The organism is Sanguibacter sp. Z41_6, assembly GCF_059621145.1.
Map to the genome: position 1 here is coordinate 561,977 of NZ_JCAQIF010000001.1, position 114,652 is coordinate 676,628.

101 protein-coding genes and 3 tRNA genes (2 of these 104 cut by a window edge) are annotated in these 114,652 nt (G+C 69.5%); 54 read left to right on the plus strand and 50 right to left on the minus strand.

Annotation, left to right across the window (positions count from 1 at the left end; translation table 11 throughout):
- Positions 1–691, plus strand: partial view of a cytochrome ubiquinol oxidase subunit I gene (locus tag AC54T1_RS02680; RefSeq protein WP_484343795.1) — the end only. It extends 710 nt beyond the left edge of the window; only the last 691 of its 1,401 coding nucleotides appear in the window; the start codon falls outside the window, past its left edge; it ends in the stop codon at positions 689–691.
- Positions 688–1,704: a cytochrome d ubiquinol oxidase subunit II gene (locus AC54T1_RS02685; RefSeq protein ID WP_484343796.1), complete on the plus strand. Its 1,017-nt coding sequence runs from the start codon at positions 688–690 to the stop codon at positions 1,702–1,704. Before AC54T1_RS02680 ends, AC54T1_RS02685 begins: the two co-directional genes overlap by 4 nt.
- Here the strand turns inward: AC54T1_RS02685 and AC54T1_RS02690 are convergent.
- The 4 genes from AC54T1_RS02690 to AC54T1_RS02705 form a co-directional block, all read right to left on the minus strand.
- Entirely contained in the window at positions 1,658–2,725 is a 1,068-nt protein-coding gene (locus AC54T1_RS02690; protein ID WP_484343797.1) for a YihY/virulence factor BrkB family protein, read from the minus strand. The genes AC54T1_RS02685 and AC54T1_RS02690 overlap by 47 nt on opposite strands.
- A gap of 46 nt (positions 2,726–2,771) precedes the next feature.
- Entirely contained in the window at positions 2,772–3,914 is a 1,143-nt protein-coding gene (locus tag AC54T1_RS02695; RefSeq protein ID WP_496910945.1) for a LacI family DNA-binding transcriptional regulator, read from the minus strand.
- Positions 3,911–5,128, minus strand: coding sequence for an AGE family epimerase/isomerase (locus AC54T1_RS02700; RefSeq protein WP_496910946.1), 1,218 nt, complete (start codon positions 5,126–5,128; stop codon positions 3,911–3,913). The genes AC54T1_RS02695 and AC54T1_RS02700 overlap by 4 nt, the downstream gene beginning before the upstream one ends.
- 73 nt (positions 5,129–5,201) lie before the next feature.
- Positions 5,202–7,685, minus strand: a complete 2,484-nt coding sequence (locus AC54T1_RS02705; protein ID WP_496910947.1) for a glycoside hydrolase family 2 protein — start codon at positions 7,683–7,685, stop codon at positions 5,202–5,204.
- A gap of 146 nt (positions 7,686–7,831) precedes the next feature.
- Here AC54T1_RS02705 and AC54T1_RS02710 point away from each other — a divergent pair, with 146 nt between their 5' ends.
- Positions 7,832–8,434 (plus strand): AAA family ATPase, encoded by a 603-nt coding sequence (locus AC54T1_RS02710; protein ID WP_496910948.1) that lies wholly within the window; start codon positions 7,832–7,834, stop codon positions 8,432–8,434.
- A 116-nt stretch (positions 8,435–8,550) separates the two neighbouring features.
- On the opposite strand, the gene AC54T1_RS02715 is transcribed toward AC54T1_RS02710, so the two are convergent.
- The gene (locus AC54T1_RS02715; RefSeq protein ID WP_496910949.1) at positions 8,551–8,808 is read right to left on the minus strand and encodes a hypothetical protein; all 258 of its coding nucleotides are present in this window, start codon (positions 8,806–8,808) and stop codon (positions 8,551–8,553) included.
- A gap of 122 nt (positions 8,809–8,930) precedes the next feature.
- Between AC54T1_RS02715 and AC54T1_RS02720 the strand changes: the two genes are divergently transcribed.
- Complete coding sequence (locus tag AC54T1_RS02720; RefSeq protein ID WP_496910950.1) at positions 8,931–9,377, plus strand: ricin-type beta-trefoil lectin domain protein; 447 nt, start codon at positions 8,931–8,933, stop codon at positions 9,375–9,377.
- Positions 9,378–9,509: 132 nt separating this feature from the next.
- On the opposite strand, the gene AC54T1_RS02725 is transcribed toward AC54T1_RS02720, so the two are convergent.
- The gene (locus tag AC54T1_RS02725) at positions 9,510–10,451 is read right to left on the minus strand and encodes a GNAT family N-acetyltransferase (RefSeq protein ID WP_496910951.1); all 942 of its coding nucleotides are present in this window, start codon (positions 10,449–10,451) and stop codon (positions 9,510–9,512) included.
- Positions 10,452–10,877: 426 nt separating this feature from the next.
- On the opposite strand from AC54T1_RS02725, the gene AC54T1_RS02730 reads away from it, so the two are divergent.
- Positions 10,878–11,351, plus strand: a complete 474-nt coding sequence (locus tag AC54T1_RS02730) for a hypothetical protein (RefSeq protein ID WP_484343805.1) — start codon at positions 10,878–10,880, stop codon at positions 11,349–11,351.
- A 172-nt stretch (positions 11,352–11,523) separates the two neighbouring features.
- On the opposite strand, the gene AC54T1_RS02735 is transcribed toward AC54T1_RS02730, so the two are convergent.
- Both AC54T1_RS02735 and AC54T1_RS02740 read right to left on the minus strand, forming a co-directional pair.
- Positions 11,524–12,207: an HAD family hydrolase gene (locus AC54T1_RS02735; protein ID WP_484343806.1), complete on the minus strand. Its 684-nt coding sequence runs from the start codon at positions 12,205–12,207 to the stop codon at positions 11,524–11,526.
- Between the two features lie 77 nt (positions 12,208–12,284).
- On the minus strand, positions 12,285–12,773 hold the full coding sequence (locus AC54T1_RS02740; protein WP_496910952.1) for a MerR family transcriptional regulator: 489 nt from the start codon (positions 12,771–12,773) through the stop codon (positions 12,285–12,287).
- Positions 12,774–12,862: 89 nt separating this feature from the next.
- On the opposite strand from AC54T1_RS02740, the gene AC54T1_RS02745 reads away from it, so the two are divergent.
- Together AC54T1_RS02745 and AC54T1_RS02750 are read left to right on the plus strand one after the other, a co-directional pair.
- Positions 12,863–13,564, plus strand: a complete 702-nt coding sequence (locus AC54T1_RS02745; RefSeq protein WP_496910953.1) for an SDR family oxidoreductase — start codon at positions 12,863–12,865, stop codon at positions 13,562–13,564.
- A 121-nt stretch (positions 13,565–13,685) separates the two neighbouring features.
- Positions 13,686–14,453, plus strand: coding sequence for an NYN domain-containing protein (locus tag AC54T1_RS02750; RefSeq protein ID WP_496910954.1), 768 nt, complete (start codon positions 13,686–13,688; stop codon positions 14,451–14,453).
- 212 nt (positions 14,454–14,665) lie between these two features.
- Here the strand turns inward: AC54T1_RS02750 and AC54T1_RS02755 are convergent, their stop codons facing one another.
- The 3 genes from AC54T1_RS02755 to dnaB are packed head-to-tail and all read right to left on the minus strand — an operon-like array spanning position 14,666 to position 17,605.
- A complete protein-coding gene (locus AC54T1_RS02755; RefSeq protein ID WP_496910955.1) occupies positions 14,666–15,265 on the minus strand; it encodes a hypothetical protein in 600 nt (199 codons plus the stop codon).
- Positions 15,266–15,309: 44 nt separating this feature from the next.
- Positions 15,310–16,203 (minus strand): EamA family transporter, encoded by an 894-nt coding sequence (locus AC54T1_RS02760; protein WP_496910956.1) that lies wholly within the window; start codon positions 16,201–16,203, stop codon positions 15,310–15,312.
- Positions 16,204–16,231: 28 nt separating this feature from the next.
- Positions 16,232–17,605, minus strand: coding sequence for a replicative DNA helicase (dnaB, locus tag AC54T1_RS02765; protein WP_484343812.1), 1,374 nt, complete (start codon positions 17,603–17,605; stop codon positions 16,232–16,234).
- Positions 17,606–17,924: 319 nt separating this feature from the next.
- Between dnaB and AC54T1_RS02770 the strand changes: the two genes are divergently transcribed.
- Positions 17,925–19,256 carry an MATE family efflux transporter gene (locus tag AC54T1_RS02770; RefSeq protein ID WP_496910957.1) on the plus strand — a complete coding sequence of 444 codons (1,332 nt, stop codon included), beginning with the start codon at positions 17,925–17,927 and terminating at the stop codon, positions 19,254–19,256.
- Between the two features lie 89 nt (positions 19,257–19,345).
- Here the strand turns inward: AC54T1_RS02770 and rplI are convergent, their stop codons facing one another.
- From rplI to AC54T1_RS02795, 5 genes are all read right to left on the minus strand, one after another.
- A complete protein-coding gene (gene rplI / locus AC54T1_RS02775) occupies positions 19,346–19,795 on the minus strand; it encodes a 50S ribosomal protein L9 (RefSeq protein ID WP_484343815.1) in 450 nt (149 codons plus the stop codon).
- A gap of 15 nt (positions 19,796–19,810) precedes the next feature.
- Positions 19,811–20,047, minus strand: coding sequence for a 30S ribosomal protein S18 (gene rpsR, locus AC54T1_RS02780; protein ID WP_484343816.1), 237 nt, complete (start codon positions 20,045–20,047; stop codon positions 19,811–19,813).
- 88 nt (positions 20,048–20,135) lie between these two features.
- Entirely contained in the window at positions 20,136–20,633 is a 498-nt protein-coding gene (locus AC54T1_RS02785; protein ID WP_484343817.1) for a single-stranded DNA-binding protein, read from the minus strand.
- Between the two features lie 57 nt (positions 20,634–20,690).
- Positions 20,691–20,978: a 30S ribosomal protein S6 gene (gene rpsF, locus AC54T1_RS02790; RefSeq protein ID WP_484343818.1), complete on the minus strand. Its 288-nt coding sequence runs from the start codon at positions 20,976–20,978 to the stop codon at positions 20,691–20,693.
- Between the two features lie 203 nt (positions 20,979–21,181).
- Positions 21,182–23,605 (minus strand): transglycosylase domain-containing protein, encoded by a 2,424-nt coding sequence (locus tag AC54T1_RS02795; RefSeq protein ID WP_484343819.1) that lies wholly within the window; start codon positions 23,603–23,605, stop codon positions 21,182–21,184.
- A gap of 301 nt (positions 23,606–23,906) precedes the next feature.
- Here AC54T1_RS02795 and AC54T1_RS02800 point away from each other — a divergent pair, with 301 nt between their 5' ends.
- The 3 genes from AC54T1_RS02800 (at position 23,907) to AC54T1_RS02810 (ending at position 27,132) form a co-directional block, all read left to right on the plus strand.
- Complete coding sequence (locus AC54T1_RS02800) at positions 23,907–24,593, plus strand: PadR family transcriptional regulator (protein WP_484343820.1); 687 nt, start codon at positions 23,907–23,909, stop codon at positions 24,591–24,593.
- Complete coding sequence (locus AC54T1_RS02805; RefSeq protein WP_484343821.1) at positions 24,590–25,681, plus strand: inositol-3-phosphate synthase; 1,092 nt, start codon at positions 24,590–24,592, stop codon at positions 25,679–25,681. The genes AC54T1_RS02800 and AC54T1_RS02805 overlap by 4 nt, the downstream gene beginning before the upstream one ends.
- A 125-nt stretch (positions 25,682–25,806) precedes the next feature.
- Complete coding sequence (locus tag AC54T1_RS02810; protein ID WP_496910958.1) at positions 25,807–27,132, plus strand: MFS transporter; 1,326 nt, start codon at positions 25,807–25,809, stop codon at positions 27,130–27,132.
- Positions 27,133–27,207: 75 nt separating this feature from the next.
- Here AC54T1_RS02810 and AC54T1_RS02815 read toward each other — a convergent pair whose 3' ends face one another.
- The 3 genes from AC54T1_RS02815 to AC54T1_RS02825 form a co-directional block, all read right to left on the minus strand.
- Positions 27,208–28,740 (minus strand): non-reducing end alpha-L-arabinofuranosidase family hydrolase, encoded by a 1,533-nt coding sequence (locus tag AC54T1_RS02815; RefSeq protein WP_484343823.1) that lies wholly within the window; start codon positions 28,738–28,740, stop codon positions 27,208–27,210.
- Between the two features lie 237 nt (positions 28,741–28,977).
- Positions 28,978–29,466, minus strand: a complete 489-nt coding sequence (locus AC54T1_RS02820; RefSeq protein ID WP_484343824.1) for a pyrimidine dimer DNA glycosylase/endonuclease V — start codon at positions 29,464–29,466, stop codon at positions 28,978–28,980.
- Positions 29,467–29,479: 13 nt separating this feature from the next.
- Entirely contained in the window at positions 29,480–30,913 is a 1,434-nt protein-coding gene (locus AC54T1_RS02825; RefSeq protein WP_496911257.1) for a CCA tRNA nucleotidyltransferase, read from the minus strand.
- A 170-nt stretch (positions 30,914–31,083) separates the two neighbouring features.
- Here AC54T1_RS02825 and AC54T1_RS02830 point away from each other — a divergent pair, with 170 nt between their 5' ends.
- From AC54T1_RS02830 to AC54T1_RS02865, 8 genes are all read left to right on the plus strand, one after another.
- Entirely contained in the window at positions 31,084–31,689 is a 606-nt protein-coding gene (locus tag AC54T1_RS02830) for an NUDIX domain-containing protein (protein WP_484343825.1), read from the plus strand.
- Between the two features lie 35 nt (positions 31,690–31,724).
- Positions 31,725–34,067: a DUF6049 family protein gene (locus AC54T1_RS02835; protein ID WP_496910959.1), complete on the plus strand. Its 2,343-nt coding sequence runs from the start codon at positions 31,725–31,727 to the stop codon at positions 34,065–34,067.
- Positions 34,064–35,800, plus strand: a complete 1,737-nt coding sequence (gene murJ / locus AC54T1_RS02840) for a murein biosynthesis integral membrane protein MurJ (protein WP_484343827.1) — start codon at positions 34,064–34,066, stop codon at positions 35,798–35,800. Before AC54T1_RS02835 ends, murJ begins: the two co-directional genes overlap by 4 nt.
- Before the next feature lie 119 nt (positions 35,801–35,919).
- Entirely contained in the window at positions 35,920–37,908 is a 1,989-nt protein-coding gene (locus AC54T1_RS02845; RefSeq protein ID WP_496910960.1) for a protein kinase family protein, read from the plus strand.
- Between the two features lie 100 nt (positions 37,909–38,008).
- On the plus strand, positions 38,009–38,995 hold the full coding sequence (gene trxB, locus AC54T1_RS02850; protein WP_484343829.1) for a thioredoxin-disulfide reductase: 987 nt from the start codon (positions 38,009–38,011) through the stop codon (positions 38,993–38,995).
- The gene (gene trxA, locus AC54T1_RS02855) at positions 38,992–39,345 is read left to right on the plus strand and encodes a thioredoxin (protein WP_496910961.1); all 354 of its coding nucleotides are present in this window, start codon (positions 38,992–38,994) and stop codon (positions 39,343–39,345) included. Before trxB ends, trxA begins: the two co-directional genes overlap by 4 nt.
- Before the next feature lie 127 nt (positions 39,346–39,472).
- Entirely contained in the window at positions 39,473–40,705 is a 1,233-nt protein-coding gene (locus tag AC54T1_RS02860) for an aminotransferase-like domain-containing protein (RefSeq protein WP_484344242.1), read from the plus strand.
- The gene (locus AC54T1_RS02865; protein ID WP_484343831.1) at positions 40,702–41,652 is read left to right on the plus strand and encodes a D-alanine--D-alanine ligase family protein; all 951 of its coding nucleotides are present in this window, start codon (positions 40,702–40,704) and stop codon (positions 41,650–41,652) included. Before AC54T1_RS02860 ends, AC54T1_RS02865 begins: the two co-directional genes overlap by 4 nt.
- A 36-nt stretch (positions 41,653–41,688) precedes the next feature.
- Here the strand turns inward: AC54T1_RS02865 and AC54T1_RS02870 are convergent, their stop codons facing one another.
- The 8 genes from AC54T1_RS02870 to rpmH all read right to left on the minus strand — a co-directional run bounded on the left by AC54T1_RS02870 (position 41,689) and on the right by rpmH (position 47,644).
- Positions 41,689–43,092, minus strand: a complete 1,404-nt coding sequence (locus AC54T1_RS02870; protein WP_496910962.1) for a ParB/RepB/Spo0J family partition protein — start codon at positions 43,090–43,092, stop codon at positions 41,689–41,691.
- Positions 43,093–43,161: 69 nt separating this feature from the next.
- Positions 43,162–44,100 carry a ParA family protein gene (locus AC54T1_RS02875; RefSeq protein WP_484344243.1) on the minus strand — a complete coding sequence of 313 codons (939 nt, stop codon included), beginning with the start codon at positions 44,098–44,100 and terminating at the stop codon, positions 43,162–43,164.
- Between the two features lie 294 nt (positions 44,101–44,394).
- The gene (rsmG, locus tag AC54T1_RS02880) at positions 44,395–45,018 is read right to left on the minus strand and encodes a 16S rRNA (guanine(527)-N(7))-methyltransferase RsmG (RefSeq protein WP_496910963.1); all 624 of its coding nucleotides are present in this window, start codon (positions 45,016–45,018) and stop codon (positions 44,395–44,397) included.
- Between the two features lie 65 nt (positions 45,019–45,083).
- Entirely contained in the window at positions 45,084–45,620 is a 537-nt protein-coding gene (locus AC54T1_RS02885) for a Jag family protein (protein WP_496910964.1), read from the minus strand.
- Between the two features lie 48 nt (positions 45,621–45,668).
- Positions 45,669–46,829, minus strand: coding sequence for a membrane protein insertase YidC (yidC, locus tag AC54T1_RS02890; protein ID WP_496910965.1), 1,161 nt, complete (start codon positions 46,827–46,829; stop codon positions 45,669–45,671).
- A gap of 73 nt (positions 46,830–46,902) precedes the next feature.
- Complete coding sequence (gene yidD / locus AC54T1_RS02895) at positions 46,903–47,151, minus strand: membrane protein insertion efficiency factor YidD (RefSeq protein WP_496910966.1); 249 nt, start codon at positions 47,149–47,151, stop codon at positions 46,903–46,905.
- Entirely contained in the window at positions 47,148–47,480 is a 333-nt protein-coding gene (rnpA, locus tag AC54T1_RS02900) for a ribonuclease P protein component (RefSeq protein ID WP_484343837.1), read from the minus strand. The genes yidD and rnpA overlap by 4 nt, the downstream gene beginning before the upstream one ends.
- Before the next feature lie 26 nt (positions 47,481–47,506).
- Entirely contained in the window at positions 47,507–47,644 is a 138-nt protein-coding gene (gene rpmH, locus AC54T1_RS02905; RefSeq protein ID WP_191783193.1) for a 50S ribosomal protein L34, read from the minus strand.
- Positions 47,645–48,141: 497 nt separating this feature from the next.
- Between rpmH and dnaA the strand changes: the two genes are divergently transcribed.
- The 14 genes from dnaA (at position 48,142) to AC54T1_RS02975 (ending at position 65,215) form a co-directional block, all read left to right on the plus strand.
- On the plus strand, positions 48,142–49,602 hold the full coding sequence (dnaA, locus tag AC54T1_RS02910; protein ID WP_484343838.1) for a chromosomal replication initiator protein DnaA: 1,461 nt from the start codon (positions 48,142–48,144) through the stop codon (positions 49,600–49,602).
- 524 nt (positions 49,603–50,126) lie between these two features.
- Complete coding sequence (dnaN, locus tag AC54T1_RS02915; RefSeq protein ID WP_496910967.1) at positions 50,127–51,257, plus strand: DNA polymerase III subunit beta; 1,131 nt, start codon at positions 50,127–50,129, stop codon at positions 51,255–51,257.
- A gap of 18 nt (positions 51,258–51,275) precedes the next feature.
- Positions 51,276–52,166, plus strand: a complete 891-nt coding sequence (gene gnd, locus AC54T1_RS02920) for a phosphogluconate dehydrogenase (NAD(+)-dependent, decarboxylating) (RefSeq protein WP_496910968.1) — start codon at positions 51,276–51,278, stop codon at positions 52,164–52,166.
- A 64-nt stretch (positions 52,167–52,230) separates the two neighbouring features.
- A complete protein-coding gene (gene recF, locus AC54T1_RS02925) occupies positions 52,231–53,442 on the plus strand; it encodes a DNA replication/repair protein RecF (protein WP_496910969.1) in 1,212 nt (403 codons plus the stop codon).
- Positions 53,432–54,070, plus strand: a complete 639-nt coding sequence (locus AC54T1_RS02930; protein WP_496910970.1) for a DciA family protein — start codon at positions 53,432–53,434, stop codon at positions 54,068–54,070. The genes recF and AC54T1_RS02930 overlap by 11 nt, the downstream gene beginning before the upstream one ends.
- Positions 54,071–54,317: 247 nt before the next feature.
- Positions 54,318–56,390, plus strand: coding sequence for a DNA topoisomerase (ATP-hydrolyzing) subunit B (gyrB, locus tag AC54T1_RS02935; protein WP_496910971.1), 2,073 nt, complete (start codon positions 54,318–54,320; stop codon positions 56,388–56,390).
- Positions 56,391–56,476: 86 nt separating this feature from the next.
- Positions 56,477–59,170: a DNA gyrase subunit A gene (gene gyrA, locus AC54T1_RS02940; RefSeq protein WP_496910972.1), complete on the plus strand. Its 2,694-nt coding sequence runs from the start codon at positions 56,477–56,479 to the stop codon at positions 59,168–59,170.
- A complete protein-coding gene (locus tag AC54T1_RS02945) occupies positions 59,167–59,967 on the plus strand; it encodes a DUF3566 domain-containing protein (protein ID WP_496910973.1) in 801 nt (266 codons plus the stop codon). The genes gyrA and AC54T1_RS02945 overlap by 4 nt, the downstream gene beginning before the upstream one ends.
- A gap of 155 nt (positions 59,968–60,122) precedes the next feature.
- Positions 60,123–60,196, plus strand: a tRNA-Ile gene (locus AC54T1_RS02950).
- Between the two features lie 27 nt (positions 60,197–60,223).
- The gene (locus tag AC54T1_RS02955; protein ID WP_484343846.1) at positions 60,224–60,343 is read left to right on the plus strand and encodes a DLW-39 family protein; all 120 of its coding nucleotides are present in this window, start codon (positions 60,224–60,226) and stop codon (positions 60,341–60,343) included.
- 35 nt (positions 60,344–60,378) lie between these two features.
- Positions 60,379–60,451, plus strand: a tRNA-Ala gene (locus tag AC54T1_RS02960).
- An 860-nt stretch (positions 60,452–61,311) separates the two neighbouring features.
- Positions 61,312–61,560 carry a hypothetical protein gene (locus tag AC54T1_RS02965; protein WP_496910974.1) on the plus strand — a complete coding sequence of 83 codons (249 nt, stop codon included), beginning with the start codon at positions 61,312–61,314 and terminating at the stop codon, positions 61,558–61,560.
- Positions 61,557–63,419, plus strand: a complete 1,863-nt coding sequence (locus tag AC54T1_RS02970; protein ID WP_496910975.1) for an ABC transporter ATP-binding protein — start codon at positions 61,557–61,559, stop codon at positions 63,417–63,419. The genes AC54T1_RS02965 and AC54T1_RS02970 overlap by 4 nt, the downstream gene beginning before the upstream one ends.
- Before the next feature lie 29 nt (positions 63,420–63,448).
- Positions 63,449–65,215, plus strand: a complete 1,767-nt coding sequence (locus AC54T1_RS02975) for an ABC transporter ATP-binding protein (protein ID WP_496910976.1) — start codon at positions 63,449–63,451, stop codon at positions 65,213–65,215.
- A 135-nt stretch (positions 65,216–65,350) separates the two neighbouring features.
- Here the strand turns inward: AC54T1_RS02975 and AC54T1_RS02980 are convergent, their stop codons facing one another.
- Positions 65,351–66,469 (minus strand): hypothetical protein, encoded by a 1,119-nt coding sequence (locus AC54T1_RS02980; protein WP_484343847.1) that lies wholly within the window; start codon positions 66,467–66,469, stop codon positions 65,351–65,353.
- Positions 66,470–66,592: 123 nt separating this feature from the next.
- Between AC54T1_RS02980 and AC54T1_RS02985 the strand changes: the two genes are divergently transcribed.
- Positions 66,593–67,132: a peptidylprolyl isomerase gene (locus tag AC54T1_RS02985; protein ID WP_484343848.1), complete on the plus strand. Its 540-nt coding sequence runs from the start codon at positions 66,593–66,595 to the stop codon at positions 67,130–67,132.
- A gap of 285 nt (positions 67,133–67,417) precedes the next feature.
- Here AC54T1_RS02985 and AC54T1_RS02990 read toward each other — a convergent pair whose 3' ends face one another.
- Positions 67,418–67,684, minus strand: a complete 267-nt coding sequence (locus AC54T1_RS02990; protein WP_484343849.1) for a cell division protein CrgA — start codon at positions 67,682–67,684, stop codon at positions 67,418–67,420.
- A gap of 150 nt (positions 67,685–67,834) precedes the next feature.
- Between AC54T1_RS02990 and AC54T1_RS02995 the strand changes: the two genes are divergently transcribed.
- From AC54T1_RS02995 to AC54T1_RS03010, 4 genes are read left to right on the plus strand one after another with little or no spacing between them, the layout of a single operon-like run.
- Entirely contained in the window at positions 67,835–68,524 is a 690-nt protein-coding gene (locus AC54T1_RS02995; protein WP_484343850.1) for a DUF881 domain-containing protein, read from the plus strand.
- Positions 68,521–69,276 (plus strand): class E sortase, encoded by a 756-nt coding sequence (locus AC54T1_RS03000; RefSeq protein ID WP_484343851.1) that lies wholly within the window; start codon positions 68,521–68,523, stop codon positions 69,274–69,276. Before AC54T1_RS02995 ends, AC54T1_RS03000 begins: the two co-directional genes overlap by 4 nt.
- A complete protein-coding gene (locus AC54T1_RS03005) occupies positions 69,276–69,434 on the plus strand; it encodes a hypothetical protein (RefSeq protein WP_484343852.1) in 159 nt (52 codons plus the stop codon). Before AC54T1_RS03000 ends, AC54T1_RS03005 begins: the two co-directional genes overlap by 1 nt.
- Position 69,435: 1 nt before the next feature.
- Positions 69,436–70,071, plus strand: coding sequence for an aminodeoxychorismate/anthranilate synthase component II (locus tag AC54T1_RS03010; RefSeq protein WP_484343853.1), 636 nt, complete (start codon positions 69,436–69,438; stop codon positions 70,069–70,071).
- Between the two features lie 187 nt (positions 70,072–70,258).
- On the opposite strand, the gene pknB is transcribed toward AC54T1_RS03010, so the two are convergent.
- The 7 genes from pknB to AC54T1_RS03045 are packed head-to-tail and all read right to left on the minus strand — an operon-like array spanning position 70,259 to position 79,727.
- Positions 70,259–72,343, minus strand: a complete 2,085-nt coding sequence (pknB, locus tag AC54T1_RS03015; RefSeq protein WP_484343854.1) for a Stk1 family PASTA domain-containing Ser/Thr kinase — start codon at positions 72,341–72,343, stop codon at positions 70,259–70,261.
- On the minus strand, positions 72,343–74,118 hold the full coding sequence (locus AC54T1_RS03020) for a serine/threonine-protein kinase (protein ID WP_484343855.1): 1,776 nt from the start codon (positions 74,116–74,118) through the stop codon (positions 72,343–72,345). Before AC54T1_RS03020 ends, pknB begins: the two co-directional genes overlap by 1 nt.
- Complete coding sequence (locus AC54T1_RS03025) at positions 74,115–75,584, minus strand: peptidoglycan D,D-transpeptidase FtsI family protein (RefSeq protein WP_484343856.1); 1,470 nt, start codon at positions 75,582–75,584, stop codon at positions 74,115–74,117. The genes AC54T1_RS03020 and AC54T1_RS03025 overlap by 4 nt, the downstream gene beginning before the upstream one ends.
- Positions 75,581–77,101: an FtsW/RodA/SpoVE family cell cycle protein gene (locus tag AC54T1_RS03030; protein WP_484343857.1), complete on the minus strand. Its 1,521-nt coding sequence runs from the start codon at positions 77,099–77,101 to the stop codon at positions 75,581–75,583. The genes AC54T1_RS03025 and AC54T1_RS03030 overlap by 4 nt, the downstream gene beginning before the upstream one ends.
- Entirely contained in the window at positions 77,101–78,507 is a 1,407-nt protein-coding gene (locus AC54T1_RS03035; RefSeq protein WP_484343858.1) for a PP2C family protein-serine/threonine phosphatase, read from the minus strand. The genes AC54T1_RS03030 and AC54T1_RS03035 overlap by 1 nt, the downstream gene beginning before the upstream one ends.
- A gap of 6 nt (positions 78,508–78,513) precedes the next feature.
- Positions 78,514–78,999: an FHA domain-containing protein FhaB/FipA gene (locus tag AC54T1_RS03040; protein ID WP_484343859.1), complete on the minus strand. Its 486-nt coding sequence runs from the start codon at positions 78,997–78,999 to the stop codon at positions 78,514–78,516.
- Positions 79,000–79,010: 11 nt separating this feature from the next.
- Positions 79,011–79,727 (minus strand): FHA domain-containing protein, encoded by a 717-nt coding sequence (locus tag AC54T1_RS03045; protein WP_484343860.1) that lies wholly within the window; start codon positions 79,725–79,727, stop codon positions 79,011–79,013.
- A 139-nt stretch (positions 79,728–79,866) separates the two neighbouring features.
- Here AC54T1_RS03045 and AC54T1_RS03050 point away from each other — a divergent pair.
- The 3 genes from AC54T1_RS03050 (at position 79,867) to AC54T1_RS03060 (ending at position 84,018) form a co-directional block, all read left to right on the plus strand.
- Positions 79,867–79,949 (plus strand) — tRNA-Leu (locus tag AC54T1_RS03050).
- A 972-nt stretch (positions 79,950–80,921) separates the two neighbouring features.
- Complete coding sequence (locus AC54T1_RS03055) at positions 80,922–82,493, plus strand: DNA cytosine methyltransferase (protein WP_496910977.1); 1,572 nt, start codon at positions 80,922–80,924, stop codon at positions 82,491–82,493.
- Between the two features lie 10 nt (positions 82,494–82,503).
- Positions 82,504–84,018, plus strand: coding sequence for a hypothetical protein (locus AC54T1_RS03060; protein ID WP_496910978.1), 1,515 nt, complete (start codon positions 82,504–82,506; stop codon positions 84,016–84,018).
- Here AC54T1_RS03060 and AC54T1_RS03065 read toward each other — a convergent pair.
- The 4 genes from AC54T1_RS03065 to AC54T1_RS03080 all read right to left on the minus strand — a co-directional run bounded on the left by AC54T1_RS03065 (position 83,967) and on the right by AC54T1_RS03080 (position 90,023).
- Complete coding sequence (locus AC54T1_RS03065; RefSeq protein ID WP_496910979.1) at positions 83,967–85,061, minus strand: hypothetical protein; 1,095 nt, start codon at positions 85,059–85,061, stop codon at positions 83,967–83,969. The genes AC54T1_RS03060 and AC54T1_RS03065 overlap by 52 nt on opposite strands.
- A complete protein-coding gene (locus AC54T1_RS03070; RefSeq protein ID WP_496910980.1) occupies positions 85,058–85,447 on the minus strand; it encodes a hypothetical protein in 390 nt (129 codons plus the stop codon). Before AC54T1_RS03070 ends, AC54T1_RS03065 begins: the two co-directional genes overlap by 4 nt.
- A gap of 1,046 nt (positions 85,448–86,493) precedes the next feature.
- Entirely contained in the window at positions 86,494–88,482 is a 1,989-nt protein-coding gene (locus tag AC54T1_RS03075; protein ID WP_496910981.1) for a hypothetical protein, read from the minus strand.
- Positions 88,483–89,249: 767 nt separating this feature from the next.
- Positions 89,250–90,023 (minus strand): helix-turn-helix domain-containing protein, encoded by a 774-nt coding sequence (locus tag AC54T1_RS03080; RefSeq protein WP_496910982.1) that lies wholly within the window; start codon positions 90,021–90,023, stop codon positions 89,250–89,252.
- A 211-nt stretch (positions 90,024–90,234) separates the two neighbouring features.
- On the opposite strand from AC54T1_RS03080, the gene AC54T1_RS03085 reads away from it, so the two are divergent.
- Genes AC54T1_RS03085 through uca form a run of 4 tightly spaced genes read left to right on the plus strand, consistent with a single transcriptional unit; the run spans position 90,235 to position 97,119 of the window.
- Positions 90,235–91,791: an amino acid permease gene (locus AC54T1_RS03085; protein WP_484343866.1), complete on the plus strand. Its 1,557-nt coding sequence runs from the start codon at positions 90,235–90,237 to the stop codon at positions 91,789–91,791.
- Positions 91,788–92,726, plus strand: a complete 939-nt coding sequence (locus tag AC54T1_RS03090; RefSeq protein ID WP_496910983.1) for an urea amidolyase associated protein UAAP1 — start codon at positions 91,788–91,790, stop codon at positions 92,724–92,726. Before AC54T1_RS03085 ends, AC54T1_RS03090 begins: the two co-directional genes overlap by 4 nt.
- On the plus strand, positions 92,723–93,403 hold the full coding sequence (locus AC54T1_RS03095; protein ID WP_496910984.1) for an urea amidolyase associated protein UAAP2: 681 nt from the start codon (positions 92,723–92,725) through the stop codon (positions 93,401–93,403). Before AC54T1_RS03090 ends, AC54T1_RS03095 begins: the two co-directional genes overlap by 4 nt.
- Positions 93,400–97,119, plus strand: a complete 3,720-nt coding sequence (uca, locus tag AC54T1_RS03100; protein WP_496910985.1) for an urea carboxylase — start codon at positions 93,400–93,402, stop codon at positions 97,117–97,119. Before AC54T1_RS03095 ends, uca begins: the two co-directional genes overlap by 4 nt.
- A gap of 130 nt (positions 97,120–97,249) precedes the next feature.
- Here the strand turns inward: uca and AC54T1_RS03105 are convergent, their stop codons facing one another.
- The gene (locus AC54T1_RS03105) at positions 97,250–98,971 is read right to left on the minus strand and encodes an FAD-dependent oxidoreductase (RefSeq protein WP_496910986.1); all 1,722 of its coding nucleotides are present in this window, start codon (positions 98,969–98,971) and stop codon (positions 97,250–97,252) included.
- Between the two features lie 77 nt (positions 98,972–99,048).
- On the opposite strand from AC54T1_RS03105, the gene AC54T1_RS03110 reads away from it, so the two are divergent.
- Positions 99,049–99,645, plus strand: a complete 597-nt coding sequence (locus AC54T1_RS03110) for a TetR/AcrR family transcriptional regulator (RefSeq protein WP_496910987.1) — start codon at positions 99,049–99,051, stop codon at positions 99,643–99,645.
- A 12-nt stretch (positions 99,646–99,657) separates the two neighbouring features.
- Here the strand turns inward: AC54T1_RS03110 and AC54T1_RS03115 are convergent, their stop codons facing one another.
- Both AC54T1_RS03115 and AC54T1_RS03120 read right to left on the minus strand, forming a co-directional pair.
- Positions 99,658–100,806, minus strand: a complete 1,149-nt coding sequence (locus tag AC54T1_RS03115; RefSeq protein ID WP_496910988.1) for an alkene reductase — start codon at positions 100,804–100,806, stop codon at positions 99,658–99,660.
- A gap of 184 nt (positions 100,807–100,990) precedes the next feature.
- Entirely contained in the window at positions 100,991–101,929 is a 939-nt protein-coding gene (locus AC54T1_RS03120) for a ketopantoate reductase family protein (RefSeq protein WP_496910989.1), read from the minus strand.
- 96 nt (positions 101,930–102,025) lie between these two features.
- On the opposite strand from AC54T1_RS03120, the gene AC54T1_RS03125 reads away from it, so the two are divergent.
- Complete coding sequence (locus AC54T1_RS03125; protein WP_496910990.1) at positions 102,026–102,598, plus strand: TetR/AcrR family transcriptional regulator; 573 nt, start codon at positions 102,026–102,028, stop codon at positions 102,596–102,598.
- Positions 102,599–102,795: 197 nt separating this feature from the next.
- Here the strand turns inward: AC54T1_RS03125 and AC54T1_RS03130 are convergent, their stop codons facing one another.
- Positions 102,796–103,185 (minus strand): VOC family protein, encoded by a 390-nt coding sequence (locus AC54T1_RS03130; RefSeq protein WP_496910991.1) that lies wholly within the window; start codon positions 103,183–103,185, stop codon positions 102,796–102,798.
- Positions 103,182–103,463 (minus strand): ArsR/SmtB family transcription factor, encoded by a 282-nt coding sequence (locus tag AC54T1_RS03135; RefSeq protein WP_496910992.1) that lies wholly within the window; start codon positions 103,461–103,463, stop codon positions 103,182–103,184. Before AC54T1_RS03135 ends, AC54T1_RS03130 begins: the two co-directional genes overlap by 4 nt.
- Positions 103,464–103,613: 150 nt before the next feature.
- Here AC54T1_RS03135 and AC54T1_RS03140 point away from each other — a divergent pair, with 150 nt between their 5' ends.
- Positions 103,614–104,135: a GNAT family N-acetyltransferase gene (locus AC54T1_RS03140; protein ID WP_496910993.1), complete on the plus strand. Its 522-nt coding sequence runs from the start codon at positions 103,614–103,616 to the stop codon at positions 104,133–104,135.
- A 444-nt stretch (positions 104,136–104,579) separates the two neighbouring features.
- On the opposite strand, the gene AC54T1_RS03145 is transcribed toward AC54T1_RS03140, so the two are convergent.
- The 3 genes from AC54T1_RS03145 to AC54T1_RS03155 all read right to left on the minus strand — a co-directional run bounded on the left by AC54T1_RS03145 (position 104,580) and on the right by AC54T1_RS03155 (position 106,762).
- Positions 104,580–105,125 carry a glycosyl-4,4'-diaponeurosporenoate acyltransferase CrtO family protein gene (locus AC54T1_RS03145; protein WP_496911258.1) on the minus strand — a complete coding sequence of 182 codons (546 nt, stop codon included), beginning with the start codon at positions 105,123–105,125 and terminating at the stop codon, positions 104,580–104,582.
- A gap of 321 nt (positions 105,126–105,446) precedes the next feature.
- Positions 105,447–105,797 (minus strand): VOC family protein, encoded by a 351-nt coding sequence (locus AC54T1_RS03150; RefSeq protein ID WP_496910994.1) that lies wholly within the window; start codon positions 105,795–105,797, stop codon positions 105,447–105,449.
- 149 nt (positions 105,798–105,946) lie between these two features.
- The gene (locus AC54T1_RS03155; RefSeq protein WP_496910995.1) at positions 105,947–106,762 is read right to left on the minus strand and encodes a DUF8175 domain-containg protein; all 816 of its coding nucleotides are present in this window, start codon (positions 106,760–106,762) and stop codon (positions 105,947–105,949) included.
- 384 nt (positions 106,763–107,146) lie between these two features.
- Between AC54T1_RS03155 and AC54T1_RS03160 the strand changes: the two genes are divergently transcribed.
- From AC54T1_RS03160 to AC54T1_RS03170, 3 genes are all read left to right on the plus strand, one after another.
- Positions 107,147–107,311 carry a DUF8730 family Cys-rich protein gene (locus AC54T1_RS03160; protein ID WP_496910996.1) on the plus strand — a complete coding sequence of 55 codons (165 nt, stop codon included), beginning with the start codon at positions 107,147–107,149 and terminating at the stop codon, positions 107,309–107,311.
- Positions 107,312–107,383: 72 nt separating this feature from the next.
- A complete protein-coding gene (locus AC54T1_RS03165) occupies positions 107,384–108,301 on the plus strand; it encodes a DUF2268 domain-containing putative Zn-dependent protease (RefSeq protein WP_496910997.1) in 918 nt (305 codons plus the stop codon).
- A 35-nt stretch (positions 108,302–108,336) separates the two neighbouring features.
- Positions 108,337–109,095: a MerR family transcriptional regulator gene (locus AC54T1_RS03170; RefSeq protein ID WP_496910998.1), complete on the plus strand. Its 759-nt coding sequence runs from the start codon at positions 108,337–108,339 to the stop codon at positions 109,093–109,095.
- A 105-nt stretch (positions 109,096–109,200) separates the two neighbouring features.
- On the opposite strand, the gene AC54T1_RS03175 is transcribed toward AC54T1_RS03170, so the two are convergent.
- A complete protein-coding gene (locus tag AC54T1_RS03175) occupies positions 109,201–109,677 on the minus strand; it encodes a hypothetical protein (protein ID WP_484343880.1) in 477 nt (158 codons plus the stop codon).
- A gap of 211 nt (positions 109,678–109,888) precedes the next feature.
- Between AC54T1_RS03175 and AC54T1_RS03180 the strand changes: the two genes are divergently transcribed.
- Entirely contained in the window at positions 109,889–111,136 is a 1,248-nt protein-coding gene (locus AC54T1_RS03180) for a PP2C family protein-serine/threonine phosphatase (protein ID WP_496910999.1), read from the plus strand.
- Positions 111,137–111,169: 33 nt separating this feature from the next.
- Here AC54T1_RS03180 and AC54T1_RS03185 read toward each other — a convergent pair whose 3' ends face one another.
- A complete protein-coding gene (locus AC54T1_RS03185) occupies positions 111,170–111,880 on the minus strand; it encodes an alpha/beta fold hydrolase (RefSeq protein WP_496911000.1) in 711 nt (236 codons plus the stop codon).
- Positions 111,881–112,081: 201 nt separating this feature from the next.
- Between AC54T1_RS03185 and AC54T1_RS03190 the strand changes: the two genes are divergently transcribed.
- Positions 112,082–113,617, plus strand: a complete 1,536-nt coding sequence (locus AC54T1_RS03190) for an ABC transporter ATP-binding protein (RefSeq protein WP_484343883.1) — start codon at positions 112,082–112,084, stop codon at positions 113,615–113,617.
- Positions 113,614–114,652, plus strand: the 5' portion of a protein-coding gene (locus AC54T1_RS03195; protein WP_484343884.1) for an ABC transporter permease. 44 nt of this gene lie beyond the right edge of the window; 1,039 of the gene's 1,083 nt are visible here — the first part of the coding sequence; its start codon is at positions 113,614–113,616; its stop codon lies off the right edge, out of view. The genes AC54T1_RS03190 and AC54T1_RS03195 overlap by 4 nt, the downstream gene beginning before the upstream one ends.

Sequence of the window (114,652 nt, forward strand, 5' to 3'; positions counted from 1 at the left end):
CGTCGCTGCGCTCGTCCAACCGTTCGTCGGGCACGTGCTGGGCATGAGCCTCGGTGACCGGCAACCGGCGAAGCTCGCCGCGTTCGAGCTCGCACTCACCACCGAGAGCCCGTCCCCCCTGCGACTGGGTGGCGTGCTCGTCGACGGCCAGGTGCGGGGCGCGGTGGACATCCCCGTGCTCGGGTCGATCATCGCCCACAGCTCGTTCACCGAACCGGTCCGCGGGCTCGACACGTTCCCCGCCGACGACCTCCCACCCGTGAACATCACCCACTGGTCCTTCCAGACGATGATCGGGATCGGGTCCTTGTTCTTCCTGCTCGTCCTCGTGTTCTGGATCGCACGACGGCGTCGGCGGGACCTCACGGACCGCCGGTGGTTCCTGCGCGTCGCCGCCGTCTGCGGCCCGCTCGCCGTCGTCGCGCTCGAGGCGGGATGGGTCGCGACCGAGGTGGGCCGCCAGCCGTGGGTCGTCTACGACGTGCTGCGGACCGCCGACGCCGCCGGGGACAACCCGTGGGTGCCGTTCGTGCTCGGTGCCAGCATCGTGCTGTACACGGGCCTGACGATCGGTGCTGTCGCCGTGCTGAGGTCGATGGCGCGCCGCTGGCGCGCCGGCGAGGAGGACCTGCCCAGCCCCTACGGACCGCAGGACAGGACCGTCGACGCAGCGGAGGAGGACGGACGATGACGGTCGCGGACATCGTCGCCGGCGCCCTGCTCGTCGGCATCATGGCCTACGCCCTGTTCGGCGGGGCGGACTTCGGCGCAGGGTTCTACGACCTCACCGCCGGCGGTCCCCGGCGCGGGGCACGGCTGCGCACCCTCGTCGACCACAGCATCGGGCCCGTGTGGGAGGCGAACCACGTGTGGCTCATCTACGTGCTCGTCATGTCCTGGACAGCGTTCCCGCGGGCCTTCACCGCCGTGATGACGACCCTGGCGTTCCCCCTTCTGCTGGCGCTGCTCGGCATCGTGCTGCGCGGCGCGAGCTTCGCGTTCCGCAAGTACTCCGCCACGCTCTCCCAGGCACGCCTGTTCGGCACCGTGTTCGCGGCCTCCTCGCTCATCGCGCCGTTCTTCCTCGGCACCATCGCGGGCGCCATCGCCTCCGGGCGCGTCCCGGCCGGGGGACGGGGAGACCTCGTGTCGTCCTGGGTGGCTCCCACCCCCCTCATCTGCGGCGTGCTCGCCGTCAGCACGAGCGTGTTCCTCGCGGGGACGTTCCTCACCGCGGACTCGGAGCGTGCGGGGTGGGCGCTGCTCACCGAGCAGCTGCGGCGGCGCACCGTCGTCGTGGGGATCATCACGGGCGTGCTCGTCGTCGGCGCGCTCTACCCGGTCTCGCAGGACGCGCCGACACTGGCAGACGGGCTCACCGGGCGAGCGGCCCCACTCATCATCCTCGCGCTCCTCGGCGGCTTCGGTGCCCTCGTGCTGCTGCTCCGACGACGCCTGGCCGCGGCGCGGGTCGCCGCCGTCGTCGCGGTCGCCGCGGTCATCGGCGGGTGGGCCGCCGGCCAGTACCCGTGGATGCTCGTCGACCAGATGACGATCGACGACGCCGCCGGAGCACCGGCCACCCTCCGCGCGCTGCTCCTCGTCGCCGTGCTCGCCGGGATCATCGTCGTCCCGCCCCTGGTCTACCTGTTCCGGCTCACGCAGTCCGAGTCATGGGTCGCGACGGAGCACGACGCGACCTGACCGCGTCCGCCGGACCCTCGGTGACCTCGGACCCCTCGCGGGCGTGCGCGAGCTCAGCGTTGACGACACCACCGGCGAGCACGACGATGCTGCTCAGCCACAACCAGAGGATGACAGCGAGCGCCGCGCCGAGCGTCTGGGCGGCCACCGTCACCGCTTCTCCCGGGCGCCCGAGCTCGGGCACCGCCGGCCCGGCGAGGCCGAGGTACGCCTGGAGCGCGAACGCCACACCGACGAGCCCGACCGTCCCGAGGACCGCCCCCGGAAGGCCTGCCCGCCACGTGGTGACGACGTTGGGACCGTGGCGGTAGAGCAGCACGAGGGACCCGACGCACACGAGGCCGATGACGGGCCACCGGGCCAGCGTCCACACGACCTCGAAGGTCTCCCCCTGACCGATCCAGGAGGCGATCTGCCGGCCGCCACCCAGCAACGGGCCGACGACGACCATGGACAGCAGCGCCGCGAGCGTGACGACCGCACCGAAGGACAGACCGAGGCCCAGGACCAGCTGAGCACCGAGACCCCGCCGCTCCGGCACCTGGTACGCGTCGTCGAGCGCCCGGATCGCCGCCCGGAACATGCGGCTCGCGAGCCACAGGGCCACCGCGAGGCTGCCAAAAGCGATCCCGGAGCGCTCCTCCCGGAGGAGCCCCTCGACGAGAGGCCTGACGACCTCGTCCGTCACCTGCTTCTCGAACACGCCCGCGAGAGAGTCGACGACGGTCGTCTCGAGCCGGGTCACCTGATCGGCGCCGAGGACGCGCTCGAGGAACCCGAGCGTGGCGCCGAGAGCGGTGAGAAGGGGCAGCAGCGAGATGATCGCGTAATAGGTCATCTCGGCGGCGAGGCCCGTGACGCGCACGTCGATCATGCGACGCCAGCCGCGCGCGGCGACATGGGCGAGGTTGTACTGGCCGAGCTTCACAGGACGGCGGACGGCGAGCGCCTCGGCATGGTCGACGAGGGTGCCCTGCGCCTTCCAGCGCGCCCACCTGGAGCGCAACGCCGCACGTCTCATGACGGCGACCCTACGTGTGCCGCTCCGGGTCGGCGAGGCGCACCCGTCAGTGACCCTGCGCCGCGTGGGCCGGGGCCGCCGTCGTGCCACGGACCTGCAGCGACGGAACGGCCTCGAGGGCCGCGACGGGCTGCTCGCCGCCCATGACGTCGAAGAGCCGCCGCGCGACGTGCGCGCCGTAGGAGCCGACGTCGTGGCTCATGGCGGACACCGCCGGCATCACGAGCTTGCACATCGCCGAGTCGTCCCACGCGAGGATGCTCACGTCCTCGGGGACGCGCAGCCCGAGCTCGCTCGCGATGGGCAGGCTCGCGATGGCGATGGAGGAGTCGTCGTAGAGCAGCGCGGTGGGCCGGTCGGCCGAGCTGAGCACGCTCCGGGTGGCCAGCGAGCCGTCCTCGAGGTCGAAGCTCGCGTCGCGCCTGATCCCGGTGATCCCGGCCCGCTCGGTCGCCCGCGCGAACGCCTCGTTGCGGATCTCGACGTGGGACAGCCCGGGTGTGCCGGCGATGCGGGCGATCCTGCGATGACCGAGGCCGACGAGGTACCCCACCGCCTCCTCCATCGCCGGCCCGTCGTCGGTCCAGACGCAGCCGAGGGAACCCGCCGCCTCGGGCGGCCCGGCAACCATGGCCGGCAGCCCCAGGGACTCGACGAGCGTGACCCGCGGGTCGGACATCCGCAGGTCCATGAGCACGATGCCGTCGACCCGCCCGGCACCCGCCCACCGCGAGTACACGGCGAGCTCCTCCTCGACGTCCGGCACGACCTGGAGCAGCAGCCCGTAGCCGTGCTCGAACAGGGTCCGCTCGATGCCGCCGATGAACTCCATGAAGTAGGACGAGGTCCCGAGCATCCGTGCCGTCTCCGCGACGAGGACGAGCCCGATCGTCTCGTTGCGCGCTCCCGCGAGGCGGCGCGCCGCGACGTTGGGCGTCCAGCCGAGGGTGTGCGCAGCCTCCAGGACACGGTCACGCGTGGCGGCCGAGACACCCGGCCGGCCGTTGAGCGCGTACGAGACCGCCCCGGTGGACACGCCCGCGAGCGCAGCCACGTCCGCGATCGTCACCCGGGCCCTGCGGCCCCGGGCGACCTCCGTCGTACCGGTCCCCGAGGTGGCCGACGGGACGGAGTCGTCCGTGTCAGCGTCGGACCCAGCACCGTCCTGCTGATCGTCGGACACGGTCATGCGAGGAGCCCGTCGGCGACGGCGCGGCCGATGGCCGGCGCGAGCGGCAGCCGCGGCACGAGCACGGCCTGGACGGCGTGGTAGAGGTCCGCCTTGCCCGGCCACACGGTCGAGGTCGGCCGGTTCGCCGCGTCGAGCTGGTGGTGCCACGAACCCCGCTCGCGGTCGAGGACGTGCTCCTCGGCGTAGGCCCACCACCGGCCGTAGTCGTCGGCGAAGCGCGCCTCGTCGGTGCGTCGATGGAGGACCGCCGCGGCCGCGGTCGCCTCCGCGACGACCCAGTGCATGCGGTCACGCACGATGGGTGCGCCGGACCAGTCGGTCGTGTAGACGAAGCCGGGCGCCCCGTCGACAGCCCACCCGTCCGCGACCGCCCTGTCGTAGAGGCTCGTCGCCGCAGGCAGGGCGCCGCCCGGCACGTCCCCTCCGGCGGCCTCGACGTGCAGGAGCAGGCGTGCCCACTCCAGGCCGTGCCCGATGGTGGCGCCGTACGGCTTGAACTTGTCACCCGGCTTGTCGGCGTTGTACTCCAGCTGAGGACGCCAGGCCGCGTCGTAGTGCTCCGGGATGCGCCACCCGTTGGTGCCGGCGTGCCCGACGACGTTCGCCGAGATGCGTGCAGCACGGTCGAGCCAGGCGTCGTCGCCGGTCACGTCGTTGGCGGCGAGCATCGCCTCGACGGCGTGCATGTTGCCGTTCACGCCGCGATAGGGCTCGACGCTCGTGAAGCCGCGGTCCCACGCGTCGACGCACATCCCGGCCTCGTCGTCCCAGAACCGGTGGAGCAGCACGCCGAGCGCGTCGTCGAGGAGCTCGCGCGCACCGGGGAGACCAGCGAGGGTCGCCGTCGAGGCGGCGAGCACGACGAACGCGTGCTCGTAGCAGCTCTTCGTGCCGTCGAGCGTCCCTGGCCCGGCGTCGGCGAACCACCCGCCGTGCTCGTCGTCGCGCAGGGGGCCGGTGAGTCCCGCGAGGGCCGCGACGGCGGTCGACCGGGCGCCGGGCACGCCGAGCATCGTCGCCAGCGCGTAGACGTGCGTCGTGCGCGCGGTGATCCACGTCTGCACGGGCTCGGACGTGCGCGGGTGGCCGTCGTCGTCGAGCCACGCGGCACCTCCTCCGGGGACGGGCAGCTCACGACCGAACTCGAGCAGCCGCAGCAGCTCGCGGGCGAGCCGGTCGTCATCGGTGAGCAGGTCGGGCGTGCTGGTCATGCGTCTCCTTCAACAGGCGCTGCGTCTCGATGAGTGTCGGCCAGGGGCGCGCGGTGCCCCCCTGCCCGGCCTCCTAGGTCCAGTCCCTCACGAGCTGGTTGGCGGTCCGCAGGACGTCGGGCTGCTCGAAGCGGTCGAGCGGGACCGTCACGTCCGTCGTCACACGGAAGGTCACCTCCTCGCCCGGCAGCAGGGTGACGAGCATGTCGTCGACCAGCGCCGCGGGGTCGATCTTGTCGACGAGCAGGCTGAGCTCGCGCACGAGCGAACCCGCGCGCACCATGACGTCGTATCCCGTCGCCGACCGCGTCGCGACGACCGTGAGGTCGGCCGCGGGGAGCGCCGAGTCCCGGTGCTCCGCGAAGAACCAGAAGGCACGCTGCTCGCCCGACTGCACGACGACGAGCTCGTCGCCCGCGTTCTCCGCGACCGCGACCGACCCCGGCAGCGCGGTGGCGTGCGTCGACCGGCTGTCCAGGGTGTCCTGCCAGCTGTGCTCGGCGAGCACAGTGCCGTCGAACCGCACCCGTCGGGCCACGGTGAGCTCGTCCCAGCCGGCAGGCGAGTCGTTGACGGCGATCGCGGCGAGGCCACCGTCGCGCGGCTGGACCGTGAGCAGCCTGTCCTCGTACGCGTGCTTGAGGGCGTAGAGCAACGGCTTGGGGCGTCCGTAACCGTCGACGGCCGCCCACGAGACCACGGGCCAGCAGTCGTTGAGCTGCCAGACGACGGCCCCCATGCAGCGCGGCGACTCGGACCGCATGTGCTCGATCGCGACCGTCATGGCGAGCGCCTGGTTCACGGACATCGCCCAGTGCCAGTCCTCCATCTCGTCCGGGAGCGGCAGGTGCGCCACGAGGCCGTCGGTGAGCTTGTCGTTGCCGTCCACCGCCTTCTGGTGGTGGATCATCCCGGGCGACTCCGGGGTGAGCGGGTCGTCGGAGATCGACTCCGTGATCGTCGACCAGGTCGGGGGTCCCTGCCACCCGAACTCGGCGACGAACCTGGGGTGGACGTCACGGTAGGCGGGGTAGTCGACCCGGTTCCACAGCTCCCACAGGTGGACCGACCCGTGGTCGACGTCGTTGGCGAACCTCTCCGGGTCGCCGGACCAGGGGCTGCCCGGCGTGTAGGAGCGCGTCGGGTCGAGCTCGGCGACGAGCCGCGGCAGGAGGTCGAGGTAGTACCCCAGCCCCCAGGTGCGCTCGCGCAGGCGCTTGGCCCAGCCCCACTCCTCGTAGCCCCAGATGTTCTCGTTGTTCCCGTTCCACAGGGCCAGGCTGGGGTGGGACATGATGCGCGTGATGTTGTCGCGCGCCTCGGCCTCCACCTCGGACCACAGGGGCTCCTCCTCCGCGTAGGCGGCGCAGGCGAACAGGAAGTCCTGCCACACGAGGATGCCGCGCTCGTCGCACAGCTCGTAGAAGTCGTCCGACTCGTAGTACCCGCCGCCCCAGATGCGCAGGAGGTTCATGTTGGCGAACTCCGCCTGGTCGAGCCGTTCCGCGAGCCGCTCCCGGGTGACCCGCGTGATGAACGCGTCGTCGGGGATCCAGTTGGCGCCACGGATCCACACGCTCTCCCCGTTGACGATGAACTCGAAGGACGTGCCGTCGTCGTCCGGGGCCAGCCGGACCTCGATCGACCGGAACCCGACCCGGAGCTCGCGGTCGGCGAGCGGGGCGTCCTCACGCAGGAGAGCGACCCGGAGGTCGTAGAGGGGCTGCTCGCCGTAGCCGCGGGGCCACCAGCGCTGCACCTGCTCGACGGTGAGGTCGACGGTCGCGGTGGTCTCGCCGCCCGGAAGGGTGACGCTCGCCTCCGCCGCGCCCGGCACGCTGGCGACGACGGTGAGGTCCCCCTCGGAGCCGTCGCGCTCGAGCTCGACGTGGATCGTCGCGGTGCCCTGCTCGCCGTCCACGCCCGTGACCGGGCGGACGCTCGCGAGACGTGCGCCGGTCCAGCCCTCGAGGCGGCACGCCTTCCAGATGCCCGACGACGCGGCCTCGAGTCCCCAGTCCCACCCGAAGTTGCAGGCCGCCTTGCGGACGGCGTTGAAGGGGTGCGAGTACGTGTGCGCGCGGTACCCGATCTCGAGGCTCGCGCGGTCGGCCTCACGCACCGGGGACGCGAACGTCACGGTGAGGTCGTTCGAGCCCGGACGCAGGAACGCTCCGACGTCGAACCGGTACGTGCGGTGCTGGTTGCGCGTCGTGGCGACCGCGACGCCGTTGAGGACGATCGTCGCGAACGTGTCCAGGCCGTCGAACACGAGGTCGTGCCGCGTGTGCCCGTCGGGCGCCCAGTCGAACGTCGTCGAGTACTCCCAGTCCGTCTCGCCGATCCACGTCACCGTGTGCTCGTTGCGGTCGAGGTACGGGTCGAGGATGTGACCGGCGGCCAGCAGGTCGGTGTGCACGAGCCCCGGTACCGTCGCGGCGACAGTCACGCCGACGAGCTGGGCCGGTACGGGCCCGTCGAGGGCACGCAGCATCCACTGGGCAGGCAGGAGCTGCGCCGTCTGGGCGGTGGCCGGGGAGGTGGGTGCGGTCGTCACGGGGTGGCTCCTGACGTCGTTGCGCCGCCGACGTCACCATCGACGCGGACGGTTCCGACGTTAACCGCTTAAGTAAGGGCGGTCAATGACCGTCCGCGGCAGGGAGATCGGCGGAAAGCCGTCGACGGTCCTCTAGGCTTCGAGCCATGCTCATCTGGATCAACGGCGCATTTGGTGCGGGGAAGACCCAGACCGCGTTCGAGCTTCGGCGTCGTCTGACCGACGCGCACGTCGCCGACCCCGAGCTCCTCGGCTTCGCCTTCCACCGCACGCTCCCGCCCGGAGCACGCCACGACTTCCAGGACCTCGCCCCCTGGCGTTCCGCTGTCGTCGACGTCCTTGAGCAGGCCGTCACCGCACACGCCGGCCCGGTGCTCGTGCCGATGACGATCGTGCGCGACGACTACTTCGACGAGATCATCGGTGGGCTTGTCGACCGCGGCGTGGACGTCCGCCACTACGCCCTCGTCGCGAGCCCGGAGACGCTGCTCAAGCGACTGAGCGCCCGTGTCACGGCGGTGCGCTCCGGCCTGCGCCGCGAGACCTGGGCCGTGCAGCAGATCCCGCGGTGCGTCTCCGCCCTCGCCCAGGAGCGCTACGCCACGCACGTGCACACCGACGAGCGGACGACCGACGAGGTGGTCGAGTGGATCGCCCGTGACGCCGGCCTCACGCTGGAGGCGCCGCGGCTCACGCCGTGGCGGTACCAGGTGCAGCGCCTCAAGGTCGGCATCAGCCACATCCGGTAGGGACGCGGTGTCAGTCGGCCTCGTCCGGATTCCGCCGCGGCGGCCACGACCGCCACGAGCGCCGCGCGGGCGAGACCGCGCCCGCGCGCCGACTGGCGCGTTCCGACCAGGCCGACCTACAGCTCACGGTCGACCCACTGGCTCGTGAGCGCGTACGCGAGCACGGTGCCGTCGTCGTCTCTCATGACGCGAGAGTCGGCCGCGCGGAACGGCCGCGCGCCCACGAGGTCGGCCCACTGCTGCGAGCTCTGCGCCGTCGACCCCCAGTGGGTGGCGAAGGCGTCGTTGTGCGCGAGCCGCACGGCCTCGGACAGATCCGGGGTGAGGACCTCGACCCGGGCATCGACCGTGCCGAGGGGTGCTCCGGGGAGCACGACGATGTACAGTGCAAATTTCCACTATCTCCACAAATCGACGTCACCGCCGACGTCGTGAGGCGTCGGCGGGACGGACCCAACTCAGCACTGTGAGAAGGAGCCCGACGATGGTGCGAAAGATGATCTCGACCCTGGCGGCATCCGCCCTGCTGGCCCTGAGCCTGTTCGGCGCGACACAGCCCGCGCAGGCCGCGACGCCCGGCGCAGAGCTGCGCAACGAGGCCACCGGACTGTGCGTCGACCGCCGGGAGCACCCCGAGCGGCCGGTAGCGGCGTTCACCACGAAGTGCAACGGCTCGGCCACGCAGCGCTGGGTCTACTCGGCGGCCGACGACACCATCCGCACCCCGGACGGCCGATGCCTGGCCACAGGGAGCACCTCCGGCATCTTCGTCACGGACTGCGACAGCGGCCTGCTGGTGCGCTGGGGCTTCACCAGCGACGGCCGCATCCACCAGCTCGACTGGGGCATCGGCTGCATCGAGGACTTCCGCACGACCACGCTCACCTGGGGTACCTGCGACAACAACCCCAACGAGATCTGGTCGGCCCTGCCCACCGCCTGACCTGCCGACGTGCGCGTGCGGCAGGTCAGGCGGTGGGCTGAGGGACCGCACCCCTCGCCTCGGACTCCCCACCGGCCTCGCCGGGCCTGCCGTCGACCGAGATGAAGCCCTCGCGGTGGTGCGGGCGCGGTGTCAGTCGACCTCGATCTTCGCGTAGGCCGCCGTCGTGCGGATCGGGGTGAAGCCGACGGACTCGTACAGGCGACCCGCACCGCTGGGGTGGTCGGAGTCGACGGTGAGCTCCACGCTGTCGTAACGTCCCGATCCCGCCGCGGCCGCCACGACCGCCTCGAGCACCGCGCGGGCGAGCCCGCGCCCCCGCGCCGACTGGCGTGTTCCGACGAGGCTGACGTACAGCTCACGGTCCACCCACTGACCGGTGAGCGCGTAGGCGAGCACGGTGCCGTGCTCGTCGCGGATGACGCGCGAGTCCTCGGCGCGGAACGACCGGGCGCCCAGGAAGTCGGCCCACTGCTGCGGGCTCTGCGCCGTCGATCCCCAGTGCGTGGAGAAGGCGTCGTTGTGGGCCAGCCGCACGGCTTCGGACAGCTCGGGCGTGAGGGCCTCGGCCCGGGAGTCGACCGTGTCGATCGGTGCTCCGGGGAGCTCGCGCCGCATGTCGGTGAACCACCGCACCGCGCGGTAGCCGTGCTCCTCGAGCAGGCCGCGGGCGTCGCTGCCCTCCGTGCCGCCGGCGGCACGGAGCTGCACGGGTGCGCCGGAGTGCCGCTCGGCGGCCAGCTCCCGGGCTCGTGGTTCCATCCGGGCGAGCAGCTCCGTGCCGAGGCCCCGGCCCCGCCAGTCCGGGTGCACCCCTCCGTCGACGTTTGCGCGCGCCCAGCCCTCGGCCGTCAGCGAGCTGCTGACCCGCAGCTGGCCGTAGGCGACGAGCGTCTCGCCGTCCCACGCGGCCCAGGAGTCCCGCTCCGGGTCGAACCCGTGCTCCTGCAGCTCTTCAGCGAGGTCGTCGGCGGAGTAGATCTCGTCCGTGTCGTCGTGGCGCGCGAGCACCTCGGTCAGCTCGGCCCAGGCGGGCGTGTCGGCAGCGGTCAGGTGGGTCCAGGTCACCGTCACGGCGTCCTCCTCGGGTTGGGCGACCCACAGCATCACCAGCAGTACCTTGGCTGGTCAACGTCATTTAACAAGCAGACCGGCGAGCACCACGCACACCACGGCCCATGACGTCGCGCCGCAAAGTGACCCGGCGACGGCGACAGAGTGGAGGCCCCGCCCTCTACACATTGCCCCGGTCGGCCGGGGCGACCGCGCAACCCACCTCCGCGTGAACAAGCGATCGAACAGCGTCGTCACCTGGACGAGCTCTCACCGGGTGTCGATGCGCCTCTCCACCAACTGCGACGACTCCGTGTACCTCAGGGGGATGCATGTAGAGCCTGAGTCTGGCTTGGTTGAGCCATGACAGAAGACCGCGTCTCGCGCTTCGGGGCACCACTGGCGGCACCTCCCCTGTGGGCGCGTGTTGCCGCGCATGCTGCCGCGATGACACCGCTGCCCTCCGCACTCTGGCGGCTGTCTCTGGTCTTCGGCTTCTCCGGCGGTTTCACTGAGCAGGGGTTGCGAGACCTCGACCTCGCTGGATGGGGCTGGCTTTGGCTCGTTGCACTCAGCGTGCTGACTGAGCTGGCAGCTCTGCTCACTCTCGGCCTCGTTCAGCCGTGGGGTGACGTCCTTCCCCGTTGGGTGCCTTACGTCGGCGGCTACCGCATTCCCGCGACAGCCGTCGTCTTGACCGCATCGACAGGCGTACTGATCCTCGCGTTCCTGTGGACCCCGCTCCTCCTGTGGTGGAACCTGCCACACCCGGACATGACGGCGGAGGGAGCAAACGTGGTCGGCTTCCTCTATCTCCCCCTTGTCGCCTGGGCGCCACTCCTGGCCGCGGTCACAATCTCCTACGCGCGAAGACATCGCACAACGGCGGCGAGCCAGCGGTCGCAGAGGCCGACAGGTTAGGTCACAGGGTCCCGCGCAGGTCCTGACCGCCGATCGCGGGGGACCACGAGGTCACCGATGAGACTAGTGAATGCGAGGTCGTCCGCGTGCGCACCGGCGGTCGCATCCGCACCGGATGCTCTCCTTGATTCAGGCCCACAGCCGGTGGACGGGCCGGCGTTGACGGATACCTCTAGCTCGACGCCGTTCCCGTATGTGTGGCGGGGGCATGAGACTGCAGGAGCTGTGGGAGGTCTGTCATCGAGGTGAACACGGTGGCCCCTTCGTCCTCGAGCCACTCGCGCGGAGTGAGGCCGCCGGCGTAGCCGAACGCGTGCATGCCGGCCGCGTGCGCTGCTTGCACGCCGTACTTGCTGTCTTCGATGACGACGCATCGGCTCGGCGGTACGCCCATCTGTGCGGCTGCGTGCAGGAAGAGGTCTGGCGCGGGCTTCCCCTGGGCAACCTCGGTGGCGCTGAATATCCGTCCCTCGAAACGCGGGTACAACTGCGTCAGACCTAGCGTCTTCCGGAGCTTCTGATGACTACCGCTCGAGGCGATGCATGTCCGTGCGGAAATGTTATCGAGGGCGTCTCCGACACCGTCAACCGGCTTGAGGTGAGATTCGAACGCTTCGGAGAACCAGTGTGTGTATTTGGCGTCCCAGTCTGGGGGTAAGCGATAGCCGAGGTGCTCCTCCAGGTGAGCCGTGAAACTCGCGGATGACTTCCCCATGAATTTCTCGACAACCTCTTCGGTCGACAGGTGCCAGCCGAATTCCGCAAGGACGCGCCTGTCGACCTCGACAGCGAGGACCTCGCTGTCAACGAGAACGCCGTCACAGTCGAAAATGACCAAGTCAAAGTGTGCATTCATGGATGATTCCTTGCGTGGCGTTGTGAAGCTCGAGGTCGGCTTCGATCTCCGTTCTCGGGCGCTGGGTCCGAGGCGGTCTAGGTGGATGCGCGAGGCACGGTGCAGTGGCGGGTGGGGGCCTCGGAGCGATCGACGCCTGTTGCGGATGGGTCGTCGAGCGTGGAAGGGCATGTGGCGTCGTCTGGGTGCTCGATCACTCCGATGAGCGCCGCGAGACGTCGCTCCGCCGCTTGCAGCTGCGTGAACTGGGACGTCAACCGGGCCTTCTCCGTGAGAAGGCGCCGGGACAGGTCGGGGGTGATGTGGCGCGCGTCGATCGCTGGCAGCAGCGTGACCAGAAGCGTGCTGCTGAGCCCGGCGGTGAAGAGCTCCTGAATCAGCCGGACCTTCGCTACGGCCGAGGCCGGGTAGATGCGCTGGCCGCTGGGAGTGCGCTCAGGCTGCAGCAGACGTTGTTCTTCGTAGTAGCGCAGCGCCCGGGTACTGACCCCGGCCTGACGAGCGACCTGCCCGATGCGCAGGGAGGCCGTCTCCGCTCGATCGTCGCGGCTCACGGTGGCGCCCATGCGATTTGCCCTTCACGTCGACGTCAACTCCTAGCGTACTCAGCACGGTCGGTGAACATCCGCGTTCGCTGCCGAGAAGGAGGACAACCATGGAGATCAACGGAGCTGTCGCGCTGGTGACCGGTGCCAACCGAGGCATCGGCCACCACTTCGTCGAGCACCTGCTGGCCGGCGGTGCTCGCAAGGTCTACGCGGCAGCCCGACGCCCCAAGCTCATCCAGAACTCTGACCCCCGGGTGGTACCTCTTCGCCTGGACATCCTCGATCCGGCGTCCATCGCACAGGCGGCAGCAGCTGCCGACGACGTCACCCTGCTGGTCAACAACGCTGGGATCACCACCGGGGCCACCCTGCTGTCCTCGCCCGTCGAGGAGATCCGGACCGACCTCGAGACCCACCTGTTCGGCACGTTGAACGTCATCCGGGCCTTCGCCCCCAGCCTGGTCGCCCACAGCCCGGGCGCGATCGTCAACGTCCTGTCCGTCCTGTCCTGGGTCGCGACGGCTGCCGGCTCGGGGTCCTACTCGGTAGCAAAGGCGGCGGAATGGAACATGACCAACGGTGTGCGCGTCGAACTCGCTGGACGGGGGATCCTCGTCCAGGGCGTCCACCTGGGGGCCGCGGACACCGACATGATGGCCGGCAGCGATGCGCCCAAGATCAACCCCGCCGCGGTGGCACGCGCCAGCCGCGCCGGGATCGAGAGCAACGCCATCGAGGTCCTCGTCGATGACACCGCCCGGTTCGTCAAGTCGGCCTTGGCAGGAGACCCCGCACAGCTCTACGGCTGACCGGCTCGAACGCGGAACCGCTCGGAGTCGACTCGCCCGCACTGCTCAGGTGTTGCGTCAGCGTTTCACCTGCCCACCTTGGGTTCAGTCGGACTTAGCGGCAGGCTGCCAGACTGTGCGGATGAACGCGACCAGCGACTTGCTCGCAGTCCTTGTCGATGCCGACAACGTCCCTCCGTCTCGGATCGGGGCCGTCCTTGCGGAGGTAGCCCAGTTCGGCACGGCGTCAGTGAAGCGGGTCTACGGCGACTGGACGACAACCCAGCTCAACAGTTGGAAGACCGCGGCAAGCGAACACGCGATCCAACCCATGCAGCAGTTCGCGCACACTAAGGGCAAGAATTCGACAGACAGCGCACTCATCATCGATGCGATGGACCTGCTCTACACGGGCCGGTTCCAGGGGTTCTGCATCGTCTCGTCGGACAGTGACTTCACCCGGCTGGCCTCCCGCATCCGCGAGCAGGGCATCACCGTCTACGGATTCGGAGAGCTCAAAACGCCGGCCTCCTTCCGCAACGCCTGTGACCAGTTCACCTACCTCGAGGTCCTCGGCAGCGTCAACGGCGAGACTCCAACGGCAACTGCAACGCAGACGCCGGAACGACCGGTAACAACGTCGCCACAAGACGACAGGCGTCTCATGAAAGGACTCCGGCACAGCGTAAGCACAGCCTCCTCAGAGGACGGGTGGGCGAACCTCGCCTCCGTGGGCCAGCTCCTGCGCAAGCGGCAATCGGACTTTGACTCCCGCAACTGGGGCTACGCAAAGCTGTCAGAACTTCTCCGGGCGACCGGACAGTTCACGGTCGAGGGGCAAATGGTCCGGTTGGGAACTGATTCCAAAGAACAGCAGCCTCTTTTACCCCGACGCACCGCCGAACATTGACACGCCGAACAGGCTCCACGTACCGCTAAGCCATCTAGGCAAAACCGCATCTAGCACCGTCTCTTAACTCTGGGTTGCAAGACGTCTCGCAGCCGCCGGAGTCGATGACGGAAACGCGTGGCTCGGCGTGTCTCACAACTATGTCTCGCAAGGGGTCGACAGGCTGTCAGACTCTCCCTTTCCGATGCAGGAGCGTTCCGACGACTGCGCGATCAGGGGATGTCGAGCGGGTCGACGAGAAGGGCGACCCTCTCGTCGAGGTACGCCAAGACGTCCCGGGCTGCATGGTCGCCGAGAGCAGCGTTCCACCGCACCCTGATCGTCCCGTCGGGGCCGAACAGGAGCGGGCCGTCATCGGAACGGACGGAGGCCACGTCGATCGGGATCTCACGCCAGCCGTGGTTGACGGTCTCGCCCGATGCGAACTTCCCACGCAGGGCCGCTGCGCGCAGGTCACGGCGCTCCTCGGCGGACTGCGACTGGTGGTTGCGCACACCTGGTTCACGCGCACGGACCAGTGCGCCCGTTGCGTACAGCGTGCCGTCGCGCCCGAGCATGAGCGCTCCGAGACGCCACGCACGACCCACCGGGCGCAGGACGGCGTCACGCCTCACGAGCATGACCCGTCGTGGCTCGACGAGCTCTGCGAGCGCCTCGTCCCTCGCCCCTGCCGCCTCGAGGCGCGCGATCGCCCGTGCGAGGGCAGCGTGAAGAGCGTCGAGGGCCGCCTCCTGGCGGACCCGCTCGTCGTCGGCGCCGCCGTCGTCGTGGGTGCGCTCGTCACCCGTGGTCGCGTCCTTGCTGCCGGTCATCTGACCATCATCTCGACGTGCGACCCGGTCGGCCAGCACGGCTGTCACCCGAGCGGTTCCACGGAGACCGGACGCGGGGTGGGGGTCCCTCGGCGGGCTGTGGCGACCACACCGACGCTGGCTGCTGTCACGAGAGCGACGGCGGCCAGCTGCGCGAGCGACAGCATCTGCTGCAGCACGACCAGCCCCGCCAGGGCAGCGACAGCCGGATTGAGGCTGGACAGCACTCCGAACACCCGCGACGGCATCGTCTTGAGCGCGACGAACTCGAGCGCGTAGGGGACCGCCGACGTCAGCAGTGCCACTCCCGCGAAGACGGCGAGCAGCCACGGGGCCGAGACGGTAGCGGTCACGGCGGGTGCGGCACCCAACGGCACGACGATCACCGCGGCGACGAGCATCGCCGCAGACAGACCGTCGACGCCTCGCACGCGGGGCCCGAGCCGGGCGGACGCGACGATGTAGAGCGCCCAGAAGGCGGCGGCGCCTGCGGCGAGCAGCAGCCCCACCACGGACAGGTCGCCGCCGGCCTCCATGCCGAGCAGCGCGACGCCTGCGATCGCGAGCAGGACCCACAGGACGTCCGCCGCGCGCCGGATCCCGGCAGCCGCGACGGCCAGCGGCCCCAGCAGCTCCACGGTCACCGCGACACCGATCGGGATCTCGTCGATGGAGAGGTAGATCAGGCTGTTCATCCCGGCGAGAGCGACACCGAGCGTCACGACTCCACGCCATGTGCGGGTGTCCCAACCGCGCATCCGAGGACGGACGACGATGGCCAGGAGGCTGGCGCTGAAGGCGAGCCGCAGCGCTGCGGCTCCCATCGGCCCGAGCTGCTCGAAGAAGGAACCTGCGAACGCGTTGCCGAACTGGACGCAGACGATCGCGAGGACCGCGAGAGCGGTCGCAGGGACTCGAGGGGCCGGTATTCCGCTCACCTGACGAGGACCTGCACGGACCGCTCGCTCAGGCCTGCATGTCGACGAACCGCGAGTAGTGCCCCTGGAACGCGACCGTCAGGACGTCCGTCGGCCCGTTACGGTGCTTGGCGACGATGAGGTCGGCCTCGCCGGCGCGCGGCGATTCCTTCTCGTAGGCGTCCTCTCGGTGGAGGAGGATGACGATGTCGGCGTCCTGCTCGATGGAGCCCGACTCACGCAGGTCGGACATCGCGGGGCGCTTGTCCTGTCGCTGCTCAGCACCACGGTTGAGCTGCGAGATCGCAATGACCGGGACCTCGAGCTCCTTGGCCAGGAGCTTGAGCGCGCGGGAGAACTCCGACACCTCCTGCTGGCGGGACTCGACGCGCTTGCCGGACGTCATGAGCTGGAGGTAGTCGATGACGACGAGCTTGAGGTCGTGGCGCTGCTTGAGACGCCGGCACTTCGCGCGGATCTCCATGAGGGACATGTTCGGGGAGTCGTCGATGAACAGCGGCGCTTCGGAGATACGGCCCATCGTCCCGGCGAGCTTCTGCCAGTCCTCCTCACCCATGGAGCCGTTGCGCATCTTCTGCAGGTGGATGCGGGCCTCGGCGGCGAGCAGACGCATGGTGATCTCGTTGCGGCTCATCTCGAGGGAGAAGACAACCGACGTCAAACCGTGTTTAATAGATGCAGAACGTGCTATATCGATTCCCAGCGTCGATTTTCCAATTGCTGGACGCGCAGCTAAAACAATCATTTGGCCGGGGTGCAAACCATTTGTCAGCCGGTCGAGGTCCGCGAATCCCGTAGGCACCCCGACCATGCCTTCGCCGCGGTGCCCGGCCGCCTCGATCTCGTCGACGGCACCCCCGATGACGTCGCCGAGGACGGCGTAGTCCTCGCTCGTGCGCGTCTCGGTGACGGCGTACACCTCCGCCTGGGCGTTGTTGACGATGTCGTCGACGTCGCCGCCGTCCGTCGCGTAGCCGAGCTGGACGATCCTCGTCCCGGCCTGCACGAGGCGGCGCAGCACGGCGCGCTCCCGCACGATGCGGGCGTAGTACCCGGCGTTGGCGGCCGTCGGCACCATGGAGATGAGCGTGTGGATGTACGGGGCCCCGCCGATGCGGCCCATCTCGCCGCGCTTGGTGAGCTCCGCGACGACCGTGATGGCGTCCGCGGGCTCCCCGCGGCCGTAGAGGTCGAGGATCGTGTCGTAGATGGCCTCGTGCGCCGGGCGGTAGAAGTCGGTGCCTTTGATCTGCTCGATGACGTCCGCGATGGCATCCTTCGAGATGAGCATGCCGCCGAGGACGCTCTGCTCCGCAGCGACGTCCTGCGGAGGCGTGCGGTCGAAGCCCGGAGCCGCCGAGCTCTGTCCGCTGTAACCCGACTCGAGCTCGTCGATCGACATGCCGTCCCATTCCCGCGAGATGTGTGAAGACCCAGTGGTACACCGTGCTACCGACATCTGGACCCACGGGCACGCTACCGCCGGGTGACGGCCCCACCAAACGCGTTATCCACAGGGTTCTCCACACCTCTGGGGATAACTGGGCGCCTGGCAGGTCAGCCGTCATCCACAGTGTGGAAAGAGGTGTGGATAACTGGGGATAACCTGTTCACCAGAGTCCACATGCACCCCGCGGCCGCAGAATTCCGCGGCTGAGCCTGTGGACAGAGTATTGCTCTTGCTCACCATCCACGCCTTGGACCAGCGGAAGGACCACTCTGTGGACACCCCGGCGACCAGCCGCGCCCTCGACCGCAAGATCCTGCACCTCGCCCTCCCCGCGCTCGGCGCGCTCGTCGCCGAACCGCTCTTCGTCCTCGTCGACTCGATCGTCGTCGGGCGCCTCGGCACCCCGGAGCTCGCCGGCCTCACCGTCGCCTCGACGATCCTCGTCACCGTCGTCGGGCTGTGCGTCTTCCTTGCCTACGCGACCACCGCAGCGGTGGCTCGGCGGCTCGGCGCGCAGCGCAGGAGCGAGGCGCTGCAGGCAGGCATCGACGGGATGTGGCTGGCGCTCGGCCTCGGGGTCGTGCTCGCGGTCGCGCTCCTCGCACTCGCACCGTGGGCCGTCGGCGCACTCGGCGCGGACGGTGAGGTCGCCCGCCATGCGACCGCCTACCTGCGCTGGTCCGCGCCCGGACTGCCCGGCATGCTCGTCGTGCTTGCCGCAACCGGCGTGCTGCGCGGGCTCCAGGACACCCGCACCCCGATGGTCGTCGCCGCGTCCGGCGCCGCGGCCAACGCCGTCCTCAGCGTCGCCCTCGTGCACGGGGCGGGCATGGGTGTCGCGGGCTCCGGCCTCGGGACGAGCCTCGCCCAGCTCGGGATGGGCGCGGTGCTCGGCGCCGTCGTCCTGCGTGGTGCCCGCCGGGCCGGTGCGTCCGTGCGACCGCACCGGACAGGGATCCTCCGCAACGCCCGGGCCGGCGTCCCGCTCCTCGTACGGACCGTGTCCCTGCGGATCGCGATCCTCGTCACCGTCTTCGTCGCGACCGGGATGGGCGCCGTCGCCCTCGCCGGCCACCAGGTCGTCAACAGCGTGTGGGGACTCGCCGCCTTCGCCCTCGACGCGCTCGCCATCGCCGCCCAGGCGCTCGTCGGGCACAGCCTCGGGGCCTCGGACACCGCGACCACGCGGCGCATCCTCGCCCGGACGCTCCGCTGGGGAGTCCTCGCCGGCACCGTCCTCGGCGTCGTCGTCGCGGCCGGCGGCTGGTGGTTCGCGACCCTCTTCACCCAGGACGACGAGGTCCGCCTCGCCATCACCCTCGGGATGGCCGTGGCAGGGCTCCTCATGCCGGTCGCCGGGTACGTGTTCGTCCTCGACGGCGTGCTCATCGGCGCCGGGGACGGGCCCTATCTCGCCCGGGTGGGACTCGTCACGCTCGTCGTCTACGTGCCCGTCGCGCTGGCCGTGCGCGCCTGGGCCCCCGACGGCGCGGCCGGGCTCGCCTGGCTCTGGCTCGCCTTCGCGGGCGCCTTCATGCTCGCCCGCGCCGTGACCACCGGACTGCGGGCGCGCGGCACCGCGTGGATGGTCGCCGGCGCCTGACGAGAACCCCCCGACTGCACCAGGAACGACACAGGCCCGGCACCTCCCCTGAGGGAGGCGCCGGGCCTGTGGTCACAGCTGATCAGAGATCAGGCAGCGACGACGTTCACCGCGATCTTCGCCGAGACCTCGGCGTGCAGACGGATGGACACCGAGTACTCACCGACCGCCTTGATCGGCTGAGCGATCTCGATCTTGCGCTTGTCGACCGACACCTTGCCGACCTCGGCGACCGCGGCAGCGATCTCCCCGGTCGTCACGGCACCGAAGAGACGTCCACCCGGGCCGGCCGTGGCACGGACGGTGACGGGCTTCGACTGCAGCGCGTCGCGCGTGGCCTTGGCCTCGTCGAGCGTTGCGATCTCACGGGCCTTGCGAGCCTTGCGGATCGCCGAGACCTGCGTCTCGGCGCCCTTGGACCACGGGGTGGCCAGGCTGCGGGGGACGAGGTAGTTCCGGGCGTACCCGTCCTTCACCTCGACGACGTCCCCGGGTTCACCGAGACCGGTGACCTCGTGGGTCAGAATGAGCTTCGCCATGAGTGATCCCCTTTCTCAGCGTGCGGAGGACGAGTAGGGAAGCAGGGCCATCTCACGCGCGTTCTTGACGGCGCGTGCGATCTGACGCTGCTCCTGGACGTTGACGCCAGTCACCCGGCGGGCGCGGATCTTCCCGCGGTCCGAGATGAACTTGCGCAGCAGGGCGGTGTCCTTGTAGTCGACGGTCTCGATCTTCGCCGACTTCAGCGGGTTGGACTTCTTCTTGGGCTTGCGCACAACGGGCTTTGCCATTGCGTTGCTCCTTCACAGGGTGCTTCTCCGGGCCCGGCCGTGACCGGAGGTCACGGGGACCAGGAAGCGAATATCTACGTGGTGGGGGTCAGAACGGAGGCTCGTCCGCGAACGAGCTCCCGCCGGACGACGCCGGACCTGCGGTCGCCCACGGGTCGTCGGCCTGTGCCCCCGAACTTGCGCCGAAGCCGTTGCCACCTCCGCCGCCACCGCCACCCGAGCGCTGGGCGCGGGTGACCTTGGCCGAGGCGTACTTCAGGGAAGGACCGATCTCCTCCACCTGCAGCTCGACGACAGTGCGCTTCTCGCCCTCACGGGTCTCGTACGAACGCTGCACAAGCCGCCCGGAGGCGATGACGCGAGTTCCCTTGGTGAGGGACTCGGCCACGTTCTCCGCCGCCTCGCGCCAGATCGAGCAGCGCATGAACAGCGTGTCGCCGTCCTTCCACTCGTTGCTCTGGCGGTCGAACGTGCGGGGAGTGGAGGCGATGGTGAAGTTGGCTACAGCCGCCCCGGAGGGGGTGAAGCGCAGTTCGGGGTCCCCCGTGAGGTTCCCGACCACCGTGATGATGGTGTCACCAGCCATGTGAGCTCTCCTTGCGAGTGCGGGTTCGTGAAAGTGAGGTCAGACGAGAGCGGGTGCTCAGACGTCTGCGCGCAGGACCTTGGTCCGCAGGACGACCTCGTTGAGGCCGAGCTGACGGTCGAGCTCCTTGGACGTCGCAGGCGTGGCGGTGTAGTTGATCACCGCGTAGATGCCCTCGGTCTTCTTGTTGATCTCGAAAGCCAGGCGGCGCCGGCCCCAGATGTCGACCTTGTCGACGGACCCGCCCTCGGTCGTGACGACCGACAGGTACTTGTCGAGCGACGGGGCGACGGTGCGCTCCTCGATCTCGGGGTCGAGGATGATCATCAATTCGTACTGACGCATGTGTGTAACCCACCTCCTACGGACTCAGCGGTCACGGTCTTTCCGTGACAGGAGGGTTGTGCGTACGCGCTGCGCGCCGACCGGGCCGATAGGCGACCAGGGTGAGGGCACGCAGCAAGGCTCAACGATACCTGGTGTGCGCAAGCCCCCGGCCACGGCGTGGCCGGGGGGCTTGCACGCCCTGGGGCGTGGACGGGCTGGACTCAGCCGCCGGGGCGCGGGTTCGGCGGCTGCGCCCCGGCGCCCGACTGGCCACCCTGGCCGCCCTGCCCACCCTGGCCGCCGGCCGGGGCGGTCGGCGTCGGCGCTGGCTGCGCCGGCTGCGTCGGGGTCGGGGTGGGCGTCGGGGTCGGGGTGGGCGTCGCGAGCGCCGGGTCGGGTCCGGCGGACACGACGAGCGCGACCGTCGAGCCGGCCGGGACCGAGGCTCCCGTGGCAGGGCTCGCGCTGATGACGACTCCCGCGGGCACGGTGGCGCTGTACTGCTGGGACGCGGACGCGTTGAGGCCCGCGGCCGAGAGCGCGGAGCGAGCCTCGCCCTCTGAACGACCGGCCAGCCCACCGGGCACCGCCACCTCCTCCACGGTCGGCTCGACCGTGGGCTCCGGCGTCGGCTCGACGGTCGGGGTCGGCGTCGGCGTCGGGGTGGGCGTGGGCTTCTGCGCCTTCTTCGTCCGCTCGGGGAAGTCGACGACCTCCTTGCCGTCGAGCACCTTGCCCATGTAGCTCGTCCACAGGTCGAGCGGGACCGAGCTCCCGGTGATGGCCTTGTACCCACCGAACGGGGTGATCTGCTCCTCGCTGCCGTCCGCGCCGGGCTGGTAGAGCGCGACGGCTGTCGCGTACCGCGGGGTGAACCCGACGAACCACGCCGACCTGTTGTCCGACGACGTGCCCGTCTTCCCGGCGATGGGGACGTCGAGGTCGGCCGCCTTGTCACCGGACCCGTACTCGACGACCTTGGTCATCGCGTACACCACCTCCGCGACGTCCTCCGCGGCGAAGCTCTGCTCGGGCTTGTTCGCCGGCTGGTACACGACCTCCCCGTCGAGCTTGGTCACCGACGCGAGGATGTGCGGGTCGTAGCGGACGCCCTGTGCGGCGAAGGTCGCGTACGCGCTCGCCATGTCGATCGGGTGCACCGACGCGCTGCCGAGGACGTTCGTCAAGGTGTCGTCGAGGCCCGTCGTGTCGGGCGGGATGCCCGCCTTCTCCGCTGCTGCGCGGGTCGCAGCCGGACCGATCTCGGAGTTGAGCTCGACGAACGCCGTGTTCACGGAGTTCGCGGTCGCCCGCTCGAGGTTGACCTCCCCGAAGTCCTGCCCACCGAAGTTGCCGACCTCGACGTCGCCGAACTTCTTCGGAGAGTTGCCGTCGAAGGTGTCGGTGAGCCGCACGTCGGCCTCGATCGCCGCGGCAAGCGCGAACGGCTTGAACGTCGACCCCGCCTGGGCCTGGCCCTGCGTCGCGGCGTTGTACTGCTTGACCGTGAAGTCTGGTCCCCCGTACACGGCGAGCAGACCACCGGTGGTGGGGTCGATCGTGACGACCGCCTTCTCAAGGTTCGGTGCGGAGTCCGTCGGCATCTCGGCGACCGACGCGACGGCCATGTCCTGCATGCCCTTGTCGATCGTCGTGACGATCGTGTAGCCCTCCGTGTTGAGGTCGTCCTCGTCGATCGCGGCGTCCGCGGCCAGCTCCCGCTGCACCATGTCGAGGAGATATCCCTGCGGGCCGGCGAGGCGGTTGGTGTTCTCGTAGGGCAGCGCCTCCGGGTACACCTCTGCCGCGCGCTGTTCCGCCGTGATGGCGCCGGTGAGCACCATGCCGTCGAGCACGTAGTTCCAGCGCTCCTCCGACTTCTCGCGATCGTTCTGGGGGTCCCACCCCGTGGGCTGGGGGATGAGGCCGGCGAGCAGCGCTCCCTGGCTCACCGTGAGCTCGGAGGCGGGGACCCCGAAGTACTTCTGCGCAGCGGTCTCGATGCCGAACGCGCCCCGGCCGAAGTAGATGGTGTTCATGTAGTTGGCGAGGATCTCGGGCTTGTCCTGCGACCGGTCGAGCTTGATCGCGAGGAGCGCCTCCTTGAACTTGCCGACGTAGTCCTTGGTGGTCCCCGTGTAGTAGCGCTCGGCGTACTGCTGGGTGATCGTCGAGCCGCCGGTCGTCCGGCCGCCCTGGAGGTTGCCGAGGAACGCGCGTCCCATCGCCTTGAGGTCGATCCCGGGGTTGTCGTAGAACGACCGGTCCTCGGCAGCCACGACCGCGTCGCTGACGTGCTCGGGGATGGCGCTCTTGTCGATGATCACGCGGTTCTCCACCGCGAAGGTCGCCATCTCCGTGACACCGTCCGAGTAGTACACGGTGCTCGCCTGGGCCCGGGCGATCTCGTCCGGCTCGGGAATGTCCATGCTCACGTACGCAGCGATGACGACGCCGCACACGAGCGCGATGCCGGTGAGCATCGTGCCGACGACGACGCGCCACGACGGGATCCAGCGGCGCACCGGGCCCTTGCCGGTCCGCGGGTAGTCGAAGAAGCGTCGCTTGGTGGCGGCTGCTCCGCCGCGGGTGCGGGCGGATGATGTGCGCGCGGGACGCTTCGATCGAGATGTCGAGCTAGCCACGAGGGGCCTTCCTACCGGGGACAGGTCACGCAGGCGGGCGCCTCGCGGCGGTCCTGCGACTCGGGTGGCGGTCGATGAAGACTCACCTACCCAGGGTGCACTCTAGGGTGTCCGTGCCCTGATGCGGCAGGGGGAACGGCCCAGATCCACGGATCCTTCCCCCTCCTGACCGTCTTGTCCGCGATCCCTTCACACACGGTCGCGCCGGCGCTCCTTGCACCGCCCGTCGCAATGGGCATACTCTTCCGATGTATCGATCCGATACATCGAGTTGTTGATCAGGGCTGAGGGGGTGCCGAAGATGCGGTCGAAGTCATCAGTCCTCGAGACGGCGGTCCTCGGTCTCCTCAACGACTCCCCGCTGCACGGGTACGAGCTGCGCAAGCGCCTCAACCTCGTTCTCGGGTCCTTCCGGGCGCTCTCCTACGGCTCGCTCTACCCGTGCCTCAAGGCGATGTCCCTGCGGGGCCTCATCGTCGGGACGGCTTCCGACGAAGCCCCGCCGCACGCCCTGTCCGGCAAGCGCGCACGGATCGTCTACCGGCTCACGGCCGACGGCAAGGAGCACCTGCAGTCCGTGCTCGCGTCCTCCGGTCCCGCGGCGTGGGAGGACGAGAGCTTCGACGTCCGGTTCGCCTTCTTCGGCCAGACCGACGCCGAGACGCGTATCCGTATCCTGGAGGGTCGCCGCAGCAGGCTCAACGAACGCCTCGAGGCCGTGCGCGACTCCTCCGCGCGGACCCTCGACAAGCTCGACGAGTACACCCTCGAGCTGCAACGACATGGCCTGGAGCAGGTCGAACGTGAAGTTCGATGGCTCGACGGCCTCATCAACACCGAGCGCGACCGTCGTCGTGCCCGGACCACGGGGGTCACCCCGGGCGCCAGCCTGACGGCGGACGCACAACCAGCACCACCCGCAACCAGCACCACACACCCCGTCGACGGCGATGACCGCCTCGACTCACACAGCAAGGAGCGAGGATGACCGCCATCCGCGTCGCCATCGTTGGCGTCGGAAACTGCGCCACGTCCCTCATTCAGGGCGTCGAGTTCTACCGGAACGCCGACGCTCACGACACTGTGCCGGGCCTCATGCACGTGCAGTTCGGTGACTACCACATCTCCGACCTCGAGTTCGTGGCGGCGTTCGACGTCGACGCGAAGAAGGTCGGCTTCGACCTCTCCGAGGCGATCGGTGCGTCCGAGAACAACACGATCAAGATTGCGGACGTCCCGCCCACCGGTGTCCTCGTGCAGCGCGGTCACACCCTCGACGGCCTCGGCAAGTACTACCGCGAGACCATCGAAGAGTCCGACGCCGAGCCCGTCAACATCGTGCAGACCCTCAAGGACGTCAAGGCTGACGTGCTCGTGTGCTACCTGCCCGTCGGGTCGGAGGCAGCTGCCAAGTTCTACGCGCAGGCTGCCATCGACGCGGGCGTCGCGTTCGTCAACGCGCTCCCCGTGTTCATCGCGTCCGACCCCGAGTGGGCCGCGAAGTTCGAGGCTGCCGGCGTCCCGATCGTCGGCGACGACATCAAGTCGCAGGTCGGTGCCACCATCACGCACCGCGTGCTCGCGAAGCTCTTCGAGGACCGCGGCGTCGCGCTGGACCGCACGTACCAGCTCAACGTCGGCGGCAACATGGACTTCAAGAACATGCTCGAGCGTGAGCGCCTGGAGTCCAAGAAGGTCTCGAAGACGCAGGCCGTCACGTCGAACCTCACCGGCACCCTCGCCGGCAAGAAGGACGACCGCAACGTGCACATCGGCCCGTCGGACTACGTCGCGTGGCTCGACGACCGCAAGTGGGCGTACGTCCGCCTCGAGGGCCGCGCGTTCGGTGAGGTTCCCCTCAACCTCGAGTACAAGCTCGAGGTCTGGGACTCGCCCAACTCGGCCGGCATCATCATCGACGCCGTCCGCGCCGCGAAGATCGCCCTCGACCGGGGTGTCGGTGGCCCGATCCTCTCCGCCTCGACGTACTTCATGAAGTCCCCGCCCGTGCAGATGGAGGACACCGCTGGGCGCGCCCAGCTCGAGGCCTTCATCCGTGGCGAGGCGGAGCGCTGAGTCGCTAGACCGCTCACCCGCTAGACCGCAGCGTCGCCCAGCGACCGCACACCGAAGGACCCGGTGCCCCGCGCGCCGGGTCCTTCGGTGTCCGCGGGGTTCGTGTGCCCGGCTAGCCTGCTGGCGTGGACACCCTCCGAGATCTCGCGGCACTCGCGCGCGCCCGCGACTTCCGGTGGCTGTTCGCCGTGCGCCTGGCCACCCAGTGCGGCGACGGCGCCTTCCAGGTGGGGCTCGCGGCGCTGTTCTTCTTCTCCCCGGAGAGCCAGGGGACCGCCGGGAGCATCGCGGTGGCGTTCGCCGTCCTCCTCGCGCCCTTCACGATCGTCGGTCCATGGGCAGGGGTGCTGCTCGACCGGTGGCGACGACGCCAGGTGCTCGTCGCCGCGAATCTCGTGCGCCTCGTCGTGACGCTCGTGCTCGCGACCGTCATCCTCACCGGTGGCCTCACGCCGGTGGTGTACGTCCTCGCTCTCGTCGCCCTGTCGGTCAACCGGTTCCTCCTCGCGGCGCTGTCGGCATCGTTGCCGCACGTCGTGCCCGAGCGGCTCCTCCTCACGGCCAACTCCCTCGTCCCCACGCTCGGGGCCGCGGCCGCGGGCGCCGGAGCCGCCCTCGGACTCGTGATCGCGCTCGTCCTGCCGCCCGGTGCTGGGCGTGACGCCGCGTCCCTCGCCGGGGCAGCCGTGCTCTTCGCCGTCGCCGCTGCGCTCCCCTTCGCGCTCCGGCGCGACCAGCTGGGTCCCAGCCGACGACCGGCCGGTCCCGGCGTGCGCCGTGCTGTCGCCGGGCTCGGGTCGGAGCTCGTCGACGGTGTGCGCCAGCTCGTCGCGCTCCGCACCCCTGCGCTGGCGCTGCTGCTCATGGCGCTGCACCGGTTGCTCTACGGCGTGATGTTCGTCTCGAGCATCCTGCTCTCGCGGAACACGTTGGCCGGGCCTGGTGCAGGGAGCGGCGCCGACGACGGGCTCGCCCTGTTCACGTGGGTGCTCGGTGCCTCGGGTGTGGGTTTCGGCCTCGCCATCGTCCTCACGTCGACGGTCGGTCGCCGGACCGGTCCCGCTCGATGGATCACCGCGACCCTGCTCCTCGGGGCGCTGGCACAGCTCGTGCTGGCCGTGCACGTGTCCTGGACGACGGTCCTGGGCGCCGCCCTCGCGCTCGGTCTCGCGGTGCAGGGCGCCAAGATCGCGGTCGACACGATCGTTCAGCGCAGCACACCCGACGCGGTCCGGGGCAGGGCCTTCGCGCTCTACGACGTCCTCTACAACGCGGCGTTCGTCGGGGCAGCGTGCCTCGCGGCCCTCGTGCTGCCGGACTCCGGGGCCTCGACGGCCGTGTTCTGCGCCCTGGCCGTGGCCTACGTGGGTCTCGCCCTCGTCGCGACGCTCGGGCGCCGCACGCTCACGCGCGTCGACGTGCGGCCTGTCGCTCCCGCGCACCCGGCCTGAGCACGGACGTGCCCCCCGTCCCGGTGCGGGACGAGGGGCACGTTCGGCGCCGATGGCCTGCTGTGGGTCAGCGGGTCAGCGGACCAGGGTGAGCAGGCCGGGCCGGTACGGCAGGCGACCGTAGTCACCGCCGGAGCTCGGCGACCGGCCCTGGTAGAGCAGCTGGAGGTTGCACGGGTCGACCGTCATCGTCTGGTCGGCGTTCGTGCGGAGCAGCTCTCCGTGGCTGATGTCGTTGGTCCACGTGGCACCGCTGTTGGCCTTCCCCGCGAAGGGGTTGGACTCGGTGGCGGCCTGGGGGGTCCACGAACCACCGAGGCTCGTGGCGGTGAAGGACCGGAAGTACCGACCCTGGGCGCCGATGGCCTCGACGATCATGAGGTACTGGTTCTGGCCCTGGACCTTGTACACCTGCACGGCCTCGAACAGGTTGTTCGTCGTGTCGCTCATGACGACGGTCGAGGTGTTCCCGAAGTTCCCCGGGAAGTTCCCGATGGGCATGCTCGCCCGGTAGATGTTGCCGTTGTCGCCGGCGAAGAACAGGTACATGTTCTGGTCGTCACCGATGAGCGCCTGGTCGATCGGTCCGGTCCCGGAGTTGGTGATGGTGCCGTTGAACAGCGTCTGGGCCGGGCCCCATCCGTTCGGGTTGGTCGGGTCGGAGGAGGTCCGGTAGGAGAACGCCGGCCCGCCCCACTGGTAGGCCATCACCCAGATGTTCTTGGGCGCGAAGTAGAACAGGGAGGGGGCGACGGCGGTGAACTGGGTCATCGCGTTCTGGCTCGCCGAGGCCATCTCGGAGTAGTTGGTGAAGAGGCCGAAGTTCATGGACCCCCACGTCGACCCGTTGTCGTGGGTCGTGGCGTAGACGAGCTGCTTGCCGTTGTACGGAGCGACGGTGAAGTCCTTGAGCGAGGCCCATCCGGACCTGGGGGTCGCCAACGAGCCTGTCGACGTCCAGCGGTACGTCGACGGGAGGGCGCAGGTGCCACCGCCCGTCGGCGGTGGCGTGGTGGGCGGTGGCGTCGTCCCGCCGCCGACGGCGACGAGCTGCCACTGCTGGTTGGCGCCGCCCCAGCTGGAGTACTGGACGATGTTCGCGCCGTCCGCGGTGGAGGCACCCTGGACCTCGACGGCCTTGTTCGAGTTCCGGTTGATGAGCGTGACGTAGCCTCCGGCGACGTCCTGGAGGCGGAACTGCTGGTTCGTCTGGTTCCGGTCGGTGTACTGGACGATGCTCCCGCCGTCGGCGGTCGAGAAGTTGGAAACGTCGAGCACCTTGCCGGACAGCTTCGACTTCAGGCGGTAGTACCCGTCCCCGGAGTCGACGAACTGCCACTGCTGCTGCGCGCCGTCGTTGCGGGACCACTGCGTGATGCGGGCGCCGTCGGACGTCGAGAGGTTGTACACGTCGAGGGCCTTGCCGCTGCCCCTGTTCACGAGGATGTACGACGCGTTGACGTCGACGGTCGCGGCGGAGGCTGCCGGCGCTGCTGCGACGGCGACGATCCCTCCGGACACCGCGGTCGCGAGGGCGACGGCCGCTGCCGCCCACCGCCGCCGGATCCCTTGTGCGCGGACCGCTCCGCGCTCACCTGCTCGTCTCACGTTGCTCTCCTTCGAGTCAGCCCCGCGGTCGTCCTCGTCGACGACCGCTCAGGTGTTCTCCGCCCCGGGCACGGCGCTGCACCGCGCACTCCGCGGATGTTCACGTTCACATTCGCACGCGCGAGGCGCCCGCGATAGGGCTTTCTTCGGGAATGAAACGTTTAGGCGGGTGCCAGACCCTGGTGTCGGACGCGCGCACCGGGGTAGGCACCGGCGCGTGTTCCACGTGAAACAGCGCTACACGATCTCCCACGGAGCGACGGGGCCCGGAACGACGACGAACACCGGGTGCGGATCCGGCTGCTCGACGTCGTGCCAGCGCGCGTACACCTCGGGGCTGCGGGTCTCGAGCTTGCGCAGCAGGTGCTCCCACTCGTACTCGAGCTGACCCTCGGTGACCGGGAGCTGCTCGACCTCGACCGCCGGACCCATGACCCTCGTCCGGTCGAAGCGGTAACCCCGCGCCGTCGCCTCGTCGGCGAGACCGTGGAGGTATGCCACGACGTGGGCGCCCGGATGGGCGAGCGCCGGCGCGACCGGGCCCGTCCCACCGCCCGGACCAGGGACGACCGTCGGCGCGGGCTCCCCGAACCGGACGAGCTGAGGGTGGTGGCGGTACCCGCGGGTCCCGCCAGCCATGACCTTCTGGGCGAGCAGCGCCTCGCGCCAGGCCGCGATCAGCCCCTGACGGTCGAGGTACCGCGGGTGCACGGACCAGATCCTCACGGCACTCCTACGCTCAGGCGGAAGGACCGTCGGACCCCGGTGCGCCGGACCGGTCGGCCCACCACTCGAGGAGCACCCGGCGGACCTCGTCCTCGGGGAGCGGCCCGCGGTCGAGACGGAGCTCGAGGAGGAACCGGTACGCCTCGCCGACCACGGGCCCCGGCGGCACACCGAGGATCTCCATGATCTGCGCCCCGTCGAGCCCGGGACGGATGGATGCCAGCTCCTCCTGCTCGCGCAGCTGCGCGATGCGGGACTCGAGCTCGTCGTACGCGGAGGACAACCGCTGGGCCTTGCGCTTGTTCCGGGTGGTGCAGTCCGCGCGCGTCAGTCGGTGCAGACGCTCGAGCAACGGTCCGGCATCGGTGACGTAGCGGCGCACCGCGGAATCCGTCCATGCTCCGTCGCCATAGCCGTGGAACCGCAGGTGCAGCTCCACGAGCCGCGACACCTGCTGCAGCGTCTCCTTGTCGTAACGCAGCGCCCGCAGCCGCTTCGCCGTCATCTTGGCTCCGACCACCTCGTGGTGGTGGAAGCTCACGGCGCCGCCGGGCTCGAAGCGGCGCGTCGCGGGCTTGCCGCAGTCGTGGAGCAGCGCGGCGAGCCGCAGCACGAGGTCCGGGCCGGGCACCGGCCCGTCGGGCCCCGTCTCCAGGTCGATCGCCTGCTCGAGGACCGTGAGCGAGTGCTGGTACACGTCCTTGTGCCGGTGGTGCTCGTCGACGGCCAGCTTCATGCCCGGGAGCTCCGGCAGCACGTGGTCCGCCAGGCCCAGCTCGACGAGGACCTCGAGACCGAGCCGGGGCCGGGCACCCAGGAGGAGCTTGTTGAGCTCGTCCCGCACCCGCTCCGCCGAGACGATCGCGATCCGCGGGGCCATGTCCGCGATCGCCGCCCGCGCCTCGTCGTGCACCGTGAAGCCGAGCTGCGCGGCGAACCGGGCGGCGCGCATCATCCGTAGCGGGTCGTCGTCGAAGGACTGCGTCGCGGCGACCGGTGTCCGCAGGATGCCTGCCGCGAGGTCCACGAGCCCGTCGTGCGGGTCGACGAACTCGAGCTCGGGAAGACGTACGGCCATCGCGTTGACCGTGAAGTCGCGGCGGGCGAGGTCACCGGCGAGCGTGTCGCCGAACGCCACCACCGGCTTGCGCGACGCGGGGTCGTACTCGTCGGAGCGGTACGTCGTCACCTCGACGACGACCTCCGGCGCACCGTCGCGTGCCGACCGCTTGGCACCGATGGTGCCGAACTCCTTGCCGATGTCCCAGTGCGCGTCGCCCCACCGGGCGAGCAGGGCCTGGGTCGCGTCGGGATCTGCCGACGTCGCGAAGTCGAGGTCCGCGCTCACCCGGCCGAGGAACGCGTCGCGGACGGGACCGCCGACGAGCGCGAGCTCGTGGCCGGCGTCACGGAACAGCGCTCCGAGCTCCGTCGCGACGGGCGCCACCTGCGTGAGGACGGTCGCTGCCCGACGCCGGAGCGCGGCGACCGCGGGGTCCTGCGCGCCCCCCTGGTCGGGCCGGTGGGCGAGGTTCTCGAGGGGGCTCTCGGGCTGGACGTCGCTGTGTGGATCTGGCACAACATCACAGCCTGCCAGATAAAGATAAAGTGGCGGGCATGTCCACTGCCGCGCGCTCCGAGGGATCGTCCCGGGTGCCCGCGCCTCCGGGCGGCCACCCGCTGCGGATCGACCCGCACGCGCACCGCCCGACCGGAGGGCACGGCACGTCCACGTCCGGGCTGTCCTCCGACCTGCCGGTCGTCGAGGAGACGTCCGCCGGCGGGCTCGTCGTCGAGGTCATCGACGGTGTGTTCCACGCAGCCGTCATCGCACGGCGCAACCGTGCGGGGCGCCTCGAGTGGTGCCTGCCGAAGGGGCACCTCGAGGGAGAGGAGACTGCCGAGGAGGCAGCCGTCCGGGAGATCGCGGAGGAGACCGGCATCACCGGGCTCGTCCAGCGCCGGCTCGGGGTCATCGACTACTGGTTCACGGGCGACGACCGACGCGTGCACAAGGTCGTCCACCACTTCCTCCTCGAGGCCGTCAGCGGCTACCTCACGGTCGAGGGCGACCCGGACAGCGAGGCGGAGGACGTCGCCTGGATCGCGTTCGAGGACATGCCCACCCGCCTGAGCTACCCCAACGAGCGCCGGCTCGCGGCCGTCGCGTTCGATCTCATGACCCTGCCCGAGGCAGGTCGGCGCCCCCCCAGCGAGCGATGATGGGCGTCGCGGTACCTCAGGACACAGCCGCCCGGGTGGCTCGGAGCGGCGCGGGATCGGCCGGGCGGAGCCTCGTCGGGGCGTGCCTCGCGCTCGTCGTCCTCCTCCTCCTCGCCGTCGTCCTCCCAGCATCACCCGCGCGCTCCGACACGCCCTTCCGGGCAGCGGTCCCGACCGCTCCGGACGCGACGTCCGACCTCCCCGTCGACGTCCGGCTCGTCTCCCTGTCGCCCGAGGTGACCCGGCCCGGCGAGGACCTCACCGTCGTCGTCGAGGTGGAGAACGTCTCGGACGCGACCATCGAGTCCCCGGTCGTCGACGTCCTCCTTGCACGGTCAGCGTTCGTCACCCGCACGACCCTGGCGCGGTGGTCCGACTCCCAGCCGGACGACCCGGCCGGTTCGGTGATCCACACCGTCGAGCTGCCCCAGGCGCTCGCGCCGGGCACGACGACCCTCGTCACCCTGCAGGTCCCCGCGGCGGCGCTCCAGCTCGGGACACGCCAGAGCACGTGGGGTCCGCGGGGTCTCGCCGTGACCGTCCGCGGCGAGACGGACGGGTACAGCGCCCGGGACAGGCTGGGGATCAACCGCACCTACATCGTCTGGTACCCGGTCGACGACCCCGAGCTCGTCCCCGTCGACGTCAGCGTCCTCGTCCCCGTCGTCGGGCCGCCCTACGATCCCCTCGCTCCCGAGCAGTCCCTGCCCGAGCTCATCGCGGAGACCACCGGCACAGGCCGGCTCGCCGAGCTGCTCGAGAGCACGCACGACGTCCCCGGTGTGACGTGGGCGGTCGACCCGGCGCTCATCGAGGTGGCCCGGACGTCGGACCAGGCCCTCGACGCCGGGAGCGACGACGAGGCCCTGCCCACGACCCCCGCGCCGGACGCGCAGAAGGCGCCGGCGGCGACCGACGACTCCGCCGGGGCGGCGCAGACCGGCGTCACCGCCGCCGAGGAGTCCGGGCGATGGGCAGACACGCTGCTCTCCGCCTCCGCGGGGCGCGAGGTCTATGCGCTGCCCCGCTACGACCAGGACCTCGCGGCCTATGCCGCGGCCGACGTCCTCCCGCCGCCCGAGACACCGCTGACCGGCGACGAGGCGGCGTGGCGCACGGACCTCGCCTGGCCCGTCGACATCGGCCCCGACGACGACGTGCTCGAGCTCGCCGCCGTCCTCGGGGACACCACCGTCATCCTCACCCCCGACAGCCTCCTGCCCGACCCGGCTCTCACCTACACGCCCTCGGGCAACGTGACGACCGTGACCGACGAGGGCACCGTGCACGCGCTCGTCCCCGACGGCGGGCTGAGCTCCCAGCTCACGTCACCGACGGACTCCGCAGCAGGAGCACGGCAACGGCTGGCCGCCGAGCTCGCGGTCATCCAGCGGGAACGACCCTCGGACGCGCGCCACATCCTGCTCACGGTGCCCCGCGACTGGGCTCCGGACGCGGAGGTCGCCCGCGCCCAGCTCGGAGCGATCTCCGCCGTGCCGTGGGCGTCCCTCGCCCCCGTCTCGGCCCTCGCCGAGACGGACCAGGTGGAGGTTCCGCGCGCGCCGCTGCCCGGTGACCCGTCGAACGACCGAGCCCTGAGCCCCACGGCGTTCGCGCAGCTCGCCGCGGTGCGGGCCGAGCTCGCGTCGTTCGCACAGATCGCCGCCGACCCGACCGCGCTCCTCGCCCCCGTCGACGACGCCATCACGGCCGTCACGTCCGTCGAGTGGCGCAGCGACCGCGCCGGGCGTTCGGCCGCGATCGCCCGCATCAACGACGAGGTAGCTGCCGTGAGGTCCTCGGTCTCGATCGCCGGAGGCAGCGACTTCACCCTCATCAGCTCCGCGAGCACCCTCTTCCGCACCGTGCGCAACGACCTCGACCAGCCTGTGACGATCATCGTGCACCTGTCACCGGACGACCCTCGACTGAGCACGGAGAACAGCCTCCCCGTGACGATCGAGCCACGGTCGGAGGTCCAGGTGGACATCCCCGTCGAGGCCGTCGGCAGCGGCAACGTGAGCGTCAGCGTCGAGATCCTCGCCCTGGACGGCACCGTCGTCGCGCAGCCCTCGACGTTCGACGTGCGGGTGCGCGCCGACTGGGAGAACCGGGGCACGGCCGTCGTCGCCGGTCTCCTCGTGCTCCTGCTCCTCGGCGGCATCTGGCGGACCATCCACCGTGGGCGCTCGGACCGCCGTGCGAGCGCGGCCGTCGTCGACCAGCTCGAGCTCGTCGAGCAGACGGGCGAGCTCGACGCGCTCATCGACCACGGCGCCACCCTCACGGTGCCCGACGACACCCCCACCGACGACCCGACCGACGCGACCGGACCGGTGTCGCACGGACGGCACCGATCATCGACGGAGACGACGTGAGTACCGAGCGCGGCACGACGAGCGCAGCCGGACCGGCCGACGGGGTGACCCCCGGCGACCCGAGCGCCTCCACCGACCCCACGGACCCCAGCGCCCCCGGTGCCGGTGGTGGGCTGGGACGCAGCTCGCTCGTGATGGCCGCGGGCACCGCGGTCTCGCGGGCGCTCGGGCTCGTCCGCAACATCCTTCTCGTGGCCGTCCTGGGCGCGACGGGGGCCACGGCGGACGCGTTCGACATCGCGAACAAGGTGCCCAACATCCTCTTCGCGATCATCGCGGGCGGTGTTCTCAACGCCGTGATCGTGCCGCAGGTGATGAAGGCCTACCGGTCGCCCAACGCCCAGGAGTACCTCGACAAGCTCCTCACCCTCACCGGCTCGGCCCTGCTCGTGCTCACCCTCGTCATGACGCTGGGTGCCTCGGTCACGGTCGGCATCTACATCGACTCCAGCTGGACGCCCGAGCAGGTGTCCCTCGCCGTCGGGTTCGGCTTCTGGTGCATCCCGCAGCTGTTCTTCTACGGGCTGTACTCCGTCCTGGGCCAGGTCCTCAACGCCCGCAGCCAGTTCGGCCCCTTCATGTGGGCGCCGGCGCTCAACAACGTCATCTCGATCATCGGCTTCGGGGTCTTCCTGCTCGTGTTCGGTCCCGCCCGCGAACGCGTCGGCGTCTCGGAGTGGACCGCGACCGAGATCGGGATCTTCGGTGGCGTGGCGACGTTGGGCGTCGTCTGCCAGGCGCTCGTCCTCATCGTGCCGCTGTGGCGCTCGGGCTTCCGCTGGCACCCGCGGTTCGGCGTCCGCGGGGTCGGGCTGCGCTCCGTGGGGCGCGTGGGCATGTGGACGTTCGCCGCGGTCCTCCTCGACCAGCTGGCCGTCTGGGTGACCACGAAGATCGCGACCGCCGCCCCGCAGCACGCCCTCGACGCCGGGTTCCAGGGTCCGGTCGCCGGGAACGGTGCCTACACCCAGGCCCTCATGGTCTACCTCCTCCCGCACTCCCTCGTCACGGTCTCCGTGGCCACCGCGCTCTTCACGGGGATGAGCGCGGCCGCCGCGAGGGGGGACCTCGCGACGGTCCGGGAGAACGTCTCGCGCGGACTGCGGATCATCGGCGTCTTCACCGTCTTCGCGACCGCGCTGTTCGTCGTGCTCTCGCAGCCGGTCATGAAGCTCCTCGTGCCCACGCTCAGCGCCGACGAGGTCGTCGTCGTCGCACGCGTCATGGTGGCGATGTCCCTCGGGCTCATGCCGCTCGGCGCGATGGTCCTCATGAAGTGGGTGTACTTCGCGTTCGAGGACGGCCGCACGGTGTTCCTCATCCAGATCCCCGTGACCGTCACCCTCATGCTCGTCGCCTGGCTGTCCTCGCTCCTGCTCCCCGCCCAGTGGTGGGTCGTCGGCATCGGCGCCGCGATCGCGTTGTCGAACCTCGTCGCCGTGCTCCTGCGCGTGGGGGGCATGGTCAGACGCCTCGACGGGCTGGACCTCCCCAGGATCGTGCGGCTGCACGTCCAGCTCATCATCGCCGCCCTGCTCGCCGGGGTGATCGGGTGGGTGGTGCTGCGCGTGTGGGGATTCGACGCGAGCGACTCGTGGTGGACGGCCCTCGGCGTGACCCTCCTCGTCGGCTCGACGATGACCGCCGTCTACGTCCTCGCGCTCCAGGTCATGCGGGTCGAGGAGCTGTCCGGGCTGGCGGAGCCGGTGATGCGCAAGCTCTCGCGGCGCTGAGCAGCGCCGCGCAGTACTGAGCAGCGCCGAGCAGTACCGGGCAGCGCCGCGGGGACGTTCACATCGCCCTCACAGGCCTGGCCGTCGGTGGCAGGGGCGTGCCGCGTACGATGTTGACGATGCCGATCGGGCTCAGGACAGCGAACGGGGTGGACTTCGTGGACAGCGTTGAACGCGGCACGCTCGTCGTCGCCCGGTACCTCCTCGTCGAACCCGTCCCGAGCGAGTTCGCCAGCGCGAGCGTGTGGCACGGCATCGACCAGATCCTCGACCGACCCGTACGTGTGACGATCCTCGAGGGCGACGGTGCCGCGCTCACCCTCGACGCCGCCCGGCGGGCCGCACTCGTCTCCGACGCACGCCTCGCGCGCGTCCTCGACGTCCTCCAGGACCACGGTCGTCGCTACGTCGTCACCGAGCCCTACCTCGGCGCGAGCCTCACCGACCTCGTCGCTGACGGCCCGCTCGACGCGGCGGCCGCACGCGCCGTCATCGGGGACGCGGCGCTCGCCCTCGAGGCCGCCCGTCGGCGTGGGGTCCACCACCTTGCGCTGCGGCCCGAGTCCGTGCGCGTGCACCGGGGCGCGGTGCGCGTCACAGGTCTCGGCATCGACGGGACCCTCTCGCTGTCCGATGCCGGGCGCCCCACCGGTGACGAAGCGTCCCGGGCGGACACGGTCGCCCTCGTGGCGCTCCTGCACTACCTCCTCACCGGCGTGCTGCCGCGAGCCGGGATTCCGCTGACGGGCCGCAACGTCGAGCTCGACCTCCCTGCAGGGCTGCAGGCCGAGGGCGAGCCGCTCGCTGCTCCCCGGGACGTCGTCCCCGACGTTCCCCGGGACCTGGACACCCTCTGCGTCGTCACGCTCGGACCCCACGACGACGGACCACACACACCTGGACAGCTCGTCAAGGAGCTGCAGCCCTGGGACGACGAGGCGGTACCGACCATCCCTGAAGCAGCAGAGACCACGCCGAAGGTCATCGAGGACCAGATCGGGCAGGGGGTGAACCGGCAGTCCGTGCGGACGACGCTCGGCGCAGCGACCCTCCCTGGTGCCTCCAAGCCCGGCACGCCGCCGCCCGCCGGGCCCGCCCGGCGCCCGAGCACGGGGCGGATCCCACGCGTCTCCGCGACAGGCCGGGCGCCCGGCGTCGCGGCCGGTGCCACGGGTGCCGCCGGGGCTGCCGTGGCCATGGGTGCGGCCGGGGCCGCGTCGCACACCGCAGCCGGCGCTCCCGCCACGCTCGCCCCAGGACAGGGTGCACCGGCCGCTCCTTCCCTTCCGCCCCGCACGAGCGCACTGCCGCCGTCGTTCACCCCGACCGACACGGCGGCCCGCGCGTCCGAGGCACGAACGAACCGACCTGACACGTTCGACTCCCTCGCGAGCGACATCGGCCGGCCCGCGGCGCCCGTTCCTGCCGCCAGCGAGCCCTTGACCGTCGAACGCGTGAAGCGCCTGCGTTTCAACCCCGCGCCCTACATCCTCGTCCTCATGCTCGGGGTGGTCATCGCGGGCGGGAGCTGGGCGCTGTCCGCCCTCGGCCGGGGCATCGGCCCGGTCCTCGTCACGGAGAACGGGGTCGAGGAGGTCGACGCGCCGGCTGCGGTGGAACCCGGCGAGGTCCCGCCCGACGCTGCGCCCGACGCCCCGCCACCCGTCGTGGCGCCGCCTCCCATCATCGCGTCCGGTCAGCAGATCGACCCGCCCCCGGACGGTGACAACAACGAGCACCCCGAGCTCGTCGACCGTGCGTTCGACCTCGACGGCGCGACGGGCTGGAAGTCCCGCACGTACAAGACGGCACAGTTCGGCGGGCTGAAGAAGGGCTTCGGGTACGCCGTCACGCTGCAGGAGGCGACGGACGTCTCCACCGTGTACCTGTCGACCCCCAACACGGGCGGCAACGTCGAGGTCCGCGCGACGGATCCCGCGAACCCCACCGCCGGCGAGGTGCTTGCGTCCGGGCCTCTCGCTCCGGACACCACGCTGACGTTCGCGGCGCCCGTCTCGACGCAGACGATCGTCCTGTGGTTCACCGAGCTGCCCCAGGCGATCAACGGTGGGCACTACGTGCAGATCAACGAGCTCGCGCTGTCCTGACCGACGGCTCCGCGGGAACAACGTCCGACCCGACGGCGTTCTTGTGGGCAGACCATCCCGGCATCGTCGATGCCGTCCGACAGACCGAAGGACCGACACCGTGACTGCAGCACCCACGCACGAGCTGATCATCATCGGCTCCGGCCCGGCCGGGTACACGGCCGCCGTGTACGCCGCGCGCGCAGGGCTCGCACCACTCGTCCTCGCGGGGTCGATCACGGCCGGCGGTGCGCTGATGAACACCACCGAGGTGGAGAACTTCCCCGGGTTCACCGACGGGATCCTCGGCCCGGAGCTCATGGAGAACATGCAGAAGCAGGCCGAGCGCTTCGGTGCCGTCATCGAGTGGGACGACGCCACCGAGGTCGAGCTGGACGGCCCCATCAAGACCGTGCGGACCGGTAACGGCGACACGTACACCGCTCGCGCGATCATCCTCGCGACCGGCTCCGCGTACCGGGAGCTGGGCCTGCCCGACGAGAAGCGCCTCTCCGGCCGCGGTGTCTCCTGGTGCGCCACGTGCGACGGGTTCTTCTTCCGCGACCAGCACATCGTCGTCGTCGGTGGGGGGGACTCGGCGGTGGAGGAGGCGACGTTCCTCACCCGGTTCGCCTCGAAGGTGACGATGGTGCACCGCCGCGACGCGCTCCGGGCCTCGAAGATCATGGCTGAGCGTGCGATGAGCGACCCCAAGATCGAGTTCGCGTGGAACACCGAGGTCGTCGGGATCGCGGGCGAGAACAAGGTCGAGGGCCTGCGCCTGCGGGACACGATCACCGGCGAGGAGCGTGACATCGACGCGACCGGCCTCTTCGTCGCCATCGGCCACGACCCGCGCACCGAGCTCGTCAAGGGCCAGGTGGACCTCGACGCCGAGGGGTACATCCGCGTCGAAGGCCGCACCACGCGCACGAACCTCGAGGGTGTGTTCGCCTGCGGTGACGCGGTGGACCACCTCTACCGCCAGGCCATCACCGCGGCCGGGTCCGGCTGCTCGGCCGCGATCGACGCCCAGAACTACCTCGCGTCCCTCGTGGACGTCGTGGAGTCCCCGTCCGAGCTCGTCGAAGCACTGGAGTCACTGTGAGCACCCACATCGTCACGGACGACACGTTCAAGGCCGAGGTCATCGAGGCCGACATCCCCGTCCTCGTCGACTTCTGGGCCGAGTGGTGCGGTCCCTGCCGCATGGTGGCACCGGTCCTCGAGGAGCTCTCGACGGAGTACGAGGGACGTCTGAAGATCGCGAAGCTCGACACGGAGGCCAACCCGCAGACCACTGCGGCGTACGGCGTCGTGTCGATCCCGCTGCTCAACGTCTACTCCGGCGGCGAGCTCGTCCGCTCGATCCTCGGGGCGCGGCCCAAGCGCGCACTGCGCGAGGAGATCGACGAGATCCTCGCCGAGGTCGCCACCAGGTCGGGCGCCGGGGCCTGACGACGAGCACCCTGGGGTCAGGTCTGCGCGTCGTGCGAGACTAGGGGGCGTGACTTCCTCACCGCGCCCGACCCCAGGTACTCGGCTCGATCCCTGGTTCGGTGCGTACGCAACGCGCGCGCACAAGATGCGGGCGTCCGAGGTGCGTGCCCTCTTCGCCGTCGTCAACCGACCCGAGGTCGTGTCGCTCGCGGGCGGTATGCCCAACCTCGCCGGCCTGCCGCTCGACACCATCGCGGACACGGTGCAGCGCGTCGTGGCGACCCAGGGCCTCTCCGCGCTGCAGTACGGCTCCGGGCAGGGTCACGAGGTGCTCCGTGAGCAGATCCTCGACGTCATGCGGCTCGAGGGCATCGAGGCGCACCCGGACGACGTCGTCGTGACGACGGGGTCCCAGCAGGCCCTCGACCTCGTCACGCGCATCTTCATCGACCCGGGTGACGTCATCATCGCCGAGGCCCCGAGCTATGTCGGTGCTCTCGGGGTTTTCCGCTCGTACGAGGCCGACGTCGTCCACGTGCCCATGGACGAGGACGGGCTCATACCCGAGGCCCTCGAGTCGACGCTCGCCTCCGTCGTGGCGCAGGGCCGCCGCGTGAAGCTGCTGTACACGATCCCGACGTTCCACAACCCGGCCGGCGTGACCTTGAGCCCCGAGCGCCGACCACGCATCCTCGAGATCGCGAAGCGGTACGGGGTGCTCGTCGTCGAGGACAACCCGTACGGGCTCCTCGGGTTCTCCGGCGACCCCGTCCCCGCGTTGCGGTCCATGGACGACGAGGGGGTCCTCTACCTCGGGTCGTTCTCCAAGACGTTCGCCCCGGGGTTCCGCGTCGGGTGGGTCGTCGCGCCGCACGCGGTGCGCGAGAAGCTCGTGCTGGCCTCCGAGTCCGCCATCCTCTGCCCGTCCAACGCCTCGCAGATGGCCATCTCCGCGTACCTCGCCTCGAGCGACTGGAAGGGGCAGATCAAGTCCTTCCAGGTCATGTACCGCGAACGCCGGGACGCCATGGTGTCCTCGCTCGCCGAGCACCTGCCGGACGCCTCGTGGACAGTGCCCGACGGGGGCTTCTACACGTGGGTCCGCCTCCCACCGGGCCTCGACTCCAAGTCGATGCTGCCGCGGGCCGTCACGGGACGTGTGGCGTACGTGCCCGGGACGGCGTTCTTCGCCGACGGGACGGGCGCTGACCACATGCGTCTGTCCTTCTGCTACCCCACCCCCGAGCGCATCCGTGAGGGTGTGCGCCGCCTCGCCTCGGTCGTCAACGCCGAGCAGGAGCTCGTCGAGATCTTCGGGACGAGCCCTTCCCTCGACGACGTCACCGACGTCGACAACCCTGGACCGGATACCGCATGAGCACCTCTGACCTTCGCGTCGTCATCCTCGCCGGAGGCCTGTCCCACGAGCGCGACGTCTCGATCCGCTCCGGACGTCGCGTCGCGGAGGCGCTGCGCTCGGTGGGCACCGAGGCCACCGTGCACGACGTCGACGCCGACCTCGTCCCGATGCTCCGGGAGGTCAAGCCCGACGTCGTCTGGCCCATCCTGCACGGCGCCAGCGGCGAGGACGGATCGCTCCGGGACATCCTCGAGCTGCTCGACGTGCCCTACGTCGGTACCGGGCCGCGCGCGAGCAGGATCGCCTGGGACAAGCCGGTCGCGAAGTCCGTCGTGGCCCGTGCCGGACTCGCGACCCCCGAGTACGTCACGCTGCCCCAGAGCCTCTTCCGGGAGCTCGGGGCACGGACGGTCATGTCCGCGGTCGTCGACCGGCTCGGTCTGCCTCTCGTCGTCAAGCCCTCCCGTGGCGGCTCCGCCCTGGGCGTCACCCTCGTCACCGATGCGGCGCACCTCCCACGGGCGATGGTCGACTGCTTCGCCTACGGGGACACGGCGCTCATCGAGCGCGCGGTGGTCGGCACAGAGGTCGCTGCGTCGGTCGTCGAGACCGCTGACGGTCTCACCGTCCTCCCGCTCGTCGAGATCGTCACCGACGGTCCGTACGACTACGACGCCCGCTACAACCCCGGCCGTACCGAGTACTTCTGCCCCGCGCGCCTCTCGGAGGCCCAGGAGTCGAGCGTCGTCGCGTTCGCCCTCGCCGCCCACGAAGCCCTCGACCTGCGGCACGTGTCACGGACGGACCTCATCCTCGACGAGCACGGCACGCCGCACTTCCTCGAGGTGAACGTCGCCCCCGGGATGACCGAGACCTCCCTGCTGCCGCAGTCGGCCCTGGCGTCGGGCCGTGCCCCCGCGGCGCTCTACCAGGGCATCGTCGAACGCGCCGCCGGCCGGGCCTGAACCCGTCGGCGCCGGCTCGCACCGAGGCCCACCTGATCAGGGGGTCTTGAACAGCCCGTCCTCTTCGGGGGCCATGACCGCGAGGATCCGGTTGAGGTCCTCGACCGAGGCGAACTCGACCGTGAGCTTCCCTTTCGTCTTGCCGAGATCGACCTTCACCCGGGTCTCGAACCGGTCCGAGAGCCGACCTGCGAGCTCGTCGACAGCCTGGCTCCGGCCCCCGCGACGCGGACGCCGGACGACGGGCTTCTCCTCCGAGGACGCGCCGCCGAGCGCCACGATCTCCTCGGTGGCTCGGACGGACAGTCCTTCTGCGACGATGCGCTGCGCGAGGCGTTCGATGTCTGCGCCGTCCGCGAGACCGAGCAGCGCGCGGGCGTGCCCGGCCGAGAGCACCCCGGCCGCGACGCGGCGTTGGACGAGCGGTGGAAGCCGCAACAGACGCAGCGTGTTGGAGATCTGCGGCCGCGAACGCGAGATGCGTGACGCCAGCTCCTCGTGGGTGCACCCGAAGTCGTCGAGGAGCTGGCGATAGGCGGCGGCCTCCTCGAGCGGGTTGAGGGCACTGCGGTGGAGGTTCTCCAGGAGCGCGTCCCGGAGCAGGTCGGCGTCGTCGGTCTCACGGACGATCGCGGGGATGACCGTGAGGCCGGCCTCCCGCGACGCGCGCCAGCGGCGCTCACCCATGATGAGCTCGTAGCCTGCGCCGTCAGGCTCTGTCCGGACGACGATGGGCTGGAGCACACCGATCTCGCGGATCGAGCCGACGAGCTCCGCGAGGTCGTTCTCGTCGAACACCGTACGGGGCTGGCGGGAGTTCGGGCGGATGCTGTCGATCGGAAGCTCGGCAAACGTCGCGCCGGGCACCGGGACGAGCTCGGTCGGCGAGAGGTCGCCCATCGCGGCCGCGTATGTTTCACGTGAAACCGAGGAGATCTCGCGCGGGCCGGTACTCACGGGCGTGGAGTCCTCCGCGACGCGCCCGCTCCCGTCAGCCAGCCCGGACCCGTCAACCGGACCCGACGCCGAACGGCGTTCGGTCACCGGCTTGAGCACTCCGGACATGGCGGCGGAGCGTCCGGACGCGGTACGCCTCCGGGCGGTGGTCTGTCGGGCCGCTCGGGTCGTCGACGACTCGTCGGCCGCGCCCTCGTCCCGCCCGGGCGTGGGCGCCGAGCCACCTCGGTCCGCGTCCGCGGACGAGGGAGCATCAGCGCCTGCCCCAGGACCGTCGGGTGCGTCGGAACCCTCAGCGACCATGTCGTCGCTGTCCACGACTGTGCTCGTGGGAACGAGAGCGTCCATGACCCCCGCCGCGCTCCCCGGTCGCGGTGCACGCGGCTCGTTCGGGAAGAAGACATCGACGGGCCGGTCGCCCGCGGCCACCGTGGGGATGAGCGCACCGAGTCCCCGGCCCAACCCGCGTCGCTTCTCACTCATGGTCGTACCTTCCCATCTCTGAGCTGCTGCTCATACGCCCGGCCGTTGTCTCGGAGCGGACCGGGCCGGTCATGCCACGACCGCACGCTCAGCAAGCTCCCGCGCGGCCTCGCGGTACGCGAGAGCGCCGGTGGAGTTCGGTTCATAGGAGATGACGCTCTGTCCATGGCTCGGTGCCTCCGAGACCCGCACAGACCTCGGCACGGCCGTCTGGAGCGTCTGCTCCGGGAAGTGTTCCCGGACCTCGGCAGCAACCTGCTGCGCGAGGTTCGTCCGGGCGTCGTACATGGTGAGCAGGATCGTCGAGACGTGCAGCGCCGGGTTGAGGTGCGCCTGGATGAGCTGGATCGTCTTGAGCAGCTGGCTCAGCCCTTCGAGCGCGTAGTACTCGCACTGGATGGGGATGAGCACCTCCCGGGCCGTGACGAAGGCGTTGAGGGTGAGCAGCCCGAGGCTCGGGGGGCAGTCGACGAGGACGTAGTCGATCCGCTCCTCCCCGGCCGCTGCTCGGCGCTGGAGGTAGGCGTCGAGGGCGCTGCGCAGTCGTGTTTCACGTGAAACAAGCGACACGAGCTCGATCTCTGCTCCGGAGAGGTCGATCGTCGCGGGGACGCAGAGGAGGTTCGGGAAGTGCGGGCAGGTCTGGATGCTCTCCTCGAGAGGAGCGCCTTCCACGAGAACTTCGTAGACGGACGGGGTGCCCGACCGGTGCTCGATCCCGAGCGCGGTCGACGCGTTGCCCTGGGGATCGTTGTCGATGACGAGCACGTTGAGCCCGCCCTGCGCGAGGCTCGCCGCCAGGTTGACGGTCGTCGTGGTCTTGCCGACGCCACCCTTCTGGTTCGCCACCGTGATGATCCGCGTGTCACGGGGCCGCGCGAACTGGTGCCCGTCGAGGGACACCCGTCGGCGGGTGTCCTCGTGGAGCTGAGCGGCCAGGGGCGTCGAGTCGTCCACCGCCGGCAGGCTGCTGAGGATCGCGTTGACCCGGTCGCCACGCGTCCACATCTCCCGTGGGACTGTCGCCGTCGGCCGGGTCCCTGAGGACTCCCGGTCTGGTGTCACGGCCACTCGAGTCTCCTCCACGTGCTTGTCTGCCACTGGGGCTCGTACCCGAGGTGCTCGTCTGATCCGCCGCGGGAGACCCCGCGCGGGACGGTCATCTCCGCGGCCCGTGCTTACCCTACGCGGCGTTGTCAGTCATGTGGGGCACGCCCCACCGGGAGATCCCCCGAACGGTGAGAATCACACGGACGGGCTCCGACACCGTCACGAGAAGACCGACCGCCACGGAGGTCGCGCCTATCCCTTCGTGGAGCGGACCACGGTTGTCGTCTCGGCGCCCTCGACGGTGCGTGCCTCAAGGATCTCCGGCTCCGACATCCGATGCTTCCGGAAGATCTTTCGCGCTGGTTCGATCTCGCGCGCCACGTTGCGTCCCTTGAGGATCACCAGCTGGCCGCCGCGGTCCAGCAGGGGGAGCGACCAGGCTGCCAGCTTGTCCAACGAGGCAACCGCGCGTGAGGTGATCGCGTCCACCGTCATCGCGCCGTGGAACTCCTCGGCGCGCCCGCGCTTGATGATGACGTTCTCCAGCCCGAGCACCTCGACCATCTCCGTGAGCCACTGGCACCGCTTCTCCATCGGTTCCATGAGGATGACCGTGAGATCGGGCCGCATGGCCGCGATGACGAGCCCGGGCAGGCCCGCGCCGGAGCCGACGTCGATGACGCTGCCACTGTCGGGCAGGAAGGGGACCACCGCCGCCGAGTTGAGGATGTGCCGGTCCCAGATCCGGTCGAGCTCACGTGGTCCGATGAGCCCACGCACCTCGCCCTGGGTACGGAGCTCGTCCGCGAACCGTGCCAGGGTCGGGTACGCGTCACCGAGGTAGGCGCGTACCGCGTCGGGGTCGAGCGTGTCCATCGGGCTCCTCAGAAATCGGCACGGATCGTGTTTCACGTGGAACGGTGGTCGTCCACCGCCATCGCTCAGGGCGTTGCGCTGACCTCGATGTGCCGGTTGGGGTCGACGCCGAACGACTCGCTCACGAGGCCGGCATCGGTCACGACGTCGTGGACGACCTTGCGCTCGAAGGCGTTGAGCGGCGGCAGCACGACCTTCTCGCCGGTGCTGCGGACCGTCTCGATGGTCTGCAGCGCGAGGGCGGTGAGCTCGACCTTGCGCCCGGCCCGGTATCCCGCGACGTCCAGCATCAGCCGGCTCCGCTCCCCGGTCTTGGTCTGCACCGCGAGCCGGGTGAGCTCCTGCAGCGCGTCGAGCACCTCGCCGCCCTCCCCGACGAGCTGGCTCAGGGAACCCTTCTCCTCCGCGACAACCTCGACGGCGGCACGCCCGTGATCGATGTCGATCTCGATGTCACCATCGAGGTCGGCGATGTCGAGGAGCTCCTCGAGGTAGTCAGCGGCTACCTCCCCCTCCTCCTCGAGGAGGCTGTCCTTGTCGGGCAGGATCTCCTCGTCACGCGGCTCGGGCTGGTCCACGGCGGCGTCAGATGAAGCAGTCACGTCACTCTCCATTCAGCAAGAAGTTCGCAGGTTCCGGTCGAACCGTCGTCACCGCTTAGAACCCTTCGCGCCCTTCGGGCGTGGCTTCGCCTTGCCCGGCCGCGGGGCAGATCCCGGCTTGGTCGGAGCTGACTTCTTCGTGAGGTCCGGTCCGGACCCGGTCGTACCGCCGCCAGAGCTGGTGGTCGCAGCCCCAGGAGCGGTCTCGCTGCCCCCGGATCCCGGCGTGGGGGTCGCCGCCGGGGTCGTCGTCGGACCGGTCGCCGGACGCGGCTTCTGGCGGTCCTTGCGCTTGGGCTGCTGACGCTGCCCGCGAGGCTGCTCGATGACGGTGGGGCGGGTCTCCTCGATGACGATGCCCTTGCGCGCAGCGCGACGTGCCTTGCGCTCGTTGAGCAGCCGCTCCGCCTCCGATCCGGGGGCCGGCATCCTGCGGATCGTGTAGAACTGCTGGCCCATGGACCAGAGGTTCGTCGTCGTCCAGTAGATGAGCACACCGATGGGGAAGTTCACGCCGGAGATCCCCATGATCACGGGGAGCATGTAGAGCATGATCTTCTGCGTCTGCATCATGGGGCCCTCGAGGGCCGCCTGAGGCATGTTCTTCATCGTCAGCTGACGCTGGGTGAGGAACTGGGTGGCCGCCATGGCGACGATGAGCACACCAGCCACGATCTTCGTCGTGAGGCTCGTGGGCTCGTGCAGGAACGAGGAGGAGAGCGGGGCGCCGAACAAGGTCGAGCTCTCCGCGGCGCGCGCGACGACCTGATCGATCGGACCGATGGGATCGGCGGTGCCGTCGGCGATCGCCTTGAGACGGTTGAGCACCCGGAACAGCGCGAAGAACACCGGTGCCTGGAGCAGAACCGGCAGGCAGGAGGCGAACGGGTTGGTCTGGTGCTTCTTGTACAGCGCCATGGTCTCGCGGCTCATCGCCTCGCGAGACGCGGGATCCTTCTTGTTCTTGTACTTCTTCTGGATCGCCTGGAGCTCCGGCTGGATCATCTGCATCCCGCGGGAGGCGCGGATCTGCTTGAAGAACAGCGGGATCATGACCGTGCGGATGATGATCACGAGACCGACGATCGACAGGACCCAGGCGAGCCCGGCCCCGTCGGACATGCCCAGCAGCGTGAACACCTTGTGGCACAGGTACATGATCCACGCCACGACCCACTCGATGGGGTAGAGGAACGCGAAGAAATTCATTGCTGCTGCTCCTAGTGCACGCCTGTCCTGCTCGAACCACCGGGTAGGCCCCTGGCGGGAAATCTCGTGACCGTTAGCGGTGTCCTGCCGCGTGCGGACGTACGTCCGGGACGTCGTCGATCCCACCCGGGTTCCACGGGTGACACCTACCTAACCGCCGGACGGCCAGCCAGGTTCCCCGGAGCGCCCCGTGCCGCTCGATCGAGGTGACCGCGTAGCTCGAGCACGAGGGGTAGAACCGGCAGCGCGGTGGTGAGAGCGGGGAGATCCACCGCTGGTAGGACCGGACCACAGCGAGAAGGATCCGAGAGACGACCTTCATCGCTGGGCCTCTCGCCGAGCCAGCCTGCGCACGCACCCGAGATAGTCGCTCTCGAGCTGGTGCGAGTCGGCGTCGGACGCCGCTGGAAGGGCTCGCACGACGACGAGGCTCCCGCTGGTCAGGTCCCCGAGGTGCCTGGCCACGATCGCACGCATCCGGCGCTTGACCCGGTTCCGCACCACTGCGTTCCCCACGGCCTTGGATACGACAAAACCGACCGATGGACCGTCCACCTCGTCCGACGAGCGGGCGAGGTGGACGACCATGGTCGATCGTCCGGCACGCGCACCGGCGCGTACCGCTCGGTCGAAATCGTCCGAGCGACGCATGCGGTGCGGTGCAGGCAGCACCGAGGTCAGGCGGAGAGCTCGGTGCGGCCCTTGCGACGGCGGGCAGCGAGGATCGCACGACCGGCGCGGGTGCGCATACGCAGGCGGAAGCCGTGCGTCTTGGCACGACGCCGGTTGTTCGGCTGGAAAGTCCGCTTAGTCACGAGGTACTCCAAAAAACGTCGGGGAAGCACGTCCTCGATGGACGTGCCGTTCACCACTCCGACGAACGCTGCGACATGACCTCGACCTGGGTCGTGGACCTGCGCACTGAAGGCATGCGGAAGCGACGGGAATGGCTATGAAACGGTACGTGGCGCAGGGCCTGCCGGTCAAACCGCGGATCCACGGTGTTCTCCACAGGTGTGGATGATCGCCGCCCACGTGTGGACGATCCGTCTGGGGAACAGGTCGTCGACCACCCGGGAGAGGCCGCCATACGGGCTGAGAGCCGCAGGATCCCCAGGTTCGCCACCGTCGATTCCCGATGCCCACAGGTTGTGGAAAACTATGTGGACGACAGTTTCCCGTGGGACGCTGCAGACCCGGTTCTCCACGGGTCCGTGCAGACGAGCGCCGGATGTCGCTAGCCCGTCCCCCGCCCCGCAGATGGGCGCCACCGCCCGTGCAGGGTCAGATCAAGGAAGTCTCCAGGAACACCATGGCCAACCAGGACGACATCGGCGGGATCTGGAAGCAGGCGATCGCGGAGCTCGAGGCGAGCCCGGACATCACGCCCCGCCAGCTCGCCTTCGTCAAGCTCGCCAAGCCCCTCGGGGTCTTCGACGGCACGGTGATCATCGCCGTCGCCAACGACCACACCCGGGACTACCTCGAGACGCGGGTCCGGGCCGAGGTGGTGCAGGCGTTGTCGAACGCTCTCGGACGCGACGCCCGCTTCGCGATCACCGTCGACCCGGAGCTCGGTTTCGACCAGGAGGCCGCCGTCTCGCCGGTCGTCGCGGCCCCCGCTCCCGAGCCCATCGACTTCGCGGCGCGCGACGACTCGGCAGAGCTGGGTGAGATCACCCGACGGCGCGCGACGCTGTCGATGGCATCCGGTGGATCCTCCAAGAGCGCGGTCGAACCGGCACGGCTCAACCCGAAGTACCTGTTCGAGACGTTCGTCATCGGCTCGTCCAACCGGTTCGCCCACGCCGCGGCGGTCGCGGTGGCCGAGGCCCCGGCCAAGGCCTACAACCCCCTGTTCATCTACGGCGACTCGGGGCTCGGCAAGACCCACCTCCTGCACGCGATCGGCCACTACGCGTACAACCTCTACCCGGGCGTGCGCGTGAAGTACGTGAGCTCCGAGGAGTTCACGAACGACTTCATCAACTCGATCCGCGACGAGAAGGCTGGTGCGTTCCAGCGCCGCTACCGCGAGGTCGACTTCCTCCTCATCGACGACATCCAGTTCCTGCAGGGCAAGGAACAGACCGTCGAGGAGTTCTTCCACACCTTCAACACGCTGCACAACGCGAACAAGCAGGTGGTCATCACCTCCGACCTTCCGCCGAAGCAGCTCAACGGGTTCGAGGACCGGCTGCGTTCCCGTTTCGAGTGGGGCCTCATCACCGACGTGCAGCCCCCGGACCTCGAGACGCGTATCGCGATCCTCCGCAAGAAGGCCAGCGGGGAGCGTCTTGCTGCTCCCGACGACGTCCTCGAGTACATCGCCTCGAAGATCTCGTCGAACATCCGTGAGCTCGAGGGCGCCCTCATCCGGGTCACGGCCTTCGCCAACCTCAACCGGCAGCACGTCGACCTCGCTCTGGCCGAGATCGTGCTCAAGGACCTCATCACGGACGACGACGCCTCTCAGATCACCGCGGGCAGCGTCATCGCCCAGACCGCGGCGTACTTCGGTCTGACGATCGACGACCTCTGCGGCAGCTCGAGGTCGCGTGTGCTCGTCACGGCGCGGCAGATCGCGATGTACCTGTGCCGGGAGCTGACGGATCTGTCGTTGCCGAAGATCGGGCAGCAGTTCGGCGGACGGGACCACACGACCGTGATGCACGCGAACCGCAAGATCACGGAGCAGATGGCGGAACGCCGGTCGACCTTCAACCAGGTCACGGAGCTCACGAGCCGCATCAAGCAGCAGCACCGCGGCTGAGCCGGCCGCGGTGCCACCCGGTGGACCGCAGGTGGCCGGGAGGTGACTGCACAGCGAATGTTCACACCTGTGCATAGCCCTGTGGACAGCCGTGGACCAGTGCCACTCCGCCTGTGGATAACGTCGGCGGAACGGTGGACGCCCGTCGGTGGAAAACCCGTCGTCCACCGAAGTGACACGTCATCCACAGGGACGACGACTGTCGCCGCACAGACCAACCTTGCGTGTGACCTGCGGCAACACCCTCGATCCACAGGTTCCACAGGTGCTACTACAACGACTACTCATCTCTCAGAAGGACATCCACACGCCTTCATTGCCGTGCCGCGCCCACCGCGCGACACCGACCACGCCACCTCACATCTGCCCCTCCGGGGCAGTCGCCACCTACAGAGAGACTCGCGTAGGGTTCAACCACGTCGACCGCTGGAAGGACTACGGACGACGCCGATCGTGGTGCTGACCCATTCCGGGCCGTCAGCACCTGACGCATGCCGACGAGGCGTGCCCAGGAGGGGTGTGCAATGAAGTTCCGGGTCGAACGCGACGTGCTCGCAGAAGCCGTCACCTGGACAGCTCGCTCCCTCCCGACCCGCCCTCCGGCACCAGTTCTCGCAGGCGTGCGCATCGACGCCGCGAGCGACGGCACCCTGGGTCTGTCGAGCTTCGACTACGAGGTCTCTGCACGTTCTGAGATTCCCGCCGAGGTCACCGAGCCGGGCACCGTCCTCGTGTCCGGTCGCCTCCTGGCAGAGATCTCGCGGTCCCTGCCAGCGCGTCCCGTCGACTTCGTCGTCGAGGGGTCCAAGGTCACGGTCACCTGCGGAGCAAGCCGTTTCACCCTGCTCACCATGCCGGTCGAGGACTACCCGGCACTGCCGGTGATGCCCGACATCGCGGGTGCCATCACCGGTGAAGAGCTGACGAATGCCGTCGCCCAGGTGACGGTCGCGGCGAGCAGGGACGACACGCTGCCGCTGCTCACGGGCGTCCGTGTCGAGATCGAGGGGGAGAACATCACGCTCCTCGCCACGGACCGCTACCGGCTCGCGCTCCGCGAGCTCACCTGGAAGCCGGCGTCACCGGACATCTCCACGGTCGCGCTCGTCCGCGCCCGGACGCTCTCGGACGTCGCGAAGTCTCTCGGCGGCGCGGGCGAGGTCAACGTCGCACTGTCGACCGGGAGCGGGGTCGACATCATCGGATTCGAGGCAGGCGGCCGGCACACGACGTCGCTCCTCGTCGACGGCGACTACCCCCACGTGCGGCGTCTGTTCCCGGACGAGACCCCCATCCATGCGGTCATCCCGACGCAGCCGCTCATCGACGCCGCGAAGCGCGTCGCCCTCGTCGCAGAACGCAACACCGCCATCCGCATGAGCTTCTCCGAGGGCCAGGTCGTGCTCGACGCAGGCCAAGGCGACGACGCGCAGGCATCAGAGGCCCTCGAGGCGGTCCTCGTCGGGGACGACATCTCGGTGGCGTTCAACCCCCAGTTCCTCCTCGACGGGTTGGGGGCGCTGGGTACACCGTTCGTGCGGCTGAGCTTTACGCACCCCAACAAGCCTGTCGAGTTCACCGGGCAGGGGTCCCTCGACGGCGAGGACAGCTCTCACTACCGCTACCTGCTGGTGCCCATCCGCTTCGCCAGCTGAGCCAAAGGAGATGCACACGTGCGCATAGGCCTCGTCGGACTGGGGAAGATGGGCGGGAACATGCGTTCCCGCCTCCGCGCCGGCGGCATCGAGGTCGTCGGTTACGACCGCGATCCGCAGGTGTCGGACGTCGCATCCCTCGCTGACCTGGTCGCCGAGCTCCCCGCGGGCGAGCGGTTCGTGTGGGTGATGGTGCCCGCCGGGGACATCACCCGGGCCGTCCTGACGGACCTCGCCGGACTGCTCAGCGAGGGTGACACTGTCATCGAGGGCGGGAACACGCACTACGTCGAGGATGCAGCCCGTGCGGCGGAGCTCGCCGAGCACGGCATCGGGTACCTCGACGTCGGGGTCTCGGGCGGTGTCTGGGGTCTCGAGAACGGGTACGGGCTCATGGTCGGCGGCGACGTCGAGCTCGTCGCCCGCGCGATGCCGATCTTCGACGCGCTGCGGCCGGAGGGCCCGCGCGACGAGGGATTCGTCCACGCCGGGAAGGTGGGGGCGGGGCACTACGCCAAGATGGTGCACAACGGGATCGAGTACGGCCTCATGCAGGCGTACGCCGAGGGGTACGAGCTGCTCGACGCCAAGGACATCGTGCTCGACGTCCCGGGGACCCTCAAGGCGTGGACGCGGGGTACGGTCGTGCGGTCGTGGTTGCTGGACCTGCTCGTCAAGGCGCTCGAGGAGGACCCCTCTCTCGCGGAGATCAGCGACTGGGTCGAGGATTCGGGTGAGGGCAGGTGGACCGTCGACGAGGCGATCGACTCAGCGGTGCCGCTCCCGGTGATCTCTGCGGCGCTCTTCGCTCGGTTCGCCTCCCGCCAGGGGGCGTCGCCCGCGATGAAGGCGGTCGCCGCGCTACGGCACCAGTTCGGTGGGCACGCGACCCGTCCCGCCGACGGCTGACCGCCCGACGACCTTGTTCCACGTGAAACACGACGCCCCCGCGGGGTAGAGATCCGTAGGTCTGATGTACGTCTCGCACCTCTCGCTCCTCGACTTCCGCTCGTACGAGCAGGTCGACGTCGAGTTCACCCCCGGCATCAACGCACTCGTCGGCCCGAACGGCCAGGGCAAGACGAACCTCGTCGAGGCCATCGGGTACGTCGCGACGCTCAGCAGCCACCGGGTCGCTGCGGACGCCGCCCTCATCCGTGCCGGGGCCTCACGAGCCGTCATCCGGACGCGGATCGTGCGGGGCGACAGGGCGAGCGTCGTCGAGATCGAGCTCGTTCCGGGCAAGGCCAACCGTGCACGTCTCAACCGGGCACCTGTCCAGCGGCCGCGTGACGTCCTCGGTGTCGCGCGGACCGTGCTCTTCGCGCCCGAGGACCTCGTCCTCGTCAAGGGCGACCCCGACGCACGTCGCCGGTTCCTCGACGAGCTGACCGTCCTCCTCGTGCCACGGATGGCCGGGACGTTGTCCGACTACGACCGGGTCCTGCGCCAGCGCAGCGCGCTGCTCAAGTCTGCTGGCGCAGCGCGTCGCTCGTCGTCCGCCCCGGACCTGCGGACGCTCGACGTCTGGGACGCGAAGCTCGCGCAGACCGGCGCCCAGATCATCGCGCTGCGCCAGCGCCTCGTCGCGGCCCTGCGGGCGCCCGTCGCCACGGCCTACGAGCAGGTGAGCGCCGGGCAGGGGCACGCGGAAATCACCTACCGTTCGTCCCTCGTCGCCGCGATGGGCGGTGACGAGATCGCGCAGTACGCGGAACCGACGGACGTCGCGGTCGTCGAGGCGCAGCTGCTCGAGGCGATGGCGGCCGTCCGCGCCAAGGAGCTCGAGCGTGGTGTCTGCCTCGTCGGACCGCACCGGGACGAGCTCGTCCTCACGCTCGGCGGCCTGCCTGCCAAGGGCTATGCGAGCCACGGTGAGTCGTGGTCCTTCGCCCTCGCGCTGCGTCTCGCGTCCTACCGGTTGCTCACCGACGGTCCGGACCTTCCCGTGGCGGGCGACGACGAGACGTTCTGGTTCGCCGAGTCGGGACCGGACACGGAGCCAATCCTCGTCCTCGACGACGTGTTCGCCGAGCTCGACGTCCGCCGTCGCTCCCGGCTCGCGGACCTCGTCGCCGGTGCCGGCCAGGTCCTCATCACCGCCGCCGTCCCGCAGGACGTGCCGGAACAGCTCGTCGGGACGCACCTCGAGGTGCGGGGAGGGCAGGTGCGCCGTGCCGACTGACCCTGACGACGCGGTGCGCCCGGCATCCGGGGGCCGGGACGACGCGGCGGACGACGCCGCGCGCGACGATGCGGGCGAGACCTCGGACGGGTCTCCGGTCGTCGCCGACGGACGGCCCGTCGGCGAGATCATCGACCTCACGCCACCAGGGGACGTTGCGCGTGAGGCCCTGAACCGGGCGCGTGCTGCCGCGCGGGCGAAGGGTCTCTACCCGGGTGCGCAGCGTCGTCGCATCCTTGCCGAGCCTCCGCGCAGCGGTCCGGGCAGGGACGGGCGCGACCCGAAGCTCTTCGCGGAGACGCTCGCCGCCCTGCTCCAGCAGCGCGGGTGGGTCCAGGAGGTGTCGGTCGGCGGCGTCATCGGGCGGTGGCGGGAGGTCGTGGGCGCGGACATCGCGGACCACTGCACACCCGAGACCTTCGAGGATCACGCGCTGGTCGTGCGGGCGGACTCCACGGCGTGGGCGACGCAGATCCGGCTGCTCGTGCCCCGGTTGCTCGCCCTCATGGAGCAGGAGGTGGGTCAGGACGTCGTCCAGTCGATCACGGTGCTCGGCCCGGCCGGCCCGGGGTTCGGCAAGGGGTTGCGGTCGGTGCGCGGGCGCGGAGTGCGGGACACGTACGGGTGAGGGGTCGGGCCGTCTCGTGCCGTCGCGGGTGCCCGCAGGAGCATGATCCCCACCTGTGGGCAGCCCTGTGGAAATCTCGTGTGAATCCCTGAGATTTCGCTGTTCTCCGGTAGACTCAGGGGTGGAATTCCGATCGCTGACCGCGATCGGAGAAAAGCAGCCCCCCAGCTTCCAGCCCGGTCCGAGACCTGTCTCGCCCGGGCTGGACCACGGTGTGCTGCAGAAGGACTGAGGAGCACCACCACCCGTGGCAGAATCCAACGACGCCGCCGTTCCCGAGCCGACGACTTCGGTCGGAGCGGTCCGCGACGACAGCTACGACGCCAGCGCGATCACCGTCCTCGAAGGACTTGAAGCAGTCCGCAAGCGTCCCGGCATGTACATCGGCTCCACCGGTGAGCGTGGCCTCCACCACCTCGTCTACGAGGTTGTGGACAACTCTGTGGACGAGGCCCTCGCGGGCCACTGCGACCACATCGAGGTCACCCTCCTGGCCGACGGCGGTGTCCGCGTCGTCGACAACGGCCGTGGCATCCCGGTGGGTATCCACCCGACCGAGGGCCGACCCACCGTCGAGGTGGTCATGACGATCCTGCACGCCGGTGGAAAGTTCGGCGGCTCCGGGTACGCGGTCTCCGGTGGTCTGCACGGCGTGGGCATCTCCGTCGTCAACGCGTTGTCCTACAAGGTCGAGACCGAGGTGCGACGCGAAGGTTTCACGTGGAACCAGTCGTTCCGCGACGGGGGCAAGCCGTACGGGCCCCTGCGCCAGGGTGATCCGACCGACGAGACGGGCACGACGCAGACGTTCTGGGCCGACCCCGAGATCTTCGAGACGACGGACTACGACTTCGAGACGCTGCGCGCCCGCTTCCAGCAGATGGCCTTCCTCAACAAGGGCCTGCAGATCACGCTCACGGACGAGCGCCCGGAGCACACGGGAACTGATGACGAGGTCACGGGCGACGAGATCGCCGGCGCGACTGCCGGGGACGACGTCGCGATGCCGGAGAAGTTCCGCTCGGTGACGTACAAGTACGAGCACGGGCTCCTCGACTACGTCGCGCACCTCAACTCCGCCAAGAAGGTCGAGGTCGTCCACCCGGAGATCATCGCGTTCGAGTCCGAGGACACCGACCGCCGCATCTCTCTCGAGATCGCGATGCAGTGGACGAACGCGTACTCCGAGTCCGTGCACACCTACGCCAACACGATCTCGACGACCGAGGGTGGGACGCACGAGGAGGGGTTCCGGGCAGCGATGACCGGGCTCATCAACCGGTACGCCCGCGCGAAGGGCATCATCAAGGAGAAGGACGAGAACCTCACGGGGGACGACATCCGTGAGGGCCTCACGGCCGTCATCTCGATCAAGCTCGGCGAGCCCCAGTTCGAGGGGCAGACGAAGACGAAGCTCGGCAACACCGAGGCCAAGACGTTCGTCCAGTCCGTCGTCAACGACCGGCTCGGCGACTGGCTCGACTCCCACCCGGGCGAGGCGAAGGACATCATCCGCAAGGCGATCCAGGCGTCGCAGGCCCGCCTCGCCGCCCGCAAGGCGCGCGAGGCGACCCGGCGCAAGGGTCTGCTGGACTCGGGCAGCATGCCCGGCAAGCTCCGCGACTGCCAGTCGAACAAGCCGGAGGAGTGCGAGGTCTACATCGTCGAGGGTGACTCGGCAGGGGGTTCCGCGGTCCGCGGACGCAACCCCCGGACCCAGGCGATCCTGCCCATCCGCGGAAAGATCCTCAACGTCGAGCGCGCACGACTCGACCGCGCCCTGGGCAACCAGGAGGTCCAGGCCCTCATCACCGCCTTCGGCACGGGCATCGGTGAGGACTTCGACATCGACAAGCTCCGCTACCACAAGATCGTGCTCATGGCCGACGCCGACGTCGACGGGCAGCACATCTGCACCCTGCTCCTCACGCTGCTCTTCCGGTACATGCGCCCGCTCATCGAGCACGGCATGGTCTACCTGGCCCAGCCGCCCCTCTACCGGATCAAGTGGTCGAACGCGGACCACGCCTACGTCTACTCCGACCGGGAGCGTGACGAGTACATCCGCGTGGGCACGGCCGCCGGCAAGCGTCTTCCCAAGGACAACGGCGTGCAGCGGTACAAGGGTCTCGGCGAGATGGACTACTCCGAGCTGTGGGACACGACCATGGACCCCGAGCACCGCACCCTGCTGCAGGTGACGCTCGACGACGCCATGGCTGCCGACGAGATCTTCGCGGTGCTCATGGGCGAGGACGTGGAGTCCCGACGCAACTTCATCCAACGCAACGCCAAGGACGTGCGGTTCCTGGACATCTGAGTGCCGGGAGCGGGCGCGAGCCCGTTCCCTCCCCGAGCCCCAGGACCCCCGACGGCGGACGCGCCGGACATCGAACGAGGTAGACCGTGACTGACGACCAGACTCCAGACCCCAGCACTCCCGCCCCCCGCCCCTGGACGGGCGCCGCGATCGAGCACGGCAACATCGAGCGTGTCGACCTGCAGCTCGAGATGCAGCGGTCGTACCTCGACTACGCGATGAGCGTCATCGTCGGGCGTGCTCTTCCGGACGTGCGCGACGGGCTCAAGCCCGTGCACCGCCGCGTCATCTACGCGATGTACGACGGTGGTTACCGTCCCGACCGGGCGTTCTCCAAGTGCAGCCGCGTCGTCGGTGACGTCATGGGCAAGTACCACCCGCACGGTGACACGGCGATCTACGACGCGCTCGTGCGCCTCGTGCAGGACTGGTCGCTGCGCTACCCGCTCGCCGCCGGGCAGGGGAACTTCGGCTCGCCCGGGAACGACCCTGCAGCCGCCCCCCGGTACACCGAGACGCGCATGGCACCCATCGCCATGGAGATGGTCCGGGACATCGACAAGGACACCGTCGACTTCCGGGACAACTACGACGGCCGCACCCAGGAGCCGTCGATCCTGCCCTCGCGGTTCCCGAACCTGCTGGTCAACGGCTCGTCCGGCATCGCTGTCGGCATGGCGACGAACATCCCGCCGCACAACCTCCGCGAGGTGGCGGAGGGCGTGCAGTGGTACCTCGACCACCCCGACGCGACCCGTGAGGAGCTCCTCGAGGCTCTCATGGCACGCATCAAGGGACCGGACTTCCCGACGGGTGCGACGATCCTCGGTCACCGGGGCATCGAGGACACCTACCGCACGGGTCGCGGTTCCATCACGATGCGGGCGGTCGTCAACGTCGAGGAGATCCAGAACCGGATCTGCCTCGTCATCACCGAGCTGCCCTACCAGGTCAACCCCGACAACCTCGCGGAGAAGATCGCGACCCTCGTCAAGGAGGGCCGCATGCAGGGGATCGCGGACATCCGCGACGAGACGTCCGGTCGGACCGGCCAGCGCCTGGTCATCGTGCTCAAGCGCGACGCCGTCGCGAAGGTCGTGCTCAACAACCTCTACAAGCACACGCAGCTGCAGGACAACTTCAGCGCGAACATGCTCGCGCTCGTCGACGGCGTGCCGCGCACCCTGAGCATCGACGCGTTCGTCCGGCACTGGGCGGTGCACCAGCTCGAGGTCATCGTGCGACGCACGGCGTACATGCTGCGCGAGGCCGAGGCGAAGATCCACATCTTCCGGGGGTACCTCAAGGCCCTCGACGCCCTCGACGAGGTCATCGCGCTCATCCGCCGCTCACCCGACGCCGACCAGGCTCGCACGGGCCTCATGGAGTTCCTCGACATCGACGAGCTCCAGGCGACGGCGATCCTCAACATGCAGCTGCGCCGGCTCGCTGCCCTCCAGCGTCAGGAGATCATCAACGAGCACGACAAGCTCGAGCGGGAGATCCTCGAGTACCAGGACATCCTCGCCAAGCCGGAACGTCAGCGCACGATCGTCTCCGAGGAGCTCGCGGACATCGTCGCGCGGTACGGCGACGAGCGACGCACAACGATCGTGCCCTTCGACGGTGACGTGTCCATGGAGGACCTCATCGCCGAGGAGGAGGTCGTCGTGACGATCACCCGCGGCGGGTACGTCAAGCGCACGCGCAGCGACAGCTACCGTGCGCAGAAGCGTGGCGGCAAGGGGGTCCGCGGCGCTGCGCTGCGCGAGGACGACATCGTCGACCACTTCTTCGTCACGACGACCCACCACTGGCTGCTGTTCTTCACCAACCTCGGCCGGGTGTACCGGGCCAAGGCGTACGAGCTGCCCGAGGGTGGCCGTGACGCGAAGGGTCAGCACGTCGCCAACCTCCTCGCGTTCCAGCCGGGCGAGCAGATCGCGCAGGTCCTCGACATGCGCGACTACGACGCGGCGGAGTACCTCGTGCTCGCGACCCGGCGTGGGCTCGTGAAGAAGACCCGGCTGTCGGAGTACGACTCCAACCGCAGCGGCGGCGTCATCGCGATCAACCTGCGCCAGGACGAGGACGGCCGGTCCGACGAGCTCGTCTCCGCGCGGCTCGTCGACTCGACGGACGACCTCATCCTCGTCTCCCGCAAGGGCCAGTCCATCCGCTTCACGGCGAGCGACGAGGCGATGCGCCCGCTGGGCCGTGCGACGTCGGGTGTCACGGGCATGAAGTTCCGCGGCGACGACGAGCTGCTCGCCATGGACGTCGTGCGGGAGGACGCCAACCTCTTCGTCGTGACCGAGGGCGGTTTCGCGAAGCGCACCCGGGTGAGCGAGTACCGGGTCCAGGGCCGTGGCGGACTGGGCATCAAGGTCGCCAACCTCGTCGAGGCACGCGGGGATCTCGTCGGAGCCCTCGTCACGGAGGAGGACGACGAGGTGCTCGTCATCATGGAACGCGGCAAGATCGTCCGTTCTGCCGTGTCGGAGGTCTCGCTGACCGGTCGCACCACGCAGGGCGTGACGTTCGCCAAGCCGGACAAGAACGACAAGATCATCGCCGTCGCGCGTAACGTGGAGCGCAACCTCGGTGCAGCGCTCGAGTCGGGCGAGGTCCCCGAGGCCGCTGACGAGACCGGTGCCGTACGCCCACCGGTCGATGCCAGCACCGAGCACGCCGAGCAGGACCCCGATGCCCCGGGCACGCACGACGAGGCCGGGGCGAACGAGACAGCTGACACCGCAGAGCCCGAGGAGACCCGATGAGCCGTGAGACGACCGAGAAGGTGAGCACCGCCGACGGGGCGAAGGGCAAGGCGACCATGCCTCCCGTGCCGGCTCCCGGGCGCTCCGACGCGCCTGAGGCTGCGACGCCGCCGAACGGCACGCCCGTCGTCCGCCAGCCGGAGCGTACGGGGACGCCACCCACGATCGCTCCGGCGTCGGGTCCCGCGGCACCGAAGACGGGGGCGACCAAGACGGGATCGACCACGACGGGATCGACCACGACGGGGGCCGTCAAGACCACGGCCACCACGGCGACGCAGAGCGAGCCCGCGGGCACGGCGACGTCGGTGAAGGCCGGGGACGGCTCTGGAGCTGCGACCAGCACGGGGACGAGCACTCCCCGCACGGCACGCCCGGTGGGCTCCTCGGCGGCGTCGGCGGCCACCACAGCGCCGAAGAAGCTTGCCGGCGCACCCCGCAAGGTCCGGCTCTCGATCTCCCGCATCGACCCGTGGTCGGTGATGAAGCTCTCGTTCCTGCTGTCCATCGCCATGGGCATCATGCTCGTCGTCGCCGCGGTGGTCTTCTGGCTCGTCCTCGACAGCCTGCACGTGTTCACCGAGGTCAACGACATGATCGTGCAGATCCTGCAGAGCGACAGCCAGACGCCGGACATCCTCCAGTACGTCGAGCTCAGCAGGTTCGTGTCCGTCGCGACGATCATCGCGATCGTCGACGTCGTCATCTTCACGGCGCTCGGCACGATCGGGGCGTTCCTGTACAACATCGTGGCTGCGCTGGTCGGCGGGATCCACCTGACGATGACCGACGACTGACCCAGCTCCGGTCCCCACGGGCGGCACGGAACCGCGTGCCGCCCGCGGGCCCACGGATTTGTGAGAGCTCGCCAGTTTGAGCCCGACCGGATCCGTGGGGTAAGGTCAAGCGCTGCGTCAGGCACGGCCCCCGGGCCTGCACGGCCGGCGTGTTGGGGCCTTTAGCTCAGGCGGTTAGAGCGCTTCGCTGATAACGAAGAGGTCGGAGGTTCAAGTCCTCCAAGGCCCACTGCTGGAACCCACCGAGGGGGAACGTGTGAAGAAGCTCGTGCTCGTCCTGTGTGCTGCTGGCGCGGCTGTCGTCGCCTGGCGGAAGTACAGCGAGCAGAGCTCGGATCGCGACCTCTGGTCAGAGGTCACGGACTCCGTGGACTGACCCGGGTTGCCCGGCATCGTGCCGGGACAGCACGCGGGGCCATGGCGCAATTGGTAGCGCACCTGCTTTGCAAGCAGGGGGTTAGGGGTTCGAGTCCCCTTGGCTCCACAGAGAAACTGCCTCTGAACTGCACAAACGCCCCTGACCGCAATCGGTCAGGGGCGTTTGCAGTTCCGGAGCCCCGCACTTGTCCCACGGTTACTCATCCGCGGAGTCCGCCAGGGTGGCCCTAGGGAATGGCGGGTTCGAGTCGTCCAGGCCAACTGTGGACGGGCCGAGACGATCGAGCACGGCAGTTGCGTCCGGGGCTTCTACGGACCGTTCGAGGTAGTCAGCCTCGGTTACCGCCGTGTCGCCGTGCCCGAGCTGACCCGAGGCGGTCTCGACGTCCGCGAGATCCCTCATCCAGGACGCAACGGTGGACCGCATGGTGTGCGGCGTGGTCCCAGCGAGTACCGATGTGTCCAGCGCCCACCTCAGGCTCCGACGCACGTTGTTCGGTGTGGCTCCGGACCTGCATTCCCGAGTGGTCACCGAGGGCCGGCAACTTCGCCGCGGCTTTCGGGAACGGTTCGGGCTCACGTGGCAGCTCTCGGTATCGACGACGAGACGAGTCGTGTGCGGCGACTTTCAGAGTCGGGGATCGACTGGGAATTGACCTTCCTCAACGCCCGCAGCGTGGACGAAAGGCGGCGCGCAGTGCTTGCGGCGGCTTTCGGTGACGAACTGCCGACGGACACAACCCATGGATCAGGCGAGCAGGTCACACCAGACGAGATTACCGTCCTGCAGGATGCGTATGACGCAGTCGCCGAGCCCACGACCACCGCAGTTGGCGACATCGTTATCGCGGACAACCACCTTGTCGCGCTCGGCCGGGAGCCTTATCAGGGAGTCGCTAGGTCGGAGACCGTCCTAGCAACGTACGGACCTAGACACCACGATGGACCTAAGCACGAGGAGCACCTATGGAGGACATCGAGCTGCGGCTTGCCAAGGCACTGGAACCGGTGCATGGGATGTTCCTCGCCCAGGTCATCGAGCTCGGCCTGCGTTCCAGTTTGCTGGAGCGAATCGACGGGACAGGAGTGCCTGTCGAACACCTGGCGAGCGGCCGGGAACTATCGACATTCCGGGCATGGTACGAGGTGCTTGTCGGTGGATACGGGGCGACCGGGCTGGAGCTGGGGTACCTCCTCAGAGGTTCAGCAAGGTGACCCTCTACGTGCGGCGGGCCGTGCGACTACTGCGGCTCCTGTCCGACGTGCGTGCAGGGTTGATCACGGCAGTGGTGTCGCTGCTGGTCGTCGCGGCACTGATGCCCTCGGGCATCGCAGTCACACTTGGGCTCCTGGTTCGCGCGGTCGAGTCGCCCACCGGTGCGCAAGCCGGCGGACCAGCTGGCCTGTCGTTCTCCCTGCTGCTCCCTCTCCTCGGGCTTGGAGCCGTCTATCTACTCGGCTACCTCGCAGAGTCGCTCGTCGGACCGTTGGAGTATCTTGCCGTGAGCCGGGTGGACCGTGCCCACCGGACACGGATCGCCATGATGGTCGCTGAGGCGCCGACCCTCGACCTGGTCGAAGACCCCGACACGCAGCGGATGCTCCGAGAGGTCGAGGCCGACCCGCGCATGGGCTTTGACCGGACCCCCGGCCAGGGTGCGCTCGGCCAGGTGCGAGCGCTCGCCAACTTGCTCGGTGTGCTTGGCGCGGCTGTGGTGCTCGCTATCAGCTACTGGTGGCTGCCACTTGTCGTGCTCGTACCCGCGACCCTCAATCGGTACCTGCGCAACCAGCAGGCAGTTGTCATCACCACACACTGGCAAGCTGCGGTTTCCGGCGAGATGCACGCCGATATCTGGCGTCGCGCGACTGTCGACCCCGGAGCGGGAAAGGAGACTCGGGTCCTCGGGCTCGCGCAGTGGATGACTGACCGGATGCAGCGCCACATCCGCGAGGCGAACACGCCGCTATGGCGATACCTCAATCGCCTGGTCATCGACGAGTGGAGCCAGTTGCTTCTCGTTGTCGCCGGACTGGCGCCCGCACTGCTTCTTGTCACCGTCGCGGCGGCAGACGGCAGCGGCTCGCTCGCCGCGCAGGCCGCGGTCCTCACGGCGGGCACAGCCGTGTTCGGGCTGCTTGGCGCGAGCGGCGCGGCCCACCGCATCGCCGGAGGAGACGCGATCCTGACGACCACTGCGAAGCTCGCCGACCGCTTGAGCCCAACCGATGCCGACGGTGTGCACGCGGGCTCGGACGATCCCTTCTCCTCGGGAGCCTCGGGCGTGACGCCGGAAGTGACGTTCGAGCGGGTGAGTTTCCGATATCCGGGTACCGAACGCCTGGTCCTGGACGGTCTGGACCTGACTGTCCGGGTTGGAGAGAATCTCGCGATCGTGGGCCTCAATGGCTCAGGAAAGTCGACGCTAGTCAAGCTCCTCTGCGGACTGTACCGGCCGACGTCGGGACGCATTCTTGTGAACGGCGTCGATCTGCGCGACCTCGACCAGGAGACGTGGCGGGCACACCTCGCCGTGATCTTCCAGGACTTCGTCCATTACCCGCTCTCCCTGGCAGACAATGTGCAACTTGGGCGTGATGCCTCCGGCGGGGCTTTCGAGCGGACTGAGAGTAAGACAGGCATCGGACGGGTCATTGGCCGGCTTCCGGACGGCTCGCGGACGCCGCTGTCCCGGTCGCGGGACGGCGGGGTTGACCTGTCGGGTGGCCAGTGGCAGCACGTGGCGCTCGCCAGAGCATGGCTAGCGGTCGAGCGCGGAGCAGGAATCCTTGTCCTCGACGAACCAACCGCGCACCTCGACGTCCGCACCGAGGCTGAGATCTACGAGCGCCTCGCGGACCTGCGAGGGACGACAGCGAGCTTGCTCATCACTCATCGACTTGCATCCGTCCGCGGAGCCGACCGAATCGTTCTGCTGCAGCACGGTTCAATCGCCGAGTCCGGTAACCATGAAGCTCTGATGGCACTGGATGGCAGATACGCCGAAATGTTCCACACGCAGGCGGCACGCTTCGAGAATGACCTGACTAGTACAGGCGGAGGTGCCGAGTGAAGCGATACTGCCGACTCTGGCTTAGCCTGATGGGTTTGTCCTTCCGTGGCGCCCCGGCCTTAACCATGGCGACCTTGACCGTCAGCGTGTTGGACGTCTTCATCGTGGCTGGGTATGCGATTGCCACGCGACACCTCGTCGACACAACCGTCACGGGCAGGGCGGAAGCCGCCGGTCTCCTGGCCGTCGGCGTAGCCGTTGCATTCGCACTGACGATGGTGGCCCGCGACATGCTGTTCAATCTGGTCGGCACGGTGGCGGACCGTGTGGGACGGCTGGAGCTGAACCCGCGCATCCACGTCGCCATCGCTGGTATCGATGGCCTGGAGCACTTGGAGCGCCAGGACTACTTGGATCGCGTGACGGTCGTGCGCGGTGCGGCCGGCTCATTGATGCGGGGTTGTTGGGGTGTCGTGGCGACGGCATGCGGCATCGGCAAGCTGGTCGTGACCGTTTCACTGCTCGGGTCGGTCAGTCCGTGGATGCTCTCGCTGCTCGCCTTCGCCTTCGTCCCGATCTGGACAGATGCGCGCGGCCAAGCCGCGGTCGCGAGGGCGGAGGTGCGCAGCGCGGAGAACTACCGCCTACAGCAAGATCTGTTCGACCTGCAGGTCCGCCCAGCCAGCGGTAAGGAACTGCGCCTGTATGGCAACGCTCGCTGGGTAGCGAGCGCGCAGGCTGAAGCGTGGGATCAAGCTGTGTCCCAGCGTGTGAAGGCGAGGCTTTCCGCAGGTGCCTGGCGGTTCGCCGGCTGGACAGTCTTCACCCTCGCGTTGACCTGCGCCCTCATGCTCGTCGTCCGGCAGGTCGAAACCGGGGTGGGAACCATCGGCGACCTCGTGCTGACTGTGACGATCGCCGCGACCCTTCAGCAGAGCGCCCAGGCCGTTGTCACGACCGCGACAGACACGGCAGGTACCCGCCGCTACGTCGAGCCGTACCTCTGGTTGCAGGACTACGTGACCGAGCAGCGGCACCAACGGGAAGGAACGACGCCGATGCCATCACGGCTCGACGAGGGCGTCGTCGTCGAGGGACTCACCTACTCATATCCGGGCACGACGATGCCCGCCGTGAGCAACGTTGATGCACGCTTCCCTGCAGGGACTGTTACGGCGATCGTTGGGGAATACGGGTCCGGAAAGTCCACGCTCGTGAAGTTGCTGTGCCGTTTCTACGATCCCGACGAAGGACACATCACTGTGGACGGCGAGGATGTCGCTGGCATCGCGATGGCCGGATTCCGGCAGAGCATTGCGGCAACATTCCAGGACTTCGGCCGATTCGAGGTGGACTACCGCACCGGAGTCGCGGTCGGTGACCTCACGGCCTTCCATGACGAGGACCGGATAGCCTCCGCGATCGAGGCGGCGGGCGCCTCGGGGATAGTTGCGAACCTTCCTGGCGGCGTCCTTACTCAACTCGGCAAAGATCTTGGCGGCGTGGAGCTGTCTGAGGGGCAATGGCAGTGCACTGCGATCGCACGGTCCTCGATGCGAGAAGCGCCAGTCCTTCTGATCTTGGATGAGCCCACCGCCTCCCTCGACGCGCTGAGCGAACAGGCTGTTTTCGAACGGTACGCGAGCCGCAGTGCGCGGCTCGGGATCCACAATGGGGCCGTCACCGTGATCGTCTCGCACCGGTTCTCGACCGTTTCGACTGCCGATCAGATTCTTGTTATGCACGAGGGCACAATCATCGAGCGGGGGACGCACAAGGAGTTGATGGAAATCGGCGGACGCTACGCCGAAATGTTCGAACTGCAAGTTCGTGGATACCAGAACGAGGTGAAGTAATGAATGTGATCGTCAAGGCGCACAACGAGTGGGACTACCTGGAAGAGGTGATCATCGGTCGGATCCCCTCCCGGACATGACGAAGGGCCCGACCACACCGCGGCCGGACCCTTCGTTGGAACGAGCTGAGCAGCCCTACTTCGTGTCGCTGCTGTCGCTGCTGTCGGGGGCGACGTCCTCACCGACGACGTCGGACTCGAGGACGGCACCAGCCTCCGTGACGACGGCCTCGTCGGCCTTGTGCTTGGGTGCGTCGCCGGAGGTGAGGATGTCTGCGGGTGCGTCGACGAGCGGAGTCGCGACGTCGTCCGTGGCGAGCTCCGCCGAGACGCTCTCGCTGGAGGCGATGTCGGGGTCGATGCCCGTCGCCGCCGGGGTGTCCGACTTCTTCGTGCGCGGTCGGGTCGTGGCCTTCTTCGCGGTGGCCTTGGCGCCGGAGATCTTGTCCGAGACCTTCTCCGAGATGTCCTCGACAGACCCGGCGACCTTCCCGGAGACCTCGCGGCTCTTTGCGACGGCCGCGCCAGCGGCCTCCCCGACGGCCTCTGCGGCGTCACCCACGGCGCCCTTGGCGTCGTCGACGGCCTCGTCGAACACGCTCGCGTCGACCTTCTCCCACGGCTCGGCCCACGGGTCCGTCGTGGGCTGCGACCGCTTCCACAGGACGTACGCGCCACCAGCGGCGGCCACGCCGCCGACGATCCACCACGCCTTGCCGGACTTCTTGTGCTGCTTCTCCGCGAGCTTGGCCGCCTCGGCGAGCTTGAGCGGACCCTTCTGGGAGGCAGCCGCCAGGGAGTTCGCCAGGTGCGTCGCGCCAGAGGTCGTCTTCGCTCCGGCGACCTCCACCCCGCGCACGGTCGCCGAGGCGGACCTCTCGGCAGCAGCGTTGATGGCCGCCACGACCTTCGGGACGATCTCGTCGACGAAGCGCTCGTGCGCGGAGTCGATGACGGGCGCGGCCTTCTCCGCTACCCGCTCGACGCGGGGTGCGGTGGCCTTGAGGGTCTCGTTCCAGGCCTGCTCGATGCGCGGGGTGGCCCAGTCGACGACGGCGTCCACCTTGGGCGCCCCCCAGTCCTTCGCGTGCACGGCAGCGCCCTTGGCCTGGCCGGCGAGCATCCCCGCGGCGTCCGCCGCGTGGTGCGCTCCGACCGTGACAGCTGCGGCGACCTCGGCCGCCTGGTTCTTGAGCTTCTCGGCGTCGATCTTGTCTCCAGCACCGCGCGCGAGCTTCTTCATACCGTCCGACATCCGTACTCCCATGGTTCGAGGGGCATACACCTGCGCCCACTCTGCCACTTCTGCACCAGGTCCGCACCGATCTTGTCTGTGTACGGGCCCGCAGGCCGGCGGTGCCCGTGGAAGAATGACGGAATGTTCGCAACCCTGCACACCACCGCTGGTGACATCCGTATCGAGCTGTTCCCCTTCCAGACGCCGAAGACGGTCGAGAACTTCACGGGTCTCGCGACCGGCACGAAGGCCTGGACCGACCCCAAGACGGGCGCTGAGCGCAACGATCCGTTCTACGACGGGCTGATCTTCCACCGCGTGATCTCCGGCTTCATGATCCAGGGTGGCTGCCCGCTCGGGACCGGGACCGGCGACCCCGGCTACAAGTTCAACGACGAGATCCACCCCGAGCTCTCCTTCTCGAAGCCGTACCTCCTGGCGATGGCGAACGCCGGGACGCGACGCAACCCGGTCACGGGCGAGGCCGAGGGCACCAACGGGTCGCAGTTCTTCATCTCTGTCGCGGCCACGCCCTGGCTGACGGGCAAGCACACGATCTTCGGCGAGGTCGCCGACGATGCCAGCCGTGCTGTCGTCGACAAGATCGCTGCCGCGCCCACGCGTCCGGGCGACCGCCCGGTCGAGGACATCACGATCACCTCGGTGACCATCGAGGACTGAGCCTCACGGGGCACCCTGCGCAGGACGGCAGCACCGACGGAGAATCACACCGGTGTAGTTATCCACAGCTGGGGACAAGCTTGTGCACAAGCGGATCCACTGTGGATCCTGCGTCACAGGCGCTCCTGCCGCCCGTGCCCCACAGGGGGGCCCCACAGCGGGGCCCCTCAGCGGGACCCCGCAGCGGAGCCTCACGCGGCGAGACGACGAACGCCCTGCTCGCCACCTCCACGGAGGGGCGAGCAGGGCGTTCGTGTGTCCGGCGGGCCGTGCGGCCGGAACCGGCTACTTCCAGCGGGTGGCGAGGATGAAGCCGGAGAGGATGAGTGCGAAGCCGACCGCGATGTTCCACTGCCCGATGGCCGGCACCGGGAGCCGCAGGCCGCCGGACGTGAGGTAGAAGATCACGACCCACAGGATCCCCACGATGAACAGCGTGAGCATCGTCGGCACGAGCCACACCGGGTTGCCGGTCGTCGTCTTCGTGATCTTCGGCGTCGCGGTCTTCCCCGCCGCCTTCTCAGGCTTCTTGCGGGACTTCGATTCGGGCACGGAACCGGCTCCTGTCGATGGGGCGAGGACGTATTCTTGTCTAGCCTAGTGGCAGACGCACGTCAGACACATCACACGGTGGGGAACATGGGGCGACAGTCGCACGGCAGGAGGACTCCACTCAGAGCGACACTCTCCGTCGCCTCCGTGATGTTCATCGCCGGCATCATGTTCACCGCCAACGCCCGGCTCGCTGGCGGTGAGGACGAGAGGCAGCCCGAGAACTTCCGCGAGCTCGTCGAGCAGGAGAGTGCCCGCGGTGACGAGCTCCTGGCCGAGGTCGAGATGCTCCGGGCCGAGGTCGAGACCCTCGGGCAGGCAGCGACCGCCGGAGTGCCGCAGATCTCTCCGGACCGGGCAGTGCCCACCGGGATCCTCACGGGCCGTACCGCCGTGCGCGGGCCAGGCCTGCGCGTCACCGTGCAGGACGCACCCGCCGACGGGTTGCAAGCCCAGCAGTGGAAGCCGGACGACCTCGTCGTGCACCAGCAGGACCTCGAGGGCATCATCAACGCGTTGTGGGCCGGCGGCGCGGAGGCCATGACGCTCGAGGGACAACGGGTCAGCTCGCTCTCAGCCTTCCGCTGTGTGGGCAACGTACTATCTCTGCACGGGCGGGTGTACTCCCCGCCGTACGACGTCGTGGCGATCGGTGATCAACAGGAGATGGTCGACGCCCTCTACGCCTCGCGCTCGGTCGGTGCCTACCTCGACTTCGTCGAGGAGGTCGGCCTCGGGTGGGAGGTCGTCGAGATCGATGACGTGACGATGCCCGCCTACACCGGGACGTCGAGTCTCACGTACGCGCAGGTCCCCGAGGGAACGGACATCTATCAGTGAGTCGTGGCACCCGCACGAAGCAGCGCCCCCCGATGTGGCTGCGCCTCGTCGGGGTGCTCGGAGAGCTCCTCATCACGCTCGGTGTGCTCGTCGCTCTCTTCCTCGTGTGGCAGCTGTGGTGGACAGACGTCCAGGCCGGCCGGAAGCAGGCCGAGGTCACGGCGAGCCTGGGCTGGGAGGCGCCGCCCACGGAGGTGGTCACCGAGGAGGAGGACCCGCCCCAGGGGGATCCGCCGATCATCGCGCAACCTGCCGACGGTGACGTCTTCGCGACGATGTACGTGCCGCGCTTCGGTGCCGACTACTCCGTGAACATCGCCGAGGGCGTGGGCAAGAAGAAGATCCTCGACGCGGGGTTCGCCGGGCACTACCCCGAGACGGCCCTGCCGGGCGCGATCGGCAACTTCTCGCTCGCGGCGCACCGGACCACGTACGCGAAGCCGTTCAACCTCATCGCCGACCTGCAGCCGGGTGACCCGATCATCGTCCGGACGGAGGAGACGTGGTACGTCTACGCGGTGACCGAGTCGAGCGTCGTCACGCCGAGCCAGGTCGAGGTCATCGCCGCGATCCCGGGAACGCTCCCCGGCGACCCCGTGGTCGAACCCACGGAACGCTTCATCACTCTCACCAGCTGCCACCCGATGTTCTCGGCGCGGGAGCGGTACGTCGTGCACGGAACCCTCGTGCGGTGGATGCCCGTCTCGCAGGGTACGCCGGCCGAGATGCAACCCCCCGCGGAAGGACTGTGATGTACGGACTCCTCTGGCGCGCGCTGCCCGGACCCTTCTGGTTCCGTGCCCTCGTCATGATCGCCCTGGCGGTCGGCGTCGTCGTCCTGTGCTTCGAGATCGTCTTCCCGGCGATCGCCGACTACATGCCCTTCAACGAACAGACCGTGGGGGAATGACATGACGCGGATCCTCGTCGTCGACAACTACGACTCCTTCGTCTACACGATCGTCGGCTACCTCAACCAGCTCGGGGCGCAGACCGTCGTCGTCCGCAACGACGCCGTGCCGTCCGCTGACGAGCGGGCGCAGTACGACGGGGTCCTCGTCTCCCCCGGGCCCGGGACCCCCGCAGATGCCGGCCAGAGCCTCCAGGTGATCCGGGACTGTGCGCGGACCGCGACACCGCTCCTGGGCGTCTGCCTCGGCCACCAGGCGCTGGGTGAGGCGTTCGGTGCCACCGTCACCCACGCCCCCGAGCTCATGCACGGGAAGACGAGCGCCGTCGATCACACGGACCGCGGGGTGCTGGCGGGGCTCGCCCATCCGTTCACCGCCACCCGGTACCACTCTCTCGCGGTCGTCGCGGACACGGTCCCGCCCGAGCTGGAGGTCACGGCAGACGTCCAGACGCCGACGGGGCGCATCATCATGGGCCTGCAGCACCGCGAGCTCCCGCTGCACGGCGTGCAGTTCCACCCGGAGTCGGTGCTCACCGACGGCGGGCACCGCCTCCTGGCGAACTGGCTCGAGATCTGCGGGGCGACGGATGCGGTCGCGCGGTCCGAGGGCCTGGCACCGCTCATCCGCCGGTAGGACCGCGAGCCGGGCGCCGAGACACCAGCACCGACATCTCCAGCACCGGCATCTCAGCACGGAGACCTCCAGCACGGAGACCTCCAGTATCGGCATCTGCCGCCCAGCGGCGTCCTGAGACCTGGCACCGGACACAGCAGAGCCCCCGACGACAACCGTCGGGGGCTCTGCTCATCACACGGGGCTGCTAGCCGGACCGGCCGTTCCCGTTGCCGTTCCCCGGGTTCGTGCCGGGTCCCGCACCCGGGCTGGGTGGGGTGCCCTCACCCTCGTCCTCGTCCTCGTCAGGAACCGCCTTGGTGCCGTCCGACACGTAGACGGTCACGGCAGACCCGACGTCGACGAGGGCGCCCGCTCCGGGATCCGTGGCCTCGACGCGACCGGCGGGCATGGTGTTGGCCGTTCCGGGCTGGACGTTGGCGACAAGCCCGAGCTGGGAGAGCGTCGCCACGGCATCCGCCTGGGTGGCGTTCACGAGGCTGTTGGGGATCGGGACCTGCTGGATCTCCGGGGCTTCCGCGACGTACAGCACCACGGTGGCTCCCTGAGCCTGGCGTCCTGCCGCGGGTTCCTGGCGGAGCACGGTCCCGGGCTCCTGGGCGTCGCTCTCCTCCTTCTCGGTGTTGACGTTCAGCCCGAGCGCGTTGAGCGCCGCACGGGCCTCCTCGAGCGGGAGGGTGGAGACGTCAGGCACGTTCACCATCCCGGAGGAGACGTAGAGCGTCACCTGGGTGCCTCGTGGGTGGACCGTGTCCGCCGCAGGGTCCGTCCGGACCACGGAGTCCTTCGGGATGGTCGGGTCGTCCTCCGTCTGGTCGCCGTTGACGACCTTGAAGCCGGCCGCCTCCAGCGCGGCGATCGCCGCCGTCCTGGTCTGCCCGGCGACGTTCGGGATCGCGCTGGCGTCAGGTCCCTGGGAGATCCACACCGACACCTCGGTGTCCGCGGGAACCTCCTTGTCCGCGCTCGGTTCGCTGCGGACGGCCTGGCCCTCGGGGACGGTGTCGCTCATCTCGTAGAGGATGTCGGGGTCCGTCGTGAAGCCCGCGTCGGTCAGCGCGGCCTCCACCTCCTCGATCGTCAGGCCAGCGAGCTGCGGCACGGCGATCGTCGGTATCGCGGGCTCCTCGCCATCACCGCGCAGCAGGAGCATCGCGGCGATCGCGGCCACCGCGATGACAGCGATGGCTACCAGGGCCCAGATGAGGCCCTTGTTGCGCCGCGAGTGGTCGTCCTCGTCGTCCTCGTCAGGTGGCAGGATGCTCGACGAGTCGGAGGCCGGTGCCCATGCCGGAGCGATCTGCGTCTGGGTCGGAGGTCCGCCGTTGGCTGCACCCAGGATCTGGGTCGTGCCAGCGCCTGCGGCCCCCGCTGCTGCGGTGACGACGCCGAGCGACGGGGCAGCGATCGCGGTCCCCCGCACAGCGGCCTCGAGGTCGGAGCGGAACTCCGCCGCGCTGCTGTACCGGGCCGTGCGCTCCTTGGCGAGCGCCTTGAGCGTGATGCGGTCGAGCGTCTCAGGGACGTCGGAGGCGATGCTGCTCGGACTCACCGGAGCCTCGCGGACGTGCTGGTACGCGACCGAGACGGGCGAGTCCCCCACGAACGGCGGCCGACCGGTGAGCAGCTCGAAGAGCAGGCACCCGGTGGAGTACAGGTCGCTGCGCGCGTCGACGCTCTCGCCGCGCGCCTGCTCCGGGGAGAGGTACTGCGCGGTACCGATGACGGCCTGCGTCTGCGTCATGGTCGCGGCGGAGTCCGCCAGCGCCCGGGCGATGCCGAAGTCCATGACCTTCACCGCACCCGTGGGGGTGAGCATGACGTTCGCCGGCTTGATGTCGCGGTGGACGATGCCGGCGTGGTGGGAGTACTCGAGCGCGGAGAGCACCCCGGAGGTGATCTCGACGGCCTCCTCGATGGGCACCGCGTTGCCGTCACGCAGGATCTCGCGGACGGTGTGCCCCTCGACGTACTCCATGACGATGAAGGGCACGTGCGCCATGGCGCCGCCGTGCTCCTGCATCATGTCCTCGCCGGTGTCGTAGACGGCGACGATCGAGGGGTGGTTGAGCGCAGCCGCGGACTGCGCCTCCCGGCGGAACCGCGCCTGGAAGGACGGGTCGCGTGCGAGGTCCGAGCGCAGGATCTTGATCGCCACGGTACGGCCGAGCCTGTTGTCGTGTCCGATGTGAACCTCGGCCATGCCCCCACGGCCGATGAGCTCACCGACCTCGTAACGGCCCGCGAGAATACGGGGTGCGTCGTCAGCCACTACGCGTCCTTAGGTGTTGTCGGTCCTGCGGCGTCGAGCATGTTCGGCGCCATCTCTGGGTAGATCATCCCATCCACGGCGGTCCTCGTGGTGAATGGCTGTGCGGAGGAGCTGTCAGGGTGCTGTGCGGATGCGTTCTCGTCGTCCCGCGTGACGATCGCTCGCACGAGGGTCGCGAGGAGGATGACGACGAGGAAGAGCGCGAGCGCGATGGTGGGCCAGCCGAGCGACCCGATCCGGCGTCCCGTCGTCGTGGAGGTGCGGTGCGGCGTCGCGGTGCGGTGCGTCGCGCCGCCGGACCGTGCACCCGACGAGGAGCGGTTCCGGTCGGCGCGAGTCGCCGGGTTCCGGCTGGCGGCCCGCTGACCAGCAGAGCTCCCACCAGCAGAGCTCCCACCAGCCGAGCTCCTAGCAGCAGGACTCCCCCCGGTCGAGCTCCGGCCGGCGGATGTGCGTCCGGCGGCCGCTGCCCGTGTTCCGTGCGACTGCGCGGCCGGAGGTGGGGGTGGCGGCGGTGGTGGGGGCGGGACCGGGCTTCCGGTTGACGGTGCACCCCTGCCTGCGGGCGCCTTGGTCAGCACGGGCGTGGGCGGGTCCGTCGGCCGGACGGGAGTCGCTGGCGTGTCGGTCCGGCGCCCGGCCGCCTCGCCCCGGGGCCGCATGGCCGGGCGGTCCTCGTCGGTGCTGCGGCGTCCCTCGGCGGCGCGCCGCTCGCTGGAGTGGCGGTGGAGCTCGGGGTTCTGTGGCTCCACGTGCTGCCCCGCGCGGGTGACGGCTGAGGGCTCCCGGGTCGCGGTCGCGTCCTTGAGGTGCGCGCCGGGGCTGCGTGCGGGATCTGCGAGCATCTCCTCCGCGCGCGCCCGCACGGCGCGGCGCTCGGAGGCGGTCGTCGCGCGGCGCGGGGAGCCCGACGACGCACCTGCGCGACGCAGGCCGCTGCCCCACGGGTCCGCCGCGATCTCTTCCGCGAGCAGGTCGAAGCTCCGCGCGAGGACCGCTCCGCTGCGCGGGCGGTCGAGCGGGTCCTTGCTGAGCATCCTTGTGATGAGGTCGGCGAGCCCGGGGTGCACCGATCGCGGCAGCTCAGGGACGGGCTCGTTGACGTGTGCGACGGCGATGTCCACCGGAGTGGCGCCGGTGAAGGGGCGGTTGCCGACGATCGACTCGAACGCGACGATCCCGAGCGAGTACAGGTCTGAGGCGCCTGTGGCCGCCTTGCCGATGGCCTGCTCCGGGGAGAGGTACTGGGCCGTGCCCATGACCATGCCCGCGGCCGTCATCGGCACCTGGTTCGCGGCGAGCGACACACCGAAATCGGTGATCTTCACCTCGCCCGTGCGCTCGAGCAGGATGTTCCCGGGCTTGACGTCGCGGTGCACCACCCCGGCGACGTGCGCGGCGTGCAGCGCCCGAGACGTCTGGGACAGGATGGACAGCAGGCGCAGCACGGGCAGGATCGGCTCGCGCTCGAGGAGGTCGGACATGGGCTCGCCGACGACGAGCTCCATGACGAGGTAGCCGGAGCCCTCCTGCTCCCCGTAGTCGTAGAGCTGGGCGATCCCGGAGTGGGACAGCGCAGCGCTGTTGCGGGCCTCGGTGCGCAGCCGCTCGAGGAAGTCGGCGTTGCCGGCGAACTCCTCGCGGAGGACCTTCGCGGCGACGTCGCGGGCGAGCGACTCGTCGTGCGCGACCCAGACCTCCCCCATCCCGCCGACGGCGATCTGCCGGACCAGGCGGTACCGGCCGCCGAGCGCGATCCCTGCTGCCGGCCTCATCGGTCGATCCCCGCCTGCATCACGGCGCGAGCGATCGGTGCTGCGACGCGACCTCCGGTGGCCTCGTTGGCGAGGTTCCCGCCGTTCTCGACGACGACGGCGACGACCACCTGGGGGTCGTCGGCGGGGGCGAACCCGGTGAACCAGGCGTGCGGCGCCTGGCTCTTGTCCGCACCGTGCTCGGCCGTGCCCGTCTTGCCGGCGACCTGGACCCCCTGGATCTGGGCGGAGGTCCCCGTCCCGGACTGCACGACGCCGACCATCATGTCGCGCAGCGCGTTCGCTGTGCTCTTCGAGATCGGCGTGCTGAGCACGGACGACTCGGCGCGGAACGCCACGTCGAGGTCCGGGGTGCGCACCTGCTGGATGAGGTAGGGGGTCATGAGGTCTCCCCCGTTGGCGATCGCCGCGGAGACCATCGCCACCTGCAGCGGAGTGGTGCGGACGCTCGCCTGACCGATGGCGGCCAGCGCCGTCTCGGCCTCGCTGATGCCGTCCTCGCCCGTCGGGAAGCGGCTGGGGGTCACGGGCATGGGGACCGACAGGTCCGTCTCGAAGCCGAAGGCGGTGGCCTGCTCGGCGAGGACGTCGTCACCGAGGTCGATGCCGAGCTGGCCGAACGCCGTGTTGCACGAGGTCCGCAGTGCGTCGGCGAGGGTCGTCGTCCCGGTGCTCGAGCACTCCGACCCGCCGAAGTTGCCGAGCACCGAGCTCGACTGCGGGAGGGGCAGCTCGGTGGGTGCCGCGATCTCGGTGTCGGGCTGCGCGGCGCCGGTCTCGAGAGCAGCGGCGGCGGTGACGAGCTTGAACGTCGACCCGGGCGGGTAGGTGTCGCCGCCGATCGTCCGGTTGTAGAGCGGGTGGGCGGGGTCCGCCTCGAGGGCCGAGTAGGCCGCGCTCGCCTCGCTCGAGCTGTGCACGGCGAGGAGGTTGGGGTCATAGCTGGGCTTGGAGACCATCGCGAGGATCGCCCCGGTCGAGGGGTCGAGGGCCACGACGGCGCCGCGCTGGTCGCCGAGGGCGTCCCAGGCGGCCTGCTGCATGGCGGGCACGATCGTCAGCTCGACGGCGGAACCCTGGGGGTCCTCGCCGGAGATGAGGTTCTGCAGGCGGCTCCACCACAGGGAGTCCGAGCTGCCGTTGAGGTAGTCGTTGGCGTACCGCTCGATGCCCGTCGCGGGAGAGACGACGGAGTAGTAGCCGGTGACGTGCCCGTAGAGCGCTCCGTCGGGGTACGAGCGCTGGTACCCGAAGGCGTCGTCGACCGGGGTGGAGACGGCCACGGCCTCGCCGCCGATGACGATGGGCCCGCGGTCCGTGCCGTACTCCCGGTAGAGGGTGCGCACGTTGCGCCCGTCGGCGTTGAGGCTCGGAGCCTGGACGAACTGGATCCACGTGGCCGCGACCATGAGGACGAGGAACATCGCGAGCGTGACCACGGCGACGCGCCGGATGGGGACGTTCACCGGTCCACCGTCCCGATGATCTCGGTGCGCTCGTCGGCCCCGTCACCGTATCCGCCCCGGCTGCGGTCGCCGGGACGGACGATCTCGGTCTCGTCGTCCTCGTCGTACCGGCGGGCCGGGGCGTCGTCGGGGTCCTGCCGGTCCTGCGCCGGGGCTGCCGGCACCCCGCGCAGCGGGAGCGGCGTGGGGCGGCGTGCGTTGTCGGAGATCCGGACGAGCAGCGCGACGATGATCCAGTTGGCGAGGAGGGACGATCCTCCGTAGGCGAGGAACGGCGTGGTGAGCCCGGTGAGGGGGATGACGCGGGTGACGCCGCCGACGACGACGAACACCTGCCAGGCGATGACGAACGCGAGGCCGCCCGCGAGCAGCTTGCCGAACCCGTCACGGGTGCCGATCGCGATGCGCATGCCACGCTCGACGAGCAGGAGGTAGAGGGTGAGGATCGCGAGCAGACCGGTGAGGCCGAGCTCCTCACCGAGGGACGTGATGATGAAGTCGGACTCGGCGTACGAGACGAGGTCGGGTCGGCCGTCGCCCCAGCCCGTCCCGAAGAGCCCACCGTTCGCGAGCCCGAACAGGCCGCGGACGAGCTGCCCGGAGCCACCGAACGCCTGGTCGTACACGTCGGGGTCCATCGCGTTGAGCCAGGCGTTGAAGCGGCCCTGGACGTGGCTGAAGTACCGGGCGGCCGCGAGGGCCCCGCCGGCGAACAGCGTGAGACCGATGATCACCCAGCTGATCCGCTCCGTCGCGATGTAGAGCATCGCGACGAAGAGACCGAAGAACAGCAGCGACGTACCGAGGTCGCGTTCGGCGACGAGGACGACGAGGGAGGCGCCCCACACGAGGAGGATCGGCAGCATGTCCCTCATGCGGGGGAGCTGGAGGCCGAGGATCTTGGGGCCCGCGAGGGTGAGGGTGTCCCGGTTGGTGACGAGGTATCCGGCGAAGAACACGGCGAACGCGATCTTGGCGAACTCCCCCGGCTGCAGGGAGAACGGACCGATCCCCACCCAGATCCGGGCACCGTTGATCTGCGTGCCGATCCCCGGGACGAGCGGCAGCGCGACGAGCACGAGACCGACGACCATCGCCGTGTAGGTGTAGCGGCGCAGCGTCCGGTGGTCGCGCAGCACCCAGACGACGGCGACGGCGGCGACCATGCCGAGGGCGGTCCAGCCGAGCTGGCGCGTGGCGAGCTCGGCGGTGTTGCCCTTGAGCTGGGCCGCGAGGTCGAGGCGGTGGATCATCGCGAGCCCCAGCCCGTTGAGGGCGAGGGCGATGGGCAGCAGCACCGGGTCGGCGTACGGGGCGCGCCACCGGACGACGAGGTGGAGGCCGAGTCCGAGGACGGCCATGCCACCGGTGAGGACGTAGAAGTTCGCCGGGAGGGTGCCCTCCATCGAGAGGCTGACGAGCGCGTACGCGCCGCCGCCGATGAGCAGCGCGACGAGCAGGAGACCGAGCTCGCTGGCGCGGCCACCGCGGACCCGGCTGGGCTCGACCGTCGCCATCAGGACGTGCCCTCCGCGTCCTCGACGAGGTTCTCGACGCGTGCTCGGGCGTCGTCGAGCGAGGAGGCGCGCAACGTCCGTTCGACCTGCTGGGCGACGAAGCCCTCGAGCTCGCTGACGCGCAGGTCCGAGACCTCGACGACGGACGAGAGGTGCAGCGGTCCGGCGCTCTGCGGGATGCCTCGGAAGATCGCGACCTTCCCGTCCTGCGCGCCGACGTAGTACTGCGTCTGTGTCCAGCGGTAGCCCCACCAGCCCCCGGCGCCGAGGAGGGCGACGAGGAGCACGACGACGAGGAGGGTGCGGACCCAGCGGCGGCGGGGCTCCTCGTCTGCCTTGGCCTCGTCCGCCTCCTTGCGTGCGCGGGCGCGCTCGGCGCGTGCGGCGCGGCGGCGCGCGCGGCGGCCAGGTCGGGGTCCGGGGACCTCATCGTCCGCGTCGTCCGGAGGGTCCGACGCCATCGGTGCGAGGTCGTCCGGCGCGTCGTCGTCGTGGGACGGCCGGCCCTCCGCGGTCGTCGCGTCGGCCAGGGCCTCGACGCGGGCTCGTGCGTCGGCGAGGAGGGCGGCGGCGCGGGCGGCCGGACCGTCCGCGGCGACGGTCGGGGCATCCCGGCTCACGGCGACCGACCCGACGACCTGCACGCCCGAGTAGGGGCCGGCGCCGTCGGGGAGGTCGTCGAGGTCGAGGACGTCCGCGACGATGCACGTGATGTTGTCGGAGCCTCCGGCGCGCAGCGCCAGCTGGATGAGGCGCTCGGCGCACTCGTCGATGTCGTCGATGTCGTGGAGCGTGCGTTCGAGGGTCTCGAGGCTGACGAACCCGCTGAGGCCGTCGGAGCACAGCAGCCAGCGGTCGCCGACGCGCGCCTCGCGGACCGACAGGTCGGGGTTGAGGTCGAGGTCGAAATCACCGAGGACCCGCATGACGACGGAGCGCTGCGGGTGGTGCTCGGCCTCCTCCGGGGTGATCTTGCCCGTGTCGACGAGGTGCTGGACGAACGTGTGGTCCTTCGTCACCTGGCTGAGCCGGCCGTCCCGGAGCACGTAGGCCCGGGAGTCGCCCATGTGTGCCATCGCGAGCTTGTTGCCCGAGCGCAGGAGTGCGGTGACCGTGGTCCCCATGCCGCCGAGCTCGGCGTCCTCGCGGGACCGGCGCACGAGCTCCAGGCGGGCTTCCTCGATGGCTTCCCCGAGCCGCTCGAGGATCTCGTGGGAGCCGAACGCCTCGCCGTCGAGCGGCGCGAGGGACGCGACGGTGAGCGAGGACGCGATGTCCCCGCCGGCGTGACCGCCCATGCCGTCCGCGACGAGCAGCAGGTGCGGGCCGGCGTACGCGGAGTCCTGGTTGTTGGAGCGCACGAGACCCACGTCGGAGCGCGCGGCATAACGCAGGGCGATGGTCACGGGCGGCTACCTCTGCAGCTCGACGACGCTCTGCCCCACCCGGACCTGCACACCCGGGGAGAGGGGTGTCGGAGAGGTGACCTTCTGGGTGCCGATGAAGGTGCCGTTCGTGGACCCGAGGTCCTCGAGGATCCACTGGTCGCCCGACGGGAAGATCCGGGCGTGCCGGGACGAGGAGTAGTCGTCGTCGAGGACGAGCGTGCAGCTCGGGGCGCGGCCGATGAGGATCGCCGACGTGGTGAGCGGGAGGGTCGTGCCGCGCAGCGGGCCGGACGTGACGACGAGGCGCGAGGGCTTCGCGCGCGGCTTGGGTGCGGGGGCTGCCCCGGACGCGTGGGGGACGCCGGCAACGGCTTCACGGGTGGCGTTCTTGCGGGAGGTGATCCGCGTGCCGTAGAGATCCCGACGCAGGACGCGGATGATCGAGAAGACGAACGCCCACAACAGGACCAGGTAGCCCAGCCGCAGCAGGGTCATCGTCAGTTCGCTCATGGGCGCGCCGGTCACCACTCCCCGCGTGAGGGGTCGTCCGAGACACCCGTCCAGAACATGATGCGCGTGCGCCCGATGGTCAGTGAGTTGCCGTCCAGCAGCGTCGCCGCGGGGACCTGGTGCCCCTCGACGAACAAGCCGTTGGTCGAGCCGAGGTCGGTGGCGATGACGCCGTCCGGGGTGACCCGGATCTCGAGGTGCCTGCGGGACACCCCGGGGTCGTCGACGACGATGTCCGCCTCGGCGCCGCGGCCGATGACGGTGACGGGGCCGGTGAGGAGGTACCGCTGGCCGTCGATGTCGACGAGCGGGTGCCGGGAGCTCGGGGCGGCGCTCGTCGAGGGCGCCACCGCGCCGCGCACCGTCGAGGAGTGCACCTCGAAGCGGCTGTTCTCGAGGTCCTCGGTCTCGAGGAACGACACGGTCACGGGGCCGACGAAGGCGTAGTGCTGGGAGGCTGCGTGCTGGGTGACGTTGGCGGCGAGCTCGTCCGCGATCGTCTCGGCGCCCCACCCCTCGACCTGCGCGAAGTCCTCGACGGAGAGGTAGATGAGGAACTCGTTGGGCACGACCGTGCGGTCGCGGTCCACGACGGCGGCGCGGTCGTCGACCTCGCGTCGCAGGGCGCTGGCGAGCTCCACGGGCTTGAGCTCGCTGCGGAACACGCGTGCGAACGTGTTGTTGACGGCACGCTCGACGCCCTTCTCGAACCTGTCCAGAACTCCCATGCCGCCTCCTTCCGTCCTGCGTGCTCTGCTCCGGGACCGTGGAGGCCTGCTGCCCCCCGACGATCATCGTATAGACCAAACGGTGTGATGAGGGGCATGCGTGCAACACGCACCCTGCATGCTAATCTTCCTCAGTCACGCGTGAGTGGCGGAATGGCAGACGCGCTGGCTTCAGGTGCCAGTGCCCGCAAGGGCGTGGGGGTTCAAGTCCCCCCTCACGCACAGTGGGGCCTTGGAACAACCAAGGCCCAGCAGTCCGGATAACTCCCGGCAGGATGTGATCCTGCCGGGAGTTTCTGGTTCCAGGGGCACCCTGACGACTTGGTGAGCACGGTAGCGTGCTAGTGCCTCTGCTTACCCGGCGCGTCTGGCGGTGAGAACCGGTGGGCGCACGTCGAGCAGCCCGGTCACCATGGTCGTGCCACCCTGGCTGTGGTTCTGTGGAGTTCGGTGACGCCTGGTGCGTCAGGCGGCCGTGGGCGGCCCCTGCCTCGCGGAGTCGTAGGGCTCGTGAAACGCGCGCTTCGCGTTCGGCGGCTCTTGATGTGTGCGTGTGCTCGACGCGCCAGTCATGTCGTCAGCAGTGCGTGCCGGCACCCTCGACGCCTGCCGGTGCCGCGCCCCCGCGAGCCCAGTCGTCGTAACGCCGGGGCGGGATCTCGTGACTGAGAAGCAGCCCTCCCCGTGGCCCCTGCCGTTCCTGGAGGCCAGGCCGCACCTTGAGCCTGGGCAGTGGGGCAGTGGGGCAGTGGGAAGTGCGGATGAGCGCGAACACACGAATCAGCCCGATCAACGAGTTGCACGACGAGCGCCTCCCGCACGTAGAGGGCCGGCTGCTGTCGAGGGGCGTTGAGGTCGCGTTTGAGCCGCGCGGACCAATGCGGGCGAGATCACGCCGTGGCGCGTTGACCGACGCAAATAAGAGGCCGTCGACGCGGCCATGGGCCCGGGCTACATGGCCGTGACGACGATGCGGGAGCCACAGCGTGCCCCTACGCCCGGGTTACTAGCCGTGGACACCTGGATCTCCATGGGGCCGGCCACGTCGGCGTGAGCGAATGTGGTGCCAACACGTCGCGGGTCTCCAACCCGAGCAGACGACGCCGGCGAGCGCGTCACCGGCGACCGGGCGAGCCGACGTGTGCTGCGCAGCGGGGGCATGGGTGTCAGACCCATCTGCCTATGATTCGACCCATGGCAGTGGCTCCCGCGTTCACGTTCGTCGACCTCTTCGCGGGCATCGGCGGGTTCCACGCTGTGATGAAGGCGTTCGGCGGTGAGTGCGTGTACGCAGTCGAGATCGACCCCCGGGCAGCCCACGTCTACGAGGCCAACTGGGGTCACCGAGCCCTCGGTGACATCACCGAGGACGCGGACGCCGACCGCGGCCTGATGAACGTGCCCGAGCACGACGTGCTGTGCGCGGGGTTCCCGTGTCAGCCGTTCAGCAAGAGCGGTGCGCAGCGCGGCATGGATGAGGCGCGCGGGACGCTGTTCTTCAACATCGCCTCCATCATCAAGGCTCACCACCCTAAGGTCGTCATCCTCGAGAACGTCCGTAACCTGGTCGGGCCGCGCCACGAGCACGAGTGGGACGTCATCATCAAGACCCTCCGTCAGGAGGGATATAACGTCTCCGGCACGCCCGCCATCTTCTCCCCGCACCTACTGCCACCTCATCTGGGCGGCACGCCTCAGGTTCGGGAGCGAGTCTTCATCACCGCCACCTATGCCCCGCAGAGTGTGCCGCGCCGGGCCGACGGTTCGGTGGACGTCGCAACTAGAGGCCCGTTGCCGGTGGCGACCATGAAGGACCGGTTTCCTCGAACCTTCGACAGCAACGCGCCCCTTTTCGATCCCGGTTCTGCGGAGGGTGGATGGAACCTGCTGGACTCCGGTCTACTCGACGACAGCCACACCATTCCCGGGTGCGAGCTCTCACCCACGGAGCGACTGTGGATCGACGCCTGGGACGACTTCACACACATCATGCGCACGCAGACGGGGGAGTCCCTGAAGGGTTTCCCCTACTGGGCCGACTCCTGGTTGCAATTTCCTGAGGCGAAGTTCGCAATGCGGCGACCGATGCCACCACTGCTGGACGCCGAGACAAGGTGCTACAGCCCTCGCTCCGAGGAGGGTCCTCAACTACCCGAAAAGGTGACGCGCCCGGTGATCAACAAGTCGGACCCGGACTGGATGCGGTCACACCTACGGCGGAACTATGACGCGTTCGAGAAGCACTGGCGTGTGATCCTGCCTTGGGCGTGGAAGTGGGGAATCTACACGGAACTGTTCCCGGCGAGCCGCCGCAAACTCGAGTGGCAGGCTCAGGACGCCAAGGGCTTGTGGGAGACGGTCATGCACTTCCGCCCATCCGGCATCCGTGCCAAGCGACCGACCTACCTGCCCGCGCTTGTCGCAATCACACAAACCTCGATCATCGGTGATCGAGAGCGTCGACTTTCTCCCCGGGAGACAGCTCGGTTGCAGGGTCTTCCGGACACGTTCATCTTCCCGGGCCAGCCAGCTGCGGCCACTTATAAGCAGATGGGCAACGGTGTGGCGGTGGGTGCCGTCCAGCACGTGTTCCGGGAGCACATCCTCCGCGACGAGAGACTCCTCAACGCCGACCCGGACGGGGTCGGGCCAGCGATAGTAGCGGCCGCCCGCGAGGCGACGCCAGCGTTGGTATCGAAGCGTCTGGCTGAACACCAGCCTGCAGGTACTTCGAGCGTCCGCGTTAAGGCGCGCTACCGCGTCTAGTGTGAGGCGCATGTCCCGCGCCTCCCAACAGCCACAGTTCTTCCTGCCCGCCGCGACGGCTGCGGAGGCGGTCGCGCGGATCTACTCCCTGACGGGTGCTCAGGATCGGGGCACCCGTGGTGAAAAGCGTGCGGTCATCGCCCTACGGGACGCCCTTGGACTCGACATCGATGTGGCGCGGACCAATGCAGTCGTCGGCCGGCAGATCGCTGACGCCCTCGACGTGGAGTGGCGCTCGAACTACGAGGATCTGAACAAGATCAACCTGGCGGGTCTCAATGCCCTGCTGGAGGGGGCCGCCAACGCTTACCACGAGGGATCGTTGCGCCGCCTTGCTGGACAGCGACCGGTCGGGCTTGAAGGAGCACGATGGGAGGCGTTCGAGCCGGCGCGCTCGAAGATCGAGGCAGTGAACCGCATCAGCCAGCTCACCAGTTCGGGATCAGAGTGGCTAGGGCCGGGGAGCAAGGAGCACAAGAGCGTTCTCGTCAATCTCGCCAATGCACTGGCACCCGACCTCGACACCGGCCTGAGCAAGACGAAACTCGGGGCGGCCCTCGCGCACGAGTTCGGCGCCCCGTGGTCGGACGCCTGCGCCTCCACCGGAGAGACGATCTCTTTGGTCGGCCTGAACCTGATCCTCGCGGGTGCGGAACTTCGGCTCGGCCGTCTTGGTGTTGCTAGAGCTATGCTGCTCGACACGCCTGAGGCTGAGGGGGGCGCGCTGGCTGCCGCTCTCCTGGACGGCTGGAGAGCGCAGGGTCAGCCCGACGGTGGTACGCGGGTCGTCTGGGATGGCCGAGCGTGTATCGAGTGGATGTCCGACCAGGGCCTGACTCGCGGACCCAACGACAATGAGTGGCAGGGATTCTACTTCGAGGCGCGAGGGCGGGAGATCCTCAACTCGGCGTTTACCCCAAACCCGACACCCCCGAAGAGCCGGTACAGCAACACACCGTTCGATTACTCGTTGCGTTATGTGTGGGACCTCAAGGCGCACACTGACTCGTGGCGGAGTCCATTGACGGGCGCTGTCCGTCCAGGCCAGTCCTCGGCGCCACTTAACGACCAGGTCGCGATGGACGAGTGCATCGCGGACCAAGGGCTGGGATTCCTGATGCTCAGTGGGGTCGCCGTAGCCGATGAGGACGGGGATTTCGTTGCCTGGCACCGCTCGCGGAAAGCTGAGCGCGGCGTCAAGTCCAAGTCGTCCAACTCCGGAAAATCCCGGATGCGGAAGGCCGCGTTCGAGCCGCTATACATCGAAGCCTTCTACTTCCACAACAGTGAGGCTCTCGAAGGGGCTAAGGCCGCCGGATGTCTGACCGGCTTCCAGGGCGGGTTCCGGCAGGCGCCCGGCGAGCCAGGGGAGGAAGGTCGCGCACGGCGCCCGAAATACTCCCTTTCTGTCGTGAAAGCGCGGAGTGTTGGGCTACAGATCGCCTGGCATGACTGGACGCATGAGGTTCCGACTCACCATCCGGCTGCCCAGTTGAACCGACTGCCGGTGCGGCCTCCGTGGTAGTAGTTCGCATTGATGGCGCTGCGGGCAATCGTCAGCGACGCCACGTGGGCTGGTTCGTCCGCGGGATTCACTCCGGAGAGCGGAACCTCACCTGAGTCGCTAACGGGTCGAGTCGACCACGTTCTCAGGCCGGCGATGCTGCCTCGAACGGGGTCTCTCCAGCCGGTGAGTTCGGTGAGCCAGGTGAGCGCACGCGCAATCGTCGCAGGAGAGCTTCCCGCGAGGTTCCAGTCGTCGTTCAACCAAGGATCGATCCCACTGGCTCGGCATTCGCGGTCGAGTGCGTTGACCGTATTGAGGAAGTCATGAGGCCGCATGTTCTCGACGAGACGAAAGACCTGCTCGGAGAGGCTCGCCGGCCCCACTGCGCCGACCATGACCGGCCACCACACACGGGCATTGAAGGCGTACTTCGTATAGGTGGCGATTCCGCCATCGCAGTTGGCGACCAACCACGGAAGGTAGTGGCGGTCGAAGAACTTGGGTGGATGGCCTGCTGCCTCCAGCAACGCCAGCACCAACTGAGCGGTGCCAAGCGGGTACTTGTACTTGGAGGATCGAGCGTTCGAGGAGTTCTCGTAGGATCCCTCCGTCTGTGCCCAGATCGAGGGGACGGCGTACAGCCGCGTCATGTTGGCAGCGTCCACTGCGGCATCCCACGCCTGAAAGGCAGCCCGGAGCCCCACGAGCCTTGACTGCTTGCTGCCGTAACGGACGACGTGGTTGCTGATGCTGTCGTGCTTGAGTGAGAAGAGGTCCACGGCGACCGCGTCCTCCGGGACTCCAGTCACGACGGAAGGATGGACGAGCCAAGTCTGCGACCTGGTGATGAAGCCGACTATCTCCCAATGGGGCGCGACCGACGCGAGCATGGCGGCAGCGACGATGCCGTCGATGTCAGCGCTTACCACCATCTGCCGAGGGTGCTGCAACTCATAACCGAGGCGGGCAGCCGAGGACGATGGATCCGAGCCGTCGAGGTGCTTCGACATCGCCTCGATGGCGATGCGCCGACGTGCGGTCGCGGTCGCCTGGATGCTCACGTCACGGCTCTTCCGTCGTCAATCTCAGCAACCTGCGAAGCCCGTTTCGTAAGGCCTGCAAACCCTCGAACGTAACCGGGGACCCTCCCGGTGACCTGGTCGCTCGCGTCGAAGTCGTCCGGCCACGGCAGGTCGGCCTTGCGCACGATCGCCTCACAGACGGGCATGGACCGTGCAGGGACCTCTGCCCGCTGCGCTGCTGTTGCGAAGACGCGGCTCGGTAGGCTCGAGCCGCGGTTGATGGGCCTACGCGGGAGTCCGAGCAGATCGCAGACGCCGTTGAGCACGTCCTGCTTTGTCTCGCCACCGTGGAAGGCGTAGGAGCCAAGCGGGCTGGAGCCGATGTCGGTCACTTCCTTGCAGATGCCGCACCAGTCGGGGTTCATGCTATGCACGCACTCTTCAATCACGGACGATATGTACCACACATGGGATCGTGCCAGGCGGATCCGCGGCCCGCCAGGAGGGTGATCATGTGTCACTGCGCATCGCTCGTGGGCGTCGAGTCCTGCCGTCCACTACATCATTAAAGCTAACCGTCGGCGTGACGGAGCCCGAGCTCGCAGTTCGGCGACTCGTGCACGCCGCGGGACTCCGATACCGATGGGCCCCGCGGCGAACAGAAGCGGCACCGTGAGGAGCAGCGCGGCAGGTGCGCGGCGACTCAGCCCGAGCCTGCTCCAGTCTCCCGGTTGATGGACCACCTCGCCCTCGAGGCGCAGGAGTTCGACCTTGCCGAGCTAGGGAACGTCCTGCTGGGCTTTCTTTGCGTCGGACGTCCCGTCTGCCGTCGTGAATATCGCGAACATGCCGCTGACCGCGTAGGGGCGCGGTGTCTGCCGATCGCCTCCTGGTAACTGGCGATCCAGTTGTAGACCTTGGCTTCGTTTTCGGTGAGGTCCGGGACGTCCTCGCAGACGATGCCGGCCTCGGGGTCGGAGTGGACGGATCCCGTCGGTGGGTGCGGGTTCGCGCGTTGGCGAGGGGTCGGCGTGGTCGTCGGCGACGCGGTGGCTCCCGGGGCCTCAACGGCCGGTGAGGTGCAGGCGGTCAGCAGAAGCAGCGCATCGACGTTCAGGGCGGTGCGCGCGTTCGCGAAGGCTCCTCGGCGTGGCGCCACGTGTCGAGTCAGCGTCCGGCGGGTGATGCAGACTCGACTTGTGCTCCAGTTTGGTTCTCCGGGTCTGTGGTGTGCCCACCGAGGGTTTTCATCCGTCTCCGCCCACGCCTCGATCTGTGCCCGGTGATGGAGGGGCAGGGCGCGCGCGGCTCCCTGGCTGTCGTACAGAGGGACGGGCCCCAGTAGGTCCGTGGTCTTCGGTTGTAGATCTCGTCTCGCCTGGACTCGCCCGACACGCGGCGTCGGCGCCCAACGTCATGGCCCACAACACCTAGTCGGCGCGCCGGCCTAGCAAAGCACGACTTGTTGTGCTCACAAACGGAGCAGACCGGGGTTCTGCCGATGCCCGGGGAGTCGTTCGTGCACGTGTGCAGGCGCCGGTGGTTCGGGCACACAGGGATGCCGCTTCACCGGCCCCCAGGCCGACCAGAAGTGACGTATATGACAGACGGGCTGCAGGGCCGCTATCGCAGAGATGTTCAGCGGTCGGGTGTGGAGCCCGGAAATATCGTCCAGGAGTTTCTGGGCGGAGGCAAGCACCGAGCGCAATCTCGTCTGATTCGCTTCTGGCACGATGCGAAGGCAGTGCTCGACTGCAGTCTCCACGAGGCGGAGGCGGTCGACCAAGAGTGTGACGCCGCGCTCGTCGAGAAAATTAGGTCCGCCGTCCAGAGCATCAAGCACTTCGTCAGCGGCAATCCACGCCGCGGAACGAGACGCCGTAGATGCGGGCTCCACCTTACGCCGTGCGTCGAAGTTCGCGGGCAGGAAAGTCACAATTGGCATGGTGTCGAAGACTTCGAGCGCCTGTGTCCACGCCGGCACGTTCACGGACAGTCCGTTAGCGGTTACTTCCATAACCGGTTCGCGAGTCGCTTCGGTGTATATCGCAAACGACTCGATTGAAGGTAACAACTGCTGCGCAGATAAAAGCGCCTGGAAGCAGGGGTTGATCTGAGTGAACTCGAGGGTTTGCAGCCATATTCTGGCGGTCTGAGAATTGAACTCGCTGCGGAGCAAACGAAGGCCGTTGCTGCCAAAGTACGCTTCCGCTCGCTGCCAGGCCGGCATGCTGAACTGGTCGTCCGGGTTGGGTGTGAGCGCAGCGTCTTGTAGGGGAAGTCTGGTCGCGCGGTGGTAAGCGAGCGCGGCTTCGCAGCCACGGTCAAACGAGAGCGCGATCACCGATGCAGAGACCACGCGGTTGCGGTCGATCGGTGCGCCGTCGACAAGGTAGCGGTCGTGAACTCCGTCCCACTCAATGTCCTCGTGCGCTTCGCCGTTCCGCATACTCACGAGCACGGCATCTTCCGCGATCCGTCGGGCGAGGCCCCCGCTGATCAGCATTGCGTCGCGAACCCGGGTCAACGTCGGTGGGGCGGACCACTGCCCGGTCGGCAGGCACCGCAGCGCCCAGCCGAACTGGCGCACAGCACCCTCGATGATGCGTCTGTAGATGTCGGCGGTCGCGAGTGCGCGCGTTTCTGCGTCGTCTGAGGTCTCTGCACTCCTAATCGTGCGCAGAAGCCGACGGCGGGCTTGCTGCCGCCCTCGCTCGCGCTGGCGGAAGTAGGCCAATACCTGGTCCGCGAGATCGGGCGAAGCGGCTGAGAGCTGGTTGCTCAAGGAGTCCATGGAGATGTAGGCCATGACGGGGTCGGGAGCATCAGCAACCCAACCGATCACTGATGTCATCGCGAGGGCATCACGCGTCAAAGGTAGCCCCAACGCCGATAGGTGGGGCGCCAGTTGTTTCAGCAGCCCTCCAGCGTTGTACTTGTACGCCTCAAAAACCCATCCGGGCTTCAGGTCCCCGAGGTCGTCTACCGGGTCGTGGTCGAGACCGAACAGCTGACCTAGGGAGGAATCGTGGTGGGCGGGTACGTCGAGGGGCCACTCGTTGCACGTGTGCCAAAGATCTAGTGGGCGCGGCGGCTGAGTGCCGTCCTCAAGGGCAGTAGCAGCGTGTGCGAGGCCACTGTCCATTGCCCGCAAAATCCGTTCTGCGACATCACGGTCGAACGGCGTGAAGGGGCTGAGGGCGAATAGGATGGACAGCACGCTACTGCGGGAGGTGAGCATCGCCTTGACGTGTTTTCGCAGTCCGTCGAAAGAGTCGTCGCTCGTAGGTCGCTCGAGCTCTGCGGCGAGTTCGCGTAGCCGCTGTACCAGCCCGTCGGAGTACCAGCGCCACAGGCCAGTTTCGACGGGAAGCGTGTGGACGGCCCTCAAGGGCGGCGCCTGTCCGCATGCCTCGTGGAGGGGCCGGGCCAGCCTCTCGCGGGCCGCACGGGGAAGCATCGTCGGAGTCTATAGGGAGGGTGCCGCATTTCGCTCGGATGGGTGTGAGTGCGATACGACATGCGCATCGCTGGCGCCCGACCACGCGACTCGCCGGTCTGGTCCCGTTCGGGTCTCGAGGTTGGGTGCGTTGAGGGGGGCAGGCATCGGTGCGAGCCGCCGACCGGCGGCGACGTTGCTTGCCGAGTACCTGCCGAGCGCGCCGCAGGCCGACTTGCTCCCGCACGCCCGACGTGGAGTCTCGCGAGGGGTCGACGCACGTCCGCTCCGCGGTCCACGCCGTCGCTGCCTCCCTGGTGACCGGTTCGGCAAGGTGCGGGAGGCCGACGCTGGAGGGCGGTCCAGTGAGCACGAGGACTGGGCGCCGTTCCTGCTCGACTAGCTGGAGGCCCGGCCCGAAGTGTCGCGGCCGGGCGACGCCGTTGGCGGCCATGTCCGGAACCCGAGCTTTATGGCGGTGCAGGTCCGATGTGCCCACGCGCGGGCTTGATGGGCTCGGACCACTCCGCTCCCAGGGCGACGCGCCCTGGGGCGAAACTCGCGTGTACTTCGCGCATCCTTAGCGTGTACCTCTGCTGAACTGGAGGTCCGTGGCGCCGCGGCTGGGAGGGTTGTCACGAGACCCCACAGGTCTGGGACGAAGGCCCAGGCCAGGGAGGCCCGGTCGGTGCCTTCCGCGTCTTCTGGACCTCTCCGGGACCACCCGGGCCACCTGTATCGGTCAGGGAGGTCCGCTTGGTGGGGCCGCATCGACCGCCCGCCGGGTGTCAGGCCTGCGGGTGCGGTCGCAGGTCCCGCACGAGCCGGTAGCTGTCGGCCCGGACGCGCGCGACGTCGGCGTCCGGGGCGACCAGGCACAAGCAGGCGTCTGCCACGTCGAGCGGCGAGCGTGGGGTCGCGCCGCCGTCGGCCCGGAGGTTGATGAGGGACTCGACGAGGCGGAACGCGAGCTCCCCGACGTCGCGCACGACGGGGCGGCTCGACGTCCTGTCGCTCACCGCTCGTCCGAGGGTGCGGTAGATCTCCCGTAGGGCAGCGCGGTCGGCCAGGAAGGGCCGGAACCGTTCCCCCTTCGCCTCTGGCAGGTGGTAGAGGACTCCGAGATTCCATCGCGGTGCGCACAGTTGTGTCCCGTCGTACGCCGCGAGGGCGTGCAGGTGGGCCACGCCGGGGACGGGTTCGTCCGGAGGCTCTGCGGCGCCAACCGACGCCGTGCGTGTCGGCTCGTCCGCAGCACCGGTGCGCTCTGACCTCGACGCGAGGTCCTTGAGGAGTGCGCGGCCGAGGCGCAGCGGCCCGCCGACGGTCCCGCCGAGCATCTCCGCGAGCAGGTCGTCCTTCGTCGCGAAGTGGTGGTAGAGCGACGCCTGGCGGATGCCGACGGCGTCGGCGATGGCGCGGGTGGACGTCGTGGCGAAGCCGCGGGTGGTGAAGAGCTCGGCGGCGGCGTCGAGGATCTCCTCGCGGGCGGACGCGCCCGGACGGGTCTGGGCCTTGAGGCGGGGGCGTCCGGGGCCGGGTGTCGTCGCGGGAGGAGGCACGCCGCCATCCTGCCATCGGAGGGGCGGAGCGCCGTCTCTCACCGGGGGAACGCACGGCGCGAGGGGCCGTTTACGCGCCGGAAACGTTGGAAACCCACATTTCACATCGGGGTCACGCCAGGTACACACCGGACATAAAAACTGTCACCTGAAAGGTACTTGTGACCCGGCCGCTCGGGCCGAGCCGCTCCCGGCTGCTACGGAGAACACGATGACTGCTTCTGTGGTGACACCACCCGGTCACACCGACCACGTCGACGACGCCGACCTCACCTCCCTCGGGTACGAGCCCACCCTGCACCGCAAGCTCGGGCGGTACGCGTCGTTCGCGGCGGGGTTCTCGTTCGTCTCGATCCTCACGACGATCTTCCAGCTCTTCGCGTTCGGCTACTCCTTCGGTGGGCCCGCCTTCTTCTGGACGTGGCCGCTCGTCCTCGGCGGGCAGCTGCTCGTCGCCCTGAACTTCGCCGAGCTCGCGGCGCGGTACCCGCTCTCCGGCGCCGTGTACCAGTGGGCACGGCGCGTCGGCGGGACCACCGCGGGCTGGTACGCGGGCTGGGTCATGGCGTTCGCGCAGGTCATCACGGCGTCTGCGGCCGCCATCGCGTTGCAGGTCGTTCTGCCGCAGCTGTGGACCGGGTTCCAGGTCGTCGGCGGAGACCCTGCCCTCAACACGGTGAGCGGCGCGTCGAACGCCGTCGTGCTCGGCGCGCTCCTGCTCGTGGTCACCACGGCCATCAACTGCGCGGGCGTGAAGATCATGTCCCACATCAACTCCATCGGGGTGACGTGCGAGCTCGTCGGGGTCGCCGCCGTCGTCCTCGCCCTGTTCACCGCCGCCCGGCGGGGACCGGACGTCGTCGGGGACACGAGCGCGCTGCAGGGCTCCGACCTCGGCATGACGGGGGCGTTCCTCGTCTCCGGCCTCATGGCCGCGTACGTCATGGTGGGCTTCAACTCGGCCGGCGAGCTGTCCGAGGAGACGCGCAACCCGCGCCGCGTCGCCCCCCGCACCATCCTCTCCGCGCTGCTCATCTCCGGGCTCGGCGGCGGTCTCATGATCCTCGCCGCTCTCATGGCCGCACCGAGCCTCACCGACGGCCGCCTCGCTGCGGAAGGCCTGCCGTACGTCCTCACCGCGGTGCTCGGGACGTTCTGGGGCAAGGTCCTGCTCGTCGACGTCGCCATCGCCGTCGTGGTCTGCACGCTCGCCATCCAGACGGCCGGCTCCCGCCTCGTCTACTCGATGGCGCGTGACGGCCAGCTCCCCGCCGCGGGCCGCCTCTCGGCCGTGCACCCCACCCGCGGCACCCCGGTGTGGCCGTCGATCGTCGTCGGGGCGCTCGCCGTCGTCGTCCTCGCCATCAACGTCGGCAACGCGGCGCTGTTCACCACGCTGACGAGCGTCTGCATCGTCATGATCTACCTCGCCTACCTGCTCGTCACCGTGCCGCTGCTCCTCAACCGGCTGCGCGGCGACTGGGCCCGCACCGGGCGCACCATGCCCGACGGTCTGTTCTCCCTCGGCCGCTGGGGCGTCCCGGTGAACATCCTCGCCGTGCTCTACGGCGCCGCGATGATCGTCAACCTCTCGTGGCCCCGCTCGGAGGTCTACGACCCGACCGGGGAGAACCCCTGGTTCCTGTGGTCCGCGCCGGTGCTCGTCGGTGTCCTGCTCCTCGCGGGCCTGCCGATCCAACGCCGCATCGCCGCCCGCGCGGCGCGTGCCACCACGCCCACCGCCCTCGACACGGAAGCACTCTCATGACCACGACCGCACCCGCGGACCTCGCCGCGACCGCACTCACGGCTGACGTTGCCGCGGCCGGCGCCGGGACGGCGACGACCGCCGGCGCCCGGGCGCACGCCCGCGCGCAGCACGCCCAGCTGGCCGAGACGATGCGCCACGTCCCGGCGTCGTCGGCACCGGACCGTCTCGCTGCGCTCGCCCCCGAGGGGACGGACGACCTCGTGTGGGCGGAGTCCGTGGCGTTCGGCCGCTACACGACGGCGACGCTCGCCCGCGGGACGCGCGTGCGGTTCGTCGACACCGTCGGTGACGCGTGCCTGCACCTGCTGCTGTACCGGGCCGGGGACCTGCACGAGCGCCTCAACGTCGCGGACACCGTCAAGGTGCCGTGGCAGGCGTACCCGAGCACCGGGCACCCGCTGCTCTCCGGTGCGGGGCGGCTCCTCGCGACCGTCGTCGCCGACACCTCCGGCCACCACGACGCGCTCACCGGCACGACGACGCGCGCCGGCAACGAGGCGCGGTACGGCAGCGGCAGCGCGCACTCGGCGGCGCCCGCCGGTCGGGAGCTGCTCACGCTGGGCGCGCTCAAGCACGGGCTCGACCGTCGGGACGTCCCGCCGTCCGTGACGTTGTTCAAGGGCAGCCGGGTCGAGCCGGACGGGTCCCTCCGGTTCATCGGGGGCGCGGGGGCGGGTGGGGTCGTGGACCTCCTCGTGCAGACCGCTGTCGTCCTCGTCGTCGCCAACACCGCGCACCCGCTCGACGACCGCGAGGAGTTCACCGGGACCGCCGTCGACGTCGTCGCATGGTCGGCGCCGGACGACCTCGCGGCGCTGCGCGACGGCCGCCTGCCGAGGGACGGCACCACTGCCGGTGCGGAGCTCGGACCCGAGCACCGCCAGGCGCTGCACAACACCGAGAGCGACCTGCGAGCGAGGACCCAGCGATGACGACGACCACCACGGCACCCAGCGCCACCCCCACCGCGGCGGACGTCGCGCTCGTTCCCGGGGAGGTCGTGCTCGACGAGCTCGTCGCGGCCCGCGGCCCCTGGTCGGCCGTCGTCCGTGCCGGTGACGTCCTGACGATCGTCGACCTCGAGGGCAACCAGGCCGTCGACTGCCTCCTCTACGCCGCCGGCGACACGTCGGTGCGGTACTCCGCGGCCGAGACCATCACGCGGCAACGGTCCATCGTGCTCACCACCGGGTCCGTGCTGCGCGCGGACACCGGCGAGGCGCTCATGACGGTCCTCGCCGACGAGGTCGGGGTGCACGACACCATCGGCGGTGCGTGCTCGCAGGAGTCCAACACCCTGCGTTACGGCCAGCACACCCGCGAGCAGCACGCGTGCGTCGAGAACTTCCTCGCCGAGGGGTCCCGCTGGGGCCTGGGTGCCCGGGACCTCGTCTCGAACATCAACTGGTTCATGAACGTGCCCGTCGACCCGGACGGCGCCCTCGGGATCGTCGACGGCCTGTCCGCACCGGGCAAGCGCGTCGCCCTGCGGGCGGACCAGGACACCCTCGTCCTCGTCTCCAACTGCCCCCAGATCAACAACCCGTGCAACGGGTTCGACCCGACGCCGGTCCGCATGATCGTCACCCGCCCGGAGGCCGCAGCATGACCAGCACGAGCACCACGACCGCCACGTCCACCACCACGCGCCGCTTCGACACCGTCCTCGTCGCCAACCGCGGCGAGATCGCGTGCCGCGTCATCCGCACGGCCCGGGAGATGGGCCTGCGGACCGTGGCGGTGTTCTCCGAGGCCGACCGCGGGGCCGCGCACGTGCGGCTCGCGGACGAGGCCGTGCTGCTCGGTCCGGCCCCGGCGAAGCAGTCCTACCTCGATGTCGACGCCATCCTCGCCGCCGCGGCGTCGAGCGGCGCGGGCGCGATCCACCCGGGCTACGGGTTCCTCTCCGAGGACGCCGCCTTCGCGGAGGCCGTCGAGGCGGCGGGCCTCGCGTTCGTCGGCCCGACGCCCGCCCAGCTGCGCGTCTTCGGCACGAAGCACACGGCCCGCGAGGTCGCCCGGGCCGCGGGCGTCCCGATGATCGCAGGCACGGACCTGCTGCCCGACGTCGACGCGGCGCTCGCGGCGGCCGAGGTCATCGGCTTCCCGCTCATGCTCAAGGCCACCGGCGGTGGTGGCGGCATCGGGATGACCGTGTGCCGCTCGGAGGCCGAGCTCGCGGACTCGTTCGAACGCGTGGCGCGCCTCGCGTCCGTGAGCTTCTCGACCGTCGGGGTGTTCGCGGAGCGGTACGTCGAGCACGCCCGGCACGTCGAGGTGCAGGTCTTCGGTGACGGCACCGGCCGCGTCGTGAGCCTCGGTGACCGCGACTGCTCGTTGCAGCGCCGCCACCAGAAGGTCCTCGAGGAGGCGCCCGCGCCGGGGCTCCCGGACGACCTCCGCGCCGAGCTGCACCGGGCGTCGCGTGCCCTGTGCGCGTCGGTGGGCTACCGCTCGGCCGGGACCGTGGAGTTCGTCTACGACCCTGCGCGCCAGGAGGCGTCGTTCCTCGAGGTCAACGCCCGGCTCCAGGTGGAGCACCCCGTGACGGAGGCCGTCACCGGCGTCGACCTCGTCGAGTGGATGCTGCGGCTCGCGCTCGAGGGCACGTCGGGCGAGGAGCTCCCCGCGGCGCCGACCGTGCTCGACGGCATCCCCGACGCACTCCCCCTCGCCGGTCACGCCGTCGAGGCCCGCGTCTACGCGGAGGACCCGGCGACGGGCTTCCGACCGAGCGCCGGGACCCTCACCCATGTGCGCTACCCGGAGCTCGACGGCATCCGTGTCGACGCCTGGGCGGAGACGGGCAGCGAGGTCTCGACCCACTACGACCCGCTGCTCGCCAAGGTCGTCGCCCACGCGGGCACCCGCGACGAGGCGCTCGCGCTGCTCGGCGACGGGCTGGCTGGCACGCGCATCGACGGCATCGAGACGAACCTCGGGATGCTGCGCGCCGTCGCCACCCTCGACACCGTCCGCGACGTCACGCACTCCACCGACACGCTCAACACCCTCGGTGACCCGGAGCCCCGCATCACCGTCGAGCGCCCCGGCATGCAGACGACCGTCCAGGACTGGCCCGGCCGCACAGGGTTGTGGAAGGTGGGCGTCCCGCCGAGCGGCCCGATGGACGACCTCTCCTTCCGCCTCGGCAACGTCGCCCTCGGCAACGCCGAGGGCGCCCCGGGCCTGGAGTTCACCGTCGGCGGCCCGGCCCTGCGCTTCACGCACGAGACGACCGTGTGCGTCACGGGCGCGGACGTCGAGCTCCTCCTTGACGGTGTCCCTGCTCCGCTGTGGGAGCCGGTCACCGTCCCCGCGGGCGGTCTGCTCGACGTCGGCTCGGCCACCGGTGCCGGGCTGCGCGGGTACGTGCTCGTCGCAGGCGGGCTCGACGTCGTGCCGTACCTGGGGAGCGCGTCGACGTTCACGCTCGGGCAGTTCGGCGGGCACGCGGGGCGCGCGCTGCGCCCCGGGGACGTGCTGCGGGCCGCCGTCGTGCAGGACGGCGAGGGAGCGGTTCAAGGGGCCGTGCCGCTCGACGCCCGGCCCGCGCTCACCACGACGTGGGAGCTCGCCGTGACGGAGGGCCCGCACGCGGCGCCCGAGTTCTTCACGCGCGAGGACATCGACGACCTCTACGCGACGAGCTACGAGGTGCACTTCAACTCTGCGCGCACCGGGGTCCGGCTCATCGGCCCCAAGCCGCGCTGGACGCGGTCCGACGGCGGGGAGGCGGGACTGCACCCGTCGAACATCCACGACACCCCGTACTCCGTGGGCGCGCTCGACTTCACGGGCGACACCCCGATCCTCCTCGGGCCGGACGGGCCGAGCCTCGGCGGGTTCGTCTGCCCGGTGACCGTGGTGACGGGCGAGCGGTGGAAGCTCGGGCAGCTGCGCCCCGGTGACACGGTGCGGTTCGTGCCGGTGCGGACGTCCGACGCGCCGTCGGTCCGGGAGCTCGGTGCCGCGCGGCGGGCGAGCGGCGTGCTGCTCACCCCGCAGGGCCGCGACGGCGACGACGGCGTCATCGTCCGGACGCCCGCCAGCGCGGGCGGACCGGAGGTGACGTACCGGCGCTCGGGTGACGACAACCTGCTCGTCGAGTACGGGGACATGGTCCTCGACCTCGGGCTGCGGGCCCGCGTGCACGCCCTGCACCAGCGGATCGTCGCGGAGGCGCTGCCTGGCGTCGTCGACCTCACCCCCGGCATCCGGTCGTTGCAGATCAAGGTGGACCCGGACGTGCTGCCCACGGCGCGCCTGCTCGGCCTCGTGCGCGAGCTGGAGACGGACCTGCCGGCGACGTCGGAGCTCGTCGTGCCGAGCCGTTCGGTCCGCCTGCCGCTCTCGTGGGACGACCCGGCGACGCGGGAGGCGATCGAGCGGTACATGGCGGGCGTGCGCGAGGACGCCCCGTGGTGCCCGTGGAACATCGAGTTCATCCGACGCGTCAACGGGCTCGACTCGGTGGACGACGTCTTCGACACCGTGTTCGGGGCGCAGTACCTCGTCCTCGGGCTCGGCGACGTGTACCTCGGCGCACCGGTCGCCACTCCCCTGGACCCGCGTCACCGCCTCGTGACGACGAAGTACAACCCGGCGCGTACGTGGACGCCGGAGAACGCCGTCGGCATCGGCGGGGCGTACCTGTGCATCTACGGCATGGAGGGCCCGGGCGGGTACCAGTTCGTCGGGCGCACCACCCAGGTGTGGTCCCGGTACTCCGAGGCGGCGCCGTTCGAGCCCGGGTCACCGTGGTTGCTGCGGTTCTTCGACCGGATCTCCTGGTACCCCGTGTCGCCGGAGGAGCTGCTCGACCTGCGCGCCGACATGGCGGCCGGGCGCGGGCACGTGGAGATCGAGGACGGGACGTTCTCCCTCGCGGAGCACGAGCAGTTCCTCGCCGACAACGCGGACTCGATCGAGGAGTTCCGGGTGCGGCAGACGACGGCGTTCTCCGCGGAGCGTGACGCGTGGGAGGAGGCCGGGGAGTTCGACCGCGCCGAGGCCGCCGCGGCCGTCGCGCCGGCTCCGGAGTTCACGGTGCCCGACGGCGGGACCGTCGTCGCGGCGCCGTTCGCGGCGAGCGTGTGGAAGACGGACGTGGTTGCGGGTGCGCGCGTCGTGGCTGGTCAGGCGCTCGTGACGCTCGAGGCGATGAAGATGGAGTCGGCCGTCGTCGCCCCGTGTGACGGGGTGGTGCACGAGGTGCTCGTCGCACCCGGTGGACAGGTCGTGGCGGGGGATGCGCTCGTGGTGCTCGTCGCGGCCGGGAGCGCCGAGAGCGGACCGGAGATCGACGAGGAGGCAGCGGCGTAGCGCCTGTGGCCGGCCCGGCGTCCCCGACCAGCGAGGTCGACGACGCCGAGGCCCACTACAAGCGTGCCTTGCCGACCAGGGGGTACAGGCTCAACCGCAAACTAGCGGTCCAGGTCCCTGATGGCATCGGTCAGTGTTGCTCCGTTGCTCCAGCCAGATGGCGTGCTGCGACGTAGCCGTAGGTGAGTCCCTGGCCGATTGTTGCTCCCGGCCCAGGGTAGACGCGCCCAAACGCGTTCCCTGCCGCGTTCCCGGTCGCGTACAGGCCAGGGATCACGGAGCCGTCGGACCGCAGGGCACGCGCGAAGCGGTCCGCGCGGATACCCCCGCACGTGCCCAGGTCCCCGGGGACGACCTGCACGGCGTAGTACGGGCCCTGGTCGATCGGACCCAAGCAGGGGTTGGGCGTGATGCTCGGGTCCCCGTAGTACCGGTCGTACGCACTGTCGCCACGGCCGAAATCGTCGTCGCGCCCCGAGTGCGCCAGGAGATTGAACCGCTTTACGGTCTCGGGCAGGTCGGGCATCGCGAGAGTTGCGCCCAGCTCTTCCAACGAGTCGGCCTTCTTCGCGATGCCCGCGTCGAACCACTCGCGCGGCAGAGGCTGACGCGGGAACAGGCCGCCACCGAACAGATACCTGTTGCGGTACCGCTGGTCGAACACGAGCCAGGCGGGGATGTGCGGGTCCTCGGGCGTGTGGAGCGAGGTGATGATCTGGCCCGCCGACATGTAGTTGATCGCCTCGTTCATGAACCGGTGACCGTGGGCATTGACGATGATCTGCCCCGGGAGCGATCGCTCGGCGAGCAGTGCACCCGGCGTAGCTCCAGGGACGGGGATCGCCGGGAACCACCAAGCGGCGTCCATGAAGGTCAGGTCTGCTCCGTGGCTCTCGGCCAGCTGGATCATGTCCCCGGTGTTGGTCTCTGCTCCGAAGCTCCAGGAGCCGTCGATGTACGGCGACTGGTGCTCCGAGCGCATGGTCGCGTTGTGGTCGAAACCGCCGCTCGAGAGAATCACGCCGCGGCGGGCGCGGACGGTCGTACGCTCTCCGTTGCGCTCGACGACCACGCCGGTGACTGTGCCTTCCTCGACAACCAGGTCCACCACAGTGGTCTCGGTCCAGATCGGGACACCCGCGGAGCGGAGCCCGGACAACAGTCCTGCGGCGAGGGCCTGCCCTCCGGCTACGTACTCGCGCTTCAATCCCATGCCTCCGATGCCGAGGCCTGCCAGCCGCGCACCCATGAGCAGCCCTTTCGGGTTACGGGCGACGAGGTTGAGCCACTTGTAGGCGCGGCTGGTGATCGGCATCGGGAACGGTGCGGTGAGCGAGGGTGGACGTAGGAGCTTGCGGTCGGCTCCCAGCCGTCGCGCGTCGAACGGCTTGGGTTCGCACGCGCGCCCTGTTGCCGACCCGCCAGGCAGCTCCGGGAAGTAGTCGGCGTACTCGGGCATGAACTGGAAGCGCAGTGGGGTCAGCCGACGAAGCGCGTCGATCGCGTCAGGGCCGTGGTCGATGTGAGTCTGCCACCGCTCACCTTCCACCTCGCCGCCGGTGACCTCGCGCAAGTAGGTCTGAACACGACCGGGACTGTCCTGCTGCCCGTTCTCTCGCAGGATCGAGTTGCCTGGCACCCAGAATCCACCCCCCGACAGGGAGGTGGACCCTCCGACGTGGGGGCTCTTCTCAACCACCAGGGTTGAGAGACCTTGCTCAGCCGCGGTCAACGCGGCCAGCATCCCAGTTCCTGCTCCGACGACCACAACATCGACCTCGTCCATGAGGTTCCTTCCGTAGTGAGCTGCATCGGTCCTTGAGATCCAGGTACCCGAGCTGAAGTGAGGCATCGTTGTCTCAGTTTCCTTCAGGGCGATGCTAGCTCGTGCCCGTCAGGGCCCGCTAGCGCAGCGATACTCTTACCGGCATGACCCCCCGAGGCGACGTGGTGCGCCATCGAGCGGCGATCATCGCCGCGGCGGCCTCGACCTTCCGGCGTCGCGGTCCCGACGCTTCCATCGCTCAGGTGGCCCGGCTTGCTGGGCTGGGCCGGGCGACGGTTTACCGGCATTTCCCAGACAGAACCGTCCTCGTCGCCGCAGTACTGGAAGATCGGCTGCACCGTCTCGAGGTCTTCGTCGCAGAGTACGAGGGCGATGATCTGCTCGAGCGCCTCCTGGTGGAGAACGGTTGGTACATGGCCGATATGCCAGGCCTCGTGACGCACCTAGGGCAGGTCGATTCTCACGAGGATGTGCTCGTCGAGGCGGCCCGCCGGATCGAGGCCCTCTTCGACAAGGCGTTGGCAGCTGCGTCGCTCGCCGGTAGCGTGCGGACGGACGTCACAGTCAGGGATCTGCACCTCATCACGACCATGGTCGCGGCATCGATCGTGTCGGCCTCCGACGACGACGCGGCGGCCGATGCGATGCGGCGTGCTCTGAGGATCTGTTTGGCAGGAATCCGACCTTCGGCCACCAGCGCCAAGCCGCTACCGCCCCCGATGTTGCGGCCTGAGCCTTGACGGAGGGCGGGGTCAGCTGCCGACCAAGTCCTGGGCGTGGGCGTTCTGCTGCTCCCACGTCTGGTAGTCGTTGTAGCCTTCCTCGCCGCCGCCGTAGGCGCCGTTCATGTCGAGCGGGTTGAGTGGACGGTCGTGCTCCATCCGTTCCACCAGGTCCGGGTTGGTCATGTAGGCGCGACCGAACACGAACAGGTCAGCCTTCTCGGCATCGAGCGCATCCTGCGCGAGGTCCTTCGTGAGGTCGCCCGCCGCCATGACGATGCCGTTGTACCGCTCGCGGACGAACTGGTACGGGAAGCGGTGCCAGATCTTGCCGCTCCCGAGGTTCGTGTCCGCTCCCGCGAGACTGCACAGGCTCTCGGGTGTCTGGAAGCCGACGTATGCAAGGTCGAGCTCGTTGAGCCGCTCGAGCAGTACGGCGTACGTCTCCTCTGCCTCGTTCTCCGAGATCCCGTTGTAGACGATGTTCGGCGAGATCTTGACGCCGATCCGGTGGCTCGACCCCCACGCGTCGATGAGTCGTCGCAGCACGCGGACCACGAACTCGGTGCGCTTGTGCGGCGTCCCTCCGAACTCGTCCGTCCGGTCGTTGGCGACGTCGGAGAGGAACTGGTGCGGCAGGTAGCCGGACGCGGCATGCAGCTCGATGCCGTCGAAGCCTGCGGCCTTGGTACGGACGGCGGCGCGGTAGTAGTCCTCGATGACCGCCTCGACCTCGTCCGTCGTGAGCGCGTGGACGTTCTCGGTCATCTGCCGGTAACCGTCCTGGCGGGTGAAGATCTTGTGGTCGGCGGGAGCCGCCGTCGAGGACACCATCTGGAGCCCACCGTTGTTGAGCTCGTGGCCGACGCGGCCAGTGTGCTCCGACTGCAGGAAGATCCGACCGCCCGCAGCATGAACGGCGTCGGTCACCACGCGCCAGCCCGCCTCCTGCTCATCGGTGGTGATGCCCGGGATGTCGAAGTAGCCCTGGCCGCGGCGATCGGGCCACGTGCCTTCCGCGATGATGAGCCCGGCCGAAGCCCGCTGCGCGTAGTGCACGGCCATCATCGGAGTAGGGACGCCCTCGGGGGTCGCCCTGGCACGGGTCATGGGACCCATGACGATCCGGTTGGGGAGGGTGAGGTCCTTGAGCTGGAAGTCGGAGAACAGAGAGGCCATGGGTGCGTCCTTCAGGAAGTCAATGCGTGACGACGCGCTCTGGATGCGCGTGGGGGCTGGGAGTCGTCACAGGTGGCAGAGCCACGCTCCGAACCTAGTTCAGCCGGGTGGAGCGTTCCGCGGGACCAACGTCCTCATCCCTCCGAAGCGGCGTACTTGTCTCGCCGCGCACCGACCAAGGCGATCAGAGCGCGGCGGCCGCGTCGAGCCGGGGCGTCGGCACCCCGAGGCGCCGGGCCTCGCGCAGGACGTCCCGCACGACGCTGCGTGGCTCCTGCGCACGGGGGTCGGTGTGTGCCGCGAGGCTTGCGCGGGCGAGGGGGACGCGTGCGGTCAGGGCCGTCATCACCGGGGCCGTCAGCAGCGTGGGGCCGCGGAAGAGGGCCGTGCTGGTGCGGTGACGTCGCAGATCCACACCTCGGGCGGCCAGCAGGGGCAGGAGCTCACGGCTCGTGAGCAGGGCCTCCCGGAAGCTGTGGCGATCGCCGAGCATGGCGGAGAGGGACCCGAGGCGCAGGCCCTGGGAGTGCATCCCGGCGTCGGCGACGACGTGGGTCCAGAGCCAGCCCCGGAGGTCGGGTTGCTCGGAGACGACCAGGGCGGCGCTCGCGAACACCTCCCGCACGCGGGTCTCCCGGCTCGTCGGAGCAGTGCCGAGGGTGCCGAGCACGACCGTGCGCATGAGTGCCCCGCGCAGGACTCCGTCCTCGTCGAACCCGCCGCCGGCCCGCGGGAAGCCCCATGCGAGTTGGTGCACCGGGAGCGGGGCGACGGCGTCGACCGGCTCGTCCCAGACGTTCCCGAACACGAGCACGGTCGCGGTCCCGATGCGGGGTGCCAGGAACGCGGCGGCCTCGGACAGGTGGTGGTGGCCGACGCTGACGACGATGAGGTCGATGTCGTGCCCCGGTTCCAGCTCCTCGCGCAGGCGCAGCGGCCACGACCCGCCGACGCGCTGCCCCCAGGGGCGGCGTCGCGCATCGAGCAGGTCGAGGTCGACGGTGTTGCCGTACTGGGCCGCGCGGCCCGGGCGCACGAGGAACTCGACGTCGTGGCCCGCCTGTCCCAGCGCCCACCCGTAGATCGTGGCGATCGCGCCCCGACCGAGCATGAAGATCTTCACGGAGCAGCACCTCGTATCGACGGGGGATCAAGTGGAGATGATCTCCACTTGGAGGCTAGGGAGGTAGTCTCCCCCGTGTCAAGGAAGGGGGGCGACGTGCCAGCAGCCCGGCGCGCCGACGCCGTCCGTAACCGCCAGGCGATCATCGCGGCAGCACGCGCCGCCTTCGAGCGCGGCGAGATCGACCGCCGCTTCGACGACTTCGCGTCCCTCGCCGGCGTCGGTGTGGGAACGCTCTACCGTCACTTCCCGACCCGCGACGCGCTCGCGGCCGCGGTCTACGCCGACGAGGTCGAGGCGCTGTGCGAGCACGCCCGACATCTCCTGAGCGAGCTTCCGCCGCGTGAGGCCCTCGCGGCGTTCCTGCGTGACTTCGTGCGCCGGGTGGCCGCACAGCCGGCGTTCGCGCGGACGCTTGGCGCGCTCGTGTGGCCGCAGGCCGACACGCAGGCCGACGGGGGGCGAGCGCTCGAAGCGGCGGTCGCCGACCTCGTGGCCGCAGCCGTCCGGGGCGGTGAGGTCGATGACGGTCTGACGTCGGGTGCCGTGATGATGGCGTTGCACGGGATCGGTGCGTCCTGCGGGTGGCCGGGATGGCAGGACGACGCCGAGGCGCTCACCGCCGCGCTGGTGCGTCCGACAGCACACAGTCCGGCAGCTGGCACCTAGAGGATCACCCCGGGGTACTGCCTGATGCGCGATTCGTCCGTAGGGCTCCCCTCGCCTCATCCCGGCGGCACACCCGATCGGCGTCCGTTCGCGGCGCCCTCAGGCAAGGGGCTCGATCGCCATGGAGCACTCGTCCACTCACCCTCCCGCGCTCGTCGTCGGGGTCGCCGTCGTCCTGGTCCTCACCGCACCTCGGCTCACCCGACCCACTGGGCGAGTTGCAGGAGGTTGCCGCACGTGTCGTCGAGCACGGCGGTGATGACCGGGCCCATGGGGGTGGGGGGCTGGGTGAAGGTCTCGCCCAGCGCGACGAGGCGGTCGTACTCGGCCTGCACGTCGTCGACGCCGAGGACGCAGAACGGGATGCCGTCGCCGACGAGGGCGTCGGTGAACGGGACGACCGCGGGGTGCCCCTTCGGTTCGAGCGAGATCTGCGTTCCGTCGGGGCGCTCGGGGTCGACGACGGTGAGCCACCGGTGCTCGCCCAGCGGGACGTCGTCATTGACGACGAAGCCCAGCCGGGACGTGTAGAAGTCGAGGGCACGCTGCTGGTCGTCGACGAAGATGCTCACGGTCTGGAGCTTCATGGTCTCGCCTCTCTCGGGGGCCATCGGGTCGAGATCTCCGACAGCGGTGTCGTGTCGATGGTGTGGAGCTTGTACCGGCCGCGGCGTTCGGTGCGCACCAGGCCGGCCTGTTCCAGCACGTCGAGATGCTGCGAGACGGCCTGCCGCGAGGGCGTCAGGTCGTGCTTCATCGCGAGCTTCGAGCGGAGCTCGAACAGTGTCTGCTCGTCGCGCTCGAGGAGCTCGTCGAGCAGTGCGCGTCGTGTCTCGTCACTGATCGCTCGGTAGACGTCCGCCACCCGCCCAGAATAGGCAAGTTCCCGCTTGCATATCAAGGGAGGGAGTGGAGAGGTTGAGCCAGGTGAGCTAGCTCTTCTCGTCCGGGAGTCGGGACATGAGCGGGTCCAGCGGTGGTCGGTGCTGGTCGGGGTGCCTGCAAAACTAGGAGAATGCCCCGCATCCGTCGGATCACCCGCGCCGACGCCGCTGACCTCGCGCGCCTGCAGGAGCGCAATCGCACATTTCTGGCCCCGTGGGAGCCGGTGCGCGGCGAGGAGTACTTCACTGTCGGCGGGCAGGCCGCGGACATCGAGGCGGCGCTGGCCCGTCATGCGGCAGGGGAAGCGGTGCCGTTCGTCATCCTCGACGACGAGGGCGCTGTCGCTGGACGACTGACGCTCAGCGGTGTGGTGAGGGGTGCGTTCCAGTCGTGCAGCATGAGCTACTGGCTGGCGGAGGAGCGGACCGGTCAGGGTCTCGCGACCCAGGCCGTCGCCGCCGCGCTCGAGCACGCCTTCTCCGAGCTCCACCTGCACCGCGTGCAAGGAGAGACGCTCCTCAACAACGTCGCGTCCCAAGCGGTCCTGCGGCGGAACGGCTTCGACGAGTACGGACTCGCCCCCCGCTATCTGAAGATCGCTGGTGCGTGGCAGGACCACCTCCTGTTCCAGCGGCTGGCCGAGGACGGGTGAGCCCGGGGAGCGGGTTCGACGCTCTCATCGTCGAGTACGGCGGCGAGCAGGACGCGTGACGTCTGACATCGACGAGCAGGACAGTCGCGCCATCTCCTGACGGACGCATTCTCCTGAGCCACATCGTTCAGGCTGCGAACTTCGACCCGCGACGGGTGGTGGTGCTGCGCCAAAAAAGCGGAACAAGCGCCGCCGAATTTCCGGTGATGGAGATCGCCGACCCATTCGGCATGGCGTACAGCGCTGGGCGCGGTCCAGGGGATCTACCTCATCGCTGACGCCAGTACTGGTCGTCTCTACGTGGGCGAGGCGGATGGTGCAGAACGGATCCTCGGACGGTGGAACTCGTACGCCCGCGACGGCCATGGCGGGCCAGACCGCCTCAGCCGCGGCCTTCAGCTCGAGCGCGGTGACTTCAGGACGGTTCGCGTAGGGATAAATCCCTCAGCGGCCGCTTCCAGTGATGTTGGTTCGATGGCTGGCGATTCTGAAGCGGACGATGCGCTGGATCATGACGGGATACACATGAAGGATTATCCCGAGAAACAGAATCTGTGCAGCGCCTCGAGGGTGTGATGTAGCCGCGGCAATGATGGCCAGTACTGCGGTAGCGGAGAAGCCGAGAAGGTGACCGGTTTCGGACAGCTCGGTCCCTCTAAGCAACCCGTCTGTCCCTGACGCTCCTTGCTCTGTTCGACGCATCTGTTTGATTACCCTGTTCCAGCCGACGAGGCCGAGTAAACGTCGGAGTGCCTCCGCTCCCAGCAGCGTGTAGATCCGTGGCTCGAATGGTCTGACCCGGTAGCGGTCGCGGGCAACATCCACCAGTGCAGGACCCGCCAGGAGCGCCATGAAGAGAAAGGCGCACTGGACAACGACCGCGTAGACGAGGTGATCGGGTCCGATGGCGAACCAGCCAGCGACCGCTAGTCCGAGACCGACCACCAGACCCGCAATCGCCGAGCCACGTTGTCCACTGGGCGCTGCCATCACTTCACCCGGATACCGCGAGCGGGCGATTATCGGCTGCGGTCGAACGGAAGAGGACGACTGTCTGCGCGATGAGTGCCGCGGAGGCTGCTGCCCTTGTTCGTCGATCCCCCATGGTCATCCCTCGATTCTAGCCAAGCCTTCTTCCGGGCTGTCCCTGAGGGCGATGGCGAGTGCGACAACTTTGGGCGCTCTGCCATTGCTGACCTTTTTGAGTTTCGAAGAGAATGTCACCTGTGATTGGGCAGGCTCCGAGTTGGTGATGGCTCGGAACAGACGCCTGGTCCTGGCTGAGCCAAGCCCGCCACTTTTAACACCCGGTCAGCCGATCTCGGTGACGAAGCCGATCTTGTTGCCGTCGGGATCGACGAGCTCGAAGAACTCGACGACCCCGTCATACCTCTGCATCTCGGTCACCTCGAGGCCGAGGTCGACGAGCCGCGCGCGCTCCGCGGATGCATCATCGACGCTGATGTTGACGGAGATCCCGTCGTTGCCGGCGGTCTCGGGCGAGAGGGCGAGCTGGAGCCAGAAGCGACCGAGGTTGAACTCGACGAGCCCGTCGAGCGGCTCGAGGTCAGGTGCACTCAACCCGAGCGCTGACCGGTACCACGACGTTGCCGCGGCGAGGTTGCGAACGGGGATGCCGACTGTGACCGCTAAGGGCTTCATCGTGGCAATCTAGCGCCGCCGGCCGCTCGCGAGAAGAAGGGGCCGTCCGCGCCTCACGCGAGGGTGAGGAACAACTTCTCCAGCTCGTCGACCATGAGTCGGGAGGACTCTCGCCAGCATTCCTGGTTGACCACGACGCACACTCAGAATCACTCTCCCCAGGAAACGTAGCCGCTCAAATTCGGGATAAGAGCAACATTGAGGGGCTCGGCCACGTCGGTGCTGACCTTCCAGTCACCGTCCTGCCACACCAACTCGTAGACACCTGAGACATAAACCGCCTGGCCAGTACTACTTGCAGTGGTTAGGGCGAGATCGATGCGGGCGGTGTCGCCGTCATAGTTGAGGACACGGAAACCCGCGAGGCCCACGCGTCCCTCGCTTCCCTCCGGAGTGCCCAGTTCGGCCTGTAGCTGGTCGTAGTACTGCCCGTCCGCGAGGACGTATTCAGCCCACTCCACTGCTGTTGCCGGGTCGGAAGCTTGAGTCAACGCGTTCGCTGCCATGAAGAGGGCTCCGGTCGGAGAGCGCTGGAAGCACGTCCGTACACCGCTCGCGGTGGTCTCTGCCGGGCCGAACTCAGGTGAGGTCGGGTAGGCCGTCGTTCCCTGGTACTGCCATTCAGCGTCAGGTGAGGTCGTGAGCGTGCCGCTCAGCACCTCACCGTCGAGTCCGCACACGCTTGCGTCAGCCCCGTCCGCGGACGGCTCGGCGGTTGCGCTCTCGCTAGCACTGGCCGACCCGACTGGCTCGCTGGAGTCGTCGTCTCCCATGGCGACGGTCACGGCGACGATCATCCCGACCACAAACGCCGCCAGGACGACTGCTGCGACAACGAAGCCAGGGCGCGAGAAGGGAGTCCGTTCGGTTCCTTCGTCAGCCATGATCTGGTCCTCTTCTCGTGTTGCGGCGATCGGGGTGACGTCGTCGATGCCGGCACTGATGATGATCGCGACGCTGATCATCGCTTAGCCACACCACGACACGTTCACCGCCACGTCCGTCGAGTGGTGCCTGATCCGGCGCCCTCAACCCGAGTGCCGACCGGCAGCACGACGCTGCTGTGGCGCGGCCGCGGACGGGGATGCTGACCGTGACCGCAATGGGACACATCGTGGCAATCTAGCGCGGATGACCGCCTGGGAGAAATCGCCCTCCGCGCCTCACGCGAGGGTGAGGAACACCTTCTCCAGCTCGTCGACCATGAGTCGGGAGGGGGGTCGGCTGGCTGGGGTTCATGCGATCCCTCCGATGATGACCGTCGTCACGTGGACCGCAACATACCCCCGGGGGTATGTTATCGCTCGTGCCGGTGCTCGATCGGCACGCCCACGGGAAGAAGGCGACACATGTGCAGGGCAACAACGTGCAAGCAGTGCGGCAAGACGACCTGGGCCGGGTGCGGACAGCACGTGGACCAGGTGATGAAGGGAGTCCCCGGCCCCCAGCGCTGCCCGGGGCACGAGCCCGCAGCCAAGAAGCCCGGCATCTTCGCCCGCTTCCTCGGCCGGTAGCCGTCCGGCGAAATCCCTCGGCCGGGGTGCGGCCTTGACCTTGCCGCTACGGCAACGTCGAGGATCGGCGACATGACCATCACAGTGATCGACAGCGCTGCGGGTATGCGACGCGTCCTCGAGGCCGAGCCCGCAGACCGGGCCGATGAGGTCCGCGACCTCTGGGCACCCATGGCAGGCATGTACCGCTTCATCCCCGGCGGGGTCGACCTTGCCACCATCCACCAGCAGGGCTTCGGGTTCCCGGTGGGAGCGTCGGCGGACGTGGACGAGCGGGTCCGTGAGGGGATCGACGCCCTCGTCGCAGCAGATGCGTGGATGCGCGTCGGTGCCGCCCTCGACGTCGGCACCGCCGCACTGGTCGCCGCCGCACCCGGGCTCGTCGTGCCGGATCTCCGGGTGCTCCTCGTCCTCGGTGACCCGACCAACGCGCACTTCATGAGCGAGGTCCAGGGCCTGTCGGGCTTCGGCGGCATCAGCGGGTACATCGTCCTCACCGTGTGGCCCACCGCCCGGGTCCTCGACCGCCTAGAGGCGATCGTCGTCCACGAGCTGCACCACAACCTGCGCTACTCGCCCGGGGGTGTCGTGTGGGACCCCGCCACGGTGACCGTCGGTGAGCACGTCATCTCCGAGGGCCTCGCCGACACCTTCGCCACCGAGCTGTACGGGCCGGCTGGTTCCACGCACTTCGTCAGCGACCAGACCCGGGGCGACGACGCGGTGCTCGCGAAGGTCGCCACCGGGCTCGGCGTCACCGGCATGTCCGACTTCGCGTCATGGGTGCTGGGGGACAGCAGCGCCGAGCTGTTCGGCGCCCAGCCGGTCGGCCTCCCGACGGGCGCGGGCTACGCCGCGGGCGCCCGTCTCGTCCGCGCCTACCTCGACGCGACCGGGAGGACAGCAGCCCAGAGCGTCCACACCCCGGTGTCCGACATCCTCGACGTCGCCCTGTCTGCGCTCGGACTGTCAGCGGAGGCGGCACACTGACGACGTCCGAGCACGTCGACGGGGTGGGGGCAGCGGTGGAGTGGACGGTGCACGAGGTGGCCGAGCGCGCCGGGATCAGCGGCCGGGCGTTGCGCCACTACCACCGCATCGGCCTGCTCGAGCCCGACCGCGTCGGGTCCAACGGCTACCGGTACTACGGGGCGGGCGCGGTCGCACGGCTCCAGCGCATCCTCCTGCTGCGCGACACGGGCATGCCTCTGGCGCAGATCGCGGCGGTGCTCGACGCCTCGGCGGGCGCGGAGGTCGACGCGCTGCTCGAGCACCTGGAGCAGCTGACCAAGGACCGCGACGCTCTCGACCGTCGGATCCGAGCCGTCGAGCACACGGTGCAGATGCGCCGGGAAGGTCTCGAACCCCGGATGGACGTCATGCTCGACGGCTTCAACGACCGCTACGAGGACGAGGTCGTCCGCCGGTGGGGCCGCGAGGCGTTCGACGCGTCGAACACGTGGTGGCACACGAAGACCCTCAGCGAGCAGCGTGACTGGAAGGCGCGGTCCGAGGCGCTCCTGCGCCGCTGGACCGAGCTCCACGCCGCCGGCGAGGTCCCCGACTCCCCGGCGGCGCAGGAGCACGCGACCGCGCATGTGGCCTGGTTCGCCGAGATCCCCGGCACCCCCACCCACGCAGGCGACCGCGAGACCTCCGCCGCGATGATCTGCGGCGTCGCCACCATGTACGAGACGAGCCCTGACTTCCACGACGTCTTCGGTGGCCCCGAGCCCGCGCGCCTCGCTGCTGCCGCTCTGCGCATCCAGGCTCAGAGGCTGTGACGTGACGATGCCCGCCCTCCGCGAGAGGAGGGCGGGCATCGTCGTGCGCGATGGTCGTCGCTCAGGTCACGCTGCGGGACGCCGGGCAGGTGTCCCGTGCGGGGATCAGCGCGTCGTGGTGGTGTGGTGCTCGTCGTCGCCCTCGGTCTCCTTGGCGAACATGAAGGAACCGATGGTCCAGACGATCGCGCCGATGAGGCCGACCCAGACGCCGATGTCCGTCGCGAGGTCGTCGCCGCGCTCGAGGCCGCCCATCGGGTTGAGGCCGAAGGCGAGGCACTGGATGGTGGCGGCGATGCCGACCGCCCCGGAGACGAGCGTCAGGCCGCGGTGCTGGCCACGACGGGCGCGCTTGCCGGCGTAGACCATCGCGACGAGCAGGCCGAGCCCGAGGTAGGCGATGAAGGGGATGAGGGAGTCGGTCTCGTAACCGGTGCGCGGGTCGGCGCCGTCTTCCGGGTTGACCCAGTTGAGCAGGGGCGAGACGTTGAAGACGATGATGCCGGCCGCGGCGACCGCGAGGCCGGTGCTCCGTGCGCGGAGGGTGTCGTGCGTCGCCGGGCGGGTGTTCGTTGCGCTCATGAAAGGGTGCTCCGTTGTGTGTGTGGGGGTGGCCCACCACTTTTCTTGAGCGTGCCGTCGGCAACAGTGACACCGTTCCGGGGGGCCCGCCACCGCTGACGGGGTGCGCACCGCCCGCACGTCTCCGGTGCACCAGCCTGGGGCGCTTCCCAATCAACCTGTGGATCGATGCCGCGGTGCGACGTCCATGCCGCTATGCCATGCTGCGGTGATGCCAGCTACCCCCGCTGTCGATGTCGGTGCCCTGCTCACGGCTGCTGAGAACGTGTCGCCGGCCAACGCCCTGTCCGCCGCCGTCGATGCGCTGCGCCGGTCGTTGGGCGTCGAGTCGGCCACGTTCCTCATCGCCGACGCGGCGGGCAACGCGCTCATCGACCACGCCGACCCGAAGGCCCGATTCACGCTGTCCGACTCCGACCCGGGCCGCGCCTGGCGTGAGCAGCAGACGGTGTCCGTCGGCGGGGGGCGGGTGTACGCGCCGGTCACGGTGCGGGGTGACGCCCTCGGGGTGCTGGCCGTGCAGATGCCCGACCGCGGGTCCAGGACCGATTCCGACGATGGCCAGGGCGCCGAGCTTGATCCCGAGGAAGCGCAGCAGCTGGCGACGGTCGCGCACGCCCTCGGGTACGTCATGGTCGCCAACCAGCGCCACACGGACACGTACGAGACGGCGATGCGGTCCGCGGAGTTCACGCTGCCCCGCGAGATCCAGCGGCGGCTGCTGCCGCTCGGCTACGTGTGCGAGGGCGGCTCCTTCACGATCGCCGGTTGGCTCGAGCCGTCGGCCAGCGCAGCGGGCGACACCTTCGACTACGTGGCGTCCGCGGAGCGCCTCACAGCCTCGCTCACCGACGCGGTGGGGCACGACCTGCGCGCCGCCCTGCTGTCGACGCTGACCGTCAACGCGCTGCGTCATGCCCGGCGCGCGGGGAAGTCCTTGGTCGAGCAGGCCGACGCTGCCAACGCGGCACTGCTCGGCACGGACGACCGGGGGAATCTCGTCACCGGCATGCTCCTGGAGATCGACCTCCCGTCCGCGGGCGCGGAGAGCGACGGCGAGGGCGAGGAGCGCACCCTCGCGCGGATCATCAACGCCGGGCACCCCGGCGCCCTCCTCCTCCACGACGGGCACGTCACCCGCGTCGCGACGGCCGACAACCCCGTGTTCGGTCTGCGGGAGCACGAGTACGCGGTGCAGGAGATCGAGCTCTCGCCGGGAGACCGCCTGCTGCTGATGACGGACGGCATGTTCGAGCGCAGTGCCGCCAACTTCGACCTCTCCGGTGCCCTGCGGGACACCGCTGACCAGCACCCCCGCAACGTGGCACAGGACATCTCGAGTGCATTCCTCGAGACCATCGAGAACGTCGTGCAGGACGACGCAGCCCTCCTGCTGCTCGAATGGCACGGTGGCACGACGAACCGCTCGACCACGCACGGGTCCGACGGCCAGAGGTAGGTGGGTCGGGACGATGATCCCGACGATGGAGACCTAGGTGGCCGTGCTGGTCGTGCTCGCGCTGTGCGTCGCCATGGTGTGAGCCACGAGGGCCGCAAGCTCCGCCGGAGCCTCGTGCTGGACGAGGTGCGCGCACCCGTCGATCACGTGGTGAGGGATCCCGAAAGTCTCCTCGAGCACCCGCGCCGCGTCGTACCGGGCGGGCGGGGACTGTGACCCCACGGTGACGAGTACCCGGCCCTGCCCCTCCGTCGGCGCAGCCGGCTCGAACGCCCGGAACATCGCGAGGTCCCGCCCGACGGCGTCGGTGTCGGCGGGTGCCATCTCGGGTGACCACAGCGGCCCGTAGAGCGTCCGACCGAACCCGGCCACCCCACCCTCGGCGTACGCGGCGGCCACGGGCCCCAGCAGCCCGGGCAGGAGGCTGCCGACGGCGGGCTCGTGGAGGATCGCGCCGGCGAGCCGGACGTCGCTCGCCGCGATGGCGAGGCCGAGCGTCGCGCCGCCGCTCACCCCGACGACGAGCGCTCCCTCGGCGAGGGGAGCGAGGTCGGCGACCTCCTCGGCGAGGTCCCCGCTCGACCGGCGGTCCGGTGCGTGCACGGTGAGCCCCGGGGCGAGGGTCGCCAGCGCCGCGCGCACCGCGTCCCAGATGCGTGACGTGGTGCCCGCGCCGTGCACGAGCAGGACCGGCGGGAGCCCGGTCGTGGGCAGCCCTGAGAGGGCCTCGTCGAGAGGGGTCATCGGAGCACCATATGCCCCTGACCAGCGAGGACGTGCCGTCCTGACCGGGAATGTCCGGCTGCTCAACATGATCGAAACATTGGGCGCCGATAAGAAACGCCCTCGTTACCGGGCGACGGTTCAGGGGAAACGCCGTCTCCCTACTGTCGTCGTCGTGGATACAACGACACATACACCTGTGTATACAGCCGGGGGTGCAGGATGAAGGCGTCACCAGACGTACGGTCGCCGAGTCGCATCGGCGAGACGCAGGCACTGCTCGACGTCGTCGGGTTCACCAAGTCGTTCGGTGACGTCCACGCCAACACGGACGTCGACCTCACCGTCCTGCACGGCGAGGTGCACGCCCTCGCCGGTGAGAACGGCGCCGGCAAGAGCACCCTGCTGAAGATGATCTTCGGGGTGTACGAGCCCGACGCCGGCCGCATGTTCGTCGACGGCCAGCCCGTCACCCCCGGAAACCCGGCCCACGCGCGGGCGCTCGGCATCGGGATGGTCTTCCAGGACCTGCGCCTCGTGCCCGCGCTCACCGTCGCCGAGAACGTCGCCCTCTCGCTGCCGACCGGGTTCCGGCTCCGGATGGACCGCCTCGTCGCCCGCATCGAGGAGGCGAGCCGTTCCTACGGCCTGGACGTCGACCCCCGCGCCCAGGTGCGCCAGCTGTCCATCGGGGAGCGCCAGCGCGTCGAGATCCTCAAGGTGCTCATGGCCGGCGCCCGCCTCGTCATCCTCGACGAGCCGACGAGCGTCCTCGCGCCCCAGGAGGTCCAGTCGTTGTTCGACGTCGTCGGTCGCCTCACGGCCGAGGGCCTCGGCGTCGTCATCGTCACCCACAAGCTCAACGAGGTCCGCGCCATCGCGGACCGGCTCACCATCCTGCGCGGCGGGCACGTCGTGCTCAACGCCGTGACGCCCGCCGACTACACCGACCCCGAGCTCATCGAGGCCATGGTCGGCCGAGCCGTCGCAGCCCTGCCGCGCGAGCACGGGCCCGTGGACCCCGACGCCCCCACCCTCCTCACCCTCACCGACGTGCGCGCCGACGGGGACCGTGGGCACGAGGCGCTCAAGGGCATCGACCTCCACGTCCGCGCCGGAGAGCTCGTCGGCATCGCCGGCGTCGCCGGGAGCGGGCAGAAGGAGCTGTGCGAGGTCGTCCTCGGCATCCGACCCGTGACCTCCGGGCACGTCGAGATCGTCGACGCCGACGGCAAGCCCGCCGGCCTCGGCGCCGTCGCCGCCATCCCCGAGGACCCCGTCGCCGACTCCGTCGTCCCCGGCCTCACCGTCCTGCAGCACATGGTGCTCGACGGGCGCGAGGTCCCCCGCAAGGGCGTCGGCATCGACTGGCAGAAGGTCGCGCTGCGCACGAGCGAGGCGGACGCCGCCGTCGGGCTGCACATCGCCGCACCGCAGCGCGTGCTGTCCAGCCTGTCCGGCGGGAACATCCAGCGCGTCGTCCTCACCCGCGAGCTGAGCACCTCCTCGCCCGTCGTCGTCGCCGCCTACCCGAGCCGCGGGCTCGACATCGCCAACGCCCGACGCACCCAGGAGGTGCTGCTCGAGCAACGTGCCGCCGGAGCCGCCGTGCTCATGGTGTCCGAGGACCTGGAGGAGCTCATCGCCATGGCAGACCGCATCGTCGTCATGCACGACGGCCACGTCGCGGGCGTCGTGCCCGCCGCCGACGCCGACCGGATGGCGCTCGGGCGCCTCATGCTGGGTGGTGCCGCATGACCGGCACCGTCGTGGGCACCAAGGACGTCATCGAAGGCACCGTCGTCGGATCCCCGCGGCTCACGTCGGCAGCAGGGACCGCCGCACGGTGGATCACCGCGCTCGTCGCGTCCCTCGTCATCTTCAGCGCCTTCATCGCCACCCAGGGCGTCGACCCGCTCGCCGTCTTCGGCACCATCTGGTCGTCGGTGCTCACCGAACCCCGCCAGATCGAGCGGATCCTCGTGCGCGCCACACCTTTCGCGCTCGCGGCGCTCGCCGTCGTCGTGCCCGGCCGGGCGGGACTCGTCAACGTCGGTGGTGAGGGCCAGGTCATCGTCGGGGCCGTCGCCGCCGCCGGGGTCGGCATGTGGATCGGGGTCGACGCCGCACCCGCGGTGGCCGTCACCGCCATGGTCGTCGCGGCCGTCGTCGCCGGTGGCCTGTGGGCCGGGATCGCCGCGGCGCTGCGCTTGTTCGGCAACGTCAACGAGGCCGTCACCACGGTCCTGCTGAACTTCGTCGCCCTGTACCTCATGCTCTTCCTCATCCTCGGCAGCTGGCGGGACAAGGCGGCGATGGGGCAGGCGACGAGCCCGGAGATCGGGCCCGGTGCCAAGCTCCCGCTGCTCGGCACCTCCGGCGTGCACGTCGGCATCGTCGTCGCCGTCGTCGCCGCGGTCGTCATCTGGTTCGCGTTCACCCGCACCACGTGGGGCTTCCGCCTCACCGTCGTCGGCGGCAACCCCGAGGCGGCACGCCGCGCAGGGCTCCCCGTCACCACGCTCCTGCTCTCCGCGCTCGTCCTCGGCGGCGTCCTCGCCGGCCTCGCCGGGTACCTCCACCTCGCGGGGGCCGAGTACAAGCTCCGCCCGACGTTCGGCGCGAACATCGGCTACATCGGGTTCCTCGCCAGCTGGCTCGCCCGGCACCGGCCCCTCGCGGTGCTCGTCTCCGCCGTCGCCGTCGCCGCGATCGCCATCACCGGCAACACGCTCCAGATCTCGTCCGGGCTGCCCGCAGCCTCCGTGAACATCCTCATGGGGCTCGTCCTCG

Bases quoted from the DNA above. Each gene is read 5' to 3' on its own strand.
- AC54T1_RS02685 (WP_484343796.1), top strand. From the start codon at position 688: ATGACGGTCGCGGACATCGTCGCCGGCGCCCTGCTCGTCGGCATCATG.
- AC54T1_RS02690 (WP_484343797.1), bottom strand. From the start codon at position 2,725: ATGAGACGTGCGGCGTTGCGCTCCAGGTGGGCGCGCTGGAAGGCGCAG.
- AC54T1_RS02695 (WP_496910945.1), bottom strand. From the start codon at position 3,914: ATGACCGTGTCCGACGATCAGCAGGACGGTGCTGGGTCCGACGCTGAC.
- AC54T1_RS02700 (WP_496910946.1), bottom strand. From the start codon at position 5,128: ATGACCAGCACGCCCGACCTGCTCACCGATGACGACCGGCTCGCCCGC.
- AC54T1_RS02710 (WP_496910948.1), top strand. From the start codon at position 7,832: ATGCTCATCTGGATCAACGGCGCATTTGGTGCGGGGAAGACCCAGACC.
- AC54T1_RS02720 (WP_496910950.1), top strand. From the start codon at position 8,931: ATGATCTCGACCCTGGCGGCATCCGCCCTGCTGGCCCTGAGCCTGTTC.
- AC54T1_RS02730 (WP_484343805.1), top strand. From the start codon at position 10,878: ATGACACCGCTGCCCTCCGCACTCTGGCGGCTGTCTCTGGTCTTCGGC.
- AC54T1_RS02735 (WP_484343806.1), bottom strand. From the start codon at position 12,207: ATGAATGCACACTTTGACTTGGTCATTTTCGACTGTGACGGCGTTCTC.
- AC54T1_RS02740 (WP_496910952.1), bottom strand. From the start codon at position 12,773: ATGGGCGCCACCGTGAGCCGCGACGATCGAGCGGAGACGGCCTCCCTG.
- AC54T1_RS02745 (WP_496910953.1), top strand. From the start codon at position 12,863: ATGGAGATCAACGGAGCTGTCGCGCTGGTGACCGGTGCCAACCGAGGC.
- AC54T1_RS02750 (WP_496910954.1), top strand. From the start codon at position 13,686: ATGAACGCGACCAGCGACTTGCTCGCAGTCCTTGTCGATGCCGACAAC.
- AC54T1_RS02755 (WP_496910955.1), bottom strand. From the start codon at position 15,265: ATGACCGGCAGCAAGGACGCGACCACGGGTGACGAGCGCACCCACGAC.
- dnaB (WP_484343812.1), bottom strand. From the start codon at position 17,605: ATGTCGATCGACGAGCTCGAGTCGGGTTACAGCGGACAGAGCTCGGCG.
- rplI (WP_484343815.1), bottom strand. From the start codon at position 19,795: ATGGCGAAGCTCATTCTGACCCACGAGGTCACCGGTCTCGGTGAACCC.
- rpsR (WP_484343816.1), bottom strand. From the start codon at position 20,047: ATGGCAAAGCCCGTTGTGCGCAAGCCCAAGAAGAAGTCCAACCCGCTG.
- AC54T1_RS02785 (WP_484343817.1), bottom strand. From the start codon at position 20,633: ATGGCTGGTGACACCATCATCACGGTGGTCGGGAACCTCACGGGGGAC.
- rpsF (WP_484343818.1), bottom strand. From the start codon at position 20,978: ATGCGTCAGTACGAATTGATGATCATCCTCGACCCCGAGATCGAGGAG.
- AC54T1_RS02800 (WP_484343820.1), top strand. From the start codon at position 23,907: ATGCGGTCGAAGTCATCAGTCCTCGAGACGGCGGTCCTCGGTCTCCTC.
- AC54T1_RS02805 (WP_484343821.1), top strand. From the start codon at position 24,590: ATGACCGCCATCCGCGTCGCCATCGTTGGCGTCGGAAACTGCGCCACG.
- AC54T1_RS02830 (WP_484343825.1), top strand. From the start codon at position 31,084: ATGTCCACTGCCGCGCGCTCCGAGGGATCGTCCCGGGTGCCCGCGCCT.
- AC54T1_RS02845 (WP_496910960.1), top strand. From the start codon at position 35,920: ATGCCGATCGGGCTCAGGACAGCGAACGGGGTGGACTTCGTGGACAGC.
- AC54T1_RS02860 (WP_484344242.1), top strand. From the start codon at position 39,473: ATGCGGGCGTCCGAGGTGCGTGCCCTCTTCGCCGTCGTCAACCGACCC.
- AC54T1_RS02865 (WP_484343831.1), top strand. From the start codon at position 40,702: ATGAGCACCTCTGACCTTCGCGTCGTCATCCTCGCCGGAGGCCTGTCC.
- AC54T1_RS02870 (WP_496910962.1), bottom strand. From the start codon at position 43,092: ATGAGTGAGAAGCGACGCGGGTTGGGCCGGGGACTCGGTGCGCTCATC.
- AC54T1_RS02875 (WP_484344243.1), bottom strand. From the start codon at position 44,100: ATGTGGACGCGTGGCGACCGGGTCAACGCGATCCTCAGCAGCCTGCCG.
- rsmG (WP_496910963.1), bottom strand. From the start codon at position 45,018: ATGGACACGCTCGACCCCGACGCGGTACGCGCCTACCTCGGTGACGCG.
- yidC (WP_496910965.1), bottom strand. From the start codon at position 46,829: ATGAATTTCTTCGCGTTCCTCTACCCCATCGAGTGGGTCGTGGCGTGG.
- yidD (WP_496910966.1), bottom strand. From the start codon at position 47,151: ATGAAGGTCGTCTCTCGGATCCTTCTCGCTGTGGTCCGGTCCTACCAG.
- rnpA (WP_484343837.1), bottom strand. From the start codon at position 47,480: ATGCGTCGCTCGGACGATTTCGACCGAGCGGTACGCGCCGGTGCGCGT.
- dnaA (WP_484343838.1), top strand. From the start codon at position 48,142: ATGGCCAACCAGGACGACATCGGCGGGATCTGGAAGCAGGCGATCGCG.
- dnaN (WP_496910967.1), top strand. From the start codon at position 50,127: ATGAAGTTCCGGGTCGAACGCGACGTGCTCGCAGAAGCCGTCACCTGG.
- recF (WP_496910969.1), top strand. From the start codon at position 52,231: ATGTACGTCTCGCACCTCTCGCTCCTCGACTTCCGCTCGTACGAGCAG.
- AC54T1_RS02945 (WP_496910973.1), top strand. From the start codon at position 59,167: ATGAGCCGTGAGACGACCGAGAAGGTGAGCACCGCCGACGGGGCGAAG.
- AC54T1_RS02965 (WP_496910974.1), top strand. From the start codon at position 61,312: ATGGAGGACATCGAGCTGCGGCTTGCCAAGGCACTGGAACCGGTGCAT.
- AC54T1_RS02975 (WP_496910976.1), top strand. From the start codon at position 63,449: ATGGGTTTGTCCTTCCGTGGCGCCCCGGCCTTAACCATGGCGACCTTG.
- AC54T1_RS02980 (WP_484343847.1), bottom strand. From the start codon at position 66,469: ATGTCGGACGGTATGAAGAAGCTCGCGCGCGGTGCTGGAGACAAGATC.
- AC54T1_RS02985 (WP_484343848.1), top strand. From the start codon at position 66,593: ATGTTCGCAACCCTGCACACCACCGCTGGTGACATCCGTATCGAGCTG.
- AC54T1_RS02995 (WP_484343850.1), top strand. From the start codon at position 67,835: ATGTTCATCGCCGGCATCATGTTCACCGCCAACGCCCGGCTCGCTGGC.
- AC54T1_RS03005 (WP_484343852.1), top strand. From the start codon at position 69,276: ATGTACGGACTCCTCTGGCGCGCGCTGCCCGGACCCTTCTGGTTCCGT.
- AC54T1_RS03010 (WP_484343853.1), top strand. From the start codon at position 69,436: ATGACGCGGATCCTCGTCGTCGACAACTACGACTCCTTCGTCTACACG.
- AC54T1_RS03020 (WP_484343855.1), bottom strand. From the start codon at position 74,118: ATGAGGCCGGCAGCAGGGATCGCGCTCGGCGGCCGGTACCGCCTGGTC.
- AC54T1_RS03030 (WP_484343857.1), bottom strand. From the start codon at position 77,101: ATGGCGACGGTCGAGCCCAGCCGGGTCCGCGGTGGCCGCGCCAGCGAG.
- AC54T1_RS03040 (WP_484343859.1), bottom strand. From the start codon at position 78,999: ATGAGCGAACTGACGATGACCCTGCTGCGGCTGGGCTACCTGGTCCTG.
- AC54T1_RS03045 (WP_484343860.1), bottom strand. From the start codon at position 79,727: ATGGGAGTTCTGGACAGGTTCGAGAAGGGCGTCGAGCGTGCCGTCAAC.
- AC54T1_RS03055 (WP_496910977.1), top strand. From the start codon at position 80,922: ATGGCAGTGGCTCCCGCGTTCACGTTCGTCGACCTCTTCGCGGGCATC.
- AC54T1_RS03060 (WP_496910978.1), top strand. From the start codon at position 82,504: ATGTCCCGCGCCTCCCAACAGCCACAGTTCTTCCTGCCCGCCGCGACG.
- AC54T1_RS03070 (WP_496910980.1), bottom strand. From the start codon at position 85,447: ATGAACCCCGACTGGTGCGGCATCTGCAAGGAAGTGACCGACATCGGC.
- AC54T1_RS03075 (WP_496910981.1), bottom strand. From the start codon at position 88,482: ATGCTTCCCCGTGCGGCCCGCGAGAGGCTGGCCCGGCCCCTCCACGAG.
- AC54T1_RS03085 (WP_484343866.1), top strand. From the start codon at position 90,235: ATGACTGCTTCTGTGGTGACACCACCCGGTCACACCGACCACGTCGAC.
- AC54T1_RS03090 (WP_496910983.1), top strand. From the start codon at position 91,788: ATGACCACGACCGCACCCGCGGACCTCGCCGCGACCGCACTCACGGCT.
- AC54T1_RS03095 (WP_496910984.1), top strand. From the start codon at position 92,723: ATGACGACGACCACCACGGCACCCAGCGCCACCCCCACCGCGGCGGAC.
- uca (WP_496910985.1), top strand. From the start codon at position 93,400: ATGACCAGCACGAGCACCACGACCGCCACGTCCACCACCACGCGCCGC.
- AC54T1_RS03105 (WP_496910986.1), bottom strand. From the start codon at position 98,971: ATGCCTCACTTCAGCTCGGGTACCTGGATCTCAAGGACCGATGCAGCT.
- AC54T1_RS03110 (WP_496910987.1), top strand. From the start codon at position 99,049: ATGACCCCCCGAGGCGACGTGGTGCGCCATCGAGCGGCGATCATCGCC.
- AC54T1_RS03115 (WP_496910988.1), bottom strand. From the start codon at position 100,806: ATGGCCTCTCTGTTCTCCGACTTCCAGCTCAAGGACCTCACCCTCCCC.
- AC54T1_RS03130 (WP_496910991.1), bottom strand. From the start codon at position 103,185: ATGAAGCTCCAGACCGTGAGCATCTTCGTCGACGACCAGCAGCGTGCC.
- AC54T1_RS03140 (WP_496910993.1), top strand. From the start codon at position 103,614: ATGCCCCGCATCCGTCGGATCACCCGCGCCGACGCCGCTGACCTCGCG.
- AC54T1_RS03145 (WP_496911258.1), bottom strand. From the start codon at position 105,125: ATGGCAGCGCCCAGTGGACAACGTGGCTCGGCGATTGCGGGTCTGGTG.
- AC54T1_RS03150 (WP_496910994.1), bottom strand. From the start codon at position 105,797: ATGAAGCCCTTAGCGGTCACAGTCGGCATCCCCGTTCGCAACCTCGCC.
- AC54T1_RS03155 (WP_496910995.1), bottom strand. From the start codon at position 106,762: ATGATCAGCGTCGCGATCATCATCAGTGCCGGCATCGACGACGTCACC.
- AC54T1_RS03160 (WP_496910996.1), top strand. From the start codon at position 107,147: ATGTGCAGGGCAACAACGTGCAAGCAGTGCGGCAAGACGACCTGGGCC.
- AC54T1_RS03165 (WP_496910997.1), top strand. From the start codon at position 107,384: ATGACCATCACAGTGATCGACAGCGCTGCGGGTATGCGACGCGTCCTC.
- AC54T1_RS03175 (WP_484343880.1), bottom strand. From the start codon at position 109,677: ATGAGCGCAACGAACACCCGCCCGGCGACGCACGACACCCTCCGCGCA.
- AC54T1_RS03180 (WP_496910999.1), top strand. From the start codon at position 109,889: ATGCCAGCTACCCCCGCTGTCGATGTCGGTGCCCTGCTCACGGCTGCT.
- AC54T1_RS03185 (WP_496911000.1), bottom strand. From the start codon at position 111,880: ATGACCCCTCTCGACGAGGCCCTCTCAGGGCTGCCCACGACCGGGCTC.
- AC54T1_RS03190 (WP_484343883.1), top strand. From the start codon at position 112,082: ATGAAGGCGTCACCAGACGTACGGTCGCCGAGTCGCATCGGCGAGACG.